The organism is Microbacterium sp. 11MF, assembly GCF_000383475.1.
In the GTDB taxonomy this organism is placed as follows: Bacteria; Actinomycetota; Actinomycetes; order Actinomycetales; family Microbacteriaceae; genus Microbacterium; species Microbacterium aquilitoris.
In genome coordinates, this window is sequence record NZ_KB911461.1 from 221,448 (window position 1) to 334,613 (window position 113,166).

The 113,166-nt window shown below is 70.6% G+C and carries 107 protein-coding genes and 1 riboswitch (2 of these 108 running past the window's edge); of the genes, 61 read left to right on the forward strand and 46 right to left on the reverse strand.

Annotated features, from left to right (window positions below; all coding sequences use genetic code 11):
- From H286_RS0113130 to H286_RS0113150, 5 genes are all read right to left on the reverse strand, one after another.
- Positions 1-294, reverse strand: the 5' portion of a protein-coding gene (locus H286_RS0113130; protein ID WP_028497522.1) for a mandelate racemase/muconate lactonizing enzyme family protein. The gene continues 795 nt to the left of window position 1, outside the view; 294 of the gene's 1,089 nt are visible here — the first part of the coding sequence; its start codon is at positions 292-294; the stop codon falls past the left edge of the window.
- Positions 291-1,190, reverse strand: coding sequence for a 5-dehydro-4-deoxyglucarate dehydratase (locus tag H286_RS0113135; RefSeq protein ID WP_020098526.1), 900 nt, complete (start codon positions 1,188-1,190; stop codon positions 291-293). The genes H286_RS0113130 and H286_RS0113135 overlap by 4 nt, the downstream gene beginning before the upstream one ends.
- Positions 1,187-2,125: an NAD-dependent epimerase/dehydratase family protein gene (locus tag H286_RS0113140; protein ID WP_020098527.1), complete on the reverse strand. Its 939-nt coding sequence runs from the start codon at positions 2,123-2,125 to the stop codon at positions 1,187-1,189. Before H286_RS0113140 ends, H286_RS0113135 begins: the two co-directional genes overlap by 4 nt.
- Positions 2,122-3,468: a Gfo/Idh/MocA family protein gene (locus H286_RS0113145; protein ID WP_020098528.1), complete on the reverse strand. Its 1,347-nt coding sequence runs from the start codon at positions 3,466-3,468 to the stop codon at positions 2,122-2,124. The genes H286_RS0113140 and H286_RS0113145 overlap by 4 nt, the downstream gene beginning before the upstream one ends.
- Positions 3,469-3,601: 133 nt before the next feature.
- Positions 3,602-4,594, reverse strand: a complete 993-nt coding sequence (locus H286_RS0113150; RefSeq protein ID WP_018187525.1) for a LacI family DNA-binding transcriptional regulator — start codon at positions 4,592-4,594, stop codon at positions 3,602-3,604.
- A gap of 171 nt (positions 4,595-4,765) precedes the next feature.
- On the opposite strand from H286_RS0113150, the gene H286_RS0113155 reads away from it, so the two are divergent.
- Both H286_RS0113155 and H286_RS0113165 read left to right on the forward strand, forming a co-directional pair.
- Entirely contained in the window at positions 4,766-5,722 is a 957-nt protein-coding gene (locus tag H286_RS0113155; protein ID WP_020098529.1) for a M24 family metallopeptidase, read from the forward strand.
- Positions 5,723-6,145: 423 nt separating this feature from the next.
- Entirely contained in the window at positions 6,146-7,462 is a 1,317-nt protein-coding gene (locus tag H286_RS0113165) for an HNH endonuclease signature motif containing protein (RefSeq protein ID WP_020098531.1), read from the forward strand.
- Positions 7,463-7,518: 56 nt separating this feature from the next.
- Here H286_RS0113165 and H286_RS0113170 read toward each other — a convergent pair whose 3' ends face one another.
- From H286_RS0113170 to H286_RS0113190, 4 genes are all read right to left on the reverse strand, one after another.
- Positions 7,519-7,740, reverse strand: coding sequence for a hypothetical protein (locus tag H286_RS0113170; protein WP_020098532.1), 222 nt, complete (start codon positions 7,738-7,740; stop codon positions 7,519-7,521).
- A 52-nt stretch (positions 7,741-7,792) separates the two neighbouring features.
- Positions 7,793-8,467: a rhamnogalacturonan acetylesterase gene (locus H286_RS0113175; RefSeq protein ID WP_036324545.1), complete on the reverse strand. Its 675-nt coding sequence runs from the start codon at positions 8,465-8,467 to the stop codon at positions 7,793-7,795.
- A gap of 69 nt (positions 8,468-8,536) precedes the next feature.
- Complete coding sequence (locus tag H286_RS0113180) at positions 8,537-9,820, reverse strand: ABC transporter substrate-binding protein (protein ID WP_020098534.1); 1,284 nt, start codon at positions 9,818-9,820, stop codon at positions 8,537-8,539.
- Positions 9,821-10,058: 238 nt separating this feature from the next.
- Positions 10,059-11,189 carry an acetylxylan esterase gene (locus H286_RS0113190; RefSeq protein WP_020098535.1) on the reverse strand — a complete coding sequence of 377 codons (1,131 nt, stop codon included), beginning with the start codon at positions 11,187-11,189 and terminating at the stop codon, positions 10,059-10,061.
- A gap of 125 nt (positions 11,190-11,314) precedes the next feature.
- Here H286_RS0113190 and H286_RS0113195 point away from each other — a divergent pair, with 125 nt between their 5' ends.
- Together H286_RS0113195 and H286_RS0113200 are read left to right on the forward strand one after the other, a co-directional pair.
- A complete protein-coding gene (locus tag H286_RS0113195; RefSeq protein WP_020098536.1) occupies positions 11,315-12,250 on the forward strand; it encodes a carbohydrate ABC transporter permease in 936 nt (311 codons plus the stop codon).
- Complete coding sequence (locus H286_RS0113200) at positions 12,240-13,157, forward strand: carbohydrate ABC transporter permease (RefSeq protein WP_018187515.1); 918 nt, start codon at positions 12,240-12,242, stop codon at positions 13,155-13,157. Before H286_RS0113195 ends, H286_RS0113200 begins: the two co-directional genes overlap by 11 nt.
- Positions 13,158-13,217: 60 nt before the next feature.
- On the opposite strand, the gene H286_RS0113205 is transcribed toward H286_RS0113200, so the two are convergent.
- The 3 genes from H286_RS0113205 to H286_RS0113215 form a co-directional block, all read right to left on the reverse strand.
- Positions 13,218-15,176 carry a DUF6807 family protein gene (locus tag H286_RS0113205; protein ID WP_020098537.1) on the reverse strand — a complete coding sequence of 653 codons (1,959 nt, stop codon included), beginning with the start codon at positions 15,174-15,176 and terminating at the stop codon, positions 13,218-13,220.
- Between the two features lie 67 nt (positions 15,177-15,243).
- Complete coding sequence (crcB, locus tag H286_RS0113210) at positions 15,244-15,627, reverse strand: fluoride efflux transporter CrcB (RefSeq protein ID WP_020098538.1); 384 nt, start codon at positions 15,625-15,627, stop codon at positions 15,244-15,246.
- Positions 15,624-16,034, reverse strand: coding sequence for a CrcB family protein (locus tag H286_RS0113215; protein ID WP_020098539.1), 411 nt, complete (start codon positions 16,032-16,034; stop codon positions 15,624-15,626). The genes crcB and H286_RS0113215 overlap by 4 nt, the downstream gene beginning before the upstream one ends.
- A gap of 225 nt (positions 16,035-16,259) precedes the next feature.
- On the opposite strand from H286_RS0113215, the gene H286_RS0113220 reads away from it, so the two are divergent.
- The 6 genes from H286_RS0113220 to H286_RS0113245 all read left to right on the forward strand — a co-directional run bounded on the left by H286_RS0113220 (position 16,260) and on the right by H286_RS0113245 (position 23,112).
- Positions 16,260-18,035, forward strand: a complete 1,776-nt coding sequence (locus H286_RS0113220; RefSeq protein WP_020098540.1) for an ABC transporter ATP-binding protein — start codon at positions 16,260-16,262, stop codon at positions 18,033-18,035.
- Positions 18,032-18,937, forward strand: coding sequence for a family 43 glycosylhydrolase (locus H286_RS0113225; RefSeq protein ID WP_020098541.1), 906 nt, complete (start codon positions 18,032-18,034; stop codon positions 18,935-18,937). Before H286_RS0113220 ends, H286_RS0113225 begins: the two co-directional genes overlap by 4 nt.
- A 235-nt stretch (positions 18,938-19,172) precedes the next feature.
- Positions 19,173-20,459 (forward strand): ABC transporter substrate-binding protein, encoded by a 1,287-nt coding sequence (locus H286_RS0113230; protein ID WP_020098542.1) that lies wholly within the window; start codon positions 19,173-19,175, stop codon positions 20,457-20,459.
- A gap of 69 nt (positions 20,460-20,528) precedes the next feature.
- Entirely contained in the window at positions 20,529-21,521 is a 993-nt protein-coding gene (locus H286_RS0113235) for a carbohydrate ABC transporter permease (RefSeq protein WP_020098543.1), read from the forward strand.
- Complete coding sequence (locus H286_RS0113240) at positions 21,518-22,453, forward strand: carbohydrate ABC transporter permease (protein WP_020098544.1); 936 nt, start codon at positions 21,518-21,520, stop codon at positions 22,451-22,453. Before H286_RS0113235 ends, H286_RS0113240 begins: the two co-directional genes overlap by 4 nt.
- A 2-nt stretch (positions 22,454-22,455) precedes the next feature.
- Positions 22,456-23,112 carry a hypothetical protein gene (locus H286_RS0113245; RefSeq protein ID WP_028497523.1) on the forward strand — a complete coding sequence of 219 codons (657 nt, stop codon included), beginning with the start codon at positions 22,456-22,458 and terminating at the stop codon, positions 23,110-23,112.
- 1 nt (position 23,113) lies between these two features.
- Here the strand turns inward: H286_RS0113245 and H286_RS0113250 are convergent, their stop codons facing one another.
- Genes H286_RS0113250 through H286_RS0113270 form a run of 5 tightly spaced genes read right to left on the reverse strand, consistent with a single transcriptional unit; the run spans position 23,114 to position 30,976 of the window.
- Entirely contained in the window at positions 23,114-24,796 is a 1,683-nt protein-coding gene (locus tag H286_RS0113250; protein ID WP_231370969.1) for a hypothetical protein, read from the reverse strand.
- Entirely contained in the window at positions 24,796-27,852 is a 3,057-nt protein-coding gene (locus tag H286_RS0113255; RefSeq protein ID WP_020098547.1) for an alpha-mannosidase, read from the reverse strand. Before H286_RS0113255 ends, H286_RS0113250 begins: the two co-directional genes overlap by 1 nt.
- The gene (locus H286_RS0113260) at positions 27,852-28,745 is read right to left on the reverse strand and encodes a carbohydrate ABC transporter permease (RefSeq protein WP_018187503.1); all 894 of its coding nucleotides are present in this window, start codon (positions 28,743-28,745) and stop codon (positions 27,852-27,854) included. The genes H286_RS0113255 and H286_RS0113260 overlap by 1 nt, the downstream gene beginning before the upstream one ends.
- Positions 28,739-29,689: a carbohydrate ABC transporter permease gene (locus tag H286_RS0113265; protein WP_020098548.1), complete on the reverse strand. Its 951-nt coding sequence runs from the start codon at positions 29,687-29,689 to the stop codon at positions 28,739-28,741. Before H286_RS0113265 ends, H286_RS0113260 begins: the two co-directional genes overlap by 7 nt.
- A 21-nt stretch (positions 29,690-29,710) precedes the next feature.
- Entirely contained in the window at positions 29,711-30,976 is a 1,266-nt protein-coding gene (locus tag H286_RS0113270) for an ABC transporter substrate-binding protein (RefSeq protein ID WP_020098549.1), read from the reverse strand.
- Between the two features lie 408 nt (positions 30,977-31,384).
- On the opposite strand from H286_RS0113270, the gene H286_RS0113275 reads away from it, so the two are divergent.
- From H286_RS0113275 to H286_RS0113310, 8 genes are all read left to right on the forward strand, one after another.
- Positions 31,385-32,512, forward strand: a complete 1,128-nt coding sequence (locus tag H286_RS0113275; RefSeq protein ID WP_036324548.1) for a Gfo/Idh/MocA family protein — start codon at positions 31,385-31,387, stop codon at positions 32,510-32,512.
- A 3-nt stretch (positions 32,513-32,515) separates the two neighbouring features.
- Entirely contained in the window at positions 32,516-33,718 is a 1,203-nt protein-coding gene (locus H286_RS0113280; protein ID WP_020098551.1) for a dihydrodipicolinate synthase family protein, read from the forward strand.
- On the forward strand, positions 33,715-34,587 hold the full coding sequence (locus tag H286_RS0113285; RefSeq protein WP_020098552.1) for a sugar phosphate isomerase/epimerase family protein: 873 nt from the start codon (positions 33,715-33,717) through the stop codon (positions 34,585-34,587). The genes H286_RS0113280 and H286_RS0113285 overlap by 4 nt, the downstream gene beginning before the upstream one ends.
- A gap of 45 nt (positions 34,588-34,632) precedes the next feature.
- Positions 34,633-35,676 carry a LacI family DNA-binding transcriptional regulator gene (locus H286_RS0113290; RefSeq protein ID WP_020098553.1) on the forward strand — a complete coding sequence of 348 codons (1,044 nt, stop codon included), beginning with the start codon at positions 34,633-34,635 and terminating at the stop codon, positions 35,674-35,676.
- Positions 35,673-36,779: a glycerate kinase gene (locus H286_RS0113295; protein ID WP_020098554.1), complete on the forward strand. Its 1,107-nt coding sequence runs from the start codon at positions 35,673-35,675 to the stop codon at positions 36,777-36,779. Before H286_RS0113290 ends, H286_RS0113295 begins: the two co-directional genes overlap by 4 nt.
- A gap of 12 nt (positions 36,780-36,791) precedes the next feature.
- The gene (locus H286_RS0113300; RefSeq protein ID WP_020098555.1) at positions 36,792-38,681 is read left to right on the forward strand and encodes a DUF2264 domain-containing protein; all 1,890 of its coding nucleotides are present in this window, start codon (positions 36,792-36,794) and stop codon (positions 38,679-38,681) included.
- 175 nt (positions 38,682-38,856) lie between these two features.
- Positions 38,857-39,267 (forward strand): DUF4383 domain-containing protein, encoded by a 411-nt coding sequence (locus H286_RS0113305; protein ID WP_020098556.1) that lies wholly within the window; start codon positions 38,857-38,859, stop codon positions 39,265-39,267.
- Positions 39,267-39,818, forward strand: a complete 552-nt coding sequence (locus H286_RS0113310; protein WP_020098557.1) for a hypothetical protein — start codon at positions 39,267-39,269, stop codon at positions 39,816-39,818. Before H286_RS0113305 ends, H286_RS0113310 begins: the two co-directional genes overlap by 1 nt.
- 180 nt (positions 39,819-39,998) lie before the next feature.
- Here the strand turns inward: H286_RS0113310 and araA are convergent, their stop codons facing one another.
- From araA to H286_RS0113330, 4 genes are read right to left on the reverse strand one after another with little or no spacing between them, the layout of a single operon-like run.
- On the reverse strand, positions 39,999-41,501 hold the full coding sequence (gene araA, locus H286_RS0113315; protein WP_020098558.1) for an L-arabinose isomerase: 1,503 nt from the start codon (positions 41,499-41,501) through the stop codon (positions 39,999-40,001).
- Complete coding sequence (locus tag H286_RS0113320) at positions 41,498-43,156, reverse strand: xylulokinase (protein ID WP_020098559.1); 1,659 nt, start codon at positions 43,154-43,156, stop codon at positions 41,498-41,500. The genes araA and H286_RS0113320 overlap by 4 nt, the downstream gene beginning before the upstream one ends.
- A complete protein-coding gene (locus H286_RS0113325) occupies positions 43,153-43,863 on the reverse strand; it encodes an L-ribulose-5-phosphate 4-epimerase (protein ID WP_020098560.1) in 711 nt (236 codons plus the stop codon). The genes H286_RS0113320 and H286_RS0113325 overlap by 4 nt, the downstream gene beginning before the upstream one ends.
- A gap of 44 nt (positions 43,864-43,907) precedes the next feature.
- Complete coding sequence (locus H286_RS0113330) at positions 43,908-44,981, reverse strand: substrate-binding domain-containing protein (RefSeq protein WP_231370970.1); 1,074 nt, start codon at positions 44,979-44,981, stop codon at positions 43,908-43,910.
- Positions 44,982-45,028: 47 nt separating this feature from the next.
- Here H286_RS0113330 and H286_RS0113335 point away from each other — a divergent pair, with 47 nt between their 5' ends.
- From H286_RS0113335 to H286_RS0113345, 3 genes are read left to right on the forward strand one after another with little or no spacing between them, the layout of a single operon-like run.
- Positions 45,029-46,819: an alpha/beta fold hydrolase gene (locus H286_RS0113335; RefSeq protein ID WP_020098562.1), complete on the forward strand. Its 1,791-nt coding sequence runs from the start codon at positions 45,029-45,031 to the stop codon at positions 46,817-46,819.
- Positions 46,820-46,854: 35 nt separating this feature from the next.
- The gene (locus H286_RS0113340; RefSeq protein WP_028497526.1) at positions 46,855-48,837 is read left to right on the forward strand and encodes a M13 family metallopeptidase; all 1,983 of its coding nucleotides are present in this window, start codon (positions 46,855-46,857) and stop codon (positions 48,835-48,837) included.
- Positions 48,834-49,358 carry a 2'-5' RNA ligase family protein gene (locus tag H286_RS0113345; RefSeq protein WP_020098564.1) on the forward strand — a complete coding sequence of 175 codons (525 nt, stop codon included), beginning with the start codon at positions 48,834-48,836 and terminating at the stop codon, positions 49,356-49,358. The genes H286_RS0113340 and H286_RS0113345 overlap by 4 nt, the downstream gene beginning before the upstream one ends.
- A gap of 333 nt (positions 49,359-49,691) precedes the next feature.
- On the opposite strand, the gene purU is transcribed toward H286_RS0113345, so the two are convergent.
- The 3 genes from purU to H286_RS0113360 form a co-directional block, all read right to left on the reverse strand.
- On the reverse strand, positions 49,692-50,570 hold the full coding sequence (gene purU, locus H286_RS0113350; RefSeq protein WP_018187485.1) for a formyltetrahydrofolate deformylase: 879 nt from the start codon (positions 50,568-50,570) through the stop codon (positions 49,692-49,694).
- 56 nt (positions 50,571-50,626) lie between these two features.
- A complete protein-coding gene (locus H286_RS0113355; RefSeq protein WP_020098565.1) occupies positions 50,627-52,111 on the reverse strand; it encodes a peptide MFS transporter in 1,485 nt (494 codons plus the stop codon).
- 66 nt (positions 52,112-52,177) lie between these two features.
- Positions 52,178-53,896, reverse strand: coding sequence for a long-chain-fatty-acid--CoA ligase (locus tag H286_RS0113360; protein ID WP_020098566.1), 1,719 nt, complete (start codon positions 53,894-53,896; stop codon positions 52,178-52,180).
- 107 nt (positions 53,897-54,003) lie between these two features.
- Between H286_RS0113360 and H286_RS0113365 the strand changes: the two genes are divergently transcribed.
- Positions 54,004-54,897, forward strand: a complete 894-nt coding sequence (locus H286_RS0113365) for a WcbI family polysaccharide biosynthesis putative acetyltransferase (protein WP_018187482.1) — start codon at positions 54,004-54,006, stop codon at positions 54,895-54,897.
- 18 nt (positions 54,898-54,915) lie between these two features.
- On the forward strand, positions 54,916-55,611 hold the full coding sequence (locus tag H286_RS0113370) for a GNAT family N-acetyltransferase (RefSeq protein WP_020098567.1): 696 nt from the start codon (positions 54,916-54,918) through the stop codon (positions 55,609-55,611).
- Between the two features lie 9 nt (positions 55,612-55,620).
- Here H286_RS0113370 and H286_RS0113375 read toward each other — a convergent pair whose 3' ends face one another.
- Complete coding sequence (locus H286_RS0113375; protein WP_020098568.1) at positions 55,621-56,802, reverse strand: cobalamin-independent methionine synthase II family protein; 1,182 nt, start codon at positions 56,800-56,802, stop codon at positions 55,621-55,623.
- A gap of 65 nt (positions 56,803-56,867) precedes the next feature.
- On the opposite strand from H286_RS0113375, the gene menC reads away from it, so the two are divergent.
- Complete coding sequence (gene menC / locus H286_RS0113380) at positions 56,868-58,001, forward strand: o-succinylbenzoate synthase (protein WP_020098569.1); 1,134 nt, start codon at positions 56,868-56,870, stop codon at positions 57,999-58,001.
- A gap of 3 nt (positions 58,002-58,004) precedes the next feature.
- On the opposite strand, the gene H286_RS0113385 is transcribed toward menC, so the two are convergent.
- Positions 58,005-58,613: an acyl-CoA-like ligand-binding transcription factor gene (locus H286_RS0113385; protein ID WP_020098570.1), complete on the reverse strand. Its 609-nt coding sequence runs from the start codon at positions 58,611-58,613 to the stop codon at positions 58,005-58,007.
- Positions 58,614-58,681: 68 nt separating this feature from the next.
- Here H286_RS0113385 and H286_RS0113390 point away from each other — a divergent pair, with 68 nt between their 5' ends.
- Positions 58,682-59,440 (forward strand): SDR family NAD(P)-dependent oxidoreductase, encoded by a 759-nt coding sequence (locus H286_RS0113390; RefSeq protein WP_018187477.1) that lies wholly within the window; start codon positions 58,682-58,684, stop codon positions 59,438-59,440.
- 18 nt (positions 59,441-59,458) lie between these two features.
- Here the strand turns inward: H286_RS0113390 and H286_RS0113395 are convergent, their stop codons facing one another.
- The 5 genes from H286_RS0113395 to H286_RS0113415 form a co-directional block, all read right to left on the reverse strand.
- A complete protein-coding gene (locus tag H286_RS0113395; protein ID WP_018187476.1) occupies positions 59,459-59,728 on the reverse strand; it encodes a hypothetical protein in 270 nt (89 codons plus the stop codon).
- Positions 59,729-59,843: 115 nt separating this feature from the next.
- A complete protein-coding gene (locus H286_RS0113400; RefSeq protein ID WP_020098571.1) occupies positions 59,844-61,244 on the reverse strand; it encodes an MFS transporter in 1,401 nt (466 codons plus the stop codon).
- 91 nt (positions 61,245-61,335) lie between these two features.
- Positions 61,336-62,136 (reverse strand): SDR family oxidoreductase, encoded by an 801-nt coding sequence (locus H286_RS0113405; protein ID WP_018187474.1) that lies wholly within the window; start codon positions 62,134-62,136, stop codon positions 61,336-61,338.
- A gap of 83 nt (positions 62,137-62,219) precedes the next feature.
- Positions 62,220-62,711 (reverse strand): hypothetical protein, encoded by a 492-nt coding sequence (locus H286_RS0113410; RefSeq protein ID WP_020098572.1) that lies wholly within the window; start codon positions 62,709-62,711, stop codon positions 62,220-62,222.
- Positions 62,708-64,150, reverse strand: a complete 1,443-nt coding sequence (locus tag H286_RS0113415; RefSeq protein ID WP_018187472.1) for an SPFH domain-containing protein — start codon at positions 64,148-64,150, stop codon at positions 62,708-62,710. Before H286_RS0113415 ends, H286_RS0113410 begins: the two co-directional genes overlap by 4 nt.
- 117 nt (positions 64,151-64,267) lie before the next feature.
- On the opposite strand from H286_RS0113415, the gene H286_RS0113420 reads away from it, so the two are divergent.
- Both H286_RS0113420 and H286_RS0113425 read left to right on the forward strand, forming a co-directional pair.
- Positions 64,268-64,657 (forward strand): DUF4870 domain-containing protein, encoded by a 390-nt coding sequence (locus tag H286_RS0113420; protein ID WP_020098573.1) that lies wholly within the window; start codon positions 64,268-64,270, stop codon positions 64,655-64,657.
- Positions 64,658-64,760: 103 nt separating this feature from the next.
- Positions 64,761-66,149, forward strand: a complete 1,389-nt coding sequence (locus H286_RS0113425) for a glycine--tRNA ligase (protein ID WP_018187470.1) — start codon at positions 64,761-64,763, stop codon at positions 66,147-66,149.
- A 36-nt stretch (positions 66,150-66,185) separates the two neighbouring features.
- Here H286_RS0113425 and H286_RS0113430 read toward each other — a convergent pair whose 3' ends face one another.
- On the reverse strand, positions 66,186-66,761 hold the full coding sequence (locus tag H286_RS0113430; protein ID WP_020098574.1) for an HhH-GPD-type base excision DNA repair protein: 576 nt from the start codon (positions 66,759-66,761) through the stop codon (positions 66,186-66,188).
- A 50-nt stretch (positions 66,762-66,811) separates the two neighbouring features.
- Between H286_RS0113430 and H286_RS0113435 the strand changes: the two genes are divergently transcribed.
- From H286_RS0113435 to H286_RS0113470, 8 genes are all read left to right on the forward strand, one after another.
- The gene (locus H286_RS0113435; protein WP_020098575.1) at positions 66,812-68,233 is read left to right on the forward strand and encodes a protoporphyrinogen/coproporphyrinogen oxidase; all 1,422 of its coding nucleotides are present in this window, start codon (positions 66,812-66,814) and stop codon (positions 68,231-68,233) included.
- Positions 68,234-68,321: 88 nt separating this feature from the next.
- Positions 68,322-68,735, forward strand: coding sequence for a hypothetical protein (locus H286_RS0113440; RefSeq protein ID WP_020098576.1), 414 nt, complete (start codon positions 68,322-68,324; stop codon positions 68,733-68,735).
- Positions 68,732-69,142 (forward strand): phage holin family protein, encoded by a 411-nt coding sequence (locus H286_RS0113445; RefSeq protein ID WP_020098577.1) that lies wholly within the window; start codon positions 68,732-68,734, stop codon positions 69,140-69,142. Before H286_RS0113440 ends, H286_RS0113445 begins: the two co-directional genes overlap by 4 nt.
- Positions 69,132-69,398 (forward strand): hypothetical protein, encoded by a 267-nt coding sequence (locus H286_RS0113450; RefSeq protein ID WP_018187465.1) that lies wholly within the window; start codon positions 69,132-69,134, stop codon positions 69,396-69,398. Before H286_RS0113445 ends, H286_RS0113450 begins: the two co-directional genes overlap by 11 nt.
- A gap of 169 nt (positions 69,399-69,567) precedes the next feature.
- Positions 69,568-70,395, forward strand: a complete 828-nt coding sequence (locus H286_RS0113455) for a uroporphyrinogen-III synthase (RefSeq protein ID WP_018187464.1) — start codon at positions 69,568-69,570, stop codon at positions 70,393-70,395.
- Positions 70,396-70,466: 71 nt separating this feature from the next.
- Positions 70,467-70,943, forward strand: a complete 477-nt coding sequence (locus H286_RS0113460) for a hypothetical protein (protein WP_020098578.1) — start codon at positions 70,467-70,469, stop codon at positions 70,941-70,943.
- 66 nt (positions 70,944-71,009) lie between these two features.
- Positions 71,010-72,071 (forward strand): enoyl-CoA hydratase/isomerase family protein, encoded by a 1,062-nt coding sequence (locus H286_RS0113465; RefSeq protein WP_020098579.1) that lies wholly within the window; start codon positions 71,010-71,012, stop codon positions 72,069-72,071.
- A gap of 1 nt (position 72,072) precedes the next feature.
- Entirely contained in the window at positions 72,073-73,005 is a 933-nt protein-coding gene (locus H286_RS0113470; RefSeq protein WP_020098580.1) for a J domain-containing protein, read from the forward strand.
- Positions 73,006-73,008: 3 nt separating this feature from the next.
- Here the strand turns inward: H286_RS0113470 and H286_RS0113475 are convergent, their stop codons facing one another.
- Complete coding sequence (locus H286_RS0113475; RefSeq protein ID WP_020098581.1) at positions 73,009-74,403, reverse strand: D-alanyl-D-alanine carboxypeptidase family protein; 1,395 nt, start codon at positions 74,401-74,403, stop codon at positions 73,009-73,011.
- Between the two features lie 39 nt (positions 74,404-74,442).
- Positions 74,443-74,552: riboswitch (TPP riboswitch) on the forward strand.
- Here H286_RS0113475 and H286_RS0113480 point away from each other — a divergent pair.
- The 3 genes from H286_RS0113480 (at position 74,547) to H286_RS0113490 (ending at position 77,436) form a co-directional block, all read left to right on the forward strand.
- Positions 74,547-75,185: an ECF transporter S component gene (locus H286_RS0113480; RefSeq protein ID WP_018187459.1), complete on the forward strand. Its 639-nt coding sequence runs from the start codon at positions 74,547-74,549 to the stop codon at positions 75,183-75,185. (Overlaps the previous riboswitch by 6 nt.)
- 74 nt (positions 75,186-75,259) lie before the next feature.
- The gene (locus tag H286_RS0113485; protein WP_020098582.1) at positions 75,260-76,645 is read left to right on the forward strand and encodes an ABC transporter ATP-binding protein; all 1,386 of its coding nucleotides are present in this window, start codon (positions 75,260-75,262) and stop codon (positions 76,643-76,645) included.
- Positions 76,642-77,436 carry an energy-coupling factor transporter transmembrane component T family protein gene (locus tag H286_RS0113490; protein WP_020098583.1) on the forward strand — a complete coding sequence of 265 codons (795 nt, stop codon included), beginning with the start codon at positions 76,642-76,644 and terminating at the stop codon, positions 77,434-77,436. Before H286_RS0113485 ends, H286_RS0113490 begins: the two co-directional genes overlap by 4 nt.
- 31 nt (positions 77,437-77,467) lie before the next feature.
- On the opposite strand, the gene H286_RS0113495 is transcribed toward H286_RS0113490, so the two are convergent.
- Positions 77,468-77,971 (reverse strand): GNAT family N-acetyltransferase, encoded by a 504-nt coding sequence (locus H286_RS0113495; protein WP_020098584.1) that lies wholly within the window; start codon positions 77,969-77,971, stop codon positions 77,468-77,470.
- 121 nt (positions 77,972-78,092) lie between these two features.
- Between H286_RS0113495 and H286_RS0113500 the strand changes: the two genes are divergently transcribed.
- Entirely contained in the window at positions 78,093-78,434 is a 342-nt protein-coding gene (locus H286_RS0113500; RefSeq protein ID WP_020098585.1) for a hypothetical protein, read from the forward strand.
- 4 nt (positions 78,435-78,438) lie between these two features.
- On the opposite strand, the gene H286_RS0113505 is transcribed toward H286_RS0113500, so the two are convergent.
- Positions 78,439-79,164, reverse strand: a complete 726-nt coding sequence (locus H286_RS0113505; protein ID WP_020098586.1) for an aminoglycoside 3'-phosphotransferase — start codon at positions 79,162-79,164, stop codon at positions 78,439-78,441.
- Positions 79,165-79,295: 131 nt separating this feature from the next.
- Between H286_RS0113505 and H286_RS0113510 the strand changes: the two genes are divergently transcribed.
- The 3 genes from H286_RS0113510 to H286_RS0113520 are packed head-to-tail and all read left to right on the forward strand — an operon-like array spanning position 79,296 to position 81,685.
- Positions 79,296-80,057 (forward strand): SDR family NAD(P)-dependent oxidoreductase, encoded by a 762-nt coding sequence (locus tag H286_RS0113510; RefSeq protein WP_020098587.1) that lies wholly within the window; start codon positions 79,296-79,298, stop codon positions 80,055-80,057.
- Between the two features lie 11 nt (positions 80,058-80,068).
- Positions 80,069-80,839 carry an enoyl-CoA hydratase/isomerase family protein gene (locus tag H286_RS0113515; protein WP_020098588.1) on the forward strand — a complete coding sequence of 257 codons (771 nt, stop codon included), beginning with the start codon at positions 80,069-80,071 and terminating at the stop codon, positions 80,837-80,839.
- A gap of 15 nt (positions 80,840-80,854) precedes the next feature.
- Complete coding sequence (locus tag H286_RS0113520; protein WP_020098589.1) at positions 80,855-81,685, forward strand: SDR family oxidoreductase; 831 nt, start codon at positions 80,855-80,857, stop codon at positions 81,683-81,685.
- A 141-nt stretch (positions 81,686-81,826) separates the two neighbouring features.
- Here the strand turns inward: H286_RS0113520 and H286_RS0113525 are convergent, their stop codons facing one another.
- Both H286_RS0113525 and H286_RS0113530 read right to left on the reverse strand, forming a co-directional pair.
- Positions 81,827-82,675 (reverse strand): Cof-type HAD-IIB family hydrolase, encoded by an 849-nt coding sequence (locus H286_RS0113525; protein ID WP_020098590.1) that lies wholly within the window; start codon positions 82,673-82,675, stop codon positions 81,827-81,829.
- A 46-nt stretch (positions 82,676-82,721) separates the two neighbouring features.
- Positions 82,722-83,198, reverse strand: a complete 477-nt coding sequence (locus tag H286_RS0113530) for a GNAT family N-acetyltransferase (protein ID WP_028497528.1) — start codon at positions 83,196-83,198, stop codon at positions 82,722-82,724.
- Between the two features lie 47 nt (positions 83,199-83,245).
- Here H286_RS0113530 and mmuM point away from each other — a divergent pair, with 47 nt between their 5' ends.
- Positions 83,246-84,169, forward strand: a complete 924-nt coding sequence (gene mmuM / locus H286_RS0113535) for a homocysteine S-methyltransferase (protein ID WP_020098592.1) — start codon at positions 83,246-83,248, stop codon at positions 84,167-84,169.
- A gap of 1 nt (position 84,170) precedes the next feature.
- On the opposite strand, the gene H286_RS0113540 is transcribed toward mmuM, so the two are convergent.
- The 3 genes from H286_RS0113540 to H286_RS0113550 form a co-directional block, all read right to left on the reverse strand.
- Positions 84,171-85,589: a glycoside hydrolase family 1 protein gene (locus H286_RS0113540; RefSeq protein ID WP_020098593.1), complete on the reverse strand. Its 1,419-nt coding sequence runs from the start codon at positions 85,587-85,589 to the stop codon at positions 84,171-84,173.
- A gap of 94 nt (positions 85,590-85,683) precedes the next feature.
- Positions 85,684-87,543: a beta-glucoside-specific PTS transporter subunit IIABC gene (locus tag H286_RS0113545; RefSeq protein WP_020098594.1), complete on the reverse strand. Its 1,860-nt coding sequence runs from the start codon at positions 87,541-87,543 to the stop codon at positions 85,684-85,686.
- A gap of 219 nt (positions 87,544-87,762) precedes the next feature.
- Positions 87,763-88,656 (reverse strand): PRD domain-containing protein, encoded by an 894-nt coding sequence (locus tag H286_RS0113550; protein ID WP_020098595.1) that lies wholly within the window; start codon positions 88,654-88,656, stop codon positions 87,763-87,765.
- A gap of 90 nt (positions 88,657-88,746) precedes the next feature.
- Between H286_RS0113550 and rlmN the strand changes: the two genes are divergently transcribed.
- On the forward strand, positions 88,747-89,973 hold the full coding sequence (gene rlmN, locus H286_RS0113555) for a 23S rRNA (adenine(2503)-C(2))-methyltransferase RlmN (protein ID WP_020098596.1): 1,227 nt from the start codon (positions 88,747-88,749) through the stop codon (positions 89,971-89,973).
- 33 nt (positions 89,974-90,006) lie between these two features.
- Here the strand turns inward: rlmN and H286_RS0113560 are convergent, their stop codons facing one another.
- Genes H286_RS0113560 through H286_RS0113570 form a run of 3 tightly spaced genes read right to left on the reverse strand, consistent with a single transcriptional unit; the run spans position 90,007 to position 92,857 of the window.
- Positions 90,007-90,768 carry an ABC transporter ATP-binding protein gene (locus H286_RS0113560; RefSeq protein ID WP_020098597.1) on the reverse strand — a complete coding sequence of 254 codons (762 nt, stop codon included), beginning with the start codon at positions 90,766-90,768 and terminating at the stop codon, positions 90,007-90,009.
- Entirely contained in the window at positions 90,765-91,841 is a 1,077-nt protein-coding gene (locus tag H286_RS0113565; protein WP_018187442.1) for a FecCD family ABC transporter permease, read from the reverse strand. The genes H286_RS0113560 and H286_RS0113565 overlap by 4 nt, the downstream gene beginning before the upstream one ends.
- Entirely contained in the window at positions 91,814-92,857 is a 1,044-nt protein-coding gene (locus H286_RS0113570; RefSeq protein ID WP_020098598.1) for an ABC transporter substrate-binding protein, read from the reverse strand. The genes H286_RS0113565 and H286_RS0113570 overlap by 28 nt, the downstream gene beginning before the upstream one ends.
- Before the next feature lie 171 nt (positions 92,858-93,028).
- On the opposite strand from H286_RS0113570, the gene H286_RS0113575 reads away from it, so the two are divergent.
- Positions 93,029-94,042 carry an aldo/keto reductase family protein gene (locus H286_RS0113575; protein WP_020098599.1) on the forward strand — a complete coding sequence of 338 codons (1,014 nt, stop codon included), beginning with the start codon at positions 93,029-93,031 and terminating at the stop codon, positions 94,040-94,042.
- A gap of 16 nt (positions 94,043-94,058) precedes the next feature.
- Positions 94,059-94,535, forward strand: coding sequence for an NUDIX domain-containing protein (locus tag H286_RS0113580; protein ID WP_020098600.1), 477 nt, complete (start codon positions 94,059-94,061; stop codon positions 94,533-94,535).
- 1 nt (position 94,536) lies between these two features.
- On the opposite strand, the gene H286_RS0113585 is transcribed toward H286_RS0113580, so the two are convergent.
- Positions 94,537-95,070 (reverse strand): ribonuclease H family protein, encoded by a 534-nt coding sequence (locus tag H286_RS0113585; RefSeq protein WP_018187438.1) that lies wholly within the window; start codon positions 95,068-95,070, stop codon positions 94,537-94,539.
- Positions 95,071-95,119: 49 nt separating this feature from the next.
- On the reverse strand, positions 95,120-96,097 hold the full coding sequence (locus H286_RS0113590) for a zinc-binding dehydrogenase (RefSeq protein ID WP_020098602.1): 978 nt from the start codon (positions 96,095-96,097) through the stop codon (positions 95,120-95,122).
- Positions 96,098-96,163: 66 nt separating this feature from the next.
- On the opposite strand from H286_RS0113590, the gene H286_RS0113595 reads away from it, so the two are divergent.
- From H286_RS0113595 to H286_RS0113655, 13 genes are all read left to right on the forward strand, one after another.
- Positions 96,164-96,772 carry a TetR/AcrR family transcriptional regulator gene (locus H286_RS0113595; protein WP_018187436.1) on the forward strand — a complete coding sequence of 203 codons (609 nt, stop codon included), beginning with the start codon at positions 96,164-96,166 and terminating at the stop codon, positions 96,770-96,772.
- A 57-nt stretch (positions 96,773-96,829) separates the two neighbouring features.
- Entirely contained in the window at positions 96,830-97,501 is a 672-nt protein-coding gene (locus H286_RS0113600; protein WP_018187435.1) for a GntR family transcriptional regulator, read from the forward strand.
- Positions 97,498-99,024: an MmgE/PrpD family protein gene (locus H286_RS0113605; RefSeq protein ID WP_020098603.1), complete on the forward strand. Its 1,527-nt coding sequence runs from the start codon at positions 97,498-97,500 to the stop codon at positions 99,022-99,024. The genes H286_RS0113600 and H286_RS0113605 overlap by 4 nt, the downstream gene beginning before the upstream one ends.
- Before the next feature lie 160 nt (positions 99,025-99,184).
- Positions 99,185-100,084, forward strand: coding sequence for a methylisocitrate lyase (gene prpB, locus H286_RS0113610; protein ID WP_020098604.1), 900 nt, complete (start codon positions 99,185-99,187; stop codon positions 100,082-100,084).
- Between the two features lie 22 nt (positions 100,085-100,106).
- A complete protein-coding gene (locus tag H286_RS0113615; protein WP_020098605.1) occupies positions 100,107-101,297 on the forward strand; it encodes a bifunctional 2-methylcitrate synthase/citrate synthase in 1,191 nt (396 codons plus the stop codon).
- Between the two features lie 99 nt (positions 101,298-101,396).
- A complete protein-coding gene (locus H286_RS0113620; RefSeq protein ID WP_051090686.1) occupies positions 101,397-103,229 on the forward strand; it encodes a hypothetical protein in 1,833 nt (610 codons plus the stop codon).
- Between the two features lie 105 nt (positions 103,230-103,334).
- On the forward strand, positions 103,335-105,176 hold the full coding sequence (locus H286_RS0113625; protein ID WP_231370971.1) for a hypothetical protein: 1,842 nt from the start codon (positions 103,335-103,337) through the stop codon (positions 105,174-105,176).
- Positions 105,177-105,267: 91 nt separating this feature from the next.
- Positions 105,268-106,464 carry a thiolase family protein gene (locus tag H286_RS0113630; RefSeq protein WP_020098608.1) on the forward strand — a complete coding sequence of 399 codons (1,197 nt, stop codon included), beginning with the start codon at positions 105,268-105,270 and terminating at the stop codon, positions 106,462-106,464.
- A 29-nt stretch (positions 106,465-106,493) separates the two neighbouring features.
- The gene (locus H286_RS0113635; RefSeq protein ID WP_020098609.1) at positions 106,494-107,270 is read left to right on the forward strand and encodes an enoyl-CoA hydratase-related protein; all 777 of its coding nucleotides are present in this window, start codon (positions 106,494-106,496) and stop codon (positions 107,268-107,270) included.
- On the forward strand, positions 107,267-107,671 hold the full coding sequence (locus tag H286_RS0113640; RefSeq protein WP_020098610.1) for a RidA family protein: 405 nt from the start codon (positions 107,267-107,269) through the stop codon (positions 107,669-107,671). Before H286_RS0113635 ends, H286_RS0113640 begins: the two co-directional genes overlap by 4 nt.
- Before the next feature lie 78 nt (positions 107,672-107,749).
- Positions 107,750-108,526, forward strand: coding sequence for an electron transfer flavoprotein subunit beta/FixA family protein (locus H286_RS0113645; protein ID WP_020098611.1), 777 nt, complete (start codon positions 107,750-107,752; stop codon positions 108,524-108,526).
- Positions 108,527-108,544: 18 nt separating this feature from the next.
- A complete protein-coding gene (locus H286_RS0113650; protein WP_020098612.1) occupies positions 108,545-109,534 on the forward strand; it encodes an electron transfer flavoprotein subunit alpha/FixB family protein in 990 nt (329 codons plus the stop codon).
- Between the two features lie 6 nt (positions 109,535-109,540).
- Positions 109,541-111,235: a cytochrome b/b6 domain-containing protein gene (locus H286_RS0113655; protein WP_020098613.1), complete on the forward strand. Its 1,695-nt coding sequence runs from the start codon at positions 109,541-109,543 to the stop codon at positions 111,233-111,235.
- Between the two features lie 179 nt (positions 111,236-111,414).
- Here H286_RS0113655 and H286_RS0113660 read toward each other — a convergent pair whose 3' ends face one another.
- Positions 111,415-111,924, reverse strand: a complete 510-nt coding sequence (locus tag H286_RS0113660) for a GNAT family N-acetyltransferase (protein ID WP_018187424.1) — start codon at positions 111,922-111,924, stop codon at positions 111,415-111,417.
- Between the two features lie 132 nt (positions 111,925-112,056).
- Between H286_RS0113660 and H286_RS0113665 the strand changes: the two genes are divergently transcribed.
- Both H286_RS0113665 and H286_RS0113670 read left to right on the forward strand, forming a co-directional pair.
- Complete coding sequence (locus H286_RS0113665) at positions 112,057-112,617, forward strand: acyl-CoA thioesterase (protein ID WP_028497530.1); 561 nt, start codon at positions 112,057-112,059, stop codon at positions 112,615-112,617.
- A 57-nt stretch (positions 112,618-112,674) separates the two neighbouring features.
- On the forward strand, positions 112,675-113,166 hold the 5' portion of the coding sequence (locus tag H286_RS0113670) for a bifunctional proline dehydrogenase/L-glutamate gamma-semialdehyde dehydrogenase (protein WP_020098615.1). 3,231 nt of this gene lie beyond the right edge of the window; the window shows 492 of its 3,723 coding nt (coding positions 1-492); the start codon lies at positions 112,675-112,677; its stop codon lies beyond the right edge, outside the window.

The following is a 113,166-nucleotide window of genomic DNA, read 5'->3' on the forward strand; positions in this document are numbered from 1 at the left end:
CGCGATCGTCGTGAGGCCGCCGCCACCCGCCTCGTGCAGGTGGCGCCACAGCTCGCGCCAGACCTCCGCCGGCTCGGCCGAGCGGCCGACGGCGAAGGCGGGGATGTCGTGCTGAAGCAGCGCGAGAACCGCCTCGGCGCCGATCTGCGGGGTCCAGGAGAAGCCCCACCCCTCGGCGCCGTCCGATCGCACGACGTGGGTCGCGATGACGCCGACCGACGTGACGTCTGCGGCCCACGGGCGCGTCAGCGGCACCCGGATCAGCCGGGCGCCTAGTGAGGCGATCGTGGTCACAGCAGTGCGCGGCCCGCGGCGAGGATCTCGGCCAGACGGGCCTCCTGGGCCGCGGTCGGGTCGACCAGCGGAGCGCGGACCGAACCGACGGGGAGTCCCTCGAGGCGCAGGCCCGCCTTGATGAGCGAGACGCCGAAGCCAGGGGTCTCGTCGCGGAGCGCGACGAGCGGCGCGTAGAACCCGTCGAGGATCGCCATCCGACGCGCCTCGTCGCCGTCGATGTACGCGCGGTAGTACGCGTTCGCCACCTCCGGGATCATCGCGAAGGCCGCCGAGGAGTACAGCGGCACGCCGATGCCGCGGTACGCGCCCTGGGTCAGCTCGGCGGTCAGCAGACCGTTGAAGAACGCGAAGTCCTCACGACCGGCATCCGCGACCGCCCGGACGATCAGCTGCGTGGCGCCGATGTCGCCGATGCCGTCCTTGAAGCCGATGACCTTCGGGTTCGCGGCGAGCGTGCGGATCGACTCGGCCGTGAACGCCGCCGACCCGCGGTGGTAGACGATGACAGGCAGATCGGATGCCGCGGCGATCGCCTCGACGTAGGCGATGAGCCCGCGCTGCGGGGCCCCCACGAGGTACGGCGGCAGGACGAGCAGGCCGTCGGCACCGGCATCGGCCGCGGAGCGCGCGACCTCGATCGCGTGGCCCAGAGGGCCGCCGGCTCCGGCGATGACGGGGACGCGACCGGCGACCGCGTCGACCGCGGTGCGGACCACGAGCGCCGACTCGCTGGCGGACAGGGCGTGGAACTCGCCCGTGCCGCACGCGGGGAAGACGCCGCCGGCACCGGCATCCACTCCTGCGGTGACGTGCTGGGTCAGGAGGTCGGTCTCGACGCGGTCCGCCGAGTCGAACGGGGTGACGGGGAAGAAGAGGATGCCGCGGAAGTTCATACCGGCACGTCCTTTCGATCGGAGACGGCGTTCAGGGAGGAGGAGGTGAGTTCGGTCCGCCACGAGTGCTGCGGCCGCCAGCCGAGCACGCGCGCCGCCTTCGCGTTCGAGAACGCGGGCGAGGTGCCGGTGAGGGCGCGGGCGAGGTCGTCGGTCCCGGGGACGAAGCGCGGCAGGAGCTCGGCCAGGGGGGCGTCGGCCAGCGCATCGTCGGCGCCGACGAAGAACACCTCGGCGTTCGGGATGTCGGGGAGCGCCCCCAGCAGCAGATCGGTGAACGATGCAACGTCGCGGGCGTCGACGTAGTTGAAGAGGGCCGGAGCCGACAGTGCGGGATCGGCGATCCGCTCGGCGACCGTGTGGCCCTGCTGGGTCGGGGCCCCCGCCCATTCCTCGGGCGCGATGACGTAGCAGGGGCGGAACGTCGCGTAGCGGACGTCGTCGCCGGTGCGCCGGTGCAGCATCGACACGGTCTGCTCGATCATGAGCTTCGACAGCGCGTACGCGTTCCACGGCCGCGGCGTCGACGTCTCGTCGAGCGGCAGGGACTCGGGCAGCCAGCCCGACGGGTTGCCGTAACCGAGCACGGTGGGGCTGGATGCCGCGACGACGCGTCCGATGCCGGCATCCACCGCTCCGCCGAGGACCGAGACGGCGAGACCGGTGTTCGTCCGCATGATCACGTCTTCGGGGGCGCTGAACGGTACGGCGATTGCGGCGAGGTGCACGAGCGAGTCGGCCTTCGCCCGCATGAGCGTCTCGGCGGTGGCCGCCGCGTCGAGCAGGTCGATCGAGATCTGCTCGACGCCGTCGATGCGGAGGTCGTCGGACGGGGCGCGATCGAGCGAGACGACCTCGTGCCCGAATGCGGCGAGCCCGGCGACGAGGTTGCGCCCGAGTCGGCCTGAGCCGCCGGTGACGACGACGCGACTCATCGGGGAATCCGGGGTGTCGAGTCGCGGAGGATCGCGACGCCGAGATCGGCGACCTGCACCGGCAGGCCGGTCTCGAGCGAGCGGTTGCCGGCGATGCCGACCGCGATCGATCGGACGCCGTCGGTCCAGTCGGCAGGACGGCCGAGCGGGTCGTTCACCGGCCCTGCGAAGACATCGGCCAGGAGCAGGGCGTCGCCGCCGCCGTGAGCGGATTCGCCCGAGACGATCGGAACCTCGACGGCCTCCTCCCAGTGGCGCTGCACGAGCAGGCGCTCGCCCATGGGGCGGAGGCTCGAGTGCGCGGCATCCTGCACCGCGCTGGGGTCGACGACCGGGTGCAGTCCGTCGCCGACGAGGACGGCGCCCCGCTCGACGACCTCAAGCTCCGCGCGGCCCTCGGTGCCGTTGATCGCGACGCGGTAGCCCTCCCAGGGGGCGTGCGCGTTCAGCGAGTACGACAGGGTCGCGCCGTCCGAGTAGTCGACGACGAGGGCGAGGTTGTCCTCGATCGTGATGCCGGGTCCGAAGACGTCGCGGTCGCGGACGTAACCGTCGTGCTGCTCGGCGTCGAGGTACAGCGCGCGCAGGCGCTCGTCGCCGCGCAGGTCGAGCTCGAACGGGTCGCGGTTGCCGTCGTGCGTGCCGCGGTCGGGGCGGTCACCGAGGCCACGGGCGGCGGCGTTGTCGGCGCCGTAGAAGCGGAGGGCTCCCGAGGCGAAGACGCGGCGCGGGCGCTGCCCGATCCACCAGTTGACGAGGTCGAAGTGGTGGCTGGACTTGTGGACGAGGAGCCCGCCGGAGTGCTCCTTCTCGCGGTGCCAGCGGCGGAAGTAGTCCGCGCCGTGCTGCGTGTCGAGCATCCAGGAGAAGTCGATGGAGGTGACGCGACCGATCCGGCCCTCGGCGATGACCTGGCGCAGGGCGGTGTTGCGCGGCGCGTACCGATAGTTGAAGGTCAGGACGACCGATCGCCCCGTGCGCTGGGCGGCCGCCTCGATCGCGGCGGCGCTGGCCGCGTCGATGGTGAGGGGCTTCTCGACGACGACGTCGGCCCCAGCATCCATCGATCGGACGATCAGCTCGGCGTGCAGGTCGTCGCGCGCCGTCACGATGACCCGCTCGATGCGCTCTGCGCGGATCATCTCCTCGAGCTGGTCGGGCTGCCAGGTGGACGGAGCGGCGAGGCCGTGGTCGACGAGGCGGTCGACGTAGAACTGCGCGCGGGTCGGGTTCGGCTCGCAGATCGCGACGAGGTCGGCGCGGTCGCGGTAGTCGTCGGCGATGGCGTCCACGTACATCTGTGCGCGGTGGCCTGCGCCGACGAGGGCGTACCGGGTGGTCATGGCTCTCCTTCGTGCCGGACTCCTCCGAGCCGGGAAACAGGCTCAGGAAACGTTTTCTCAGACGGTAGCACGGATGCCACCGGCTCCGCGAGGAATGTTCTCGAGCGGCAGTGGATCGTTTCAGTCGCGCGATTCAGCGCGTGGGCGCGGCGGTCGTTCCGCGGAGGATGACCTCGGGGACGACGGTGTGCGTGGCGTCGGGCGTCTCGCCCTGCAGCAGGGCGCGGAGTGCTCGCCAGGCGAGGGCGCCGAGCTCCGCCGTCGGGACGGCGGCGGTCGTCAGCCCGGGGGAGGTGTAGCGCGCGAAGGGGATGTCGTCGAAGCCCGCGATCGACAGATCGCCGGGCACGGTCAGACCGCGCTCGGTGGCGGCGCTGAGGAGGCCCATGGCGGACAGGTCGTTGAAGGCGAGGACGGCGGTCGCGCCCGAGTCGAGGACGGCGTCGAGCGAGTCGGCGCCGGCCGCGAAGTCGACACCCGCCGGGATCTCGAAGATCTCGCACCCGTCGAGGGTCGCGCGGGCGTCGTCGAGTGCGGCGAGGCGCTGCGCGTTCGAGGCGCTCCGCTTGGCGCCGGCGAGGTAGGCGATGCGGCGGTGGCCGAGACCGTAGAGGTGGTCGATGACCTCGCGGAGCGGGGTGCGGTAGTCGGCCGCGACGCTGGGGGCGTCGCCGGCGCGGTTCACGAGCACGACGGGCGCCACCTCGGCGAGGACCTCGGCGAGGGCGGCATCCGACATGCGGGGAGCGCAGAGCACGAGACCGTCGGAGCGGCGGCGGGACTCGAGGGCGAGCAGGCGCTCCTGGTCTTCGTGCTCATCGGAGTCGGCGACGAGCACGTGGTAGCCGTCTGCGACGGCGGCGCGACTGAGGCCGCGGAGCATGCCCTGGAACGTCGGGTTCGAGAGGTCGGGCACGACGACCGAGATCGTCTGGGTCTTGCCGAGGACGAGGCTGCGGGCGAGCGGGTTGGCGGAGTAGCCGAGTTCGGTGGCCGACGTGCGGACCCGTTCGGCGAGGGCCGGATCGACGGTCGCGTTGCCGTTCATCACGCGGGAGACGGTGGCCAGCGAGACGCCGGCGTGCTTGGCCACGTCGGTGATCGTGGTCTGCTTCTGCCCTGCCATCGGCTCCCCCTCGCGCCTGCCCGGCATGCGCATCGCGCGCGCCAGTGTGGCCATACTATGCGAGGAAACGTTTTATGACGGGAGACGACGATGTCCGGATCTGCTGCTGACCGAGCCGCGAAACGTGAGCGGATGGCTGGTGTGCGGCGGGATGCCGGGGGTCGCCCACTCGTGCTCTCGTCGTACGAAGCGCTCGCCTGGTACCTCGAGGGCGCCCGCACGCATGTCTCCCTCGCCGGCCCGCCGGTGTTGGCGGTTCGCGTCGACGATGACGGAGACACACTGTTCGTGAGCGCGAACGAGGCCGACCGGCTGATCGCCGAGGAGCTGCTGCCCGAGGATGCCGACCGCGTCGTCCGTGTGCCGTGGCACCAGCCCGTGCTCGAGGCCGCGGGTGCCGGTCTCGCCGAGGTCGATGTCACAGCCGCGCTGCGCGCCGCGCGCGCATCGCTGCTTCCCGCCGAGGCCGATCGGTACCGCGCGCTCGGGCGCGAGACGGCGGAGGTGCTGACGGCGGTCGCCCGCGGACTGAGTGCGTCTTCGACCGAGCGCTCGGCCGCGGCTGCGCTCGCCGAGGGGCTCGTGGCGCGGGGCATCGATCCGCTCGTGATTCTGGTCGCGGGGGAGGAGCGGCTGCCTCACCGGCATCCGCTCCCCACCGACGGGGCGCTCGGGCGTCGGGCGATGCTCGTCGTCTGCGGGCGGCGGCACGGCCTGATCGCCAACGCGACGCGGTGGGTCGGCGAGGCGGACGCCGATGACGAACGGATCCTCGAGGTCGAGGCGGCGTTCTTCGCCGCCACACGTCCGGGCGCCCGGCTGAACGACGTCTTCGCGGCCGGGACCGTCGGGTACGCGGCATCCGGGTTCGACGCGGACGAGTGGACGAAGCACCACCAGGGCGGACCGACCGGGTACGCCGGGCGCGACCCCCGCGCGACGACGCTGACGACGGATGTCGTCGCGTCACCGCACGCGTTTGCGTGGAACCCCAGCGCCCCGGGCGCGAAGGTCGAGGACACCGTGCTCGTGACGGAGTCGGGTATCGAGGTGCTGACGGTCGACCCCGCGTGGCCGACCGTGGAGTTCGGCGGGGTGCGGCGGCCGATGGCGCGGGCGTTCGGCTGACGCGGCACGCTCGGATTCGGAGACGTCTATGGCGTTGATCCTGCATTTCCGCACGGGCGCCCGCATCGTGGACGGGTCTCCACCCTCGACACGGCGCAGGGGTCCATCGATATCTCCGCCTTCGGCGGCTCGGCTGCGCTGCGCGAGCTGCACGTGGCGGAGAACCTGCCGCTGCGAGGCGTCCCGGCCGTGCTGGCGGGCGCACCCCACGCGACCGTGCATGTCGCTCGTGATTTCCATGACGCACCCGACGGAGCGGAGCGGGTCCATCGCATCGCGGTCCCGATCAAGAAGCCCCGCGCCACGCGCTGACGTGAGGGCCCGCTCGAGATGAATGAACTCTCATTCTCGGGATGTGGATAGGGGTCGTTTTCGGCTGATTCTGCCGGGGACGATGTCGGAGGTTGGTGGCAGAGTGCAGGTATGACGGAAGCGATGGAAACCCCCGGTGGCGAGGCATATATCGCTGCCATCGCGGGGATCGTCGCGGACGTCGAGACGGTGGGTCGGCAGATCGCTGCGGGGCAGATCGCGGAGCTTCGCGTGCTCGCCGCGGCGGGACGGTTGGCGGAGGCGCAGAGCGCTCACGCGGACGCGAACGTCCTCCTGCACGACATGGCACTGAGGTCGATCGCTGCAGAAGTCGCCGGGGCAATGCGGATGACCGACCGGACGGTGCAACGCCGGATCGGTGAAGCACGGGTGACCATCGAGGGATTCCCGGCCGCGGTCGCCGCGTGGGAAGCGGGGCGGATCGTCCGCGGACACGTCTCGGCGATCGTGGATGCCGGGGTGAACCTGCCCGCCGAGTTGTGGGCGGAGTTCGAGAAGGTCGCGATCGAACGGTGCGAACGAGACACCCCGAACCGGGTGCGGGGTGAGTTGGAGATCCTCGCGCACCGGATGCACCCGCGATCCTTCGCGGAGAGGCACGAAGAGGCGGCCGCGGGACGTTGCGTCCGGTTGGTCGCCGGCCGGGATGGGATGAGCGACCTGATCGCGACCCTCCCCACCGTGATCGCCGAGGGGATCCACGATCGACTCACCCAACAGGCGCGCGCGATCATCGACACGCGAGGCGAGCGTGCGGCGACCTCCGATGTGATCGCGACCGATGGCCGCTCGACGGACCAGGTCCGGGCTGACGTGTTCTCAGACCTGCTCCTCGCGGGCATCCCGTCGTTGGACGACACCCGGGACACCGCGGCTGGGCCGCTGGGCGCGATCCGCGCACGCGTGCAAGTGCTGATCCCCGCCGCGACACTCACCGGTGCAGATGACGGGCCCTGCGATCTCTCGGGGCGCTCACCGATCGACCCGGTCACCGCTCGCACGCTCGCCGGTGAAACCGGAGTCTGGGAGCGTCTGCTGCACGACCCCGTCACCGGGGTCACCGTCGCGACGGACTCGTACCGTGTCCCGTCGAGGATGCGCAGGTTCCTGCAAGCTCGGGATCAGCACTGCCGGTTCCCCGGATGCCGGGTCGCCGCCATCCGCTGCGAAGTAGACCACACGCATGATCACGCGCTCGGCGGCAAGACAGAACTCTCGAACCTGGCCCACTTGTGCCAGAGACACCATTCGATGAAGCAGTTCACGGCCTGGAAAGTCCGACAACTCCAGGGTGGTGTCCTCGAATGGACCTCACCCCTCGGCAGGACCTACAGAGAAGACGCACCCACTCCGGCCGTCGCCTTCACCTCTGCCACCGCAAACCCCGGAGACCCGGCGCCCTTCTGATCCGGGCCTCCGGCGGTCAGGTCGGCGCGTCAGCTCCGCGCCCGCGCGTCAGTGCTTCAGCTCCGCCCCGTGACGCGGCTGCGCGCCATGAGGGCTCCGACACCGACCGCGATCGCGACGACGCCGGCGAGCCCGAGCCAGAAGACGTCCGGGGCGAAGAGGTTGCCCGCGGTGCCCTCCCGGCCGACGCGGTCCATTTGCGCGTAGAGGTTCACCTGCGCGAGCACGACGATCGCGAGGCCGCCCAGGATGAGGGCAGTGCCGACGGTGAGACGCATCAGGATCTCCTCCGGAACGTGGCTGATGCTCCTCACCGTACGACCATCTCGGTCACGCCGTGAAGGTCGACCCCTTCGCCGCCTGATCGCCGTCGCGCCGCTCGATCGCCCGCAGGTTCTTCGCCACGAACCGTGCGATGCGTCGTGCCCCCTCGACGCGGAAGTGCGTGTCGTCGATCAGACCGTCCGGCCAGGCGGCGGTCTCGCCCGGCGCGTAGTGCGAGAGCAGACGAGCGGATGCCTCGTCCCCGAGGTCCTCGTAGAGCCAGGTCGTGAACGCCGTGAGGTCGATGAGGTCGACGCCGTCGGCGGCAGCGAGGTCGCGGACCGCGTTCGGATAGTCGCCGTGCGTCGGCGTCACGCGATCCCCGTCGAACCAGCGCCGCTCGCACGACGTGCAGAGCACCGGTCGGGCCCCGCGAGCGCGGACCTCGGAGACCATCCGATGCAGCCGATCGGTGTAGCCGCCGCGCGAGGCGAGCGACTCCGGCTGCTTCTGGTCGTTGTGCCCGAATTGGATGACGACGGTGTCGCCAGGGACGACATCGGTCAGCAGCGCATCCCACGCCCCGCTCGCGAGGAACGACTCTGTCGTCGCCCCACCGAACGCGTGATTGCGCACCTCCTCCGAGACGAACTCGTCGAGGCATTCGCCCCAGCCGGCCATGGGCTCCTCACCCGCCTTCATCGGCGCGACGGTCGAGTCTCCTGCCAGGTGGTAGGTCATCGGCATCCCTCTTTCATCCCGCACATGGCGATGCGGCGGCCGGGTGATCCCGACCGCCGCATCCGTCTGTCAGCTCGCGGCGAGTGCCGTCTCCACCTGCGAGATGAGCTCCTTCGCGGCATCCGCGGGAGTCGTCTTGTCGAAGGTGACGTCGTCGAGCAGCTTCGTGATGATCGGCCCGAGCTGCGAGGTCGGCAGCGCGATCGGGTTCTGCGGCGTGCCACCGGCCTTCGACAGGCGGTCGATGAAGGCCACCTGCTCCTTCTCGGAGTCGGTCAGATCGGGCGTGATGGCCTCGAGCACGGTCGGGTCGGCGGGGATGCCGAGGGTCAGCTTGTTGAGCGGACCGGCCTGCTCGCTGTTCAGCAGGAAGTCGATCAGCTTCGCAGCCTCCTTCGGGTGCTTCGACTTCGAGTAGACCGCGTACTGCACGGTCGGCTGGATGACCAGACCCACCTTGTCGGCGCTGTCACCGGGGACGTTGAGGATCTTCAGCTCCTGACCGGCTGCGCCCGCGTAGATGCTGATGAAGTTCAGCGGCGCGAACGTCATGCCGACCTTGCCCTGACCCATGAGGCTCTGCTCGAGCGACGCCGACGCGTCCTCGGCCGCGGTCGAGGCATCGGGCGACCCGCCGGAGTCCTGCAGGTCCTTCGAGAACTCGAAGAACTTCTCGGCCGTGGCCTCGCTGACGCCGAACTTGCCGTCCGCCGTATAGAGGTCCTCGCCGTTCTGGCGGGCGAACGCCATGAGCGACTGGTCGTTCGAGATGGCCGACGAGCCGTACGTGCCCTTGCCTGCCTTGTCGGAGATCTCCTTGGCGATCGAGATGTAGTCGTCCCACGTCCAGGTCGTGTCGTCGGGGATCGCGACGCCCGCCTTCTCGAAGACGGCCGGGTTGACGATGATGCCGCGCGAGCCGACACCCGTCGGCAGGGCGTAGAGCTTGCCGTCGATGATGCCGGCGTCGAGCGAGCCCGCCTGGAACTTCGACTGGTCGATGTCACCCGTGATGTCGGCGATCGCGTTCTTGCTCTTGTACAGCGGCAGCGCGTCGTACGTGATCTGCAGCGCGTCGGGCGCGCCGCCGCCGGCGACCTGGGTCGCGAGCTTGTCGTAGTACCCGTTGTACTCGCTCGGCTCGCCCTCGACCTTGATGTTCGGGTTCGCCTTCTCGAACAGCTTGATCTGCTCGGCCTTGATGGCGTTCAGCTCATCGCTGCCCCACCAGGCGAAGCGGAGGGTGATCTGCTCGTCGCCGTTTCCGGCTCCGGATCCACCGCCGCAACCGGTCAGCGTGACGGCCAGCGCCACGCCGGCAGCGGCGAAGGCGAGGAGGCGTCGGTTCTTCATGGGGTTCCTCTCAGACGGTGCGGCGGCGGAGGGCGCGCAGCAGGACAGGGGTGATCCGAGCGGAGCGGAGGATCGATCCACCGGCGGCCGTACGTTCGTGTCGGGTCGGGCCGGAGGTGATCGGGGTCATGCCGCTCCTTCGCGGATCAAACGTTTTCTCAGCTGTGAGAAAACGCTTACTGACGGACGGTAGCGCCGGGGTCGCGATGTTGTCAACGATCGGTGTGTCTCGCTTGGGTCACGCCGTCAGTGTCGCGGCGAAGAATGCGCGTGCCTCGTCCTGCATCGCGGGACTCGAGACGTGACCGTCGTCGAAGAATGTCCCGCGGTAGCCCGGCGTCCCCGCCAGGGCTCGGTCCGCGTCGCGCATCCCCTCGATCGGGAACAGCGGATCCTGCGCCCCGTACTGCACGAGGAGCTCGCGCGGAGACGCGGATGCCGCGATTTCGGGGAGGTCTCCCGCCGCCCGGATGCCGGGGCTGTTCAGCAGCCACGAGTGCGTGTCGATCTCGCGCGGGACGAGCGAAGCGAAGGTCGCCATCATGCACGTCACGACGGTCGCCCGCACCCGGTCGTCGAGGGCGCGCAGCATCACGGCGCGGCCGCCGCCGCCCGACAGCCCGAACGTGCCGAGCCTCTCGGCATCCACATCGTCGAGACCGGCGAGCACGTCGAGGGCGGCGACGTCCTCGGTCATCACGGCACCCGCGAGCGACGTGCCGAGCATGCCCGCGGCCTTCGCGAGGGAATCCTCGTGCAACGACGCGACGGCATCGAACCGCTCGGCCTCGGTCGGGGTCACGCCCTCCTCGCGCCAGAGCGCCTCGCGACCTGCGATCAGTCCCGCGAGACGGGGTGTCGGGTGCGAGAGGTCGAACGCCCTGCTGCCCCACGAGAACGTGTCTTGGGCGAGGACGACGAAGCCGTCGCGCGCCAGGTCGTTCGCGGGAGCGAGGCCGCCGTAGACGTTCTCGCGCAGACGGGATGCCGACGGGTGCGGCGCCTGGTCCGTCTCGAGCAGCTGCTCCGCGCCGACCGAACGGACGCCACCGTGGCAGTGCAGGCCGAGCAGTCCGGGGAGGCCGCGACGATCGTCGTCGGGACGCAGCACCCAGGCGCGGGTGCGGGGGCCGTACGGCAGCTGCCAGGAGAGCTCGCGGCCGTGCACGCCGCCTGACCGCCACTCGCGCTCTACGCGGACGTCGCCGGCGACGGCGCGGCGGACGCCGAGGACCGAGGCGAGGATGCGGCGCGTCTCGGATCCGCTCGTCGGCACCTGCTCGCGTTCCAGGAAGGCCGGCCAGTCGGGGTACCCGGCGATCGGGCCGAGGTCCTGCATCTGCTCGTCGACACGGGCGGAATCGGCCATGGCGGCTCCTCGTCTTCGGGGACCGCTTGTGCGCTCCGCTCGATAGTGTATCGTCACAGAAAGCGCTTTCTGAGCGTGTCGTCGGCGGTCGCAGAAGACCGTCGAAAGTGTCGAGGAGGACCCGGATGAGCGCGATCAGCGAGCTGTCCCAGATACGCCGCCCGCGCGGCAAACGAGGCGCGCGCGAGCGACCCAAGGACACGAAGGCCGCCCTGGTCTTCCTGGCCCCGTGGCTCCTCGGGCTGATCCTCGTCACGGTGCTGCCCATCATGGCGTCGCTGTACCTGTCGTTCACGAAATACGACCTGTTCAACGCTCCCGAGTGGATCGGGCTCGACAACTACGTGCGCATGTCGCAGGATCCCCGACTCGGGGCATCCCTCGGTGTGACCTTCGTCTACGTGCTCGTCGGCGTCCCGCTCGCCATGGCCGCTGCCCTCGGCGTCGCGCTGCTGCTCGACAAGGGACTGCGCGGACTCGCGTTCTACCGGTCGATGTTCTACCTGCCGTCGCTGCTCGGCTCCTCGGTCGCCGTCGCGATCCTGTGGAAGCAGATCTTCGGCGTCGACGGCATCGTGAACCAGTTCCTCGCCGTCTTCGGCATCGAGGGACCGGGCTGGATCTCGAACCCCGACACCGCGCTGTCGACCATCATCCTGCTGAGCGTGTGGGGCTTCGGCGCCCCGATGGTCATCTTCCTCGCGGGCCTCCGGCAGATCCCGGTCATGTACTACGAGGCCGCATCCGTCGACGGGGCCGGACCCGCGCGCCAGTTCTTCTCGATCACGCTGCCGCTGCTGAGCCCGATCGTCTTCTTCAACCTCGTGCTGTCGATGATCGGCGCGTTCCAGGCCTTCACGCAGGCCTTCATCATCTCGGGTGGATCCGGCGGACCGTCGGACTCGACCCTCTTCTACACGCTGTACCTCTACCAGAAGGGGTTCACGGCGTTCGACATGGGCTACGCCTCGGCCATGGCCTGGCTGCTGGTCGCCATCATCGCGGGCTTCACTGCCGTGAACTTCGCTCTCTCCAAGCTGTGGGTGTTCTATGACGACTGAACTGATCACGACCCGCGACCGTCGCTTCGCCCAGGAGCGTCAGCGCATCCGACGGCGGCAGAGCGCGGGTCTCGGCGGACGCTCGAAGGTGAGCGTCGTCGCCCGTCACGTCTTCCTCATCGCGACGTCCGCGCTGATGCTCTATCCGCTCCTGTGGATGGTCGTCAGCTCGCTGCGACCCAACGACGAGATCTTCCGCCTGCCGGGCCTCTGGCCGCTGTCGTTCGAGGTGTCGAACTACACCGAGGGCTGGAACGCCCTCTCGCCCTCGTTCGGCACGTACCTGTGGAACTCGATCGTCGTGGTCGCCGGCTCCATCGTCGGCAACCTGATCTCGTGCTCCATGGCGGCGTACGCGTTCGCCCGTCTGAACTTCCACTTCAAGCGCACGATGTTCGCGATCATGCTCGTGACGATCATGCTCCCCGTGCACATCGTGATCGTGCCGCAGTACATCATGTTCAGCCAGCTCGGCATGGTGAACACGTTCTGGCCGCTCATCCTGCCGAAGGCGCTCGCGACCGACGCGTTCTTCATCTTCCTGATGGTGCAGTTCATCCGCGGCATCCCTCGCGACCTCGACGAGGCCGCCCGGATCGACGGCGCCGGACATGCGCGCATCTTCCTGCAGATCCTGCTGCCGATGATGACCCCGGCCCTCGCGACGACGGCGATCTTCACCTTCGTCTGGGTGTGGAACGACTTCTTCGGCGCCCTCATCTATCTGAACAACCCCGACCTGTTCACCGTGCCGCTGGCGCTCCGCCAGTTCATGTCGGCCCAGGGTGCGTCGAACTTCGGCGGCATGTTCGCGATGTCGGTCGTCTCGCTCGTCCCGGTGTTCCTGGCGTTCCTGTTCGGTCAGCGCTTCCTCATCCGAGGCATCGCCACCACCGGCATCAAGTAGGCCCGAACGCGAAGGCGGCGACCCCAGGAGGTCGCCGCCTTCGTCGTGCGTGGGGGAGCGTCAGCCGAGGCGGAGAGCGGTGACAACCTCGGCATCCGACAGCCGACCGTCGGCGACGAGCAGGCGGTAGGAGCGGGTGACGGGGATGCCGGGGGCCAGCTCCACGGCACGGTCCCAGGCGAGGGCGGCGCCGATGCCCGGGTAGCCCGCGACCCGGACGAACCAGGGGTCGGCCGCCGAGTCCTGGTCGAGCGGCGCCATCGCGACGGTCGCCGTGCCGGTGGGGAACTCCGCTGACCACGCGAGCCAGGGGGCGACGGTGCCGTGCACCGCATCCTCGCCCTGCGCCGAGGCGGTCCGCACGTCGACGTCGGTCGCCGCGGGCAGCCGCCACGCGAGTCCGCCGTAGCCGCCGCCGACCCGGCCGTTGCTGCCCGGGCCGCCGAGGTGCAGCGTGCCGGCGCGCGTGGCGAGCGTGAACGTCAGGTCGATGGTGGCCGCGCCGGGCCCGGCCTCGGCGACCGTCATCCGACGCTGCTCGGTGAGCATCTGCGCGCCATCGCGGCCGATCCACGCGAACTCGGCTTCGAGGGCGGATGCCGCCCCCTCGACGCGCGTCGCGACGATGCGTCCGTGGTCGTCGCGCCAGACGTAGTCGCGTCCGGGGGTGTAGGTGCGGCCGCCCCAGAAGTTGACTCCCGAGACGTCTTGCAGCGAGACGCTGATGCCGAGGTGCCAGTCGTGGTCGGCGGGGTGCGTGTCTGACACGACGACGCCGCCCGGCGTGCTCACCGGATGGAGGTAGGGACGCGGGCTCGACGATCGGGTCACATCGGCGCCGTCGACGAGGACGGCGATCGGATGCTGCGGCTCGCCCGGTGCGGCGAGGTCGGCCAGGACGGCGGCCTCGGTCTTCGCGGCCCACGGCAGGTGCAGCTCCGCGAAGGTCGCCTCGGCGTCGACCGCGCGCTCCACGGCGTCCTGCACGCCCGTGATGACGACGCGCGGCGAGCGGCCCTCCTCGTTCCACGTCACGAACGCGGCGTCGATCGCGACCGGCTCGGTGTCGGCGACGGCATCCATCACACGGACGAAGGCTCCCGTCTCGTGCAGCGGAGCGAGCATCGGCGTGCCGTGGTCGCGGTGGTCGAGCAGGTTCTCGACGAGGTCCACGCGGCCGAACTCGACGCGGCGGCCGTCGGTCTCGACGACGTCCTCCGTGTAGAAGAAGGTGGCCGATCCGCGCGTGCCGCGGATGAGGACGTACGGGTCCTCGTCCTGCACGGCGCAGAGGGTCAGCGCGGAGGTGACGCGGATGCCGCGCCCGGTCGACAGACGGATGACGCTGGTGTCGTCCCCCTCGATGGCGTTGGCGCGGTAGAGATCGGCGGTGATCTGCGTCACGTCCGTGGCGGCGGTCGACTGGGCGACGGCGAGGGCGGTCGCGGTCGCGTGGGCGAGCGGGTTCGCGACGACGCCGTCGAGGACGGGGAACCCGTCGAGCACACGGTGCCCGGCCCAGCGGCTGCGCGACCAGTACGCCCGGTCGCGGCACCACAGGCCGACGGCGCCGATCGCCTGGATAGGTCCGAGCCCGAACTCGTCGGCGATGAGGGCGGGGATGGCGAGCGATCCGAGGCTCTGGAACCCTACCTGGACGCGCGCGCCCGAGGCCGCGGCGGCATCCGCCAACACGGTGAAGTCGGCGGACGACAGCACGGGCGGCTTCTCGAGGTAGAGGTCGATGCCGCGCGAGACGACGAGGCCGGCGAGGGCGGCGTGGGTGTGCAGCGGCGTCGCGACGATGACCACGTGGATGTCGTCGACGGCGTCGAGCGCATCGGCGAGTGAGGCGAACGCCTGCGTGCCCGTCGGCAGGTTCTCGGGCGGCACGGGGGTGGGATCGGCGACGGCCACGAGCTCCACGCGATCGCCGAGGCGGCGCAGGTTCTCGAGGTGGACGGTTCCGAAGCCCTGGGCTCCGGCGAGGACGATGCGGGTTCGTCGGGGGACGGTCACGGGGACTCCTTCGTCGGCTCCTTCGAGTATGCCAGCAAGCGCTTTCCCATGCGGCACCCTCTTCCCGTCATCCGCTGATCAGGCGGCCGAGCACGATGCCGAGAAGTCCTGCCGCGACGGCGGCCACCAGCGTCCCGACGGCGTTCACCGATGCCAGAGCGTATCGGCGCTGCTGCACGAGCCGGACCGTCTCGAAGCTCGCGGTGCTGAACGTGGTGAACCCGCCGCACAGGCCCGTGCCGATCACGAGTCGCCACGCGTCGTCGAGGCTGCCGCCGGTGGCGAGCTGCGTGACGAACCCCAGGATGAACGAGCCCGACACGTTGATGAGGAGGGTGCCGAGCGGGAACGCGCCCCGCACGCGGGCTTTGATCGCACCGTCGACGATGAGGCGGAGCGCCGCCCCCACGCCCCCCGCGAGCGAGAGCGCCACGAAGAGAAGGGGCGTCATCGGGCAGCCTGCTTCCGGTGGCGTGCGGCAGCGAGGGCGATGCCCGCCACCGTCGCCAGCGCCCCGACCGCGACGGTGGCGAGCGCGTATCCGATGCCGGCCGCGGCGTGGCCGTCCGTCAACAGCAGCCCGGTGTCGACGGCGAGGGCGCTGTACGTCGTGAATCCGCCCGCGAAGCCGGTGCCGAGCAGCAACCGCAACGACCGACGCCGGCCGACGTCGGGTCCTCGGCGGGAGAGGCCCTCGAGCAGCGCACCAAGGAAGAGGGCGCCGACGATGTTGATGGCGAAGATCGCGACCGGGATGCCGCCCACCGCCGGGATCGTGAGCGACAGCGCTTCGCGGGCCGCCGTTCCCGCCGTCCCGCCGGCGAGCACGAGCAGGATCGACCGCCCCGCGAGATGCACGGGGCGTTGCTCGTGCTCGGGTGCTGGCGTGGTCATCAGGTCCCGGTGTCGAGGGAAGGCGGGCGGTTCCACGATAGACCCGCGGGTTCCGGCGCCAGGGCTGGGCTTGCGGGGACCCGACGTGTCGCGGATGCCGGGGCTCGGCGGCATCCCGCGTCCCCGGAACGCGCGTGGACCGGTCGCAGGGGCTTCCGGCCCGGCATCCGTCGCGCCTACGATGGGACCATGACGCGGAAAACGCTTTCCCATCTGGAAGGTCTCATCGACGGCGACCGCCCCGCGCGGTCGGTGCTGCGTCTGCTCGCCCGGCGGCCGGGACGGATGACCGTCGCCGTCCTCGCGTTCGCGGCGAAGGAGATCCCGCTCTGGTTCCTGCCGGTCGTCACGGCCGCGGTCATCGACGTCGTCGCCGGCCGCGGCGACGTGTCGCAGGTCATGTGGTGGTTCGTGCTGGCCGCCGTCCTCCTGCTGCAGAACTACCCGAACCACATCCTCTACACGCGCAGCTTCATGACGGTCGTCCGCGACACCGGCGCTGACCTGCGCAACGCCCTCGCCGAGCGGCTGCAGAGCCTGTCGATCGGCTACCACACGCGCATCAGCTCGTCGATCGTGCAGACCAAGGTCGTCCGCGACGTCGAGAACGTCGAGCTCATGCTGCAGCAGGTCACGCACCCGCTCCTGTCCGCGACGATGGTCATGATCGGCGCCATCACGATGACCGCGATCGCCGTCCCCGCGTTCCTGCCGGTCTACGCGCTCGCCGTCCCGATCGCGATCGGCATCCGCTACGGCATGCGGCGACGTTCGCACGATCGCAACGCGCACTTCCGCCGCGAGGTCGAGACGCTCTCGGCCCGCGTCGGCGAGATGGCGTCCCTCATCCCCGTCACCCGGGCGCACGGCCTCGAGCAGACCGCTGTGACCCGGGTCGCGACCGGGGCCGACGGCGTCCGACGCGCCGGGCTGCACCTCGACATGCTCAACGGCCACGTCGCGTCCGTGTCGTGGGTCGCGATGCAGCTGCTCGGGGTGGGATGCCTCGTCCTCGCCGCGACCTTCTCGCTCACGGGCATCCTGCCGATCACCCCCGGTGAGGTGGTGCTGCTGTCGACGTACTTCACGCTGCTCACGCAGGGTCTGACGCAGCTGCTCATGCTCATCCCGGTCGGAGCGCGCGGACTCGAGTCGGTGCGCTCCATCGCCGAGGTGCTGCAGGACCCCGACCTCGAGCAGAACGCCGGCAAGCGCACGGTCGACGCCGTCACGGGCAACCTGACCCTCCACCGCGCGTCGCACCGGTACGCCGGCGCCGCCGAGGATGCGCTGCACGCCATCGACCTGCACGTCCCCGCCGGCGCGACCGTCGCCTTCGTCGGGTCGTCGGGCTCGGGCAAGTCCACGATGCTCAACCTCATCCTCGGGTTCCTCCGCCCGACGGGAGGGCGCATCCTCCTCGACGGCGACGACATGCAGGACCTCGACCTGCGCACCGTCCGCCGATTCGTGTCGGTCGTTCCGCAGGAGTCCGTCCTCTTCGAGGGGACCATCCGCGAGAACATCGCCTACGGTCTCGGCGACGTCGACGACGCTCGGATTGAGCGGGCCCTGCGCGATGCGAACGCGTGGGGGTTCGTGCAGGACCAGCCGCAGGGGTGGGACACCGTGGTCGGCGAACGCGGCGCGCGCCTGTCGGGCGGCCAGCGGCAGCGGCTCGCGATCGCCCGCGCTCTCATCCGCGACCCGAGGATCCTCCTGCTGGATGAGGCGACCAGCGCCCTCGACCCCGAGTCCGAGGAGCTCGTGAAAGATGCCCTCGGTCGCCTCATGACGGGGCGCACGACCCTTGTCGTCGCGCACCGGCTCTCGACCGTCCGGCAAGCCGACGTCATCGTCGTCCTCGAGCGCGGCGAGATCGTCGAGCGCGGCTCGCACGACGAACTGCTCGAGCGCGGCGGCCGCTACGCGCAGCTCCATCTCGCGCAGGCGGGTCTCGCATGATCGAGGTCTACCGCGATCCCGTCTACGACGGCGCGACCGATCCGCTCGTCGTGATCGCCGGCCCCGGCGACTGGTGGATGTTCTACACGCAGCGGCGCGCGACCCATCCCGACCCGGGTCCGGGCGTCGCCTGGGTGCACGGGAGTCGCATCGGCGTCGCCCGCTCGACCGACGGCATCCGCTGGTCGTACGCGGGGACGCTCGAGCCGACCGCCGACGGGCTGCAGCTGGATGCCGCCGGCCCGCCCGCGCGCACGGATCGCACCCACTGGGCGCCCGAGGTCGTGTTCGACGGGCAGATCTGGCGGATGTACCTGACCGAGATCGACGGAGTCCCCGACCGGTGGCCGGGGTACGCGCGTCACATCGTGGAGTACCGGTCGGCGGACCTGTCCGAGTGGCATCGGATCGGCGGGCTCGCTCTCGACAGCGACCGCGTGATCGACGCGGGTGTCGCTCGCACCCCCGACGGGCGCTGGCGCCTCTGGTACAAAGACGAGGCCGCCGAGTCGGTCACCAAGGTGGCCGTCTCGGACGACCTGACCACCTGGGAATCCGAGGGCACCGCGATCGGCGGACGGCCCCACGAGGGTCCGACGGTGTTCGAGCTGGGCGGGTTCTGGTGGATGATCGTCGACGAGTGGCGCGGCATGGGCGTGTACCGCTCGGACGATGCGACCTCGTGGCAGCGGCAGGGCGGAGCGGATGCCGTCATCCTCAGCGCCGGCACGGTGCCGAGCCCGGGGTTCGGCCATCACGGGGCGCCCGTGCGCGACGGGGAGCGCGTCTGGTTCTACTTCTTCACGCACCCGGGCGCGCCCGATGAACCCGATGAGCGACGCTGCGCCGTGCTCCGCGCCCGCCTCGAGGTGCGCGGCGACGAGCTCGTCGTGGTGCGCTGACTCGCGGCCTGGCCGGTCCGCTCAAGGTGCGAGTATGGTCCATAGGGTGGGTTGGGACCGGTCACAGGTGGCGTCGTAAAAACGTTTCAATCTTCTTGAAAAACGTTTCAATTGGCGCTACTCTCGGGGCAAGCGCTTTCCTGTGGGCATCGATCCACGGCACCGAAGGAAGTCGCAATCACGGACCATGACGTCCACCAGCACTCGCAACACGGACGTTCGAGAGAGGACAAAGATGTTCAGCAAACGCGTACTCGCCGCCGTCGCACTCGCGACGGGGTCAGTCATCGCCCTTGCCGGCTGCGCCGGCTCGCCGGAGCCCGCCGGCACCTACGACCCCGATGAGAAGGTCTCGCTCGACCTCGCGTTCTGGGGCAACGACGTGCGAGCCGATCTCTACAACAAGGCGATCGACGCGTTCAACGAGAAGTACCCGAATATCAAGGTGAGCACGAGCTTCCTCGCGTTCCCTGAGTTCTGGGAGAAGCGGCAGACCGAGGCGGCGGGCAAGAACCTCCCCGACGTCATGCAGTTCGACTACTCGTACCTGCGGCAGTACTCCGAGAACGGGCTCCTCCTCGACCTCGACCCGTACCTCGGCGGCATCATCGAGACCGACCCGCTCCCGCAGAACATCCTCGACATCGGCGTCGTAAACGACACCACCTACGGCATCGCCACCTCGACGAACGCCTGGGGTCTGTTCACCAACCCGGTCCTGCTCGAGAAGGCCGGTGTCGACGAGTTCCCCGGCGGCTCCTGGGACGACTACACCGCCTGGATGAAGGACATCACCGACGCCAGCGGCGGTGAGTACTGGGGCGGCAGCGATTACACCGGCCGCATCCAGAACTTCGAACTCCAGTTGCGCGCGGAGGGCGGCAACCTCTTCACCGAGGACGGCAAGCCCGGTTTCGACGAGGCGCGCCTGAAGGCGTTCTGGGAGGAGGGCCAGTCGATCCGTGACGGCATCGGGGCGCCGCAGCAGACCGTCGAAGAGGCTCTGCCGCTCGGTCCGTTCGACACGGCCATCACCGCCAGCGAACTCACCTGGGACAACTTCGGCGCCGGCTACCTCGGCAACCTCGGCGAGAGCTACACCGAGCTCGGCCTCGTCGCCCCGCCGGTGACCGAGGAAGGCGCCAAGGACCTCTACCTGAAGCCCTCCATGCTGCACTCGATCGCGGCGAACACCGACCACCCCGAGGCTGCGGCGACGCTCGTGAACTTCCTCGTCAACTCGCCCGAGTCGGGTGAGATCTTCGGCACCAACCGCGGTCTGCCCGCGTCGGAGACCGCTCTGGCCGCCGCCGACCTCGACCCGCTGAGCCAGCAGGTCAAGGCGTACGAGGAGTCCATCGCCGACCGTCTCGGCGACGCGCCTCCCGTTCCGATCGTCGGCTATGGCACCCTCGAGGAGAAGTTCCGTCAGCTCGGCGTCGAACTGAACTTCGGGACCATGACCGTGGACGAGGCCGTCTCGCAGTTCTTCACCGAGATGGACGTCGCCCTCAACTCGTGACCGATCGCGGGGTCCGGATGCCGCGGCATCCGGGCCCCGCACCGTCCCCCCCGACATCAGGAGCCACCCGTGAGCACCACCGCGACGAGAGTCATCGTCACCGGCGAGAAGCGGCGTCGCGCACTCGCGAACAAACGCCGGCCCGAGAACCTCAGCCGTCCCACCCAGCGCTCGCGCGCCCGCAAGGAGACGCTCGCCGGCTACGGATTCCTCATCCCATGGCTGGTCGGCTTCTTCGGGCTGACGATCATCCCGATGGGGTACTCGCTGTACCTGTCGTTCACGCGGTACAACATCTTCACGCCGCCCCGCTGGATCGGGTTCGACAACTACGTCCGCCTGTTCACGAACGACCCGCAGTTCATCCAGTCGGCGCAGATCACTCTCGTCTACGTGTTCGTCGGCACTCCGATCACTCTGATCGCGGCGCTTCTCGTGGCGATACTGCTCAATTACCGCGACAAGGGCGCCGGCTTCTTCCGCTCGGCCTTCTACGCCCCGTCGCTCATCGGCGGATCGGTGTCGGTCGCGATCGTCTGGCGCGCCATGTTCGGCTCCGAGGGTCCCGTCGACTCGTCGCTCTCGGCCATCGGCATCGACCTCGGCGGGTGGATCGGTAACCCGAGTCTCGTCCTGCCCGCGATGATCATCCTGTCGATCTGGCAGTTCGGCGCGACGATGGTCATCTTCCTCGCGGGACTCAAGCAGGTCCCGAAGGAGCTCTACGAAGCGGCCGAGATGGACGGCGCCGGGCCCTGGTACCGCTTCCGCGCGGTGACCCTTCCGATGCTGTCGCCGGTCATCTTCTTCAACCTGCTGCTGGGCCTGATCGGTGCGTTCCAGGTGTTCGCCTCGGCGTACATCATCTCGAACGGCTCGGGCGGCCCCGCCGGCATGACGAACTTCATCACGATCTACCTCTACAAGCGGGGCTTCAGCGACGGCCAGATGGGCTATGCCGCTGCGATCGCCTGGGTCCTGCTGGTGGTCGTCGCGATCATCGCCTTCATCCTCTTCCGCACCCAGCGCTCCTGGGTGCACTACGCCGGAGACAACCGATGAGCACATCCAACGTCGCCACGACCTCGGGCGCGGCATCCACCCCCGTCTTCGCCGCGCAGCAGACGATCGCCGCTCCGCCGCGGCGTCGCCGCGTCAAGCGCAAGACCTGGCAGACAGTCGTCTGGCTCGTCGTCCTGATCGCGCTGACCGCCCTCGTCCTGTACCCGCTCGTGTGGCTGGGCATCTCGACGCTGAAACCGAACTCCGAGTTCGGTCAGAACCCCGGACTCATCCCGCAGCAGCCGACCTTCGACAACTATCTGAAGGTCTTCGACGGCATCGCCGGCGTCCCGCTGTGGCAGTTCTTCGGCAACTCGCTCATCCTCGCGGTCCTGGCCGTCGTCGGAACCGTGTTCTCGAGCGCGCTGGCCGCCTACGCGTTCGCTCGCATCCAGTTCAAGGGACTCGGCATCCTGTTCGCGGCGATGATCGGCACGCTGTTGCTGCCGTTCCACGTCGTGATCATCCCGCAGTACATCCTGTTCAACAATCTGGGTCTGGTCGACACGTTCTGGCCGCTCGTGCTGCCGAAGTTCCTCGCGACGGAGGCGTTCTTCGTCTTCCTCCTCGTGCAGTTCATGCGTCAGATGCCGCGCGACATGGATGAGGCGGCCCGCATCGACGGCGCCGGACACGTCCGGATCTTCTGGGCGATCATCCTTCCGCTCGTGAAGCCGGCGCTGATCACGTGCGCGATCTTCGCCTTCATCTGGTCGTGGAACGACTTCCTCGGGCCCCTGCTGTACCTGACGAGCCCGGAGAACTACCCGCTCCCGATCGCGCTGCGCCTCTACAACGACCAGTCGTCGACGAGCGACTTCGGCGCGACGGTCACGGCCTCGTTCCTCGCCCTCGTGCCCGTGCTGCTGTTCTTCCTCGTGTTCCAGCGCTTCCTCGTCGACGGCGTCGCGACGCAGGGCCTCAAGGGCTGACGATGGCCGCGACGCGAACGGATCGGCGGGCCGTGCGTGCCGCGGTGCGCGCCGACCGTTCCGGCAGCGGTCCGGTCCTCGAGGAGCGGGCTCCGTCCCGGTTCCCCGGCGCCGCCGCGAAGTTCGCGCTCTTCGGGGAGGTCCTCCTCGTGGGTCTGCTCGTCGTGCTCGTCGGCGTGCTGGTCGTGACCCTGCCGATCGCGCTGGCGGCCGGCATCCGTCACCTGGCCCGCTACATCGCGGCGGAGGACTCGCGGCTCGGTCTGTTCTGGCGCGACGTCCGTGCCGGGATCGCCGGCGGCAGCGTCGTCGGGCTCATCGCCGCGGTGATCGCCGTCGTGCTGGCCATCGACATCGACCTCGCACGGTCGGGGTTCCTGCCCGGGGGCGGCGTCATCGAGGCCGTCGGATGGACGGGCCTCGCCGTCCTCACCGTCGGGCTGCTGATCGCAGCGGGCGCGTGGGATCCGCGGACCGGCTGGCGAGCGGCCGTCCGCAGCGTTCCGGCGACCGTCCGCAGCGACCTGCGGGGGCTCGCGTTCTACGTCGCGGCGGTCGCGCTCGTCGTCGTCCTGACGTGGATGCTGCCGCCCCTCCTGCCCGCCGCGCTCGGCTGCGCGGTCCTCGCCGTCGTGGCGGTTCCCGAGCGCCGACGCTGAGTCAGCGCACGCGACGGGCGGTGAACGTCGCCCGCCCGGGTGTCGTCCCGGTCACGTAGAGCCGCGGACCACCCAGGGCGTCGGTGCCGCCCAGGTAGTCGTAGTCCTCACCGGGAAGGTACGCGGCCGGTGCGGACGAGCCCGTCCCGGGGCCGATCTCGAGGATGTCGTCGCCGACGGCGTACCGCGCGGTCCCGTCGGTGAGCACGGCCGTGCCGTCGGCCCGCACGTCGACCCCCTCAAACGCGCCGCCCGCGCGGAAGGCGAACTCGAGGCTCCACGCACAGATCGGACCCTCGGTCTCGACCGTCAGCTGAACGCCGTCCTCGACGGGCACGACGTCGATGCGGGTACGGAGCGGAACCTCGTCGCGCGGACGCTCGTCGAACGACATCGCGGCCGAGAAGCGACCCTCGTCGACGACGCGGTAGTCGCCGCCCGGGCGGCGGAGCGTGGTGTCCAGCGGCCCGAAGTACGCGGGGGAGAGCCGCTCCTCGAGCACGATGCGGTCGTCCTCGACGGTCATCTCATCGGCGCGGAGCGGGCCGAGACCGAAGAAGTGCCGCGAGAGTCGCACCGAGTCGAGGACGGCGTCGCCGGCGAACAGGCGCAGGAACGTCGGGTTGCTCGCGAGGCCCGAGCGGATGCGGCGGGCGACGGTGTAGTCCGACCCGCCGAAGACCACCAGCGAACGGTCGGGCGTTCGGTCGACGACGAGCCCCGAGACCGGCCACACGAGTCGCGCCCGGTCAGCCGGCGCCGTGCCCGCGGGCAGCGGCTCGCGCAGCGCCGGGTGCAGGATCATGTCGGCGAGGGCCGTCTGCGGATCGATGACGGGGGCGGATGCCGCGACCCGCGCCGCCCACGCGAAGTCACCCCGTCCCGTCTCGAGTGCGATGCGGCGGTAGTGGAGGGTGAACGGCGCGAGGGGGAACCTGGTCTCGCGCTGATCCTGCCTGCGGGAGTGCACGGTCTCGACGGAGCCGTCGGGGTGGATGAGTCCCAGGGTCGCCTCGAGGTTCCGTGCCACGACGTCGTGGAGCTCGGGCAGGCCGAGGACGTCGCCGATGACCAGAAGGGAGGGATTCGAGACGTAGACGGCGTAGTTGGCGCTGCGCTCGGAGTACAGGCCGTCGGCGTCGATGTCGATGCCCTCGGCGAGCCACTCGCGCGCCCGCGCCTCGAGCCGCGGGTCGGGGCGGTGTCGATGCAGCCGGGTGAGCGCGGCGCTCAGCTCCCAGCGATGGTTCGGCGTGTGCACGCCACCCGCGAGCAGCGCCGGGGCGGCGCGATCGGCGATGCCTCCCAGCACCTCGGCGACCCGGTCGAGCCGGGCGTCGCCCGAGCGGCGCGCGAGCTCGAGGATGTCGCCGACGTCGTTGATCGTGAATCCGGTGTCGGGCGGCGACTCGACGTTGTCGCCGCCGAGGAAGAGCCCCGTCGGCGACTGCAGGTCGTGCAGGATCCCCGCATACTTCTCGGCGAGGGCGACCGCCGCCGGGTCGCCGGCGAACGCGGACCCCGGCTCGAGGAAGACCGCGACCAGCAGTTTGGCGCGCCGCATCGACTCGCGGTGCGGACCGAGCGGGGCGAGCGACACATCGGTCGACGCCTGCAGGAGCGCGGTGGCCTCGGCATCCGCCGCGGCGATCACGTCGGCGATGAAGGTATCGGTGTCGATCATCATGACTGCTCCGGTTCGTGCAGGGCGATGCGCAGGGTGACGACCTCGAACGCGCGCAAGTCGAGCGCGACGGTGCGGTCGTCGGTCCGCGCGGCGTCGGCGCGGCCGCGGCCGACGGTCTCGACGAGGTCGCAGACCTCGAGCGATGAGGCGGGGACGTCGAGGTGCAGCGTGCCGCCGGTGCGGGCGCCGCGCTGCTCGAAGGCGCGGACGATGAGGTCGCCGCTGCCGTCCGCCGCGAGCTTGACCGCCGAGACGACGATGCCGTCGGTCGAGCTCGTCACGAGCGGTGCGACCGGCGCTGCGCCCGTGACCTCGCGCAGCGGCGAACCGACGATCGCACCCCAGCGAGCGGCATCCGTCGTCGTCTCGGCCGGCGCGAAGAGCGACGTGAACTCGTGCACGCCCTGATCCGCGTCGGGGTCGGGGAACGTCGGCGCGCGCAGCAGCGACTGCCGCACGGTCGTGACCGTCCCGTCCTCGTCGCTCGTGCGCGTCGCATCGTGGCCGTACATGCCGTCGTTGACGATCGCCGCACCGGTGCCCGGCTCGCCGACGTGCACCCACCTGTGCGCGCAGACCTCGTAGCGGGCGGCATCCCACGACGTGTTCGTGTGCAGCGGGCGACGCACGTGACCGAACTGCGTCTCGTAGGCCGCGTCCTGCGCGTGCACCGCGACGGGGAAGGCGAGCTTGAGCAGACGGTGCCGCTCGTGCCAGTCGACGCGGGTGCGGATGCGGACGCCGCCGCCCTCGGGGTGGATGTCGATCCATTGCTCGGCGGTGCCGTTCGGCAGCGGGTGCACGACGTGCACGACGCCGTCGACCAGCTCGGCCGTGCCGCCGTCGACGTCTGTCGTGGCGAGGCGGTACGAGGCGTCGAGCTCCCACGCGTCCCACTTCGACGGTGCATCGACGTGCAGCTGCAGCAGTCCGCCGCGGTGACCGGCGGGGATGAGGTCACGCCCGGTGGCGAGCTCGACCACGCTCCGGAGGGTGCCGTCGGGTCCGACGCGCACGTCGATCTGGTCGGAGCACAGGCGGAATCCGCCGTCGACGTTCTCGGCCGTGACCGGCACCGGCGCCGGCGCGGGTCCCGCGCCGCCCGCGGCGATCGCGGCGACGGGTGCCGTGCCCGGGTTGAGCGCCATGGGCTGCGAACCCTCGCCGACGAGGGCGGCGACGGCATCCGCGATGATCCGCTCGAGCCGGTCGGTCGTCTCGGCGTGCGAGCGCTCCGCCTCGCGGTGCACCCACGCGATCGCGCTGCCGGGGAGGATGTCGTGGAACTGAAGCAGCAGCACCTCGCGCCAGAGCTCGTCGAGCTCGGCCGCCGGATAGGGGATGCCGCGGCGTACCGTGGCCGCGGCGCTCCAGTGCTCCGCCTCGACGAGCAGGGCCTCGTTGCGACGGTTGCCGCGCTTGGTGCGCATCTGCGACGTGAAGATGCCGCGGTGGAACTGCAGGTACATCTCGCCGGACCAGACCGGCGGGTCGGTCGGTTCGGCGGCCGCCTCGAGGAAGAACTCGCGCGGCGTGCCGAAGGCGACCGTGGGGGAGCCCTCGAGGTCGGCCTGCAGGCGGGCGTCGGCCATCATCTCGCGTGTCGGTCCGCCGCCGCCGTCGCCGAAGCCGAACGGCATGAGCGAGCGGGTGCTGGCCGCGTGGTCGGCGAAGTTGCGGACACTGCGGGCGAGCTCGGTCGGCCGCATGTCGCCGCTGTAGGTGTTGTTCGGCGGGAAGTGCGTGAAGATCCGCGACCCGTCGAGTCCCTCCCAGACGAAGGAGTGGTGCGGCATCGTGTCGACGTCGTTCCAGCACATCTTCTGCGTGAAGAACCACTCCAGTCCCGCGCCGCGCAGCAGCTGGGGGAGTCCGGCGGGGAACCCGAACGAGTCGGGCAGCCACCCGACGTCGCTGCGCGCTCCGAAGTGCTCCTCGAAGAAGCGCGTGCCCGCCAGTAGCTGACGGGCCAGCGATTCGCCCGAGGGCATGTTGACGTCGGATTCGACCCACATGTTGCCGACGGGGAGGAAACGTCCCTCGGCGACGCGTTCCTTGATCCGCGCGAAGAGCTCGGGATCGCTGCGGCGCACCCACTCGAAGTGCTGCGCCGACGAGCTGACGAAGACGGCATCGGGATCGGCTTCCATGAGATCGAGCACGTTCGCGTACGTGCGCGTGACCTTCCGCACCGTCTCGCGGCTCGGCCACAGCCACGCAGAGTCGATGTGGGCGTGCCCCGTCGCGGTGATGCGGTGAGCGGATGCCGCGGCCGGTGCCGCGAGGAGGGGAGCGAGGATGCCGCGGGCCGCCGCCGCACCCTCGGCGGGCGCGTCGGGGTCGATCGCGTACAGCGCGCGCTCGAGTCCGTCGAGGATGCGCGCGCGACGCGGATCGGAGTCGACCAGCTCGCGGGCGAGGCCGACGAGCACGATGACCTCGCGGCGGAGGCGCTCGACGTTCTCGTCGACGAGGTGCAGCTCCATCCGTCCGAGGCGGTAGAGGGGCTCGGCGCCGGCCGTGGCCGGGTCGCCGAGCGGAGTGGGCGAGAAGGCGAGGGGGCTCTTGAAGTCGTCGCCCCCCGACAGGTCGGGATTCGCGGCGGCCTCGACCGTGAACGACACGCGCTCACCGGGGCCGTTCGACACGGGGACGTGATGGTTCCGCGGCTCGAGGCCCTTCACCACGACGCCCTCCGGCGTCCGCACGAGTCCCTCGCACTGGAAGCCGGGTTTGGCCTGCGAGAAGCCGAGGTCGAGCGACAACTCGATGCGGCCGTCGCGCTCGGCCCAAGACCGCGGCACCTCGCCCTCGACGGTGAACCACGTCGTGCCCCAGGCGCGGCCCCAGCGGTGACCGCCCTCGACGGGGGCGAACGCGGCATCCTGCCGCATCCGCTCCACCGACACCGGTTCGCCCGGCAGGTCGCCCTTGTCGGGGACCTGCCAGGCGGACACGTGGAGCGGAGCTCGGTCGGCGACGACGGCCCGGTCGAGGTACTCCCCGACGAAGCGGTCGACGCGTTCCAGGACGAGGTGGTCCCGTGAATGCATCAGTCCTTGAGTCCTGCGTTGATGTTCGACGAGGTCACGTACTTCTGGAACACGAGGTACAGCGCGACCAGGGGGATCATCGACAGCACTGATGCCGCCAGGAGGATCGTCCACTCGATGTTCTCGGCGCCGACCAGGGCCCGCAGCGCGATCTGCAGGGTGAACTGCTCGGGGTCGCCGAGGATGATGAGCGGGAAGATGTAGTCGTTCCAGCGCCACTGGAAGGACATGATCGCCAGCGTCAGCGCGATGGGCCGGGCCAGCGGCAGCATGATCCGGAAGAAGATGCCGTATTCGCTCGCACCGTCGATGCGCGCGGCCTGCATGAGCTCGTCCGGGATCGTGATGAAGAACTGGCGGAACATGAAGACGCCGGTCGGGGTGACGATCGAGGGGATGATCACACCGGCGAGCTGGTTGTAGAGCCCGAGGTCGCGGATGACGACGAACATGGGGTTGAGGATGACCTCGCCCGGCAGCATCGTCATCGAGAGGATGAAGAGTCCCAGGACGCTCAGCCACGGGTTCTTGTACTTCGCGAGCGCGTAGCCCGTCGTCGCGCAGAGGAAGACCGTCAGGACGGTCGACACCGTCGCCACGATCGCCGTGTTCAGGAAGTAGCGGGCGAAGTCGATGCGCTCGAGCGCCGCCTCGTAGCCGCCGAGCGTCCACTCCTTGGGGAAGAACGACAGCGGGTAGCTGAACAGCTCGCTGCCCGGCTTGAACGACGAGAGCAGGAACCACGCGAGCGGGAACAGCATCAACAGCGCCAGGACCCACAGCATGGTGGTCGGCACGACGGCGCGGCGGCGGAGGTTCTTCGACCGGCGGCGACGCTCGAAGCTCTCGCGCTTCTTCTCGTCGGGGACGGTGATGGCGTAGGTGGTCACCATGAGTTGTTGCTCCTCCGGCTGATGCGCAGCTGGATGATCGCGATGACCATGAGGATCACCAGGAGGACCATCGACGCCGCGCTGGCGTAGCCGATCTCGGACTGCTTGAAGCCGGTCTCGTAGATGTACTGGACGATCAGTCGGTTCTGCGTTCCGGGACCGCCGCCGTTGAGCGACTGGACCAGTGCGAACTCCTTCATGTGCCCGAGCGTGGACAGCAGGATCACTAGGACGGACGTCGGGGCGATGGAGGGCAGCGTGATGCTGCGGAAGCGCTGCCAGCCGTTGGCGCCGTCGAGCTCGGCCGCCTCGTAGTACGACTTCGGGACGTTGTTGAGGGCGGCGACGAACAGCAGCATGTTGAAGGCCGCACCGGCCCACGAGGATGCCAGGATCACGACGAGCAGCGAGAGGTCCGCGTTCGAGGACCACGGCACACGCTCGCCGCCCAGCATGCTGATCACGAAGTTGACGAAGCCGAAGCTCTCGCCGAACATCCAGCGCCAGATGACACCGGTCACGATCGGCGAGACGAGCCACGGGAGGAAGAAGATGATGCGCGCAGCGGTCTTGCCGCGGGCGTGCGCGGCGTTGATCGCGACGGCCATGCCGAGCGAGAGCGCGTAGCTGAGGGGCACCGAGAGCAGTGCGAAGACGAACGTGCGGCCGAGGGCCGAGTAGAAGCTCGGGTCGCTGAGGAGCTTGCTGTAGTTGTCGAGTCCGACGAACTCGGCGTCGCCCCAGCCGCGGAAGTCCGTCAGCGAGTACGACAGTCCGAGGACGCCCGGCCACAGGAAGAACAGGGCGAACAGGGCGGCCGTGACGACGGTGAACAGGAACGGCGCCATCCGGTACCGGCCGAAGGCGCGCTTGCGGCGGGGGGAGGGCGCGCCGGGCGCCCCCGCCGTGGGGGCGGAGGCGTCCGGCGTGATGGTTGCAGTCATGCGTGTGCGGTTCCCTGCGGGTTACTTCATCTGTTCGGTGGAGACCGTGTCGATGTTCTTCACGGTCTGCTCGAGCGACTGCTCGCCGTTGAGGTACTTGATCGTCTCGTCCTTCAGCGGCTCGCTGTCGATGGCGAGCCCGGTGTAGCTGTTCTTCAGGCCGTCGACGGTCTGGCGCGCAGCGATCTCGGGGGACTCGGCGATCTCGCCGTTGTAGAGGTCGAACGCGTACGCGTCGTCCTTGTACGTGATGTCGACGCCGTCGATCGCGGGCAGGCAGCCCGAGATCTCGCAGTACTCCTTGTAGTTCTCCGGCTGATACATCCACTTCACGAAGTCGAGGGTCTCCTTCTCGACGCCCGTGCCGTCGTAGGCGACGATCCAGGACGCAGCACCGTAGTTGGTGGAGCGGACCGGCTGCTGCGGCAGCGGCACCGAGACCCAGTCGAAGTCCTTGATGTTGGCCTGGAAGTCGGCGATCTGCCAGACGCCCGACATGTAGCCGGCCACGCGGCCGCTCTTGAAGGTTGCGCTGGGGTCGTCACCGGCGGCCCACACGGCCTTCGGCATGAACCCGTCGTCGTTCAGCTTCTTGAAGTACTCGAGCGCCTTCTCGCCCTCGGCGTCGAGCGCCCAGGTGCCGTCGGACTGCTCGGTGACACCCTGGCTGCCGAACTCGAACATGAAGGCGCGGAGGCGGTGGGCGGAGCTGTCCATGACGGCGCCGAACTCGGCATCCGTCTTGTCGACGACCTCGGTGGCCTTCTGGACGTACTCGTCCCAGGTCCACTCCTGGTCGAGTGAGGTCGGGTACTCGACACCCGCTTCGTCCCAGAGGGTCTTGTTGAGGAACATGCCGACACCGGTCAGGGTCGTCGGGAGCGCCTTGACCTTGCCGTCCTCGGGGTCCTCAACCTGAAGAGCCGGGAGCACCTTGGCGTCCTTGGAGATGTCGGTGAGGTCGAGCATGCGGTCGGTCCAGGCCGGGTCGGCGTCGGGTGCCGCAGCAAGGGCGGGAAGGTCATTGGCCTGCGAGGCGGTGCGGAGGCGGGTGCGGAGGTCGTCGCTCGGGACCTCGACGACCTTGACCTTGACGCCGGTCTCCTTCTCGTACTTCTTGGCGAGCGCGGCGTAACCGCCACCCTGAGCGGCGTCACCGGACTGGACGAACTCGAGGGTGACGTCGTCGCCCCCGCCGCCCCCCGAAGACGAGCAGCCGGCGAGCACGAGGGCTCCCACAGCCGCGGCGATGATGGTGGCGGATCGGATGGTGCGGGAACTCTTCACTGCTTCTCCTTCGCGTGCGCTCTTCGGTGAGCGCGAGGTGAGTCATGAGCGGGTATGTCGGCATTTGTCGGCATGTCATGACAAGGGGTGCTCATAAGGTAACCGGGGACGCTCGGGACGGCAAGCGCTTACCTGTGTCGGATATGTAACGTCTTTGCGACAAGCGCCACTTCCATGATCACCCGGGCTTCGACGTTCGCGCGACCGACGCGGCTGTTGCGCAATCGGATCGCCGATGTCACACTGAGTGGAAAGCGCTTACCCATTCGCCTCCGCGGCGTTCGGGGCAGCCCCGACGCCGCACGCAGAGAAGCAGACAAGGACCTCACCGTGTCAGAGACGACCATCACCGCACCCGCCCCGGCGGCTGCTCCCGCCGCCCCCGCCGTCCGCGAGATCGGCATCATCATGAACGGCGTCTCGGGCCGTATGGGCTACCGCCAGCACCTCGTGCGCTCCATCCTCGCGATCCGCGAGCAGGGCGGCATCGAGCTGCCCGACGGGTCGAAGGTCACCGTCAAGCCGCTCCTCGTCGGCCGCAGCGAGGCGAAGCTCGCCGAGCTCGCCGCGAAGCACGGCATCGAGGACTACACGACCGATCTGGATGCCGCTCTGGCAGACCCGCGCTGGGAGATCTACGCGGACTTCCTCGTCACGAAGGCGCGTGCCACCGCCCTTCGAAAGGCCATCGCCGCCGGCAAGACGATCTACACCGAGAAGCCGACCGCCGAGTCGCTCGAAGAGGCGCTCGAGCTCGCGAAGCTCGCCGCCGAGGCCGGCGTCAAGACCGGTGTCGTCCACGACAAGCTGTACCTCCCCGGCCTCCAGAAGCTCAAGCGCCTCATCGACTCGGGCTTCTTCGGCCGCATCCTGTCGGTGCGCGGCGAGTTCGGCTACTGGGTCTTCGAAGGCGACTGGCAGCCCGCGCAGCGCCCCTCCTGGAACTACCGCGCCGAAGACGGCGGCGGCATCATCGTCGACATGTTCCCGCACTGGAACTACGTGCTCGAGAACCTCTTCGGCGGCGTCAACACGGTCTACGCGCAGGCGGCCGTCCACATCGCCGACCGCTGGGACGAGAAGGGCGAGCACTACACCGCGACCGCCGAGGACGCCGCCTACGGCGTGTTCGAGCTCGAGGGCGGCGTCGTCGCCCAGATCAACTCTTCCTGGACGGTCCGCGTGAATCGCGACGAGCTCGTCGAGTTCCACGTCGACGGCACGCACGGCTCGGCCGTCGTCGGCCTGTTCGGCGCGAAGATCCAGCCGCGCAACGCAACGCCCAAGCCGGTGTGGAACCCCGACCTCGAAGACACCCACGACTACGACGCCGACTGGCAGAACATCCCCGTCAACGACGTCTTCATGAACGGCTTCCGTCAGCAGTGGGAGGAGTTCCTCGTCTCGTACGTCGAGGGAACCGACTACGAGTTCGACCTCCTCGCCGGTGCGCGCGGCGTGCAGCTCGCCGAGGCCGGGCTCCGCTCCAGCCGCGAGGGTCGCAAGATCGAGCTCGACGCGCTGTCGCTGGACTGATCGATGACCGACCTCACCCTGCTCTCGGGGGACGGCGCACTCCGGCGCGTCCCCCTCGTCGACACCTCCGGCTACACCCGGCCCGACGGACCGCTCCGCAGCCGTGTCGCGTACGCGGCGGCGCACGTCGTGCCGAAGACGCACGCCGACAACACCCCGGGTCAACCGGCCGACATCGACTGGGACGCGACCCTCGACTTCCGTCGCAACGTGTACTCGTGGGGTCTCGGCGTCGCCGACGCCATGGACACCGCGCAGCGGAACATGGGACTGGATGCCGCGGCCACCCGCGAGCTGATCTCGCGCTCCGCCGAGGTCGCCCGTGAAGAGGACGGTTCCGTCGCCGTCGGCGTGAACACCGATCACATCGATGAGGAGCGGATCACGCTCGACGAGGTCGTCTCGGCCTACCTCGAGCAGCTCCACTTCACCGAGGAGCAGGGTGCGGGTCCGGTCCTCATGGCCTCCCGTCACCTGGCACGGGTCGCCGAGAGCGCGGCGGACTACCGCCGCGTCTACGACGCCGTGCTGTCGCGGGCCACGGCACCGGTCGTGCTGCACTGGCTCGGCACCGCCTTCGACCCGCAGCTCGCGGGGTACTTCGGGGCGACCGACTGGCAGACGGCATCCGCCGTGCTGCTCGAGGTCATCGAGGCGAACGTCGACAAGGTGGCGGGCGTCAAGATGAGCCTGCTCGACGCGGCCTCCGAGGTCTCCGTGCGCGAGCGCCTGCCCGAGTCGGTGCGCATGTTCACGGGCGACGACTTCAACTACGTCGGCCTCATCGGCGGTGCGGACGTGCCTGACGCCCCGCAGCCGACGCGGGACCCGGCATCCGCTCGTCAGCACTCCGACGCGCTGCTCGGTGCCTTCGCCGCCCTGACGCCGGTCGCCTCCGCGGCGATCCAGGCGCTCGATGCGGGCGACCCGGCGCGCTACCTCGAGGTGCTCGCCCCGACCGAGGCGCTGTCGCGCCAGGTGTTCGCCGCGCCCACGTTCTATTACAAGACGGGCGTCGCCTTCCTCGCCTGGCTCAACGGACACCAGCCCGCGTTCCAGATGGTCGGCGGTCTGCACTCCGCGCGCAGCCTTCCGCACCTCTCGCGGATCGTCGAGCTCGCGAACGACGCGAAGGCGTTCGAACGTCCCGAGCTCGCCGCGGAGCGGTGGAACGGGATGCTGCGACTGAACGGCCTCGACGCGTGAGCGCCGTCGACCCGCGCCTGTCGATCAACCAGGGCACCATCAAGTACGCCGACCTCGCCACCGCGCTCCGCGTGACCGTCGAGGCCGGTGTGCAGTCCATCGGGCTCTGGCGCGAACCGGTGCAGGAGGTCGGTCTCGCGACGGCCGCGTCGATGCTGACCGACTCGGGGCTGCGGTTCTCGACCCACTGCCGGTCGGGCTTCTTCACGATGCCCGAAGGCCCCGCACGGCGCGCGTCGATCGACGACAATCTCGTCGCCATCGACGAGGCGGCGACGCTCGCCGCCGCCGGCGCGCCGGGGTCGACCGCCGTGCTCGTGCTCGTCGCCGGCGGGCTGCTTGAGGGATCCCGCGATCTGATCGGCGCCCGCGAGCGGGTGCGCGACGCGATCGGCGAGCTCGCTCCGCACGCGAAGGCGGCGGGAGTGACGCTGGCCATCGAGCCGCTGCATCCGATGTACGCGACCGACCGCTGCGTCGTCTCGACCCTCGGTCAGGCCCTCGACATCGCGGCGGACTTCGATGCGGATGTCGTCGGTGCGGCCGTCGACACCTTCCACATCTTCTGGGACCCCGCGGTGCTCGACTCGATCGCGCGCGCCGGCCGGGAGGGTCGCATCGCGACGTACCAGGTGTGCGATTGGAAGACTCCGCTCCCCGCAGACGTCCTCCTCAGTCGTCACTACCCGGGCGACGGCGTCATCGACCTGGCCGGACTGACGAGCGCCGTCGAGGCGACGGGATACGACCGCGACATCGAGGTCGAGATCTTCAACGCCGACATCTGGGCGACCGACCCGCTCGAGGTGGTGCGCCGGACCGCGGCGGGGTTCGCGGCATCCGTCTCGCCTTCTCTCGCCGGTCGATGACGCGCGTCCCGTGCTGCCTGAACCGCCGCCCGTAGACTGCGCACCATGACCGACCGCACCCTGCGTCGAGTCGCGCCGTCCGGCGCGGTCACGCTCGACGACGTCGCCCGCGCGGCGGGCGTTTCGCTCGCCACCGCCTCGCGCGCCCTCAACGGCTCGACCCGCAAGGTCGCCGACTCCTACCGGGAGCGGGTCGAAGAGGCCGCCGCGCGGCTCGGATACAGCGCGAACCTGTCGGCCCAGGCGACCGCGCGGGGAACGTCGGCGATCATCGCCTTGCTCGTGGCCGACATCGCCGACCCCTACTTCGGGCTCATCGCCTCAGGCGTCGCCCGCGGTGCCGATGAGGCCGGGCTCGTCGTGACGGTGGCGATCACGGAGCGCGATCCGGAGCGGGAGGTCAGGCTCGTCCGGGCCCTGCGCGGACAACGCCCGCGCGGGCTGATCCTCGCGGCGTCGCGGACCACGGCGGGACCGTCGGCCGAACTGACGCGCGAGCTGGAGCTCTTGAGCGGGATGGGCGGTCAGGTCGTCGCCCTCGGCAAGGGCGCCGGCGATGTGCGCTCCCTCGTCCTCGACAACCGCAGCGGCGCCGAAGCCCTCGGCCGAGCACTCGTCGAGCGCGGATACCGGCAGGCCGTCGTGCTCGCCGCCGAGGAGGGGACCGCCACGAGCGACACCCGACTCGACGGGTTCACCGCCGGTTTCACCGCTGCGGGCGGATCCGCGCCCCGTGTCTACCGCGGCGGGTTCACGCGCGAAGCGGGCTACGAGGCCATGACGCGCGCCCTCGCGGACGGCATCGAGCCCGGGACGGTCGTCTTCGGCATCAGCGACGTCGTCGCCATCGGGGCGCTGACGGCGATGCGCGCCGCCGGGCGCACGGCGGGCGGGGACATCGCCCTCGCCGGCTTCGACGACATCCCCACGGGCCGCGACGTGACCCCGGCCCTCACGACCGTCCGCGTGCCGCTCGAAGAGGTCGGCTACCAGGCGTTCCGCGCGGCGACGGATGCCGAGTGGGAGCCGCACCCGGATGACCTGCGACTCGAGGTGCTGCTGCGCGAGAGCACCCCTCCGCGCGCATGAGCGTCGTCGTCGCGCTGGACAGCTTCAAGGGCTCCCTCCCGGCTGCCGCCGCCGCGGCCGCCTTCGCCGCCGGGTGGCGCGAGGTGGACCCCGCGGCAGAGCTCGTGCTGCGTCCGATGGCGGACGGGGGAGAGGGAACCCTCGACGCGTTCGCCGCCGCCGTCCCCGGCGCCGAGCGACGCCCGGTACGGGTTCGGGGGCCCCGCGGCACCGCCGTCGACTCCTCATGGCTCCTGCTGCCGGACGGCACAGGCGTCGTCGAACTCGCCTCGACGAGCGGGATCGAACTGCTCGGCGACGACCGGCTGCCGTGGGATGCCGACACCACCGGTTTCGGGCAGGCGATCGCCGCCGCCCTCGACGCCGGGGTCACCCGACTCGTCCTCGGGATCGGGTCGTCGGCGTCGACCGACGGCGGCAGCGGGATGCTGCGTGCCCTGGGCGCGCGCATGGTCGACGCCGACGGGCGGGACGTGCCCGCCGGGGCGCGCGGACTCGCGGCCGTCTCGGCCATCGACCTCACGCACGTTCGTCCGATGCCCGCGGGCGGGGTGACGGTCCTCAGCGACGTCACGAACCCGTTGACGGGGCCGTCGGGTGCTGCGGCCGTGTTCGGGCCGCAGAAGGGGCTCACCCCCGCCGACGTCACGGTCGTCGACGGGGTGCTCGAGCGCTTCGCGGCGTGCATCGCCCGTCACGCTCCGGGCGCCGACCCGTTGCTGCCCGGTGCGGGCGCCGCGGGCGGCACGGGCTTCGCCCTCGCCGCCTGGGGCGCGGATCTCGTCCCCGGCGCGGAGCGGGTCGCCGAGCTCGTCGACCTCGCCGGCGCGGTGGCCGCGGCATCCCTCGTCGTCACGGGTGAAGGCTCGTTCGACGGTCAGTCCGCGGCGGGCAAGGTGCCCGCGTTCGTCCACGAGCTCGCGACGTCGCGGGCGGTGCCGGTCGCGGTCGTCGCCGGACGGTTCGGTGCGGATGCCGACACGTCGGGGTTCGCGCACGCTGTCTCGACCACCGAGCTGGCCGGGAGCGCCGCGGCGTCGATGGCCGACCCGGAACGCTGGCTGCGGGATGCCGGGCGGACGCTCGCGAGCCGACGAGGCTGACCGGGGCATCCGATGCTCGCCGGGGAGTGGTCGCGCGCGGAGTGGGCCGCGCATGCCGACGCCCTTCTCGACGCCGCGCGACGGTACGCGACGCCCGGTGGCGGTCGCATCCTCTTCCCAGGAGTCGAGGGCGGGTACGGCCGTGACGTCGACGGACTCGAGGGCTTCGCGCGTACGCTGCTGCTGGCGGGCTTCCGGATCGCGGGGGAGCGCGGCGTCGGTGTCGACGACCTGATCGCGTTCGTGCGCCGCGGTGTCGCCACCGGGGTCGATCCCGGAGCGCCCGACCGGTGGGTGCGGCCGGACGAGCACGGGCAGGCGAAGGTCGAAGCGGCATCCATCGCCCTCGTCCTCGACCTCACGCGGCCCTGGGTGTGGGACACCCTCGACGCCGTCACCCGGCGGCGCGCGATCGAGTGGTTCGCTCCCGTCGTGGGGGACGACACGTATCCGCGGACGAACTGGGTATGGTTCCGCATCGTCGTCGAGACGTTCCTGCGCTCGGTCGGCGGGCCGTGGTCGCCGGACGACATCGCGGCCGACCTCGCCTGCCACGATTCGTTCGTGCGGGAGGACGGTTGGCTGTCGGACGGCGACGAGCGCTCCTACGACCACTACGTGGGCTGGGCGCTGCACGTGTACCCCGTCCTCTGGTCCCGGATGACGGGGGCCGCGGAGCTCGCCGGCGGACGGACGGCGGGTGACGTCGCCCGGCTGGATCGCTTCCTCGACGATGCGCTCGCGCTCGTGGGCGGCGACGGGTCGCCCCTGATACAAGGCAGGAGCCTCATCTACCGGTTCGCGGCTGCGGCCGTGTTCTGGGTCGGCGTCATCGCCGAGGTGCCCTCGCGCTCGCCCGGTCGACTGCGCCATGCGGCGGAGCTCATCGTCCGCCACTTCGCCGAAAGGGGCGCTCCGGACGCCGACGGCATCCTGACGATGGGGTGGCACGGCGAGTGGCGCGCCCTGGCGCAGTCCTACTCCGGACCCGGGTCGCCCTACTGGGCGGTGAAGGGGCTCCTCGGCGTCCTGCTGCCCGCGGATCATCCCGTCTGGACGACGCCCGCCGAGCCGCTCCCCGTCGAGACGGGCGACGTCCTCCGCGCCGTGACCTCGCCGGGCTGGATCGTGTCGGGCACCGCCGCCGACGGCATCGTCCGCGTCGTCAACCACGGCACGGACCACTCCCGCGCGGGCGCGGTGTCGACGGACTCGCCGCTGTACGCCCGCATCGGGTACTCGACCGCGACCGCGCCCCTCCTGGACGCGCAGGCGTGGCGCGATCCGCTCGAACAGTCGGTGACGATGACGGATGCCGACGGTCGCCGCACCCACCGCAGCGGGATGCGGCTGCTCGGGACGCGTGTCGACGACGGGGTCGGGTCCGTCTCGGCGGTGTGGGACGCCCACTGGGTCGAGCCGGCCCCCACGACGCACGTGCACGGGTCGGGGCTCACCGGCGTCGCGAGTCGCGCCGGCCGCATCCGGGTCGATTCGTTCGTCCGCGGCAGCATCGAGGTGCGGGTCGTGCGCGTCGAGGATCGCGCGGAAGGCGCGCTGCGTCTGCGCGTCGGGGGGTGGGCCGTCGCCGGCGACGATCCGACATCGCGCGTGAACGGTGCGGCGGCGGAGGCATCGTCGGGCGGGGTGACCAGCGGCATCCGCTCACTCACCGGCGGAGTCGCCGGTGTGCTGCGCTGGGACGGGGCCAGTCCCCTCGGCGACCGCGCCGTCGTCCCGGTGGTCGACCTCGGTTCGTGTGACGAGGCGATCGTGGTGCTGGATCTGCGCGGCTCCGGCGCGCCGGTGCGGAACGATGCGGTCGTCGAGGTCGAGTCGGACGCAGTGTCGATCATCTGGCCGGATGGACACCGGTCGCGGACACCCCTGCTGTCGGCATAGCGCTCGCATAGCAGTGGGTGCCAGCGGCCCACAAGGCCTGCGTTGCGGGGTCGCCCGGTCCATACAGTTTCGACAACGGGCCGAGTGCAATCCGTTCCCGGCCCCGCACCGAATGCTGTGTAGCACCTGAAAGCGCAACCTGCGGCATCCGTCGCACCAATGGAGGGACAATCACATGACCAGCTCACCCAACCGCCTCGTCGCCGTCATTTTCGGCGCCGTCTACATCCTCGTCGGACTGCTCGGATTCACCGTGACGGCGGGCGTCGGCTTCCTTGCTGACAAGGGTGGCCTCCTGCTCGGCATCTTCATGGTCAACCCGCTGCACAACGTCGCGCACCTCCTGATCGGTGCGGCGCTGCTGATCGGCGGCCTGTCGAACGTCCGCGCCGCCAAGGGCGTCAACCTCGTCGTCGGAGCCGCGTACCTGCTGCTCGGCATCGTGGGCTTCTTCCTCGTCGGCAGCGCAGCGAACATCCTCGCGCTGAACACGGCCGACCACTTCCTGCACCTCGCGAGCGCGATCGTCCTGCTCGGCGTCGGCATCGCCGCCGACAAGCAGGTCCCCACCCGCGCGGCCGTCTGATGTCGCCGTCCGCCCTCGTCCGCTCCTGGCCCGCGCTCGCCGCGTGGGGAGCAGGGCTGGTCCAGCTCGGTCTGAGTGCGGGCGCGATCGTGAAGGGTGCCGATGCCGCCGACCGTGGCATCGGCATCCTGCTCGCCACCGTCGGCGCGGCGACCCTCGCGTGGGGGATGGTGACGCTGGCCAAGGGCCGGCTTGCGACGCCCCGCTCCGGGGTGGCCGTCTCGCTGGTCGGGATCGTCCTGCTGTTCGCGCTCATGCTCGTCGGGCCGGCGCAGGTGAGCATCTACCCCGTGGTGGTCGCCGCGGTTCTGTCACTCGCCGTCGGCGTCGTGTCGGCGGTCGCGCTGCGTCGCGCCGACCGGGGACGACCGAGTCGGCCCACCGCGCGGGCCGCGGCGCGGACGAGCATCGGCGGTCTCATCGCCGGCGCCTTCCTGCTCGCCGGTGTCGTGACACCGGCCCTTGCCGCGACCCCGATCGGCAGCGACGCTCCCGGCGCCTCGGTCAACGAGGTCTTCATGACGGGCCACGGCGGGCACGGCGGGCACTGAGTCCGTCCGGCATCCCGTTGCCCGTCCGGGCGACGGATTCGGAGATCTTCGCCGGATTCGGATGAGAACGGGGAAACCGGTCCGAATCCGAGCGCAACATCCGAATCCGAGCCCCGGTAGGCCGCGCACACACGAAACGCCCCGGCGCCACATCGGCACCGGGGCGTTCTCGTGTGCGTCTTACAGGCCGCGCGCGAGGCGGTAGTAGGCCTGGTTCCAGCGGAGTTCCTTCTGGAAGCCGCGCACCGTCGTGTCCTCGTCGATGACGAGCAGCTCGGTGCCGGCGATGTCGGCGAAGTCGCGGAACACCTCGATGCCCACGGCCGTCGTCATGACGGTGTGGTGCGCGGCGCCCGCAGCGAGCCAGCAGGATGCCGAGGTCGCGAAGTCCGGCGACGGCTTCCAGACCGCGCGACCCACCGGCAGCTTAGGCAGGTCGGGGGCGTCGACGTTCTCGACGACGTTCGCGACGAGGCGGAACCGGTCGCGCATGTCGCTCATCGCGACGACGAGCGCGGGGCCCGCATCGGCCGTGAAGACCAGGCGCACGGGGTCGGCCTTGCCGCCGATCCCGAGCTCGTGCACCTCGAGGCGCGGCTTGGACGTCGTCAGGGTCGGCGACACCTCGAGCATGTGGGCGCCGAGGATCCGCTCGTTGCCGGGAACCAGGTCGTAGGTGTAGTCCTCCATGAGGCTCGCCCCACCGGGGAGCCCCGAGCCCATGACGTTCGCGACGCGCACGAGGATCGCCGTCTTCCAGTCGCCCTCGGCGCCGAAGCCGTAGCCCTCGGCCATGAGGCGCTGCACGGCGAGGCCGGGCAGCTGCGTGAGCGCGCCGAGGTCCTCGAACGACGTCGTGAACGCCCCGAAGCCGCCGGCCTCGAGGAACGACCGCAGCCCGATCTCGATCGCCGCGCCGTCGCGCAGCGACTGGTGCCGCTCGGCGCCCGGCAGCAGCTCGGGCGCCACGTCGTACGAGGCGACGTACTCCTCGACGAGCGCGTCGATCTGCGCCTCGGATGCCTGGGCCACGGCATCCGCCAACTCGTTCACGCCCCACGTGTTGACCTGCACGCCGAACTGCAGCTCGGCTTCGGTCTTGTCGCCCTCGGTGACCGCGACGTAGCGCATGTTGTCGCCGAAGCGGGCGAGCTTGAGGGTCTTGACGGCCTGCCAGCCCGCGGCGGCGCGCTCCCAGTCCTCGATCTGCTGCAGGACGACGGGGTTCGAGACATGTCCGACGACGGTCTTGCGCGCGACGCCCAGGCGCGTCTGGATGTACCCGAACTCGCGGTCGCCGTGGGCGGCCTGGTTGAGGTTCATGAAGTCGAAGTCGATGTCGTTCCACGGCAGCTCGACGTTGGCCTGCGTGTGCAGGTGCAGGAGGGGCTTGCGGAGCGCGTCGAGACCCGTGATCCACATTTTCGCGGGGCTGAAGGTGTGCATCCACGCGATGACGCCGATCACCGAGTCGTCGGCGTTGGCGTCGAGGGCGAGCCGCTTGATCGAGTCCGAGTCCTTCAGGACAGGCTTCCACTCGACCTTCACCGGAAGGCCCGCGAGGCCCTCCGCGACGGCCTGCGACTGCTCGGCGACCTGCCGCAGCGTCTCCTCGCCGTAGAGGTTCTGGCTGCCGGTGACGAACCAGACGGTGTACTGCTCGAGGCTGGTGGAGAGGGTCATGCTGTTCCTTCGTTCGATGAGCGGATGCCGCGCAGCGGCAGAGCGGTGATGGCGGCGCTCTCGACGGCCAGGCCGTCGCGGTAGCGCGCGAGGTAGTCGGCGAACCCGGCGACGTCGGCCGGGTCGGGGTCGGCCGTGACGGAGGCCGCCCCCGCGAAGACCTGGTCGGCGAGGTAGGACGACAGATCGACGGCGTGCGCTGGCGCGGCGTCCCGAGTCGGGAGCACCGTTCCTGCCCCGCGCGGCGCGACCGCGAACGCGGCCAGGACGGCCATGCCCCACGCGCCGCCCTCGGCTGCGGTGTCGCCCACCGTGACGGGGGCATCCAGGGCCCCGGCGAGGAAGCGCTGTGCGACCCCGGCGGTGCGGAACACGCCGCCGTGCGCGAACATCGCGTCGAGCGCGACGCCCTCCTCGGCAAGGGTCTGCATCCCGATCGCGAGCGTCGCGAAGACACCGTAGACCTGTGCGCGCATGACGTTCGCGAGCGAGAAGTCCGCGTCGGGGGTGCGCACCACGAGCGGCCGGCCCTCGTCGAGACCGGCGATCGGCTCGCCGCTCAAGTGGTTGTACGCGAGGACCCCACCGGCATCCGCAGCGCCCTCGAGCGCTTCGCGCAGGAGCGTCTCGTAGACGGCGTCCGTCGTCATCGACTGACCGGATGCCGCGGCGAACCGCGCGAACAGCGACGCGAACGACGCCAGCTCGCTCGCTCCGTTGTTGCAGTGCACCATCGCGACCGGGTCACCGGCGGGCGTCGTGACGAGGTCGATCTCGGTGTGGACGCGCTCCAATGGACGCTCGAGGACCACCATCGCGAAGATGCTCGTGCCGGCGCTGACGTTGCCCGTGCGCGGCGAGACCGCGTTCGTGGCGACCATGCCGGTGCCGGCGTCGCCCTCTGCGGGGGCCGCCACGGCGCCCGGGCGGAGCGTGCCGGTCGGGTCGAGGAGGGCGGCGCCGGCGGCGGTGAGAGTCCCGGCATCCGCCCCCGCGGGAAGGACCTCGGGGAGGAGGTCCGTCAGGCTGCGGCCGGCGAGGAAACTCGCGGCGTGCGCGTCGTACGCCGCGACGCGATCGCGGTCGTAACCGCCGTCGGAGCCGATGGGGAACATGCCCGATGCGTCGCCGACGCCGAGCGCGAAGCGTCCGGTGAGCTTCTCGTGGACCCAGCCGGCGAGGGTGTTGATCTTCGCGAGCGAGGCGAGGTGCGCCTCGTCGTCGAGGACGGCCTGGTGCAGGTGGGCGATCGACCAGCGGAGCGGGATGTTGACGTCCAGCAGGTGGGTCAGCTCGGCCGCGGCGGCACCGGTGGACGTGTTGCGCCAGGTGCGGAACGGCACGAGGAGGTTCCCCTCGGCGTCGAAGGCGAGGTAGCCGTGCATCATCGCGGAGACGCCGATGCCGGCGAGCTCCGTGAGTTCGGCGCCCTGTCGGCGGACGTCGGCGACGAGGGCGGCGTATGCCGCCTGCAGGCCCGACCAGATCGCGTCCTCGGAGTAGGTCCACACGCCGTCCACGAGGGCGTTCTCCCACTCGTGGCTGCCGACGGCCAGCACGGTGGTCGGGTTGCTCGCGTCGACGAGGCAGGCCTTGATGCGGGTCGAGCCGAGCTCGATGCCCAACGCTGCGCCGCCGGAGAAGATGACGCTCATCGGCGGGCGTCCGTGCTTTGGCCGTACACGTTCTGGTACCGGTTGTAGAGGGCGTCGATCTTCTCCTGCGGGATCGGGATCAGCTCGCCCCCCTGCCGCGCGAAGTGCACGGTGCGCGCGGCGTCCTCGCACATCACGGCGGCCTTCACGGCATCCTTCGCGCTGACGCCGATCGTGAACGGTCCGTGGTTCTGCATGAGCACGGCGCGCGAGCGGTGGCCGGTCAGCGTCTCGACGATGCCGCGGCCGATCGAGTCGTCGCCGATGATCGCGAACGGCCCGACCGGGATCGGGCCGCCGAACTCGTCGGCCATGCCGGTGATGACGCAGGGGATCTCCTCGCCGCGCGCGGCCCAGGCCACGGCGTACGGGGAGTGCGTGTGGACGACGCCGCCGACGTCCGGCATGTTCCGGTACACGTAGGCGTGCGCGGCGGTGTCGCTCGAGGGCGAGCGGTCGCTGCCCGGGGTGCCGGGCACGACGGTGCCGTCGAGGTCGCAGAGGATCATGTTCTCGGGCGCGAGGTCGTCGTACGAGACGCCGGACGGCTTGATGACGAAGAGGTCGGTACTGCGGTCTTCACCAACGCGCACGCGTCCCGAGACGTTGCCCCCGGTCCAGACGACGAGGCCGTAGCGGACGAGTTCGGCATGCAGGGCGGAGACGTCCGCGCGGACGGCCGCGATCGCCTCATCGAGATCGGTCATGCGGTTGATGTTACCGGTAACATCTTGCTCGCGCCAGAGCCGGCTCAGTCGGGCGGCGCGGCGCTCGATGCGCGAGCGATGAGCACCGGCTCCGCGACGTCGCCGCGCGCGGGCAGGCCGAGCGCCTCGGCGACCACGCGCTGCGCCTCACCGGCCGTGTCGACGCGCACCGTGGTGAGCGCGGGCGTGTAGAAGGCGGCATCCGCGTTGTCGTCGAAACCCGTGACCGAGACGTCCTCGGGAACCCGCAGGCCCTCGGCGACGAGGCCGGCGATGAGGCCGAGCGCCATCTGGTCGTTGGCCGCCGCGACCGCCGTCGGCCCGTCCGCTCCGCGCACCGCGACGGCCACCTCGCGCGCGATCGAGGCTCCCGCCGCCGCGCTCCAGTCGCCGTGCCAGATCGCCGCGGGACGGATGCCGGCGGCATCCAGCGCGCCATCGACGCCCTCGTCGCGGGCCGTGGCTTCGAGCCAGTCGGCGGGTCCCGCGAGTCGCGCGATGCGCCGATGGCCGAGCGTGACGAGGTGGTCGACAGCGAGCGCCGCGCCGGCGCGCTGCCGGGCGGCGCCCTCACCGGTGTGCAGCGCGGCGAGCGGGGTGTCGCCGGCGACCTGTCGCAGGGCGGGGAGCGTGGCGGTGTGCGGGGCGACGACGATCAGCGCATCGACGCCCTGGGCGAGCAGCCGCTGGGCGGCATCGGTGACGGATGCCGGGTCCGCGGCATCCGCGTAGGTCGTCGCCAACCAGCGGTCCGCCGCCCGCGCCGCCGCGTCGAGCGCGGCGATGCCCGCGCCGGGGCCCCAGAGGGTGGCGTCGGAGGCGACGACCCCGACGGTGCGGGTCGTCGAGGTGCCCAGGGATCGTGCGGCGTTGTTGACGCGGTAGCCGAGTTCCGCGATGGCCGCTTCGACGCGGGCGCGCGTCTCGGGGCGCAGGTTCGGGCTGTCGTTGATGACGCGCGAGACGGTCTGCGTCGAGACTCCGGCGCGGGCGGCGACGTCGCGGACGCTCGCGCGCATCGTCCCGGCCCGTCCCATGGCGCTCACTGTAGCCCTGCCCGCGGCGGCCCCTTGCACGCCGAGTCGCCCGATGTCGAGCAGCGGGAGCTCATCGGCCACCAGGATTACGGTGGAGGATTCACGCCGACGACGGAGGAGGGAACCGGATGCGGCTGCTGCAGCGACTCGCGCTCGGGCGCTTCTACGCGCGCCTGCCCGAGTGGGTGCGGGTGATCGTCGCGGTGGCGGCGGTCGTGCTCGGCGTGGTCATCGTCATCCGCCCGACCACGGCCCTCGGCGTGCTCGCCTGGCTCATCGGCGGCGGCATGGTCCTCACCGGCGTGCTCGATCTGACCGGCCGCGACGGCGAGGGCCAGCGCCCCCGCTGGCGGACGATCACCGGCGGGGCGTGGGTGGTCGGCGGGCTCATCGTGCTCCTCACCCCCGGCCTGACGGTCCGTGTCGTCGCGACGCTCGTCGGCATCCTCCTGTTCGCCGCGGGCGCGGCGGGACTCGTGGCCGTGTTCGCTAAGGGGCGCATGCTCGATGCCCGCATCGCGGATGCCGCCTTCTCGATCTCGGGCGTGATCTTCGGCGTCCTCGCGCTGTTCTGGCCCGACATCACCCTGCTCGTCGTGGCCGTCGTGTTCGGGGCCCGCCTCATCATGAGCGGGGTCACCGACCTCTGGATGCGGCTGCGCCGTCGCCGCGACACCCGCGCCGAGCGCCGCCACGAGCCCCGCAGGCTGCGCCGGTGGGGGCGCACCGTGACCGCTCTCGTGTCGGTCGCGCTCGCCGTGACGACCGCGCTCGTGACCGTGCCGCTGCGTGAAGGCTCGACCGTCGTCGACGACTTCTACGCCGCGCCCCGTGACATGCCCGGGCAACCGGGCCGGCTGATCCGGGCGGAGCCGTTCACCGCCGGCATCCCGGTCTCGGCGAACGCGTGGCGGATCCTCTACACCACCACGGGTGCGACGGGCGAGGTGCGCGTGGCAAGCGGTGTCGTCGTCGTGCCGAAGGAGGGCGACGGGCAGTGGCCGATCGTCGACTGGAACCACGGGACGACGGGCTTCTCGGAGAGCTGCGCCCCCTCGCTGCAGCCGCGCGGTCTGTGGTCGGGTGCGCTGTACATTTTGCCGACGATCATCCGGCAGGGATGGGCGGTCGTCGCGACGGACTACATCGGCCTCGGCACCGAGGGGCCGCATCCGTACCTCATCGGTCCGCCGAGTGCGACGGCGTCGCTCGACGCGGTGCGCGCCGCGCGGGAGCTGCAGGATGCCGACCTCGGCACCCGCACGGTCATCTGGGGCCACTCGCAGGGCGGCGCGGCCGCGCTCTGGGCCGGCTCGATGGCGCGCGAGTACGCGCCCGAGCTCTACGTGCAGGGCGTCGCGGCGCTCGCGCCGGCGAGTGATCCGTCCGCCCTCGTGCAGAACATCTCGAGCGTGACCGGCGGCAGCATCTTCGCCTCGTACGCGTTCGCGGCGTTCTCGTCGATCTACGACGACGTGTCCTATGACGAGTACGTGAGGCCGGGTGCCGACACCGTCCTCCGGCAGATGTCGGAGCGATGTCTGTCCGATCCCGCGATCGTCGTCTCGGTCGCCGCCTCGCTCGGCATGAGCGGCGATCCGCGGCTGTTCTCGGAGCCCCCGGCATCCGGTCCCCTCGGCGTGCACCTGCGCGAGAACGCGGCGCCCCTCCGGCAGAACGCGCCCGTGCTGCTCGCCCACGGCGGGGCGGACAGCGTCATCCCCGTGGCGACCCAGACCGCATTCGTGCAGCGGATGTGCTCGGCTGGTCAGGTCGTCGACTACCGCGTCTACGACGGCTACGAGCACGCGGCGGTCGTCGAGCGTCCGTCGCCGCTGCTCGACGAGCTCATCGAGTGGACGACCGCCCGGTTCGCGGGCGAGCCGGGCCCGGAGAAGTGCTCGACCACGAGGAAGTGAGCCGGGGGTCTGGGTGCGCCCATAGGGTGGGACGCATGACCGAGAACACCCTTCCCTCCGGCATCCATCTCGACGAGTTGAGCTCCGACGTCCGACCGCAGGACGACCTGTTCCGTTACGTCAACGGATCGTGGCTCGACCGCACCGAGATCCCCGAGGACAAGGCGCGGTGGGGGTCGTTCCACCTCGTCGCCGAGCAGGCCGAGCACGACGTCCGGGCGATCATCGAGGAGTCGACGGACGCAGAGCCGGGCACCGAGACCCGCAAGATCGGCGACCTGTACGCGAGCTTCATGGACACCGACACGATCGAGGAGCGCGGCGCCGACGCCGTCGCCCCGCAGCTGGCGCTCGTCGACCGGGTCACCGGCATCCCGAGCTTCCTGAGCACCGCCGGGTCGCTGGAGCGCGAGGGCGTCTCGGGCGTCTTCGGCACCTACATCGAGCCCGACCCGGGCAACCCGCAGCGCTACGTGATGTTCCTCGTGCAGGGCGGGCTGTCGCTCCCCGACGAGAGCTACTACCGCCTCGACAACTTCGAGAAGACCCGCATCGCGTTCCGTGCCTACGTCGCGAAGCTGTTCAGCCTCGCGGGCGTCGACGACGCCGAGGCGCAGGCCGACCGCGTCGTCGCCCTCGAGACCGAGATCGCGTCCCACCACTGGGATAACGTCCGCAGCCGTGACGCCGTCGCGACCTACAACCTGATGTCGTGGGATGCCGCAGTGCAGCTCACCGGCGTCGACCTCGCCCCGTGGCGCGACGCCGTCGCCGCCGGCAAGACGGGCGTCATAGAGGACGTCGACGTCAACCAGCCGAGCTTCTTCGAGGGCCTCGGCACGCTGCTGGTCGAGGGCCGCCTCGAGGACTGGAAGGCGTGGCTGCGTCTGCAGGTCATCCGTTCGTCCGCTCCGTTCCTGTCGCAGGCCTTCGTCGACGCGAACTTCGCGTTCTACGGCACCGAGATGACCGGCGTGCCCGTGAACCGCGAGCGCTGGAAGCGTGGCGTCTCCCTCGTCGAGGCCGCGCTCGGCGAGGCGGTCGGCAAGGTGTACGTCGAGCGTCACTTCCCGCCGCGCGCCAAGGAGGAGATGGACGTCCTCGTCGACAACCTCATCGAGGCGTACCGGCAGTCGATCTCGTCGCTCGAGTGGATGACGCCCGCCACGCGCGAGCGCGCGCTCGAGAAGCTCGAGGCCTTCACCCCGAAGGTCGGCTACCCCGTGAAGTGGAAGGACTATTCGGCGCTCGAGGTCGATGCATCCGACCTCATCGGCAACGTCCGCCGCTCGAACGCGTGGCAGCACGACCAGCAGGTCGCGAAGCTCGGCTCGCCTATCGACCGTGACGAGTGGTTCATGACCCCGCAGACGGTCAACGCGTACTACAACCCGCTCATGAACGAGATCGTGTTCCCCGCGGCGATCCTGCAGTTCCCGTTCTTCGACATGGAGCGCGATCCGGCCGCGAACTACGGCGGCATCGGTGCGGTCATCGGGCACGAGATCGGCCACGGCTTCGACGACCAGGGGAGCGCGTTCGACGGCACCGGTGCGCTCAATGACTGGTGGACCGACGAGGACCGCACGGCGTTCACCGAGCGCACGAAGACCCTCATCGAGCAGTACAACGCGCTGGTCCCGCAGGGGCTGTCCGAGGGGCACACCGTCAACGGCGCCCTCACGATCGGCGAGAACATCGGCGACCTGGGCGGCCTCGGAATCGCGATCAAGGCGTACCGGCTGCACCTGAAGACGACCGGGTCGACGGATGCCGACGGTCCCGTCATCGACGGACTCACCGGCATCCAGCGTCTGCTGCTCAGCTGGGGTCAGATCTGGCAGCAGAAGGGGCGCGATGCCGAGACGATCCGTCTGCTGACGATCGACCCGCACTCGCCGAACGAGTTCCGCTGCAACCAGATCGTCCGCAACATCGACGAGTTCTACGCCGCCTTCGACGTGACCGAGGCCGACGCGCTCTGGCTCGATCAGGACAAGCGCGTCACCATCTGGTGACCGCGGTGCGCGGCGCGCCGGTCGTCAGCATCGAGCTCGAGTTCGATGCGGCGACCGAGCGCGCCGTGCGCGCGGAGTGGCAGGCGCTCGCCGACGCCGGGCTGTCGAGCCTCGCCGCGCACACGTCGCCCTCGAATGCCCCGCACGTGACGCTGCTCGTGCGTCTCGCGGTGACCCTCGCGCGGGTGCCGCTGCCCGCGGCGTTCCCCGTGACGCTGGGTGCGGTCGTACTCTTCGGGGCGGGGGAGCGGCGGGTGCTGGCCCGTTCGGTCGTCCCGTCGGCCGACCTGCTCGCCCTGCACGCCGCCGTGCACGAGGCCGCCGGCGCAGGAGAGGACGCTCCGCACACCGCCCCGGGCGAGTGGATGCCGCACGTCACCCTCGCGCGACGGCTCAAGGTGTCCGATCTCGGGCGCGCGCTGCCGCTGCTCGGCGACCCCATCCTCGGGACGGCGCACGGGCTGAGGCGGTGGGACGCGGCATCCGCCACCGTCACCTCGCTGGGAGAGTTCGGGGGCTGAGCGCGGGGTCTGTGCGCCCGTCGCGCTGTGTGCGGGGTCTCTACGCTCGTCGCGCTGTGTGCTTCCCCTGTCGCGACACGCCGTGTGGCGCTGCCGTTTGCGACAGGGGAGTGCGGGGCGTGGTCGCCCCCTGTGCTTCCCCTGTCGCGACACGCCGTGTGGCGCTGCCGTTTGCGACGGGGGAGTGCGACGGGCTGAACGCACGTTCAGTCGCGCCGGAGGGCGGGCTGCGACCGTCGCGGGCCGCCATTCGGCGCCGATGAACGCTTCCAGGGACGCAACGGGCCGCCCTGACGGGCCCGCGGCGGCGAATCGCGTCCCCGGAACCCCGCGTCAGAAGACGATCGTGTGGTTCCCGTGCCGGATGACGCGGTCCTCGGCGTGCCAGCGCACCGCGCGGGACAGCACCTGGCGCTCGACGTCGGCGCCGCGGCGCACGAGCTCGGCGGTGGTGTCGGCGTGGGTCACGCGGATCGTGTCCTGCTCGATGATCGGGCCCTCGTCGAGGTCGCCGGTGACGTAGTGGCTCGTCGCGCCGATGAGCTTCACGCCGCGCTCCTTCGCCTTGCGGTACGGCTCGGCGCCGATGAAGGCGGGCAGGAACGAGTGGTGGATGTTGATGACCGGCACCCCGAGCTCGGCGAGGAACTCCGGCGACAGGATCTGCATGTAGCGGGCGAGCACGACGAAATCGACGTTGCCCTTCAGCAGCTCGAGGATCTTCGCCTCGGATGCCGACTTGTCGGGACCCGGCGTCGACGGCACGTGGAAGAACGGCACCCCGAACGAGCGCACGTCATCGGCCGACGTCGCGTGGTTCGAGACGACCATCGGCACCGTGATGGGCAGCTCGCCGCGGCGGTTGCGCCACAGCAGGTCGAGCAGGCAGTGGTCCTGTTTCGACGACAGGATCGCCATGCGCTTGGGCACCGACTGGTCGGTGAGCGACCACTCCAGATCGAACGGAGCGAGCGTGTCGCCGATCTCGGTCTCGATCGCGGGGCGCTGCCCCGCGAAGCCCGGGCGGTGGAACACGACGCGCTGGAAGTACGCGCCGCCGCGGGGGTCGTCCGAGTACTGGTCGAACTGGACGATGTTGCCACCGATCCGCGTGATCATCGCCGAGACCGCGGCGATGATGCCGGGGCTGTCCTTGCCGTGCACGATGAGGCAGGCGTGGTCGGGGTGGAGCTGCGACACGGACGAAGTCATCCCTCGATTCTGCCCTGTGCGGTGACGGATGCCGACCGCGTGACGCGCGGCATCCGTCAGCGCACGCCCTTCATGAGCGACAGCACCGGCTTCACGCAGACCAGCAGCAGCACGCCCATCGCGATCGAGATGAGGCCGAGGGTCGAGAAGTAGGGGACTTCGTTCTCGGGGTCGTACAGCGTCGCGAGCTGGCCGGCGATGGCGGTGCCGAGCGACACCGACAGGAAGAACAGCGCGACCATCTGCGTCTGGAACCGCTCCGGCGCGAGCTTGGTCGCCGCCGACAGTCCCACGGGAGAGAGCATCAGCTCGGCGACCGTGAAGACGAGCAGGATGCCGACGATCGCCAGCAGCGGCGTCGAATTCGCCCCGCCGCCCGCGAAGGGCAGGAACAGCAGGAAGGCGACGCCCATGACGGCGACGCCGAACGCGAACTTCACCGGCGTCGACGGCTGGCGTGAGCCGAGCTTCGACCACACCGCCGTGAAGACGCCCGCCAGCAGGATGATGAACACCGGGTTGATGGACTGCACCCACGGGATCGGCATCTCCCAGCCGAACAGGTTGCGGTCGAGGCGCTCGGCCGAGTACAGCGTCACGACCGTGAACTGCTGCTGGTAGAGCGACCAGAACACGACAGACGTGAGGAACAGCGGCAGGAAGCCCCACACGCGGCTGCGCTCCTGCGAGGTGATCTGACGGCTGAGCAGGATGACGGCGAAGTACGCGATGGCCGCGAGGATCACCGCACCGATCACGATCAGCGCCAGGTTGTCGGCGCGGATGACGCCGGTCAGGACCAGGACGACGATGACCACCACGGCGGCGACGCCGATCCCGGCGAACAGCGGGTAGCGTCCGCCCGGCAGCGGGTTGGGCACCACGCGCGCCTCGGCGGGCAGGCTCCGGCGACCGAACGAGTACTGGGCGAGGCCCAGTGCCATGCCGAGGGCGGCGAGCCCGAAGCCCCAGTGGAACCCGAGGGTCGACTGCAGCAGTCCGGTCAGCAGGGGGCCGGCGAAGGCGCCGAGGTTGATGCCGAGGTAGAACAGCGAGAAACCGGCATCCCGTCGGGAATCGTCGGCGGCGTAGAGGGTGCCGACGACGCTCGTGGCGGTCGCCTTGAGTCCGCCCGATCCGAAGGCGACCAGGATGAGGCCCACGGTCACGCCCGCGAAGCCGGGGAGGAGGGCGAGGGCGATGTGCCCCGCCATGATGACGATCGCGCTCAGGAAGAGCACACGTTCGGCGCCGAGGATGCGGTCGGCGACCCACGCCCCGAGGACGGTCGACAGGTAGACAGCGCCGCCGTAGGCGCCGACGATGCTCGCCGCGACCGTCTTGTCGACGCCGAGACCGCCGTCGGTGACCGAGAAGTACAAGTACAGCAGCAGGATGCCCTGCATGCCGTAGAAGCTGAAGCGCTCCCACATCTCGACGCCGAACACGTGCGCGAGCGCGAACGGCTGACCGAAGAATCGGGTGTCGCGCGCTGCGGTGTCGTCGGAGGACGGGAGGTCGACGGGAGGTACGTTCCGCATTCGTCCCAGGTTAGGCACCGGTCCTGGACGGGGCACCCAGGTTGTGCGACACCTCGCGCGGGTGTATCAGTCCTCGCCGACGGCGGCGCGGGTGGCGTGACGATCGGCGAGCAGCGTGTCGCGGACCCGTCGGCGGAGCACCTTGCCGATGAGGGACTTCGGCAGCTCCTCCCACACGACGTAGGTCGTCGGCCGTTTGTACTCCGCGAGGCGCTCGCGGGCGAGCTCGCGGGCGGCGGCCTCGTCGAACGTCGCGCCGTCCTCCAGGACCACGACGGCGGTGACGACCTCGGCTCCGCCGCCGCGGGGGATCCCGACGACCGCGGTCTCGGCGACGCCCGGCGTGGCGGTCACGACCTGCTCGACCTCCGAGGGGGCGACGTTGAAACCGCCCGTGATGATGAGCTCCTTCTTGCGGTCGACGACTGTGACGAAGCCGTCCTCGTCCTGCTGCACGAGGTCGCCGGTACGCACCCAGCCGCCCTCGAGGAGGGTCGCGGCGGTCTCCTCGGGACGGTTCCAGTACCCCGCGAACACCTGCGGTCCGTGGATGAGCAGCTCGCCGGTCTCGCCCTGCGCGACCTCGCGGGTCGGCTCGTCGGGATCGACGACCTTGATGTCGGTCGAGGGGAACGGGATGCCGATGGCCCCGATACGGCGCGACTCGTCGAACGGGTTGGCCAGGGCGATGGGGCTCGTCTCGGTGAGGCCGTACCCCTCGTTGAGCATGCTGCCCGCGAGCTTCTCCCAGCGTGAGACGACCGTCGGGGTCAGGGTCATCGCTCCCGAGATGGAGTACACGACGCGGCTGAGGTCGAGGGCGCCGTCGCGGGCGACCCGGGCCAGCCGGTCGAACATCGGCGGGACGGCGGGGATGAACGTCGGCGGGAAGGTCTTCGCGGCATCCACCACCAGTTCGGGGTCGAAGGTGGGGAAGAGCACGGCGCGCGACCCGGTCTCGACCGAGTAGATGACCGACAGCAGCAGACCGAAGGAGTGGAACATCGGCAGCAGGCCGTAGATGCTGCCCTCGCCGTGGCGGAAGTCGGGCATCCACGCGGCGCCCATGCGCGCGTTCGCCCACAGGTTGCCGTGGGTGATCATGGCGCCCTTCGGGTCGCCCGTCGTGCCCGAGGTGTACTGCAGGCAGGCGAGGTCGTCGCGCCCGGGCCGCGGGTGCCCCGGGGCGATCGGTGCGGAGTTCTCGAGCCGTGTGAACGGGATCGTGCCGGGCGCGGCCGCCGTGAGCTTGCCACGCGACTCTCTGGCCTTCGCGACGGGCAGGCGCAGCAGCATCCGCGTCTTCAGCGGCATCGCGGTGGTCACGTCGACCGAGACGACGTCGCGGATGCCGAGCTCGGCCGGCAGCGACTGGACGAGCGGCGCGACCTTGTCCCACGCGATCACGGTGCGGGCGCCGTGGTCGCGGAACTGCACCTCGAGCTCGTCCCGCGTGTAGAGCGGGTTGTGCTCGACGACGACGGCGCCGAGTCGCAGCACCGCGTAGAACGCGATGACGTGCTGCGGGGCGTTCGGCATGATCAGCGCGACGCGGTCGCCCGCGCCGATGCCGAGCTTCCGCAGACCCTCGGCGACGCGCGCGACCCGCGAGCCGAGCTCGTCGTAGGTCACCGCCCGTCCGAAGAACGCGATCGCGTCGCGCTCGCCGTACCGGCCGACGCGCTCGTCGAGCAGGTCGATGAGCGACCCCGTCACGGGTTCGATGTCGACCGGCGTGCCGGCGGCGTAGAAGCGGTTCCAGGCGCGGGTCTCGTTCAGCTGCACGGCGACGATCCTAGGTCGCGCAGGTGCCCAGCGCGTTCCCCTTGCTCGGTGCGTGCCCGCGCGCAAGCGGGTGGCCGGAGTGTGGGGGCGCCTGCGACGCTCGAGGCATGACCGACGATGCGCTCACCGCCCGCCGCGCCCACTACGCCGGGTTCTTCGGCGACCTTCCCCGCACGGACTACGGCGTCGTCGTCGGCAACTGCCAGGCCGAGTCGGTGCGGATCGTGCTGGACTCCGACGACCTGACGCTCCTGCGCGTCCCGCCGGTGTACGAGATGGATGCCGCCGAGGCGGCGCGCCTGCACGAGGTGCTCGCCGGCGCCTCGGTGCTCATCGCGCAACCCGTGAAGGACGATTACCACGACCTCCCGCTGGGGACGCGGCAGCTCGCGGCATCCCTCCCCGCGTCGGGTCGGGCGGTCACCTTCCCGGTCGTCCGCTTCTCGGGCCTCTACCCGTTCCAGGCCGTCCTGCACGTGCCGGGGACGGAGGAGGACCCGCCGATCGTCGCCTACCACGACGTCCGCACCCTCGCCGAGGCGGGCGGCATCCCCGTCCGCGACGCGCTGGGCGCCGACGCCGTCCGGGCCGAGGCGGCCGACTCGATCGCAGAGCTCGAGCGGCGTGAGCAGCAGCTCGACGTCGGGGTCTCCGACCTGTTCGCGGCGCCGGGCTTCGACCTCGTCCGCACCGTGAACCATCCGGGCAACCCCGTGATCCTCGCGATCGGGGACCGCGTGCTGCGGGCCCTCGGGCGACCGGGCGCGGCGACCGATCCGGGCCGGCCGCTGCTGGATGCCGTCCACGCGCCGCGCGAGGACTGGGTCATCGACGCGTGGGGACTCGACGCCGTGCCTGAGCCGGTGTGGCGGGTCAACGGCGATCTCGTCGATCCCGCCGAGATCCGCGAAGCGCACCTCGAGTGGTACCGCCGGAACCCCGACTTCGTCCGCGGCGCCCTCGAGCGACTCCGCCCGACGCTCGAGCGCTGGCGGCGCTGACCGGCGTAGCGTGGCGGGATGGCTGACGCGCTCGACATCCGCGAACTGCACACGATCGACGAGATGGTCGCCGCGAGCGGCGTCTTCGAGGCGGTCTGGGGTTCTCCGGACGGCGGGATGCCGCCGAACCTGCTGCGGGCTCTGCAGCACGCCGGCAACTACGTCGTCGGCGTGTTCGACGGCGAGCGGATGGTCGCGGCATCCGCTGCCTTCTTCGGGCCGCCGTCCTCGCGCAGTATGCATTCGCACGTGACGGGCGTCCTGCCCGAGGCGCAGGCGCGGGGCATCGGCCGCGCGCTCAAGGCGCATCAGCGCGAGTGGGCGTTCGCACGCGAGGTCGGCACCATCACGTGGACGTTCGATCCGCTCATCGCCCGGAACGCCCACTTCAACCTCGAGGTCCTGGGCGGGCGGGTCACCGATTACCTCGTCGACCACTACGGCGACATGGGCGACGCGATCAACAGCGGCGACGAGAGCGATCGGCTGCACGTGGCGTGGCACCTGGCGTCGCCTGTCCCGACGCCCGAGGCATCTGATGTGATCGCGACGGTCGCGATCCCGAGCGACATCGAGGCGCTCCGCCGGGAAGATGCGGATGCCGCGGCCCGCCTCCGCCGCGAGGTCCGCGACGCGTTCCGCACGCAGCTCGACGCCGGCCTGGTCGTCGGCGGCTTCCGCACCGGCGAGGGGTACCTGTTCGTCCGGAGCTGAGGCGCGGCGTCAGCCCGCCCGTCGGGCCCCTTCTCCGAGCGACTCGAGCTTCGCCCAGGCGATGTCGGGGTGGATGCGCCCGCCGAGGCCGCAGTCGGTCGACGCGATGACGCGGTCGGCGCCGACGATGTCGGTGTAGCGGCGGATGCGCTGCGCGACGAGGTCGGGGTGCTCGACGACGTTCGTCGCGTGGCTGACGACGCCCGGGACGAGGGCGAGGTCCTCGGGGATCCGTGCGTCGGCCCAGACGGCGAACTCGTGCTCGTGGCGGACGTTTCCCGCCTCGAACGAGATCGACCCGACGTTCGCCTCGAGGACGACGTCGAGGATGTCCTTCAATTCGACGTCGGTCGTGTGCGGACCGTGCCACGAGCCCCAACACAGGTGCAGGCGCACCTGCTCCTTCGGAAGGCCCTCGATGGCGCGGTTGATCGCCTCGATCCGGATGCGGGTGAACGCCCGGTAGTCCGCGGCCGAGGGCTCGGGGTCGATCTGGTCGAAGTTCTCGGCCAGCGACGGGTCGTCGAGCTGCAGGATGAGGCCCGCGTCGATGATGGCCCGGTACTCCTCACGGAGGGCATCGGCCCACGCGTCGATGTGCTCCTGCTCGGACGCGTAGTAGTCGTTGTGCACGCGTGCGGCGGACCCGGGCGCGATCGCCGTGAGGAAGCCCTGCTCGCCGTCGCGGAGCGCTGCCGTGAGGTTGCGGATGTCCGCCGCCACCGCGTCGTGGCCGCGGTACGAGAGCGGACCCGTCGTGGTCGGGAAGGCCGAGGCGATGCGCCCGGTCTCGACGGCCTCGGTATAGACCGCGGGGAACCGCTGCCGGTCACGACGACCCAGGAAGCTCGTGAGGCGGACGTTCCCCGGGCTCGACAGCACGGGCGGCTCGGTGAAGGCGTTCACCTCGGTGAGCGACAGCCCGGCGACGCGCTGGAAGGAGTATCCCCACCACGCGCCGTAGTCGACCGGGTTCGTCATGGCCTTCCCGAACTCGCCGTCGCCGACGAGGGTGATGCCCGCGGCGCGCTGGCGTTCGACGACGTCCGCCACGGCACGCGCCGTCAGCTCCTCGGCCTCGGCGCTCGGCAGCAGGGTGAAGCCGTCGTCGGCGAACGCGCGCGCGGCGTTCGCCTCGATCAGCGCGGTCGAGCGGGGAAGGCTTCCGGAGGTGGTCGTCTCGAGGGGCATGGGCCGAGTCTAGGAATCGACGGATGCCGCTGCACCCGTCGTGCAACGGCCCGTAACCTGACCCCATGCCGCTCGCTCAGCACGCCGCATCCGTCCGCCTCGACGAGATCGAGCTCCGGGTGCTCCGCATCCCGCTCGTCGCTCCGTTCACGACGTCGTTCGGCACCATGACCGACCGCGAGGTCATCGTCGTCCGCGCGAGGACCGATGCGGGCGAGGGGTGGGGCGAGGTCGTCACGCAGAGCGCACCGGTGTACTCCAGCGAGTACACGCAGGGTGCGTGGGACGTCACGACGCGCTGGCTCGGTCCGGCGCTCCTGCAGCGCGGGACCCTCGCGCCCGAGGACGTCGCCGGCGTCCTCGACCCGTTCGTCGGCCACCGGATGGCGAAGGCGGGGCTCGAGCTCGCCCTGCTCGACGCCGCCCTCCGCGGCGAGGGGCGCTCGTTCGCGTCGTACCTGGGCGGGACGGCGGCGACGATCCCGTCGGGGGTGAGCGTCGGCATCCAATCCGATCCGGCGGCCCTCGTCGAGACCGTCCGCGGGTACCTCGACGAGGGGTACGTCCGGATCAAGATCAAGATCAAGCCCGGCCGCGACATCGCCGAGACGGATGCCGTGCGCACCGCGTTCCCCGACATCCCGCTGCAGGTGGACGCGAACTCCGCTTACACGCTCGCCGACGCCGACACGCTGGCGCAGCTCGACCGGTTCGGCCTGCTGCTCATCGAGCAGCCGCTGCAGGAGGACGACCTCGTCGACCACGCCGCCCTCGCGCAGCAGCTGAAGACGCCCGTCTGCCTCGACGAGTCGATCACCTCCGTCAAGGCCGCGCGCGACGCGCTGGCCCTCGGCGCGACGACGGTCATCAACGTCAAGGCGGGTCGCGTCGGCGGCTACCTCGAGGGGCTCCGCATCGCCCACCTCTGCGCGTCGGCCGGGATCCCGGTCTGGTGCGGCGGCATGCTCGAGACCGGGATCGGCCGCGCCGCGAACGCCGCGCTCGCCGCGCACCCCGCGTTCACGCTGCCGGGAGACGTCTCGGCATCCGCTCGGTTCTACGACCGTGACATCGTGGCGGAGCCCGTCGTCCTCGAGGACGGACACGTGCGGGTGCCGACGGGGCCGGGCCTCGGCGTCGAGGTCGACCTCGACGCGGTCGAGGCGTTCACCGTCGCGCGCGCGACGCTCCGCGCCTGACGGTCAGGCGGGCGTCGCCCCCGCATCGTCGAAGGCGATCAGCGAGAACGCGCGCCGTACGACGTCGGCGGGTGGTTCGTCGCCGCCGTGGAACGCCCACCAGACGAGGGCCGCGTTCGACGCGCCGCTGAGCGCCTGCGCGCGGACGACCGTCGTCAGGTCGTCGGCCGACGAGCCGTCGCGCTCGGCGATGAATTCCACGACCGCGTCGGCCAGCGCTCCGATCCTCGCGGAACCCATGGCCCAGAGGGTCGGGTTGTCGCGGATGACGTGGAGTCGATGACGGGTGACCTCGATCATCTCGTCGGGGATGGTCGCAGCGGCGGCGAAGGCTCTCCGGATCGCCTCCCAGGTGTCATCCTCTGCCGCGCTGCTCGCGAGGCAGGCGTGGAAGCGATCGACCGCCTCGTCGAGACCGCCCCAGACCAGCGAGGCCTTGCTGGGGAACAGCCGGAACAGTGACCGGCGGCTCACATCGGCTGCAGCCGCGACATCGTCCATCGACACGACATCGAACCCGCGCTCGTCGAAGAGTCGGAGCGCGAGGAGGGAGACACGGTCGGGGTCGATGGTGCGGGGCCGGCCCGAGGGGCGTTCGCTGGGGGAGTTCATAGACACCTTTCGGCACTGAGTGCTAAAACTGTACCGGCGCACCGAGCGCCACTCTCGAAGGAGGAGACATGACCGAAGCGACCACCGGCCGATTCGCAGGCAAGACCATCATCGTCACGGGCGCGGGTTCGGGCATCGGACGCGCCACCGCGGTCCGGATCGCGCGCGAGGGCGGACGCGTGATCGCGACCGACGTCGTCGCCGAGCGCCTCGACGACGTGCGTGCGGAACTGTCGGACCTTCCCGTCGAGACGGTCGTCGGCGACGTGTCCCGCGCCGAGACGATCGACCTCATCATGCGCGCCGCCGCGGACCGCGTCGACGGGCTCGCCAACGTCGCCGGCATCATGGATGCCTTCCTCCCGCCGAGCGAGATCGACGACGCCACCTGGGAACGAGTGCTGAGCGTCAACCTCACCGGCCCGATGCGGCTGACGCGAGCCGTACTGCCGCTCATGATCGCCGCGGGATCCGGCGCGATCGTCAACGTCGCATCCGAGGCGGCCCTGCGCGGATCCACGTCCGGCGCCGCCTACACCTCGTCCAAGCATGCGATCGCCGGGTACACGAAGAGCGTCGCGTTCTTCCACGGACCGCAGGGGATCCGCGCGAACGCCGTCGCTCCGGGAGCCGTGGCGACGAACATCGAGGCCCCGATGCGCAGTGAATACGCGGCATCGCGAGTCGGTCCGATCTTGCAGGCGATCGTCCCTCCCGTGGCCCAGCCCGAGCAGCTCGCCGCAGCCATCACGTGGCTGCTCAGCGACGACTCGGCCAACGTGAACGGCGTCCTCCTGCCGAGCGACGGCGGGTGGTCGGCGATCTGAGCCGGCGGTCAGGGGGCGTCACCAGACGACGCCGCCGCCCACCGAGATGCCGCCCCACGTGAGCAGCACGAAGATCGCGGCGAAGACGACCGGGGCGATGCCCTTGCCCCTGCGGGCGAGGCCCTTGAACAGGGCGATCACGACGAGGATCGCGGCGACGATCGACAGCCCGCCGCCCACGAAGAAACCGATGAACAGCGGGATCGGCATGAGGATGAGGCCGAGCAGGCCGACCCAGAAGGCGGCCCAGGCGGTCGGGTTCGAGCGGCGTTCGGTGGCGTAGGACATCACCCCATCCTGGTGTCCTGCGCCCGATCCCGCGACGGGGCTGTCGTGGATCCCGAGACCTGATAGAGGGCGCGCGAGCGGTCGGACGGCCCCCGCTGCGCGGCGAGCGGCTGCGTCAGTGGGGCATCGAGGGACGCGCCTCGTGCGGGTCGCGGCGCTGCGGGATGAACAGGGCAACGCCGAGGGCGATGACGGCGGCGCCGAGACCGAGGGCGAAGGAGAGGTGGAACGCCTCGGGCGCCGGGACGGGTGTGCCGCCGAGGTCGACCGTCAGGGCGGCGAGCACCGCGCCGACGACGGCCGCGGCGATCGAGGTGCCGAGCGAGCGGAACAGCGCGTTGAGGCCGTTCGAGGCGCCCGTCTCGTGCTGGGGCACCGAGCGCATGATCAGCATCGGCATGCCGGCGTAGCCGAAGCCGATGCCCACGCCGATGAGCAGGTTCGCGACCAGCAGGTGCCAGACTTCCGACGCCCACAGCAGCGAGTAGCCGTACGCGAGGATCAACGCGCTCGCACCCATGATGAGCAGCAGGCGCGGGCCGATCGTGCGGGCGAGGCGTCCCGAGAAGGGTGAGAGCACCATCATCACGAGACCGGCGGGCATGACGATGAAGCTCGCCTGGACGAGGGTGAGTCCGAATCCGCCGACGGATGCCGGCAGCTCCAGCATCTGCGGGTACGACACGTTCGAGGCGAACAGCGAGAAGCCCATCGCGACCGACGCGAGGTTGGTGAGGAGCACGGCCGGACGCGCCGCGACCCGCAGGTCGAGGAGGGGCTCACGGATGCGGAGTTCGAACCAGCCCCACACGAGCAGCACGGCGAGGCCGCCGAGCCCCAGGGCGAGCGTCGCCGGCGACGTCCACCCCCATTCGTTGCCGCGCGAGACGGCGAGCAGGGCGCCCGTCAGACCGATCGCGAGACCGATGGCCCCGGCGAAGTCGAACCTGCCCGCGGTCCGCAGGACGCTCGCCGGCACGACGAGGGCGACGAGGGCGAAGACGACGACGCCGAGTCCCGCAGCCATCCAGAAGAGCACGTGCCAGTCGCTCGTCTCGGTGATGATCGCGCTGACCGGCATGCCGACGGCGCCGCCGACCCCGAGGGTCGCGGACATCAGGGCGATGGCGGCATCCACCCGGTCCTCGTGCAGCACGTCGCGCATGATCGAGATGCCGAGCGGGACGACGCCGGTGACGGCGCCCTGCAGTGCACGTCCGACGATGATGCCGCCGATGCCGGGGGAGAGGGCGGCGATGACCGACCCGACGATGAGGAGCCCCAGCAGGATGAGGACGATGCGGCGCTTGCCGTACATGTCGCCCAGTCGCCCCGCGATCGGCGTCGAGACCGCCGCCGCGAGCAGGGTCGCCGTCACGACCCACGCGGTGTCCTCGCGCGAGGCGTTCAGGAGCTCGGGGAGCTTCGCCTGGATCGGCACGACCAGGGTGAACATGAACGACGACGCGAGTCCCGCGATCGCCAGAACGGCGACGATGGCGCCCTGTCGTGGCATGCGGGTGAGTCTGCGTCTGTCGTCCGAGGGCATCCCTCCAGGTTAAGCCCGGCCGACGACGTCGGAGCCTGCCGGGCTCATCCCCGGCGGATCATCCCGCCGAACGCCAGTCGTCCGACTCCATGTGCGAGCCCGCCTGCGGGCCCATCTGCAGCATCCCGCCGTCCACGACCCAGGTCGCGCCCGTCACATACGACGACGCCGGTGAGGCGAGGAAGGCGATCACGTCGGCGATCTCCTCCGGCTTGCCGGGACGGGGGATCGGGATGCCGGGGCGATGCGTGTTCTCGGCGTCCTCGGCATCCATGTCGTTGATGGGCGTCGCGATCTCGCCCGGGGCGACGGAGTTGACCGTGATGCCCTTCGGGCCGAGCTCCTGGGCCATCGTCTTCACGAGCCCTTCGAGACCGTGCTTCGATGCGACGTAGGCGGCCGAGCCGACGCGCGGCTGCGAGCCGTGGACGCTCGTGACGGCGATGATGCGCCCCTCCTGGCCGGCATCGGCCATGAGCTTCGCGGCCGTGTGCATGCCGACGAAGGCGCCGTCGAGGTTCAGCCCGACGACGGTGCGCCACCCGTCGATGTCCATGTCGAGGAACGGTCCGCCGGTGCCGCCGCCGGCGTTGTTGACGAAGACGTCGAGACCGCCCAGCTGCTCGGCGAGGTGGCGGACGATGCCGGGGACCGACTCGAGGTCGGTGGCATCGAACTGCGCGACGACGGCGTTGCGGCCGCGGCGGCGGACCTCCTCGGCCGTCTCGTTCGCGCCGTCCTCATCGGAGTGCCACGTCACCCCCACGTCCATCCCGGCGTCGGCGAGGGCGAGGGCGGTCGCGCGCCCGATCCCGGAGTCGGAGGCGGTCACGATGGCGCGGCGGGGCGAGAAGGTCATGGTCCGACGCTACGAACCGACGCGTCCGCGGCACACCCGCTTGACAGCACTGCGGCCCCGGACGTACCGGAGCCGCAGTGCTGTCAGCGCGAGGTGGTCGAGCGCAGGTGGGTGATGTCGGCGTCGGACAGGAGTGCCCGCGGCATGACCGCGACCGGTCCGAGCGGCGAACCGACCTTCAGCAGGAGCGCGTCGCCGGCGGCATCCACTCGGCGGAAGGCCGTGTAGCGGATGTCACTCGTACCGAGTGCCGAGGTCGCCCGCATGCCCTCGGCGGTGAGCGTCGCCGTTGCGACGAAGCCCACCGGGTAGGCGCGCAGGATCGAGGATCGGACGGCGATCCACGACGCGATCACCGCTCCGCACAGGATGACCACCATGGCGATGCCCACCCACGCAGCGCCCTCACTCCCCGTGGCGGTGAGGAACACACTCAGGATCACGATCAGGGCCGTGGCGGTCATCAGCACGATCCAGGACGGCCGCGTCAGCTGCCAGCGCAGGAAGCCGCGCGCGAGGCGGGAGGCCAGCTGCTCGTCGACGACGAGCGACCGGCCTCCCTCGGGCGTGCTCACACCGCGTCCGGCGAGGGGGTGTCGACGGGCGCTGCCGGCTCAGCGGCGGGCTCCGCCGCCCGGCGACGCAGCGGCGCGGCGTCCTGCGCCGCCTGCTCGTTCTGCAAGCCCTGGGCGATCCCGCGACCCGTGGCCTGGCCCTGGATGATGCCGCGCAGGTCGATGCCCGTCGCCGCCTGGACGGCGTCGAACGTCGCGCGCATGCTCGAGGCGCTCTCGCCGGCGATGTGGCTCGATGCCCCCTCGCCGCCGAGCACCGTGATCGAGCCGACCTTGTCGAAGCCGCGTGCGAACTCGGTCATGAGCGGCACGAGCGACTCGATGGCCCGCTGCGCGAGCAGGGCCTGCTGGTTCTCGGCGAGGGCGCGTGCCTCGGCCGTGAGGGCCGCAGCGCGCGCTTCACCCTCCAGCCGCACGGCGGCGGCGTCGGCCTCGGCGCGCAGGCGCGTGGCCTCGGCTTCCTGGGCGGCGATCTGCGCACGGGCCTCAGCGGCCTTGACCTGCGTGTAGGCGTCGGCGTCGGCGGAGCGCTCGCGCTCGTAGAGCGAGGCGTCGGCGACCTTCTTGACGTCGGCGTCGAGCTGCGCCTGACGGTTCTCGGCCTGCTGCAGGAGGACGGCCTGCTCGCGCTCGGCACGGGCGAGGGCCTCGGCCTGCTCCGCCTCGGCGCGGGCACGACCGACCTCGGCCGCGGCTGCGGCGGAGTTCTTGTCGTACGCGGTCTGCTCGATGAGGTTCGCCTCGTCGGTCGCGATCTGGCGCGCCTTGACCTCGCGGGCGGCGTTGATGCGCGCGACCTCGGCCTCGCGGCGGACGCGCTCGACCTCGGTCGCGCCGAGGGCGTCGATGTAGCCGTTCTTGTCGGTGACGCCCTGGATCTGGAACGAGTCGAGGATGAGGCCCTGCGACAGCAGGTCGCTCTTGATGCCGTCGGCGATCTGGTCCGAAAGCTTCTGCCGGTCGTTCATGAGCTGCTCGACGGTCAGGGTCGCCACGACTCCGCGGAGCGCACCCTCGAGCTGCTCGGTCGTGAACTGCTCGATCGCGCCGTCCTGCGAGAGGAAGCGCTCGGCCGCACGACGGACGAGTTCGGGGTCCGAGCCGATCTTGACGAGGGCGACACCGCTGACGTTGACCGTGACACCGGTGGATGACTGGGCCGTCGGCTCCATCTTGATCTGACGCGCGCGCAGCGAGATCATCTCGGCCCGCTGCGTCAGTGGGTTGACGAGCGCGCCGCCGCCGGTGATGACCGAGATGCGCGATGAATCCCCCGACGCGTTCTTCTGGTTGCGTCCGACGATGACGAGCGCCTGGTCGGCCTTGGCGACCTTGTACCACGCCCGCAGCACCACCATGAAGATGATGATGAAGACGATGACGGCGACGACGGCGATGGCGCCGATGACGAAAGCCCCGCCTGTGACGAGTGCGTCCATGTGTGATTTCCCCCGAGTCTCGATGTCTCTGCGCGGCACGGTGCACGTGCCCACTACGAACGTATCGGTTACTCCAGCCGCGTGACGAGGGTGCGGCTCCCGCCCTACGCTGGCCTCATGACCACCCCTCCTCCTCCGCAGCCGCCCCAGCCGCCGTTCGGGGCGTACACGCCTGTGCCGCCGATGCGTCCCGAGGACGAGAAGTTGTGGGCGACCCTCACGCATCTCAGCGGCATCTTCACGGGATGGGTCGGGCCACTCGTCGCCTACCTCGTGCTGCGCGACCGCGGTCCGTTCGTGCGCGCGCACACGGCCGCCGCGCTGAACTTCCAGCTCACGATGCTCATCGCCAGCATCGTCGGTGCCATCCTCATCCTCATTGGCATCGGTCTGCTGATCCTGCTGGTCGTCTACGTGCTGCTGATCGTGATCGCGATCATCGGCGCAGTGAAGGCGAACCAGGGGCAGTGGTACAACCCGCTGGTGACGATCCGTTTCGTCTCCTGAGCCGCGTCGCCCCGGCGAAGAGGCCCGGATAGACTGACGGATGCCGCGTTCTGCGGCGTCCGCGCTGTCGCGCACCCTCTTCACAACGACCATTGGAGCCACCGTGGCCGAGCAGTCCCGTCTCGACAAAGTCATCGCCCTCGCCCGCCACCGCGGGTTCGTCTTCCAGGCGGGCGAGATCTACGGCGGGTCGCGGTCGGCGTGGGACTACGGCCCCCTCGGGACCGAGCTCAAGGAGAACATCCGCCGCCAGTGGTGGCAGACGTTCGTCCGCGGACGCGGCGACATGGTCGGCCTCGACTCGTCGATCATCCTCCCCAAGCGCGTGTGGGAGGCATCGGGGCACGTCGCGACCTTTACCGACCCGCTCGTCGAGTGCCTGCAGTGCCACAAGCGTTTCCGCGAGGACACGCTGATCGAGGACTTCGAAGCCCGCAAGGGCCGCAAGGCCGAGAACGGTCTCGGCGATGTGCCCTGCCCGAACTGCGGCACCAAGGGTCAGTACACCGAGCCGAAGTCGTTCTCGGGTCTCGTGAAGACCTACCTCGGCGTCGTCGACGACGAGAGCGGGCTCTACTTCCTGCGCCCCGAGACCGCTCAGGGCATCTTCGTGAACTTCTCGAACGTGCTGACCGCGTCGCGCAAGAAGCCGCCGTTCGGCATCGGCCAGGTCGGCAAGGCCTTCCGCAACGAGATCACGCCGGGAAACTTCATCTTCCGCACGCGCGAGTTCGAGCAGATGGAGATCGAGTTCTTCACGCCGCCCGCCGAAGCCGGTGAGTGGTTCGACCACTGGGTCGAGGCGTGCTGGAACTGGTTCCTCGACCTCGGCATCGATCCCGAGAACATGCGGCAGTTCGACGTGCCCGAAGAGGACCGCGCCCACTACTCGACTGCGACGATCGACGTCGAGTACCGGTTCGGCTTCGCGGGCAAGGAGTGGGGCGAGCTCATGGGCGTCGCCAACCGCACCGATTATGACCTTTCGAGTCACATCGAGGCGTCCGGGCAGAAGCTCGCGTACTTCGACCAGGCATCCGGCGAGACCTACGTCCCTTACGTCATCGAGCCGTCCTTCGGTCTCACCCGCGCCATGATGGCGTTCCTCGTGGACTCCTACCGCGAGGAGGAGGTGCCGAACGCGAAGGGCGGCACCGACACCCGCACGGTCCTGGGCCTCGACCCGCGCCTGGCGCCGGTAAAGGTCGCCGTCCTGCCGCTGAGCCGCAACGAGCGCCTGTCGCCCCTCGCCCGCAAGGTCGCCGACGATCTGCGCGCCAACGGCTGGAACGTGGACTTCGACGACGCGGGTGCGATCGGACGCCGGTACCGGCGCCAGGACGAGATCGGTACGCCGTTCTGCGTCACGGTCGACTTCGATTCGCTCGACGACGACGCCGTGACGATCCGCGATCGCGACTCGATGGCGCAGGAGCGCGTTTCGCTCTCCGAGCTGCACACCTACCTCGCCCCGCGCCTGCGCGGCGCCTGACCCCGCGACGCCTCGCGCCCGCTGCGGCGCGAGGCGTCAGCCCTCGGCGGCCTTGGCTTCCGCCTTCGCGGCGCGCTTGTGCTCCCGCACCTTCGTGAGCGATTCCGGCGAGACGATGTCGGCGACCGAGCGGAAGGAGCCCTCCTCGCCGTAGGCGCCGGCGGCCTCGCGCCACCCGTCGCCCGTGTACCCGTACTGCTTGCCGAGCAGGGCGAGGAAGATGCGCGCCTTCTGGTCGCCGAACCCCGGAAGCGCCTTCAGCCGCTTCAGCACCGTCCGCCCGTCGGGCTCGCCCTGCCTCCACAGCGCCGCGGCGTCGCCGCCCCACTCGTCGACCAGCGTCTGGCAGAGCGCCTGCACGCGAGCGGCCATCGAACCGGGGAAGCGGTGGACGGCCGGGGTCTGGCTGAAGGCGGCCGCGAACTCCTCGGGATCGGCCGCGGCGATCTGCGCGGCATCCAGCCCACCCGTGCGGTCGCGGATCTTCATGGGGCCGGCGAACGCGGTCTCCATCGCGATCTGCTGGTCGAGCAGCATCCCGATCAGGAGGGCGAGGGGTTCGTCGGTGAGGAGTGCGTCGGCGGCACCGTCGCCGGTGATGTGCAGGGCCATGCCTCCATGTTCCCACCGTCGGCAAGGTGCGGGTGGGGGAGGATGGGAGGATGACCGCCGACGCCGCCACCGACCTCATCTCGCAGGCCCGACGGGCGCGGGTCGCCGTCGTCGGGGGCGGGATCGCCGGGCTCGTCGCGGCACTCCACTGCGCGAAGGTCGGGATCGGTGTGACGCTGTTCGAGGCGGGCGATCGCCTCGGGGGGATCGTCGCCTCCGCCGAGCTCGATGGGACGATGACGGATGTCGCGGCCGACGGCTTCCGCGTCGCCCCCGGCGCCCTGGCCGAGCTCATCGACGAACTGGGCCTGCGCGACGCCGTGGTCCCGGCGCAGGATGCCGACACCTGGGTCGCCGGTCCGCACGGCGTCGCGCCGCTGCCGGCGGCGTCGATCCTCGGCATCCCGGCCAACCCGTTCGACCCCCGCGCGCGCCGGATCATCGGTGCACGCGGCGCGTGGCGGGCGTACGTCGACCGCCTGCGCCCGCCGCTCACGATCGGTGCCGAGCGGAACCTCGCCACCCTCGTGCGCCAGCGCGTGGGGGCGCGGATCCTGGACCGCATGGTCGCGCCCCTGACGTACGGCATCCATGGCGTGCCGCCCGAGCAGGTGGACGTCGATCGCGCTGCTCGCGGTCTGAACTCGGCGCTCACCCGCACCGGTTCGCTCTCGGGTGCGGTCGCGCAGCAGCTGGCCAGGAAGGATGACGCCGACCCTTCCCGCGCGAGCATCGCGGGTGGGATGTCGGTGTTCGTCGATGCTCTCGCGGAGCGCCTGACGGACCTCGAGGTCGAGATCCGCTTGGACACGGAGGTCGCCGCGATCGAGCGCACGGGTGCCGGGTGGTCGCTGTCGTGGGCGGCGGCCGACGGCGAGAGCGGCGTCCACGAGGTCGATGCGATCATCGTCGCGACACCCGAGCGCACCGCTCGACGGCTGCTCGCCCCGCATCTGGACGGCCTCGACGGCCCGATCCTCTCTCCGGAAGACGTCGATGTCGTGACGCTCGTCCTCGACGCCCCGGGCCTCGACGCGCGTCCGCGGGGACACGCGGTCTACGCCGTCCCGGGCGAGGCGGCGGCGCTCGCGGTCGTCCACGCGACGGCGACGTGGCCGCACGAATCCGGTGAACCGCACATCGTCCGTGTGACCCTGCCCGCAGGCGGAGGGATGGACGCCGAGGCGATCGCCGCAGCCACCGCAGCGGCCGCCGAGCTCCTCGGCGCCGACGTGGGCATCGTCCGCGCCGCGTACCGGGCGCGCTGGCCGCGTGCGCTGCCGTCGTCGGCCCTGTCGCCCGCGCGGGACGAGCTGCGCCGTGCGGCCCGCACGAACGAGCGCCTCGGCGTCGTGGGTGCCTGGATCGACGGCACCGGGCTCGCCCGGGTCGCCACCGATGCCGAGACCGAAGCGGAACGCATCCGATCGGGCCTCCTGTGGCACTCCGACGGTGAGGGTGCAACGACCTGAGCCGCCTGTCAAGGGTGGATACCGCGAACGGCATGCGCCGATACGCTGGGTGCTCGGCACCACATCGCTTCGAACGTGAGGAATCGCCATGAAGGGCAAGATCGGAATCGTCGTCGGACTCACCGCCGGCTACGTCCTCGGGGCCCGCGCGGGCCGCCAGCGCTACGAGCAGATCAAGGACGCCTACCTGCGGGTGTACAACACGCCCGCCGTGCAGAAGCAGGTGGACAAGGTCGCCGAGTTCGGCAAGTCCGCCGCGTTCGCCCTGCCAAGCGTCCTCTGGAACGGTGCCGTCAAGGTCACCCGCGCCGCGACCACCTCGGGCACCCCGGGCCAGAAGCTCGACGCCGCGCTCGACGCATCCGAGGATGCGGCCGACGACGTGAAGGATGCCGCCAAGACCACCGCTGACGCCGTGTCCGGCTCCGCGAAGAAGCCGGCGAGCCGGGCCTCGTCCGGTTCGACGGGCGGCTCGCGCAAGAAGCCCTCGTCCGCGTCATGAGCACCCCCCGCGGATTCCGGGACCGCCGCGACGAGAGTCTCCTCGGTCTCGTCGGAGAGCTGCCCGAGCTCGTCAAGAACCTGATCGTCGCCGAGATTAACGCGGCGAAGACGTGGGCGGCGCGGACCGGGAAGGATGCCGGCATCGTCGGCCTCTGGTTCGTCCTCGCCCTCTTCTTCCTGTTCTGGACGGTGCCGGCCATCGGCGCGTTCACCGTCATCGGGCTGTCGTCGTGGATGGCGCCCTGGCTGGCGGCTCTCATCCTCGTCGTGCTCGGATTGCTGCTGGTGGTCATCACCGCGTTCCTCGGGTACCTGAGGGTCCGGCGTATGAAGAATCGTGAGAATCCCGCGAAGGCACTGTCTACCGACGCCCGAATCGTGAAGGAAGTGGCCGATGAGTTCTGACCTCCCCCGCACCGCCGTCCCGCTCGGGATCACCGACCCGGTCGAGCGTGCGCGCGCTGAGCTGAAGGCGGCCCTCGCGGCCATCGAAGAGAAGGCGAACGTCCCCAAGCGGGCGGCTCGCGCCACGCGGCGTGCGCAGGTCTCGGCGCGTGGCTTCGCGGACCGCAACCCGTCCGGTGCCGCAGTCGCCGTGGTCGGCGCTGCGCTGGCCGTCGGCGTGGTCGTCTGGGGCGTCGTCCGCCTGTACACGCGCTGACGCCTCCCCGCGTCGTCGCTCCCGACGCCGGGGGTATGCTCGGAACAGGCAGCGGCGACGGCGCGAGTGCTGCCGACGACACGGTCCCGAACGTGCGCATCCGCGCTCATGTCGATGAGCGTCGGCCGTCTCGCTGCGGGGCGGCCACCGCCTATACGAGAGTCGAACCATGAACACATCCGCTGCGACAGCACCGAAGCCCCTCAAGGGCTGGCGTGTGCTCGTCCCGCGCGGAGGTCCCTGGGGTGACAGCGTCGCCGCCGCTCTGCGTGCCCAGGGAGCGACGCCGGTCATCGCCCCGCTCATCAACTTCGCACCCTCCGAAGACCCGACCGACCTCGAATCCGCACTCCGCGACCTCGCCTCAGGCGCGTTCGACTGGGTGACCCTCACGAGCTCGACCACGGTCGACGTCCTGCATGCGTACCGAGCGGTCATCCCGCACACGACGCGCGTGGCCGCCGTCGGCGAGACGACCGCCGCCGCTCTCGGCGCCGTCGGCTACCGCGTGGATCTCGTCCCCGAGGAGGACAACTCCGCCGCCGGCATGGCCGCTCAGCTCATCGCGCTCGAGCCCGACCCGATGCGCGTGCTCACGCTTCGCAGCGAACTCGCCAAACCCGTCCTGACCCGACTGCTCGAAGAGGCGGGGCACGACGTCCGGAGCGTCATCGCGTACCGCACCGTCGGCGTGCCCGTGACCGACAAGGTCGCCACCGATGTCCGTTCCGGACGCATCAACGCGATCCTCGTCACGAGCGGATCGGTCGCCGAGCAGGTGTACGAGCAGTTCCCCGAGATCCCCGAGGCGACCGTCATCGCCGCCATCGGCCCCCGTACCGCGAAGGATGCACGGCGTGCGGGCCTCGGCGTCAGCGTCACGGCGAAGGAGCAGACGGTCGCCGGTCTCATCGCCGCCGTCGGTCAGTTCCCGCTCCCGCACGCGATCGACGAACTCGCCCCTCCCACCGGTTCGTTCCCCCGAATCCAGGGCTGAGGCCGTGGTCGAGACCGTATCGTTGCGGCTCGGGCATCCGTCGCGGTGGATGCGTTTGGCAGACTGATCCCATGGTGACGCTGCTGCTCGATTCGTCGCGACTGGAGGTCGCGCTCTCCGCCACCGAGCGTGTGCTGGCGTTCCGCAAGGATGCCGTCCGCGTCGAGCGCGCGCACATCGTCAAGGTGCAGCTCGTCGACGATCCGTGGACGTGGCTGCGCGGCGTCCCCGCTCCCGGCACCGTCGTCCCCCGGACGGTTGCCATGGGGGTCTGGCGTTCCGCCGGCGGCGACGATTTCGTCCTCGTCCGGCGTCGGAGGCCGTCGGTCGTGATCGACCTCGAGGGCGACGCGGAGTTCCAGCGGCTCGTGATCACGACCCGCCACGGTCTGGCGCTCGTGCAGGCGCTCCGCCTCGACGTCGAGGATGAGCCGACCGACGTCGTCCAGCTCGTCACGACCGAGATCCCGGTGCAGAGCGGCGATGCCTCGGCGGGCCCGACGGGCCGGCCGTCCCGGCGTCGCGCGCCGCGCCCGGCGCAAGCCTGACCGGTACAGTCCTGACCGACGCCGCTCTCGGCCGGTGCGGGGGAGCGGCCCGGTAACGTTGCCCGGGTGAGTGAACCCGCGGCATCCCCTCTGCTCGTCCGTGCGGAGGGCAGTGTCGGGCGCATCACCCTCGACCGGCCCGAAGCGATCAACGCCGTCGACCACGGCATGATCCGCGGCATCGCCGACGCGCTCGACCGCTGGGAGCACCATCCCGACATCCGCCTCGTCCTGCTCGACGGCGCGGGTGACCGCGGCTTTTGCGCCGGCGGCGATGTCCGGACCCTCCGCGAGCAGATCCTGGCGGGAGATGCCGAGGCCGCGATGGGCTTCTTCCGAGACGAGTACGCGCTCAATGCGCGCATCGCCGCTTACCCGAAGCAGATCGTGGTCTTCGCCGACGGCGTCACGATGGGCGGGGGGATCGGCTTGGCCGGTCACGCCTCGGTGCGCATCGTGACCGAGCGTTCGCGCCTGGCGATGCCCGAGACGCGCATCGGTTTCACCCCCGATGTCGGCGGCTCGTGGCTGCTCGCGCACGCTCCCGGCCGCATCGGCGAGTACCTCGCGCTGACGGGCAGGACGATGGATGCCGCCGACGCGATCTACGCCGGATTCGCCGACCACCTCGTGCCCGCCGATCGGCTGGACGACGTCCGCCACGCGCTCGTCACGCGCGCCGACCCCGACACCCCGACCGAGATCACGATGCTGTTCGATGAGACGCCCGAACCGTCGCGCCTGGCGTCGGCGCGCGGCTGGATCGACGACGCCTTCGCGGCTGAGACGGTCGCCGACGTCATCGTGCGCCTGCGGGCGCGGCCCGAAGCGGATGCCCGCGCCACCGCGGACGAGCTCGAGACCCAGGCGCCGACGGCACTCATCGTGACCCTGGCCGCCGTGCGGTCCGCCCGAGGGGTGCCCGGGCTGCGGGCGGCGCTCGCGCAGGAGTACGCCCTGGTCGAGTGGTTCGGGCGGACGCAGCCCGACCTCGTCGAGGGCATCCGCGCGCAGCTCGTCGACAAGGATCGCTCGCCCCGGTGGCGGCCGGCGACCCTGGCCGAGGTCCCTGCGGGCACGGCGGCGCAGGCGCTGTCGTCCGCCCCCACCGTCCCCCTCTGGAGCTGACGTGTTCGACAGTCCTCTCTCCGCCTCGGCCTACGAGGTGCTCGGCGTCGCGGTCGATGCGACCGACGACGATCTCCGCAAGGCCTATCGCCTGCGTCTGAGGCAGACCCACCCCGACACCGGCGGCGACGCCGCTCAGTTCGTCCAGGTGCAGCGTGCGTGGGAACTCGTCGGCACCGCCGAGGCGCGCGCCTCGTACGACCGGGGGCAGGGGTTCGGAGACACCGTGTCGTACGCGCCCGACGCGTCCGCTCCGATGTGGCGTCCGGCCGCGCGCCAGACCGACACCCGGCCGCGCGCCCGGTCGTTCGGACAGCCCGGCGGCTGGCGCCGCGAACGCTACCTCGACCTGATCCGCGAGTGGGCCGGCCGCGGCGTCGACCTGCCCGATCCGTACGACCCGGCCCTGGTGCGGAGCGCCCCTCACGAGGTGCGGCGGCTCTTGGCGGACGCGCTCGCCGAGGAGGCTACGGCGCGCATCGTCGCCGAGCTCGGGATGGGGTACACGGTCTGGCACGACGTCGCCGCCGACCGCCGCGATCCCGACGTGAAGCTCGATCACATCGTGCTGGGCCCGAGCGGCCTGTACGCCGTTCTCTCGGAGGACTTCGGAGCGCCCGTCCGCACCCGCCGGGGCGAGATCGAGGGCGACGCGGTCGTGGGCTCGCCGGTCGCGCAGCTCGTGCTCGCGGCGCGCGGGCTCGGCCGCGCGGCGAAGGTGAAGTTCAGTGCGGCGCTCGTCGTCCTGCCCGACGACGACGTCGTCTCGGCGGTCGAGGAGCTCGGCAAGGTGAAGGGTCTCCCCGTGGCCGTCGTCGCCCGCAGCGCCCTCGCGACGGTGCTCCGCCGTGGCGTCAGCGGAGCGCGCGAGATCGGCGGCAACGAGCTGTTCGACGTGCGGACCCGACTGCAGCAGACGGTCCGGTTCGCCTGAGCGTCAGCCGCCGATGCCCGTGAGTTCGAGCGGGTGCGTCAGCCGCCACCAGGCGTCGGGGCCGGGCAGGGCTTTCTCGACCCTGAGCGGCACCTCGACCTCGGCTGCCGGACCCGTCAGCGTGAGGTCTCCGGCGTCCGCGCCTGCCGTCGCATCGCCCTCGACGTCGAAGGATGCCGCGCTCTTCGCGGTCGCGCCGTTCCACAGCAGCAGCGACGCATCCTTCTCCGTGACGATGCGGCTCTTCGCGCCCCACGCCGTCCTGGCCTCACCGACGACGGTCCCCGCCGGAAGGACCGTCGGAGCAGCGGCCTCGTCGGCGAGGTCGCCGAGCAGGCGCTCGGCCTCGCCGGCACGCGCATCGTTCGTGAGCTGCCCGGCGACCGAGGCGAAAATGGTCGTGGGGATGCCGCCGACGTCGATCTTCTGCGCGGCGACGAGGTTGTAGTACCCCGCGTAGCTACCGGTCTTCAGCCCCACGACGCCGTCCGTGCCGAGGAGGGCGTTGGTGTTCTCGAACGTCCCCGCGCCGGGGAGCTCCGCGGTCTTGGTCCCGACGATCTCGGCGATCACCGGGTTCTCGAGGGCCTTCTCGGCCAGCGCGATCATCGCCGCCGGGGTCGCCACGTTGCCGCGGTCGTAGCCGGAGGCATCCGTCACCGTGATGCCGTCGAGGCCGTTCTTCTCGAGCCACGCATCGGCAGCCGTCGCGTAGTCGGCGACGGAGCCGAACGCGTCGGTCGCGAGACGGTTCGCGTAGTTGCTGGCCGACGCCATCAGCATGCCCTGGAGCATCTGGTACTCGGAGAGGGAGCCGTCGTCGGGCACGTTCAGGGCCGACTGGTTCTGCGCGACGTAGCGCCAGTACTCCTGCCGGTCCGCGAAACCGAAGTCGTAGGCGGGCCCCTGCTCGCCGGACGCGAGCGGCTTCTGATCGAGGATGACGAGGGCGGTGACGAGCTTCGTGGTGCTCGCCATCTGTGCGGGATCGTTCGACGAGACCGCCGCGGGGAAGCCGTCGATGCCGACCGCGGCCTCGCCGGCGGCGGGCCACGAGATGGCGCTCGGAGCACCGGCCAGCGGCGCCGTTTCGGTCGCCGTCGCCGTCGCTGTGGTGGACGAGAGCGGCCAGAGCAGCATGGCCGTCGTGTAGGTCGTCGCAAGGGCGACGATCGCGAGCGCGGGAATCCCGATCACGCGTCCGCGGATCCGCCGCCGACGTCGCATCGGCGGCAGCAGGTCGTACGCCGCCCCGCCCGTCGCCGGGGCGACGCGGGTCGTCGGATGCCCGTCGTCGTCGACCCAGGCGAGAGCGAGCCTCGTCGCCGGCGCGGGGTCGTCGGAGGGTCGGGTGCGCCGGGGCCGGCGCGTGCGGGTAGCGGCGTCGTCCACGGTCACGGGACCACGGTATCGCGCCCGGGGCTGCGGCTATACTCGACCCACAACCACGGGAGTCCGGTGAGCCGGGCTGAGAGGAAGCGACCCACGCTTCGACCGTCGAACCTGATCCGGATCATGCCGGCGCAGGGAGGAGAACACACATGCATGCTGTCGCGTCCGAAACCGACACGCTCACCGCTTCGTCACCGAACCGCTCCCGCTGGCGCGTCGTCGACATCGTCGTCGCCGCCGTCCTCGGCGTCGCCGTCGGACTCCTGTTCTGGTTCTGGAACGGGGTCGGCTACGGCTGGTTCGAGGTGATGGATGCCGCGACCCCCGGCCTCGGCGGCTTCGCCGTCGGCATCTGGCTGATCGGCGGTGTCATCGGCGGTCTCGTCATCCGCAAGCCCGGTGCCGCGCTGCTGGTCGAGGTCGTCGCCGCCGTGGTGTCGATGATCATCGGCAACGTCTGGGGCGCCTCGACCCTGCTGTCGGGTCTCGTGCAGGGTCTCGGCGCGGAGCTCATCTTCGCCGTGTTCCTCTACCGCCGCTTCGGAATCGGGGTGGCCGCACTCGCGGGCGTCGGCGCGGGCGTCGCGGCCTGGATCTTCGAGTTCTTCTTCGGCTCGTCGCCCAACATCGCCAAGACGCTCGAGTTCAACCTCATCTACCTCGGCACGATCATCGTCTCGGGCATCGCGCTCGCCGGTGTCGTGGGGTGGCTGCTCGTCCGCGCCCTCGCCAAGACCGGCGCACTCAGCCGGTTCGCGGCCGGTCGAGAACAGGCGGACGAGGTCTGACCGGCGGGTCCCGGCCCGCGGGACTGCGCGCCCGCGGGTGGGGTTGGCGCTACGCCGGCCGGCGCCTCCCCGCCGTGCGCGAGGTCGATCTCGACATCGCGCCCGGGGAGCGCGTGCTGCTCCTCGGTGCGTCGGGTGCAGGCAAGTCGACGCTCCTCGCCGGGATGGCCGGTCTGCTCGGCGGCGACGAGGACGGAACGACGTCGGGGCGGATGACCGTCGACGGTGCCGACCCGACCACCCAGCGCGGCCGGGTCGGGCTCGTGTTGCAGGACCCCGACGCCGGTGTTGTCCTGTCCCGTGTCGGCGACGACGTCGCCTTCGGGTGCGAGAACCTCGGCGTCCCGCCCGAGCGCATCCCCGAGCGGGTGCGCGCGTCGCTCGACGCCGTCGGTCTCGACGTGCCCCTGGACCGCGAGACGGCGAAGCTCTCGGGCGGACAGAAGCAGCGCCTCGCGATCGCGGGCGTGCTGGCGATGGATCCCGGCCTGCTCCTGCTCGACGAGCCGACCGCCAACCTCGACCCCGTGGGGGTGCGAGAGGTCCGGGCCGCGGTGGGGCGGGCGGTGGATGCCACCGGCGCCACGCTCGTCGTCATCGAGCACCGCACGGACGTCTGGGTCGACCTGATGACGCGCGTCGTCGTGCTCGACGCGGACGGGGGTCTCCTCGCCGACGGCACGCCCGCCGAGGTGTTCACGCGTCACGCCGACGCGCTCCTCGCCGCGGGGGTCTGGCTGCCGGGGCATCCCGTCGACCTCCCCGCGCTGCCGTCGGCCGCGGCGGGCGGTCCGGTCGCCCTCCGCGCTCGCGGGCTCGCTGTCTCGCGCGACGGGCGGACCCCGGTGCGCGAGGGACTCGACATCGACGTGTCGGCAGGCGCGGCATCCGTCGTCACCGGTCCGAACGGCGTCGGCAAGTCGACCCTCGCCCTCACCCTCGCGGGGCTCCTGCCCGAGTTCGCCGGCACGGTCGAGGCCGTCGTCGTCCCGTCGGGACGGAAGGGCCCGCGGCCGTCGCGGTGGACCTCGCGCGAGCTGCTCACCCGCATCGGCACCGTCTTCCAGGACCCCGAGCACCAGTTCCTCGCATCGACCGTCCGCGCCGAGCTCGAGGTCGGTCCGCGCGCGCTGAAGCTGCCCGCCGCTGAGATCGATGCGGTCGTCGACGGCCTGCTCGACAGGCTCGGGCTCGCCGCGCTCGCGAGGGCGAATCCGTTCACCCTGTCGGGCGGGCAGAAGCGGCGGCTGTCGGTCGCCACGGTTCTCGCCACGTCCCCCGAGGTCATCGTCCTCGACGAGCCGACGTTCGGGCAGGACCGCCGCGGGTGGGCGGGCATCGTCGCGCTCCTGCAGGAGCAGATCGCCGGCGGCCGGGCGGTCGTCGCGGTCACCCACGACGAGGACGTCGTCCGGCTGCTGGGCGGACAGCGCATCGACCTCGGGGTGGTGGCGTCATGACGCTCGCGCGCTCCGGCATCGAGACGGCGAGGCGGGACGCCTGGCTCGACGGCGTGAACCCGGCCGTCCGCATCCTGATCGCCTTCGTCCTGTCGATCCCGCTGCTGACGACGATCGACGCGGTCAGCGCAGCGGTCGCGGTCGTGCTCCTGACGCTCTGCATCCCCCTGACCGGCATCGGCGTCGGGACGGTCCTCCGCCGTATGGCGCCGATCCTCGTCCTCATGCCGGTCGCGGGGCTCAGCATGCTGCTCTACGCGGAACCGGGCGGTCGGGTCTACGCGTCGTTCTGGTACGCCACAATCAGCGACGACTCCATCGCCTTCGCGGTGGCCGTCGGCATCCGCGTCATCGCGTTGGCCCTGCCGACGATCCTGCTGTTCAGCCGCGTCGATCCGATCGAGCTCGCGGCCGCCCTCGCCCAGATCGTGCGGCTGCCGGCGCGGCTCGTGCTCGGCGTTCTGGCCGGCACGCGGACGCTCGGCCTGTTCGTCGACGATTGGCGCGCGATGCGGCTCGCGCGGCGGGCCCGCGGCGTGGGGGACAGGAACGCGGTGCGCCGGTTCTTCTCGATGGCGTTCGTGCTGCTCGTGTTCGCGGTGCGACGCGGGACGAGACTCGCGACGGCGATGGAGGCCCGCGGGTTCGGCTCGGCGATCGAGCGCACGTGGGCGCGCACGTCACGGCTCTCGTTGCGGGACGCTGTCGCCGTGGTCGGCGCCCTCGCGATCATGGCGGCGGCGATCGGCGTTGCGGTGGCCGTCGGCTCGTTCCGGTTCGTCTGGATGTGACGCGCCTGGCGCATCCGTCGCGCGGGCGCCCTCAGCACACGTACGCGAAGCAGATCGAGCGGGGCATCGTCTCGGCGTACGGCTCGTAGACCGGGATGCGGGTGAACCCGAGCGACTCGTAGAGGGCGACCGATTCGGGCTGCGGGATGCCGGTCTGCAGGATGACGCGCTCCGCGCCGCCCGTGCGGGCCCGGTCGAGGGCAGCATGCATGAGGGCGCGTGCGATGCCGCGACCCCGGGCCGCCGCGGTGACGACGAGTCGCTTGATCTCCCATTCGTCGCCGAGGCGGCGGAGGATGACGTGGCCCGTGGGGGTGCCGTCGGCATCCACCGCGATCAGCGTCGAGACGATGTCATCCGGGTGCATCGCGAGCGCGCGGGAGCGGGCGGCGCGGCGTTCGGCCGGCTCGTCGCCGTGGAACCCGTCGTAGCGGGCGCCGAGGTCGGCATCCAACTCGTCTCGGAGTGCCGTCGCACGCGGGTCGTCCCACGCGACCTCGAGGAGGCGGGGTCCGGTGCTCGTCCGTTCGCTCACCGGACGAGCCTATGCGCCCGGCCGCGGGTCGGTCTTCGCTCGCGCCATGTGGCGGGTGTTCCGCGCCGCGCGTCGCCCTTCGGCGCGAGCGAACCACCCCCGGGCTGGTAGCGTCCGCGGTATGACCGCCGGCACCGCAGCGTCGCGCCCCACCGGGGTGGCCGCGGTCCTCGCGGTCGCCGTCATCCAGGTGCTCGCGATCGTCGTCACCGCGGTGCTCTGGTTCTTCCACACCGTCTTCGCCGGCGGTGCCTGCGGGGCGTCGTGCGACGGGGCTGCAGCGGATGCCGCGGGCATGCTGTTCGTCGCGGCGGTGGTAGCGAGCATCCTCGTCACCGTGTCCGCGGCGGTCGTCGCCCGCCGGGCCGGCCGGGACCTCGCCTGGGTGTCGCTCGTCTCGACGGCCCTCGTCGTCGCCGGCTACCTCGCCGCGGTGGCGGTGTTCGACGCCGCCATACGGTGACGCCTCACGTCGCGTTCCACAGGTCGCGGTAGTACGCGAGGCGTTCCTCGTCGGGGTCGACGCCGTACGCCTCGAGCAGCAGAGCGTCCCAGCCGGGGCCGTAGTTCCAGCCGGTGCTCATCGCCGCAACGGCGATGTCGCCCCAGCGGTCACCGAGTCCGAGCTGCCCCAGGTCCACGTGACCGCTCCACCGGCCGTGGTCGCCGATCAGCGTGTTCGGCGCGCACGCGTCGCCGTGGCACACGACGAGCTGCTCGATCGGCGGCCCGTCCCGAAGGTCGGCCGGCACGACGACACCCCGTTCCGCCGCGTTCGCGACCCGCGACGGCACGGTCCAATCGAAGGGGCAGGATGCCACGGGCAGGCTCTCGTGCAGCGCGCGAAGGCCCTCGCCGATTGCCCGGACCGCCGTCTCGGGACGCGCCACCCAGTCGGGGTGCACCGCCGAGAGCCCGGCGATCGATCTGGTGACGAGCCACTCGGTCTCACCGTCGTCGCCCTGCTCGACGACGGTCGGTACGCGGATGTACGGCGCAGCCCAGGCCAGCCGTTCGGCCTCGTCGGACATCGAGGTCTCGAGGTGGACCGGTCCGATCTTGATGTAACGCTCGTCGTCGGTGCGCAGCGTCATCCCGCCGAGCTTGTTGGTCCAGACCGGCGTCAGGGCCGCGCCGCGCGCGAGCCGGCGCGCGATCGGCGGCACCGGAGCGTCGTGCTGCGGGATCGACATCCCCTCATCCTGCCGTTGCGGGGACGGGTTTGTCGTGCCCGCAGCGTGGGACGGCTAGCCTGGAGGCATCCCGTCGCCGTGGCACCCAGTCGCGCGTCGGGTGGAACCCGATACCGTTCGAAGGAGAGCGCATGGACATCGCCGGATCATCCGCCGTCGTCACCGGGGGAGCCAGCGGGCTCGGGCTCGCCACCGCTTGCCGCCTCGCCGCGCAGGGCGCGCACGTCGTCATCGTCGACCTGCCGTCGTCCGCCGGAGCCGACATCGCGGCCGAGCTCGGTGGGACGTTCGCCGCCGCCGATGTGACGGATGCCGCCCAGGTCGAGGCCGCGGTGGCCGCGGCATCCGCCGTCGCCCCGCTTCGCGTAGCCGTCAACTGCGCCGGGATCGCGCCGCCCGCGAAGGTCCTCGCACGGGACGGGTCGCCCAACCCGGTCGCGGACTTCGAGCGAATCGTCCGCATCAACCTCATCGGCACGTACACCGTCATCGCGCACGCGGCGGCGGCGATGGCGGCGACCGAACCCACGGCATCCGGGGACCGCGGCGTCATCGTGGGCACCGCGTCCGTCGCCGCCTTCGACGGGCAGATCGGCCAGCCTGCGTATTCCGCGAGCAAGGGCGGCGTGCACGCCATGACCCTGCCGATCGCGCGCGAGCTGGCGCGCTCCGGCATCCGCGTCTGCACGATCGCACCGGGGATCATGGAGACCCCGATGCTCGCCGGCCTCCCCGAGGCGGCCCAGGAGTCTCTCGGTCAGCAGGTGCCGTATCCCGCCCGGCTCGGCAAGCCCGACGAGTACGCGGCGCTCGTGCAGCACATCGTCGAGAACGGGTACCTCAACGGCGAGACGATCCGCCTCGACGGCTCGATCCGCATGGCCCCCAGATGAGTGGAGAACCGATGAGCGACACGATCCTGCTGCAGCGCGACGGCGCCCTCGCGCGGCTGACCTTCAACCGCCCCGCGTCGCTGAACGCGATGGACTTCGAGATGGGCACGCGCTGGCGCGACCTCGCGCACGAGCTGACGAGCGACGACACGGTCGGGGCGATCGTGCTGGATGCCGCGGGCCCGGCCTTCTGCGCCGGTGGCGACGTCGTGCAGATGGCGACCTCGGGCGGCAGCGGCGACACGATCACCGAGATGGCCGGGGTCATCCACGACGGCATCCGGACGTTCGTGGAGTCATCGATCCCGATGGTCGCCGCGGTGCAGGGCGCGGTCGCCGGCGGTGGACTCGGCCTGATGCTGACGGCCGACTACGTCGTCGCCGCGCCGCGCGCCATGTTCGTCAGCAAGTACGCGAACATCGGCCTCACGCCCGACCTCGGCGTCTCGACCCTCCTGCCCGCCGCGATCGGGCAGCGTCGGGCACTGCAGCTGCTCCTCACCGACACGACGATCGATGCGCCCACGGCGCTCGAGTGGGGGCTCGTCGCGGAGGTCGTCGACCAGCCCCGCGAGCGTGCCGAGCAGATCGCGCGCACCTGGCTCGACGGTGCCACCGGCGCGTTCGGCCAGGCGAAGCGCCTGGTCCGCACCGGTGCGCACCGGTCCTTCGCCGACAACCTCGACGACGAGGCCCGCACGATCGGCGCCGCGTTCGACACCGCCGACTCGAAAGCCCGCGTCGCCGCGTTCGCCGCGGCATCCCGTTCGCGTCGATCCTGATCCCCTGGAGAACCCATGACCCTCGCCGGAAAGACCATCCTCATGTCGGGCGGCAGCCGAGGCATCGGCCTCGCGATCGCCCTTCGCGCCGCCCGTGACGGCGCGAACATCGCCCTGCTCGCCAAGACCGACACGCCTCACCCGAAGCTCGAGGGCACCGTGCACTCCGCCGCGGAGCAGATCCGTGCGGCCGGCGGCAACGCGCTGCCCATCGTCGGCGACGTCCGCGACGACGGCGACATCACCGAGGCCGTCATGAAGACGCAGGGCGAGTTCGGCGGCATCGACATCGTCGTCAACAACGCGTCGGTCATCGACCTGTCGGGCTCGCTCGAGCTCGCCGCGAAGAAGTACGACCTCATGCAGGACGTCAACGTGCGCGGCACCTTCATGCTGTCGCGCGCGGCGCTGCCGATCCTGAAGGATGCCGCGAACCCCCACATCCTCTCGCTGTCGCCGCCCCTCAACCTGTCGCCGAAATGGCTCGGCGCGCACACCGGCTACACGCTCGCGAAGTACGGCATGACGATGGCGACGCTCGGCATGGCGGCGGAGTTCGCGAAGGACGGCGTCGCCGCCAACACCCTCTGGCCCCAGACGACAATCGCGACGGCCGCCGTGCAGTTCGCCCTAGGCGGCGACCGGATGATGAAGGTCAGCCGCACGCCCGAGGTCTACGCCGACGCGGCGTACGAGGTGCTCCGCAAGCCGGCCCGCGAATACACCGGTCAGTCGCTCATCGTCGAGGACGTCTTGCGGGATGCCGGTGTCACGGACTTCTCGGGCTATGCGGCGACGCCGGGCACGCCCGACAGTGAGCTGTTCCCCGACATCTTCCTCGACTGACCCGTTCGCGGAAGCAGGAGTCTCGGCGCGACACGCCGAGGGTCACGAGCGGATGCCGGGGCGTCGCGCCCGATCCATTGCATCCGCGCACGCGCAGGCGCCGCCGCATCCGCGCACGCGCATCGACCGCCGCGCGCAGCCTCAGACGAGGCCGAGCTTGACGAACGCGTTCCAGACGCCGTCGTCGAGCACGTCGGTCGTGACGTTCCCGGCGCGCTCCTTGAGGGCGGGGTCGGCGTTGCCCATCGCGACAGGGGAGCCGACGACGTCGAACATCTCCGCGTCGTTCCAGCTGTCGCCGATGCCGATCGCGTCGGCGACGTCGAGGCCGAGCGTGTCGAGGACCCGGAGGATCGCCGACCCCTTGTTCACGCCGCGCAGGCCGATCTCGCCGTTCGATCCGCCGGGGAGCGGGATGCTGCCGGGGATGACGTGGAACCGGTCGCCGAGGTCGGCCTGGGCCCGGTCGACGCTGTCGGAGCGCTTGCTGATGAACGTGGTCTTCGCGATCGCGTCGAGGTTCGCTTCGCTGATGGGTCGATACGTGACGATCGGCTTCGGCTCGATCGTGTCGGTCTGGCCGAGCCGGCGCGCCTCTTCGAGGTGGCGCTTGCGGCGCTCGGCGAAGTACTCGTCCAGCATCCCGCCGACGCCCTCGCTCGCGAAGACGGCTTCATCGGACTGCAGGAAGAAGTCGATGTCCTCGGACTCGAAGTACGAGATCAGCCGGTCGGTGTCCTCGCGGGGCATCGGGTCGGCGAACAGCAGCTCCTCGCCGCGGACGGCGTACGCGCCGCCGTTCGTGATGGCGCCGTCGTATCCGATCTCACGGACCTCGGGGTGGATGTCGCCCGCCGCGCGTCCCGTGCAGAGGTAGACCAGGTGCCCGTTCTCACGCGCCGTCCGGATGGCGGTGATCGTCGAGTCGGCGATCGCCGTCCCGTGCTCGAGGATGGTTCCGTCCACGTCAAGGAAAGCGATGCGCGTCATCCCTCCATTCTCCCGGATGGAGATGGACGGCCGGTGCGCGCCGGGGTCAGAGCTTCTTGCGCAGGAAGACCTGCTCGGTGCCGTCGCCCCCGGGCACCCGCTCGCTCTCCTCGTACCCCTCGCGCTCGTACAGGCGGATGTTCGCCTCGCTGAGCGACCCGGTGAACAGCTCGGCCGTCGTCGCGCCGGCCTCACGGCCCCGCTCCTCGACCGCGGTGAGCAGGCTCGTGCCGAGCCCGGAACCCTGCTGGTCGGGGGCGATCGCGATGCGGCCGATGAGCAACAGATCCCCGTCGACGCGGGCACGCACGCAGCCGACGATGCGCTCGCCCTCGAGAGCGACGCAGCCGAGGTTCTCCTCGAGCTCGGCCCGCACCTCGTCGAGGGTCTGCGTGAGCGGCGGCATGTCGACCGCGTTGTAGATGAGCGCCTCCTGCACGAAGGCGGCCCGTTGCAGGGTGAGGACCTCGCCCGCGTCGTCGACGGAGATCGGGCGGATGCGGGGAGTCGTCACATCATTCATCGTAATGCGGGACCGGGGCCGAAGCCCCGCGAGCCTAAAGTGACCGCATGCCCGATGTCCGCACCGCGATCGCCGACCGCCCCCTGATCCTGGACGGGGGACTCGGGACGATGCTCGAGGCTCGGGGGCACTATCTCACCGGCGCGCTCTGGTCGGCCGGCGTCCTCATCGACGCGCCCGGAGACGTCCGCGACGTGCACGCCGAGTTCGTCGCTGCGGGCGCCGAGGTGATCACCACCGCCTCGTACCAACTCGGGTACGACAACCTCGGCGCGGCCGGGTACGACGGGGCGGCCGTCGACGGGCTGCTCGCGGCGTCGGTCCGGCTCGCCCGCGAGGCGACGGAGGGGCGGGCGCGGGTCGCGGCATCCGTCGGTCCCTTCGGAGCCGTGCGCGCCGACGGCAGCGAGTACACGGGCGACTACGGGATGACGGTCGCCGACCTCGCCCGCTGGCATCGCCGTCGGATCGAGGTGCTCGCCGTTGCGGGACCCGACCTGCTCGCTATCGAGACCATCGCCTCTCCCGCCGAGGTCGAGGCGATCGCCCTCGCGCTCGAGGGGATCGACGTCCCGGCATGGATCTCGCTCTCGGCAGCGAGTACGGCGTTCGAGGGCGACGGCCTCGCAGGCGCGCTCGCCGCGGCGGCCTCCGCCCCGGGCGTCGTCGCGGTCGGCGCCAACTGCTGCGCGCCGCCGCTCATCACCACCGTGCTCGACCGTGTGCCGACGGGGACGGCCGCCGTCGTCTACCCGAACAGCGGCGAGACGTGGGACGCGGCATCCCGGTCCTGGCGGGGCGAGGCGGGAGCGGCGTTCACCGAGGCGGAGGCATGGGTGGATGCCGGTGCCCGCCTCATCGGCGGATGCTGCCGGACGACCCCCGCCGACATCGCGGCGCTCGCCGCACGGCTCGGCGGCCCGGGACACAGCGATGCGGCCGTGGCGAACCACGACCGCATCGGGGGGTGAGTCAGCGCGAGAGCGATTCGCCGTTGGTGCGGATCACCTCGGCGTACCAGTCGAACGACGCCTTCTTGTAACGCTCGAGCGATCCCGATCCGTCGTCGTTGCGGTCGACGTAGATGAATCCGTACCGCTTGCTGAGCTGCGCCGTCGACGCCGAGACGAGGTCGATGCAGCCCCACGTCGTGTAGCCCATGAGATCCACGCCGTCGGCGATCGCCTCGCCGACGGCCTCGAGGTGCGCCTGCAGGTAGGCGATGCGGTAGTCGTCCTGGACGGTCTTCACACCGTCGACCTCGACCAGCTGGTCCTTCGCACCGAGGCCGTTCTCGACGATGAACAGCGGCTTCTGCCAGCGGTCCCAGAACTGGTTGAGCACGAGGCGAAGGCCCACGGGGTCTATCTGCCAGCCCCACTCCGACTCCTTGAGCGTCGGGTTCTTGACGCCGCCGAAGAGGTTCCCCTCGCCCATGACGCGCTTCGACTCGTCGGTCGTCTCGCAGATCGAGGAGTAGTAGCTGAACGACACGAAGTCGACGGTGTTCTCCTTGAGGAGCGTCCGGTCCTCGTCGGTGATGTTCAGCTCGACGCCCTGTTCGCGCAGGCTCCGCAGGTAGTAGCCGGGGTACTCGCCGCGCACGTGGATGTCACCGAAGGCGAGGTTCACGCGCTCGGTCGTGAGGGCGGCGAACACATCGTCGGGGTTCGGCGTCAGCGGGTAGACCGGCATCGACAGCACCATGCATCCGACCTGCGCGTTCGGCGCCAGCTCTCGGGCGGCCTTCGTCGCCAGGGCGGATGCCACGAGCTCGTGGTGGATCGCCTGGTACAGGTCCGAGGGGGACAGCTGGTCCTTCGGAGTGTTGATGCCGCCCGACATGAACGGGGCGTGGACGATCGAGTTGATCTCGTTGAAGGTCAGCCAGTACTTCACGCGCGCGCCGTATCGCGTGAACAGCGTCCGCACGTAGCGCTCGTAGAAGCCGATCATGTCGCGGTTGACCCAGCCGTCGTAGGTCTCGGCGAGGTGCAGCGGGGTCTCGTAGTGCGAGATCGTGACGAGCGGCTCGATGCCGTGGCGCTCGAGCTCGTCGAGGACGCGGTCGTAGAAGGCGAGGCCGGCTTCGTTGGGCTCGGTCTCGTCGCCCTTCGGGAAGATGCGGCTCCAGGCGATCGAGAACCGGAAGGTCTTGAACCCCATCTCGGCGAAGAGCGCGATGTCCTCGGCGTAGCGGTGGTAGAAGTCGATGCCGACCTGCTTGAGGTTGTCGTCCGTCGGGCCGTCGGTCCGGGGGGTCATGATGCCCTGCGGCATCACGTCCTGGATCGAGAGTCCCTTGCCGTCTTCGAGGTACGCGCCCTCGAGCTGGTTCGCGGCGGTCGCGCCGCCCCAGAGGAAGCCGTCGGGGAACGAGATGGTGCTCATGAGTCGCTTTCGTGTCGTGTCGTGTGTCTTCGAGGGGGAGGATGGATGCCGGGTGCCCCGCTTCGGGTGCGGGACACCCGGCATCCGGATCGGGTCAGGCCGTGACGGCAGCGGACTCGACCGAGACCGCCGTGAACAGCGGCTCGCCGTGCGCGACGGGGCCCGAGGCGCGGTCCGTGATCGCCGGGTAGAGCTCGCCGTTGGTGACGACGACCGGGGTGGTCAGGTCGTACCCGGCCTTCTCGATCGCGTCGCCGTCGAACTCGAGGAGCAGATCGCCGGCCTTCACCTGCTGGCCGGTGGTGACCTTCACATCGAAGTGCTGTCCGGCGAGCTTGACGGTGTCGATGCCGATGTGGATCAGCACCTCGGCGCCGTCGGCGTGACGCAGACCGATCGCGTGACCGGTCGGGAAGGCCGCGGCGACCGTCGCATCGAACGGCGCGTACAGGGCGCCGCTGCGGGGGAGGATCGCGACGCCGTCGCCGAGCGCACCCTCCGCGAACGCGGCATCCGGCGTCTCGGACAGGTCGACGACCGTCCCGTCGAGCGGGCTGAGGACGACGAGGTCGTTCTCCGCCGAGGCCGGCGCGGGGGCGGCATCCTCGGCCGGCTCGACGAAGCCGACGATCGCGGTGAGCAGGAACGGGACGACGATCGCGACGGCGAGGCCGATGATGAGCATGATCATGTTGCCGTTGCCGAAAAGCGCCGGGAGGGCGAGACCGGAGGGGACGACGAACGCCTTCGCGAAGACGCCGCCGATGCCGATGATCGCGCCACCGATCGCGCCGCCGACGATACCGAAGGCGAACGGGCGCTTGAGCGGCAGGTTGATGCCGTAGATCGCGGGCTCGGTGATGCCGGCGAGGAAGCCCGACAGTGTCGCGGGCGCGGCCAGCGACTTGAGGTTCTTGTTGCGGGCGCGCAACCAGACGCCGGCGACGGCGGCTGCTTGCGCGAGGACGGCGGCGAACACGGGCCCGACGAGCAGGATCTGCCCCGTCGTCTGGAACTCGAGGGTGAACAGCGGGACGAGGCCCCAGTGCAGCCCGAAGATCACGAAGACCTGCCAGAGGCCGCCCATGATGGCGCCGCCCGCCCACGGAGCGTTGTCGAAGACCCAGCCGATGCCCTTGCCGAGGCCGCCGCCGAGGAGGTCCGAGATCGGGCCGATGACGACGAACACGAGAGGCACGGCGATCAGCACCACGATCATCGGGGTCATGAAGCGCTTCACCGCGCCCGGCAGGACGCGGTAGAGGAACTTCTCGGCGTGGCTCTGGAGCCAGACGACCACGATGATCGGGATGACGCTCGAGACGTAGCTGACCATCGTGAACGGGATGCCGAAGAAGGTGAGACCCGGCTGGCCCACGAGGCCCGCCATCGTCGGGTAGACGAGGGCTCCGGCGATGGCCAGCGAGGTCCACTCGTTCGCCTTGAAGTACCGCGCGGCGGTGATAGACAGCGCGATCGGCAGGAAGTTGATGAACGCGTCCGACAGGGCGTTGAGGACGGCGTAGGTGGTCGTGTCCGTCGTGATCCAGTTGAAGGTCACCGCCGCGGCCAGGAACGCCTTCAGCAGACCGGTTCCGGCGAGCGCCCAGAGGACGGGGGTGAAGATCGACGAGATCATCGAGATGAAGCGGTTGAACAGATTGCCCTTCGGGGCATCGTTCGCGGCGCCGTCGGAAGAGGCTGCACCGAGCTTCGAGATCTTGCCGATCTCGGCGAAGACGTCGGGAACGTCGTTGCCGATGACGACCTGGTACTGGCCACCGGCCTGAGCCACCGTCACGACACCGGGCGTCGCCTTCACGGCGGCGGTGTCGGCCTTCGACTCGTCTTTCAGCACGAAACGCAGCCGGGTCGCGCAGTGCACGAGTGAACTGACGTTCTCTTCTCCGCCGACGCCCTGGAGGACTCCGGCCGCGGTCTTCGAGTAGTCCATGGGGACACGCTCTTCCTTGCCGCATCGGCGCGGCAGTCTCGGGTGGGGCACGCGTCGGGTCCGTTTCCGGGCAACAAAAAAACCTGAACTCGTTCATCGCTCGAAAGCGATGTGAGTTCAGGTTTTGCCTGCTGCCGCAGTAACAATCCGTCGCGTGCAGGGCTGCATCGCCCTGCGGAACGTCACGTTAGCATGCGCCCGCATGAAAGCGCCAGGGGTTCAGTCCTCGGCGGTCCCCGTGGCTGCGGCGCCGACCTGGGAGGCCAGGCGCTCGACGTGGACGATCACGTAGAGCAGTTCCTCATCCGTCAGCTCTGACTCGGTCGCCGCCATGACGTAGGCCTTGACCTCCTGGGCGATGGCGAACGAGCGCGGGTAGCTGTGCTTCGCGAACTCGAAGAACGAGCTGTCTCCGCTGCGGAGCATCGTCCGCGACACGAGACGCTGCAGCAGGAACTGGATGTGCAGGACGAACCGCGCGTAGTCGGGGCTGTCGACGTCCAGCGAGACGCCGAGGCCGTTCTCGACCGTCATCACGACGTGCTGCACACGCCGGAACAGCAGTGCCGCCGTGCCGTTGGGTTCGTCGCGGGTCGCGTTGAGGACGTGCATGGTGAGGAAGACGGCTTCCTCCGCGGGCAGCTCCGTGTCGAGGGCAGCCGAGATCGACTCGGCCATGGCCTTGGCGGCCGCGAACTCCGCGGGGTGCAGGACCCGCAGCTCCGGCATGTTCGCCACCGGGATGCGGATCCCCTTCGCGAGCCGCTCGAGCACGAACTGCACGTGATCGATGACGGCGATCGTCAGCGGGCGGCCGAGCTGGTGACCGAGCGATCGTTCGGCCTGGTCGACGGCCCGGGAGACCGCTTCGATGATCGCGTACGGGGTGTCGGTGAGCATGCGGCGCTCGCGCTCGCCGTCCTCCCCGGTGTCGAGGATGAAGGTCTTCTCGACCTTGGCGGGGTCGAGGGTGTCGGACGGCTTCAGCTGGAACCCCAGGCCGCGGCCCATGAGCACCCGCTCCCGACCCTGCTCGTCGAGGGAGATCACGACGTTGTTGTTGAGCACCTTGTGCGCAACCGTTCCGCGACGCTGCGGAGCCCCATCCGTCATGGCGACGAGTCTAGGGCCGCCCGGCATCCGCCCAGCCCGTCCCGGTAGCCTGGGACCATGACCGAGTCCCCCTCCGCGCGCCCTGAGGGCATGTCCGCCGTGCGCACGACATCCCCCAAGCAGGTGCGGCCCGCGACCGAGGGGTGGACGCAGGCGAAGGATGCCGAGGGTCGCCCGCTCCTGCAGTTCGCGAGCCCGAAGCGCGGCAAGCCGCCGGTGCACCTCGCCGACCTCGATCACGCCGCGCGCGTCGAGAAGCTGACCGAGCTCGGGATGCCGGGCTTCCGCGCCGGGCAGCTCGAGAAGCACTACTTCCAGCACTACACGTCGGATCCCGCCCACATGACGGACCTTCCGGCGGGCAACCGCGAGGAGCTCGTCGGTGGGCTCCTGCCGAACCTCATGACCGAGGTGCGCCGCCTCGAGACCGACGGCGGCGACACGATCAAGTTCCTGTGGCGTCTGCATGACGGCGCCCTCGTCGAGTCGGTGCTCATGCGCTACACCGGCCGCATCACGCTGTGCGTGTCGAGCCAGGCCGGCTGCGGCATGAACTGCCCGTTCTGCGCCACCGGTCAGGCCGGGCTCACGCGCAACATGTCGGCGGCCGAGATCGTCGACCAGGTCGTCCGTGCCAACCGGCTCATCGCCGACGGCGGCCTCGGCGACCCCCGCAAGGTGGGACACAAGGACGAGCGCGTCACGAACATCGTCTTCATGGGGATGGGCGAACCCCTCGCCAACTACGCCCGCGTCATGCAGGCCGTCCGCACTATGGTCGACAAGAAGCACGGCCTCGGGATGAGCGCCCGCGGCATCACGATCTCGACCGTCGGCCTCGTGCCCGCGATCCGCAAGCTGAGCGCCGAGGAGATCCCGGTCACCTTCGCGCTGTCGCTGCACGCGCCCGACGACCTCCTGCGCGACGAGCTCATCCCGGTGAACTCGCGGTGGAAGGTCGACGAGGCCCTCGACGCTGCGCGCGAGTACTTCGAGAAGACCGGCCGGCGCGTCTCGATCGAGTACGCGCTCATCAAGGACATGAACGATCACGCCTGGCGCGCCGACCTCCTCGCCGAGAAGCTCAACCAGCGCGGCCGCGGCTGGGTGCACGTGAACCCCATCCCGCTCAACCCGACGCCCGGATCGATCTGGACCTCGTCGGACGTCGACGTGCAGAACGAGTTCGTCCGGCGCCTCAACGAGGCCGGCATCCCGACGACCCTCCGCGACACCCGCGGCAAGGAGATCGATGGCGCGTGCGGCCAGCTCGTGGCGACCGAGGACGACCAGGTAGCCGCGGCAGCATCCGTCTGAGCCCGGTCACGCGGGTGGCGACTGTGCCATCCGTCACGCCGGTGGCGTGAAGGCGATCGTCGGCCGACCGTCGTCGACCGTGACACGGCACCGGACGCCGTAGACCTCCTCGATGAGTCCGTCCGTGAGGACCTCGGCCGGAGGGCCGGCCGTGACGGCGCGGCCGGCGGCCAGGACGAGCACCTCGTCGCAGAACATCGCCGCGAGGTTGAGGTCGTGGAGGGCCACGACGGCGGTGACGGGGAGGGTCCGCACGAGGCTCAGCAGCTCGAGCTGATGGCGGATGTCGAGGTGGTTGGTCGGCTCGTCGAGTAGGAGCTCGCGGGGTTCCTGCGCGAGGGCGCGGGCGATCTGCGTGCGCTGCTGCTCGCCGCCCGAGAGGGTGTGCCAGCGGGCACCGGCCTTCGCCGTCAGGCCCGCTTGCGCGAGGGCGGCGTCAACGACCTCATCGTCGCGGGCGCGATCCGGCCCCCAGAGCGAGGCGTGCGGTGTGCGGCCGAGGCGGACGACGTCGCGGACCGTGAGGTCGACCTCGGTCGTCGCGTGCTGCGTGACCGCGGCGACGGTCCGCGCCACCTCGCGACGTCCGCGGTGCCGCAGGTCGGAACCGTCGAGCAGGACCCGGCCCGCGTCGGGTCTCGCGATGCCCTGCAGCAGGCGCAGGAGCGACGACTTGCCCGACCCGTTGGGGCCGAGGAGGCCGACGACGGATCCGGGCTTCGGTGCGAGCGAGACGTCGTCGACGACGAGGGCGCCACCGCGGCGCCACGACACGTGCTCGGCGACGAGACTCATGCGCGCCTCCGACGTCGGACGAGGAGGGCGACGAAGACCGGCACACCGATCAGCGCGGTGCCGACACCTACGGGGAGCGGTGTCGGCGCGAACGCGACGCGGGACACGGCATCCACCCCGATCATGAACACCATGCCGAGACCGATCGTCACGGGGATCACGCGGGCGTGACGGGAGCCCACGATCAGGCGTGCGGCGTGGGGCAGGACCAGCCCGACGAACCCGATCGCGCCGGCGACGCTGACGAGGGTTGCGGCGATCAGCGCCGTCAGGACGAGGAGCAGCATCCGGGTGCGCGCGACATGGATGCCGAGGGATGCCGCGACGTCGTCGCCGAACGCGAAGGCGTCGAGTGGGCGCACCGAGGCGACCGCGACGACCGAGCCGATGAGGACGACGACGGCGCAGAGGACGACGTCGTCCCAGCGGACGCCCTCGAGCGAGCCGAGGAGCCAGAACATCACGCCGCGCGTCTCGTCGGAGTCGGCGAAGGCGAACACGGCGAGTGAGGTGAGCGCGGAGAAGAACTGCGTCGCCGCGATGCCCGCCAGGATGAACGATGCGGTGCCCCCGCCCGTGAAGCGCGACACGACGAGGACGAGCCCGAACGCCACGAGTGCGCCGAGGAACGCGCCGCCCGAGAGGGTGAGGATGCCGCCGCCGATCCCGAACACGCCGAACAGGACCGCGCCGGTCGAGGCGCCGGAGGAGACGCCGAGGACGAACGGGTCGGCGAGGGGGTTTCGCAGCAACGACTGCAGGATGACGCCGCAGAGCCCGAGACCGGCACCGCACGCCGCGGCGACGAGCGCCCGGGGGAGGCGCTCCTGCCAGACGATCGCGTCGGCCGCGACGCGCACGGGGATGTCGGTGAGGCCGAGGTGGTTCGTGATCACGTCGCGGACGTTCACGAGCGACACGTTCGCGGGGCCGAGCGTCAGCGCGACGGCGATCGTCAGGACGACGAGGCCGACCGACAGCGCCGTGGCGACGATCGCGAGCGGGATGCGGCGGGCCCGGCGATGAGGCAGCGCCGCGGTGGCGGTCAGCGCCCCGCCTCGTTCTCGTCCCACCAGGCGCGGATCTTCTCGAGTCCGTCGACGAAGCGGATCGAGGGGTTCATCTCGGCGCCGTGCAGGGCGATGAAGCGGGTGTTCTTCACGGCGTCGAGCGAGCGGGTGACGGGGTCGCTCTCGAGGAAGGCGACCTTGTCGTCGAGTCGGTCACCGGGGAAGCGGTCGCGCTGCAGGTCGCCGAGGACGATCACGTCGGGCGCGGCGTCGACGACGGCCTCCCAGGAGGTGGCCGGCCAGTCGTCGGTCTCGGCGGGGAACGCGGGAGTCATGCCGGTCTCGCGCGCGAGGATCGCCGGGGCGCCGCTGCCGCCCGCGACGTAGGGCGTGCGGGTGTCGGCGAACCAGAACAGCACCTTCTCGCCGCCGAAGTCGACGCCCTCGACGGCTGCCGCGGCGCGCTTCTTCAGTGAGGCGATGAGCGCGTCGCCGCGGGACGGGACGTCGAAGATCTCGGCGAGCTCACTGATCTCGCGGTAGAGGTCGTCGACGGTCAGCGGGGCGGTGCGCGTCCCGCCGCCGTTGACGCTCCGGTCGTCGGAGCAGTCGGTGGGCGAGAGGTACGAGCCGATGCCGGTTTCATCCAACCGATCGCGCGTGACGACGCCGCCCTCGGCGTAGTGGCGCCCGAACGACGCCGTCACGAAGTCCGGATCGGTGCCGAGGACGACCTCGTAGGTCGGGGCGTTGTCCGCGAGGCGCGGGACGTCCTCGTTCGCCTCGGCGAGCGATGGGAGCACGGGGTCCGTCCACGACGCGGTGCCGACGATGCGGTCGGCGAGGCCGAGCGACAGGAGGATCTCGGTCGAGTTCTGATCGAGCGACACGACGCGCTGCGGCGCCGCATCCACCTCGACCGTCCGCCCGCAGTTCTCGATCGTGAGCGGGTAGTCGGTCGATTCCTCGCCGGAGGAGGCGGCCTTCTGCGTCACGACCTCGGAGGCCCCGCAGCCCGAGAGGGCGAGGGCGGCGACGGTCAGGGTGGCGAGCAGAGCGGAACGGCGGGGGAAGGGCATCGATGGTCTCTCGTCGGGGGCCGGGGACGTCGATGGTCGATCGTAGCAAGGTAAGCCTTACCTTCCCGAATCACCCCGCCGGGCACCGGGTGCCTCGACGCCGTCCGCCGCGTTTGGCGAGACTCTGTCAAGGGGCGAATCCGGACGAGGCCCGGGAGTAGCGTCGGTGACATGGTCAACTATCGATTCCTGGGCAACAGCGGCCTCAAGATCACCGAACTCACCTACGGCAACTGGCTCACCCACGGGTCCCAGGTCGAGAACGACGCGGCGATCGCGACGGTCCACAAGGCCCTCGACCTCGGCATCAGCTCGTTCGACACCGCCGACGCATACGCCAACACGGCGGCCGAGTCCGTCCTCGCCGAGGCACTCAAGGGTCAGCGCCGCGAGTCCCTCGAGATCTTCACGAAGGTCTACTGGCCGACCGGTCCCAAGGGGCCGAACGACCATGGGCTGTCGCGCAAGCACCTGCTCGAGGGCATCAACGGCTCGCTGAAGCGACTGAACACCGACTACGTCGACCTCTACCAGGCGCACCGCTACGACTACGAGACCCCGCTCGAGGAGACGATGCAGGCCTTCGCCGACATCGTCCGTCAGGGCAAGGCGCTCTACATCGGCGTCAGCGAGTGGACCGCTGAGCAGCTCCGCGCCGGACACGCGCTGTCGAAGGAACTGGGCTTCCAGCTCGTCTCGAACCAGCCGCAGTACTCCGCACTGTGGCGCGTCATCGAGGGCAAGGTCGTCCCGACCTCCGAGGAGCTCGGCATCTCGCAGATCGTCTGGTCGCCGCTGGCGCAGGGCGTCCTCACCGGGAAGTACAAGCCGGGTCAGCCGCTCCCCGAGGGGTCGCGCGCGACCGACGAGAAGGGCGGATCCGACATGATCAAGCGCTTCATGAAGGACGAGACCCTCTCCGCCGTGCAGAAGCTGCAGCCGATCGCCGAGGGTGCGGGCGTCACGATGCCGCAGCTCGCCCTCGCGTGGGTGCTGCACAACCCGAACATCGCCGCGGCGATCATCGGGGCGTCGCGTCCCGAGCAGCTCGAGGACACCGTGAAGGCCTCGGGCATCGAGCTCGACGACGACACGTACGCCGCCATCAACGATGCGCTCGCGCCGGCAGCGGTCACCGACCCGGAGGAGACGTACTCGGTCTCACCGAAGTCCCGTCTGATCTGACGCGCGTCGCCCGTCCGTGGCCACGCACAGCGCCGGCATCCTGCTCTACCGTCTCGACGGTGAGGGCGGGGTGTCGGCGTTCGTCGCTCACATGGGCGGGCCGTACTGGGCGAACAAGGACGAGGGTGCCTGGTCGATCCCGAAGGGCGAGCTCGAGGACGGCGAGGATGCGCTGGATGCCGCGAAGCGGGAGTTCGACGAAGAGCTCGGCGTCCTGCCGCCCGAGGTCGACTACGCCGAGCTCGGCACGTTCGCGTACTCGTCGGGCAAGCGGGTGACGGTCTTCGTCGCCGACGGTGCGGGCTTCGAGGCGGACGCGTTCGTCTTCGGCGAGTTCGAGATGGAGTGGCCGCCACGATCGGGCCGGACGGCATCATTCCCCGAGGTCGATCGCGCAGAGTGGATGCCGCTGGCCAGAGCCCGTGAACGCGTCGTGAAGGGGCAGCGGCCCGCACTCGATCGGCTGGTGGAGCTGCTGGCTCAGGCCCGCTGAGTCAGCGCTTCTTCTTGGGCGCCTCGGAGACGTCGAGCTTCTCGTGCTTGCCGCCGAGCGACGACCACGCGGATTCCTTGCCGGATGCCGCGTGTTCCGCCCCGCGCACGGCGCGCTCGTCGGCCCACTCGTTGAGGACGTGACCCCGGTGGCCGCGGACATGCTCGAGTACGACGTCGGGAAGGCCTGCCGCGCGGCGGGCGTCACGAGCCACGATCAGCTGCTCGAGAAGGTCGACGTTCTTGGTCGGCGCACCGGTGGAGGTTTTCCAGCCGCGGCGCCGGTGACCGTCCATCCACCTCTCGTAGGTGTCGATCGCGTACTTCGAGTCCGCCTGGACGACGAGCTCGCTGACATCCGCGTGATCCTCGATCGCCTTCAGGAGACCGAGCAATTCGCCGACGTTGTTGGTGCCCTGGATGACCGAGCCCGCGGCCCAGTGGCCGTCCTCGCCGACCCAGGCCCACCCCGTCGGTCCGGGGTTGCCCTTGCAGGCGCCGTCGGTGGCCACGACATAGCGGGAGGTTTCGGTCACCGGTCCACGGTACCCGTGCGCGGCACGGAGGCCGCGCACAGGCCCCGGGTCACGGGCGCAGCAGGACCTTGCCGACGCGGCCGGCGGTCAGGCTCGCACGGGCGGCGTCGCGCGCCTGCTCGAGCGGGAAGGTCGCCGAGACCGGGAGGGTCAGGACGCCGGACGAGAGGTGCTGGGCGAGCTCGCCGAAGAGCTGGCCGCGCTTGGCGGCATCCATCTCGGTGCTGACCTTGCTGCCCCAGAAGCCCTTGATCGTGATGTGGCGGAAGATGACCGGACCCGAGGCGAGCTCCATGACCGGGGCATCCATCGCGCCGAAGACGACGAGGGTGGCGTTCTCGCCGAGGAGCGAGAGGACATGGCCGCTCGACTCGCCGCCGACGGAGTCGACGCCGGCGATGATCGAGGCGCCGCCGGTGATCTCGGCGACCTTGTCGCGCCAGTCGTCGGTGTCGACGGCGACGATGCGGTCGATACCCTGATCGGCGAGCTCGGCGACGGCGGCGCTGCGGCGGACGAGGCCGACGACGTTCAGGCCGCGGGCGCGACCCATCTGAGCAACCATGCGGCCGACGGCGCCGTTGGCGGCGTTCTGGACGATCCAGTCGCCGGGCTTGAGGTCGAGGAAGTCGATGAGGCTGATCGCGCTGAACGGCATGGAGACCAGCTGCGCGGCCTGCTCGTCGGGAAGGCCCTCGGGCACGGGGATGAGGCCTGCGGCGCGGGCGACGAACTGCTCGGCCCAGACGCCGAAGGTGCCGCCGGTGGCGACACGCTGACCGACCTGCAGGTTCTCGACGCCCCCACCGAGCTCTTCGACGACGCCGACGGCCTCGGTGCCGGAGCGGGCCGGGAGTTCCGGCTTGAAGCCGTAGGTGCCGCGGATGGTCCACAGGTCGTGGTTGTGGATGGGGGAGGCGAGGAGGCGGACGCGGACCTCACCGGCGCCGGGCGTCGGGTCGGGGGTCTCCGTCGTCTCCAGGACGTCGGCCGGTTCGCCGAAAACGGGGTGGGTGACTGCGCGCATGTTTTCTCCAAGCGTCATTTTGTAACGATCGGTACAATATACTACGAGTGACCGAGAGGATCCACCATGGGCCGCACCAGCGCATTCGACCGCGACGACGTCATCCGCGCCGCGCGCGACGTCTTCTGGGCGCGCGGCTACGCCGAGACCGGCATCGGGGAGCTCGAGCAAGCGACCGGTCTGAAGCGCTCGAGCCTCTACCACGCCTTCGGCAGCAAGAAGGGGCTCTTCGAGGCCGTCGTCGCGCGGTACCTCGATGAGGTCGTGCGCTCGCGCATCGGTCGCCTGCATCAGGCGGATGCCGGTCCCGAGGCGCTCGAGCGGTACATCGCCGAGATGCGCGCTGCGATCGCCAGCGGCACCCCCCGGGCGCAGGCGGGATGCCTGCTGCTCAACGCCGCGTGCGCACCCGTCGTCGACGACGATCCGGACGTGCGTGCGCTCGTCACGGGTTACACGGATGAGCTCCGATCCGCGATCGCTGCGGGCGTCGACTCCGCGCGACCCGAGATCTCCGCAGGGTCGCGAGCGGCGCTGGCGGAGGTCTGCGCATCGCTCGTCATCGCGGCGCTTGCCGTCGCGAGGGTGGATCCGGATGCCGCGGACCGCAGCCTCGAGGCCGTGCTGACGGCCGTCGCCTCATGGGATGCCGGTGCCGTGTCCGTGTATACATAACTTCCCGATTCAGGCTCGCCCGCCCCCGGAGGGTCGCCTTGTGCATACACTGAGGCCATGACCGATGCCCCCGCGCGTTTCGCCGGCGTGCGCGCGTACGAGACGCTGCTGGGCGAGATCCAGGACGGCACGCTGCGCCCCGGCGCCGTGCTGGGCGAGGTCGAGCAGGCTGCGCGGCTCGGGGTGAGCCGGACTCCGCTGCGTGAGGCGCTCCGCCGTCTGGCCGCCGATGGGCTCGTCGAGCAGGCATCGCCGCGGGTCACCGTCGTCACCGGCATCGACGTCGACGACATCCGCGCTCTCTTCGACGTCCGCCGCGCGCTGGAGGAGACGGCGGCGCGGTTGGCCTCGCGTGCGTCGGATCGCTCGGTCTTCGCTGCGCTCGCCGCGGACTTCGCCGCCGTCGACGCCGGCGATGGGCCCGTCTCCGATGCCGACGCGTACTACGCGCTCATCGCGCGATTCGATGCGGAGCTCGACGCGGCCGTCGGCAACGACTACCTGACGTCCGCGTTGCGCACCGTCCGCACGCATCTCGTACGCGTCCGGCGTCTCGCCCGCGACAAGCCCGAACGACTCGCGGCATCCGTCTCGGAGCACCGTCTCATCGCGAGCGCGATCGCGTCAGGCGATGCCGACCTCGCCGCGCACGCGACGCACGTGCACCTGCACAACGCCCTGACCTCGATACTCGACTCCCTGTCCGACACCCCGGAGGAAACGACATGACCGTCACCCACCACGTCCGCGTCTACCGCAGCGACGAGCCGCTTCCCCGCGAGGAGCAGCTCGCCTACAAGATCGCCCAGGTCGCCGTCGACCCGGTCGCGGTCGAGTCCGACGTCATCGACATGATCGTGAACCGGATCATCGACAACGCGGCGGTGGCCGCGGCATCCCTCACCCGTCGACCCGTCAGCGCGGCCCGTTCGCAGGCGCTGTCGCACCCGGTGTCGGCCGGCGGGTACGGCGGCACCGTGTTCGGCGTGCCGAACGAGACCCGCACGAGCCCCGAGTGGGCGGCGTGGGCGAACGGCGTCGCCGTGCGCGAGCTCGACTACCACGACACGTTCCTCGCGGCGGAGTACTCGCACCCGGGTGACAACATCCCCGCGATCCTGGCCGTCGCGCAGCACGTCGGCGCCGACGGCGCCGCGCTCGTCCGCGGCCTCGCCACCGGATACGAGATCCAGGTCGACCTCGTCCGAGCGATCAGCCTGCACAAGCACAAGATCGACCACGTCGCACACCTCGGCCCCTCGGCGGCCGCGGGCATCGGCACGCTCCTCGGCCTCGACGTCGACACGATCTACCAGGCCGTCGGCCAGGCTCTCCACACCACGACCGCGACGCGTCAGTCGCGCAAGGGCGAGATCTCCACGTGGAAGGCGCACGCCCCCGCCTTCGCCGGCAAGATGGCCGTCGAAGCGGTCGACCGTGCGATGCGCGGCGAGACGTCGCCGTCGCCCATCTACGAGGGGGAGGACGGCGTCATCGCCTGGCTCCTCGACGGCAAGGACGCCGCGTACGACGTGCCGCTCCCGGGAGCCGGCGAGCCGAAGCGCGGCATCCTCGACACCTATACGAAGGAGCACTCGGCCGAGTATCAGGCGCAGGCCTGGATCGACCTCGCCCGCAAGCTCGGCACCGAGCGGCCCGAACTCCGCGACCCGGCCAACATCGCCTCGATCGTGCTGCACACGAGCCACCACACGCACTACGTGATCGGCTCGGGCGCCGGCGACCCGCAGAAGTACGACCCCACGGCATCCCGCGAGACGCTCGACCACTCGATCCCGTACATCTTCGCGGTCGCGCTGCAGGACGGCGGCTGGCACCACGTCGACTCGTACGCGCCCGAGCGCGCCGGCCGCCCCGACACGGTCGAGCTGTGGCACAAGGTCACGACCGCCGAGGATGCCGAGTGGACGCGGCGCTACCACTCGGAGGACCCGGACGAGAAGGCGTTCGGCGGCCGCGTGGAGATCACGCTGACCGACGGCTCGACCGTCGTGGACGAGATCGCCGTCGCGGATGCGCACCCCCTCGGAGCCCGCCCGTTCGCCCGCGCGGACTACGTGCGCAAGTTCCGCCTGCTGGCGGAGCACGTGCTCGAGCCCGCCGAGATCGACCGGTTCCTCGCGCTGGTGGAGCGCCTGCCCGAGCTGACGGCCGATGAGGTGCGGCAGCTCGACATCGTTGCGGCGCCGGGCGTGCTCGAAGCGGCGCCGGCCCCGAAGGGGCTGTTCTGATGACCGGGCTGATGGGTCGAGCGTTCGGTATTCAGTCTCTGCGCTCGTGCGTCCACCCTGGCGGGTGTCTCGAACCGCGCGGTTCAGGGGCGCGTGTCGACGGCGACGATACGTCGGGACTGAATACGGAACACCCCGTGGGCGGAAGGGAGGCGCGCTGATGCTGTACGCACAGACACCCGCGCACGAGAAGCGCCGTCTGTTCCGCGAGCGGCTCGCGACGGGGGAACTCCTGCGCTTCCCCGGCGCGTTCAACCCGCTGTCGGCCCGCCTCATCGAACGGAAGGGCTTCGAGGGCGTCTACATCTCGGGCGCCGTCCTCTCCGCCGATCTCGGGCTCCCCGACATCGGACTGACGACCCTGACCGAGGTCGCCGCCCGCGGCCAGCAGATCGCCCGCCAGACGGAGCTCCCCGCGATCATCGATGCCGACACGGGGTTCGGCGAGCCCATGAACGTGGCGCGGACGATCCAGACCCTCGAGGACGCCGGCATCGCCGGTGCGCACATCGAGGACCAGGTGAACCCGAAGCGCTGCGGCCATCTGGACGGCAAAGCGGTCGTCGACGAGGACACGGCACTCAAGCGCATCCGCGCCGCCGTCGACGCGCGTCGCGACTCGAACTTCCTCGTGATGGCGCGCACCGACATCCGGGCCGTCGACGGGCTGGATGCCGCGACCGACCGCGCGCGCAAACTGGTGGATGCCGGCGCCGATGCGATCTTCCCCGAGGCGATGCGGACCCTCGAGGAGTTCGCCGCCGTGCGCGAGGCGGTCGACGTGCCGATCCTCGCGAACATGACCGAGTTCGGCAAGAGCGACCTGTTCACGGTCGACCAGCTGCGGGACGTCGGGGTGAACATCGTGATCTGGCCGGTGTCGCTCCTGCGCATCGCGATGGGCGCGGCCGAGCGTGCGCTCGATACGCTGATCGACGAGGGGCACCTGACGTCCCGCCTCGGCGAGATGCAGCACCGCGCCGACCTGTACGACCTCATCGACTACGAGTCGTACAACCACTTCGACACGAACGTCTTCACCTTCCGCATCGACCGCTGACGGTCGACGAACAGGAGCGAACATGAGCGACCCCGACATCAAGAAGGGCCTCGCCGGCGTCTACGCCGACACGACGGCGATCAGCAAGGTCAACCCCGAGACGAACTCCCTGCTGTACCGCGGGTACCCGGTCCAGGAGCTGGCGGCGACCCAGCCGTTCGAGGCGGTCGCCTACCTGCTGTGGCACGGCGAACTGCCGACCGGCGACCAGCTCGCCGAACTGCAGGCGGTCGAGCGGGCGAACCGGGCGATGCCCGCCGACATCCGCTCCTTCATCGACGCGATGCCGACCTCGGCGCACCCGATGGACGAGGCGCGGACGGTCGTCAGCCTGCTCGGCGCGTTCGAGACCGCGGGCATCGCGAACGTGCTGGATGCCGCGGGGACGCCGGCGGAGAACCTGGACCGCAGCATCCGCCTGTTCGCGATCCTCCCCGCCGTCGTCGCGTACGGTCAGCGCCGCCGCCGGGGGCAGGAGATCGTCGAGCCGCGTGAGGACCTCGGGTACGCCGCGAACTTCCTCTGGATGACCTTCGGCGAGGAGCCCGACGAGGCCGTCATCGACGCGTTCAACCGCTCGATGGTCCTCTACGCCGAGCACTCGTTCAACGCGTCGACGTTCACAGCCCGCGTGATCGCGTCGACGCTGAGCGACCTGTACTCGTCGGTGGTCGGTGCGATCGGCGCGCTGAAGGGACCGCTCCACGGCGGCGCGAACGAGGCCGTCATGCACATCTTCGACGAGATCGGCTCGGCCGACGCCGTCGTGCCGTGGCTCGACGAGGCCCTCGCCGCCAAGCGCAAGATCATGGGCTTCGGCCACCGGGTCTACAAGCGCGGCGACTCGCGCGTGCCGACGATGAAGGCCGCGCTCGACACGCTCGTCGAGCACTACGACCGGCCCGACGTCGCCGAGTTGTACGAGACGCTCGAGTCCGAGTTCGTCTCGCGCAAGGGCATCTACCCCAACCTCGACTACCCGTCGGGCCCGGCGTACAGCCTCATGGGCTTCGACACGCTGACGTTCACGCCGCTGTTCATCGCCGCCCGCATCACCGGGTGGACGGCGCACATCATGGAACAGCAGGCATCCAACGCCCTCATCCGACCCCTGGCGGCGTACAGCGGTTCGGACGAGCGGCACATCGAGGGCTACGTCCCGGATGCCGCCGAGGTCGAGGCTCTCGAGCGGCCGGAGGAAGCCGCTGGCTGATGTTTTCCCCACGCGGACGCGTGGGCGTGGTATCCAGGAGGTCCTGGCGATGGAGCAGGGCTCATCTGTGACGCGCCGGGAGATCCTGGGGTGGTTCTCATGTCATATCGTCCTGTGCGGAGGTGGGCGAGAGTCCACGCCGTTGTCGCCATGCTGGCCGGGGCCGTCGTCCTCGGCGCGCTGACCGCGGCGCCGTCGAGTGCCGTCTCGGAGAATCCGCGCCTGTTCTGCGATCTGCCCGGGCAGAAACTCGCGATCTCGCCGATGAATCTCCTCAAGGCGGGCCAGCGGATCTGGTGGAAGACGAGCCTGACGGGCGAGTACGCCAGCACCCTCTCGGGTGAATACGTCGGCAAGCTGTACAACGCGCTGGGGGCGGACACCGCGGGCCAGCCGCGGGACCTGCTGCTGGTGAGGCTCGATGGCATCAACGGCGAGCCGGGCGAACTCGACACAGGAGTATGGGCCGGGATGTCCGGCTCACCCGTCTACGACGACCGGCAGAGACTCATCGGAGCGATCTCCTACGGATTCAGTTCGCTGCCGAACAACGTGGTCGGCGTCACTCCCGCCGCGTACATCAAGTCGCTCGGCGTCCTGCCGGCGTCCAAGACCCTCGGCCGCTCGCAGACCGAGAGCGTTGAGGACATGGTGAACGAGCCGTCGACCGCGCGCAGTGCCACCCTCAAGCGCATCGACCCGGTCCGAGTGACGATCGGCTCCTCGGCGTCCGACATCGATGAGACGACAACCCGGCTGGGCGATCGCATCGACGGATTCCGGGGCGTTGCCGCGACCGGGCGCGCGGTCCCCGGCGGGGAGTATCGTGCACGCGATTATCCGATCCTCGCGGGCGGCAACATCGCGGTGTCGTATGGGTACGGCGCGGTCACCGAGGCCAGCGTCGGCACCGTGACCGCTGTCTGCGGCACGGAGGTCTTCGCTTTCGGTCATCCGAGCAGCGGCAACTCGAAGCTGTCCGCCAACATCCACGGCGCACTGACCGCGCGGATTGTTCCGGATCCGGAGGGCTCCTACAAGCTGATCAGTGCGATCGGCAAACCGAAGGGCAAGCTCGTCGAGGATCGGACCGTCGGCGTCCGCGCGAAGTTGGGGATCATCCGCCCGACGATCGAAGTTCGCACGACCAGCGCGTATGGGGATGTGAAGAACGCCATGACCACGAATGTCTCGGAGCAGCAATTCGTCGCGAGCGCGGCGTACACGCAGCTCGGGAACGAGGTCGTCCGCATGCTCGACAACGCGCAAGAGGGTTCTGCCCGGGTGGAATGGAGAATCACCTACCAGCGTGCCGACGGAAGTACAGCGATCCTGAAGAACGCCAATCGGTATTCGAGCAAGACGGATCTGCCGTACGTCGTCGGTGAGGGCGTCGCCAACGACGTGGCTGCCTTGCAGAGCAACTCTTTCGAGGAGGTCCGGATTCAGTCAGTCCATGTCTTGACGCGTTTCGAGTCGGACCACCGGATCGCGAAGGTGGGCGGTGTGCAGATGCTCAAGGGCGGTAAATGGGTGACGGTGGACTCGGGCAGTGTCACCAAAGTCGCTCGCGGCGGGTCGTATTCGTTCCGCGCGGTGCTCAGCCCTGCCCCGGGAGCGGAGAAGGTGACGGAGTACGCGCCGTTTACGCTGACGGTGCCGAGGGATGTGCGCAGCACGTACCAGGTCGAGCTGTTCGCTCCGGATGCCGATGACGAGTTCGGGGGAGAAGGGCCCGCGCCGCGGACCTTCGCGCAGTTCGTCGCGGGGCTCGACGACAACCATCGTTCCGATGTCGTCACGCGGGAGGTGTCCTACACGTCGACGGCGGGCCCGCGGAAGGCGAGCGGGGCCACGATCGTGACACCCACGGTGCTGGTCGCGAACGGGGCATCCGTGTCCGTGCGGTTCGAGGTCCCCGCGGCACGCTGATTTTCCCCACCGGGACGCCCCACGTGGTATTCAGGACATCTGCATGACCAGTGGCCGAGCACCTTCGGTCTCGGCGCGCACACGTCACCCTGGGGGGAACGCACCATGTCATACCGTCCTGCGCGGAAATCGGGGGTCGCGCGCGTCGCCGTGGCGACCGCTGCCGCCACCGTCCTCATCGCGTCACTCACGGCGGCGCCGGCGAACGCCGTCTCGTCGGACCCGAACCTCTTCTGCGATCTGCCGGGTCAGCGCCTGGCGATCTCGCCCATCAGCGGCCTGAAGGAGGGCGAGCCCGTCACCTGGCGCTCCACCGTCAAGGGAACCAAGCCCACGACCTTCACCGGTGAGTACATCGGCAAGCTCGACAACGCGCTCGGGACGGATGCCGCGGGCAAGCCGCGCGATCTGCTCCTCGTCAAGCTCGACGGCGACATCGTCAACGGCACGTCGGGTTCGCTCGCCGCGGGCGTGTGGGCCGGGGCATCCGGCTCGCCCGTCTACGACGCGGACGGCGCCCTGCTCGGCGCGGTGTCGTACGGTTTCAGCTCGCTCCCCGACAACGTCGCGGGGGTGACGCCGGCCGCGTACATGAAGGCGATCGGCGCGCTGCCGGCATCCAAGACGCTCAGCCCGTCGCAGACGCAGACCGTCGAGCGGATGGCCGACGAGAAGTCGACGGCTCGTCGCAGCAGCACGCTTCGCCGCATCGAGCCGGTGCGAGTGACGATCGGGACGTCGGCGAGCGACCTGGACGACGCCACGGACAGACTCAGTGAACGCATCCCCGGCTTCCGCGGCGCGGCGGCGAGCGGCCTCGCCGTGCCCGGTGGCGAGAATCGCGCGGCCGACTATCCGATCGTCGTCGGCGGCAACATCGCGATGTCGTACGGCTACGGCGCCGTCACCGAGGCCAGCGTCGGCACCGTGACCGCCATCTGCGGCACGGAGGTCTTCGCCTACGGCCACCCCGGCAGCGGCAACTCGGCTCTCTCCGCCAGCATCCACGGCGCATCGGCGGCGCGCATCGTCCCCGACTCCGCCGGCTCGTACAAGATGGTCAGCGCGATCGGCCGGGTCAAGGGCAAGCTCCTCGACGATCGGACCGCCGGCATCCGCGGCAAGCTCGGCGTACCCGCTCCGACGATCGAAATCCGGACCACCAGCGCCTACGGCACCCTGAAGAACACGACGGTCACGAAGGTGTCCGAGCCGGGGTTCATCCCCGGCGCCGCGTACGCGCAGATGGGCAACGAGGCGGTCCGGATGCTCGACAACGTGCAGAAGGGCTCTGCGCGGGTCGAGTGGACGATCACGTATCAGCGGGCCAACGGTGCGACGGCGACCCTGAAGAACGTGAACCGCTACGCGAGCCCCTCCGAACTGCCCTACTACGTGGGTGATGGTGTCGCGAATGACGTGGCGGCGCTGCAGAGCAACCCGTTCGAGGATGTACGGATCCTGTCGGTGAACGTCCTGACGCGTTTCGAGGCGGATTACCGGGCGGCGGCTTTCAGCGGTGTGCAGATGCTGAAGAGCGGCAAGTGGGTGACGGTGGATTCGGGCAGTGTCCTGAAGGCCGCTCGTGGCGGGTCGTATTCGTTCCGCACGGTGCTCGCGCCGGCTCCGGGTGCCAAGAAGGTGACCGAGTACGCGCCGTTCACGGTGACCGTGCCGAAGGATGTGCGCAGCACGTACCAGGTCGAGTTGTCCGCCCCGGACGCCGACGACGAGTTCGGTGGAGAAGGGCCGGACCCGCGGTCCTTCGCGCAGTTCGTCGCGGGGCTCGACGACAACTACCGTTCCGATGTCATCACGCGAAACATGTGGTACACGTCGACGGCGGGGCCGAGGAAGGCCGGCGAGGCCACGATCGTCGCACCCACGGTGCTGATCGGCAACGGGGCATCCGTGTTCCTCCGGTTCGAGGTCCCGGCCACGCGCTGACGTCATCGATCCCGGCGACCGCGCCGCAGCTCATCACGGGCTGCGGCGCGGTCGTATGTACGGAGTCGGTACGGTCTGCGAGCATGAGGCCATGGTGGACACCACGAGCACGGAGCGCATCGTCATCGTCGCCGGGGCGCGCACTCCCGTCGGCCGCTTCGACGGCGCCTTCCGAGGGACACCCGCACACGAGTTGGGCGCGCAGGCGGTGTCCGCCGCTCTCGACCGCTCGAGGGTCGACCCGTCCCGCGTCGGCGAGGTGGTCATCGGCACGATCGGTCAGGTCGCCGGCGACGCCTACATCGCTCGACGCATCGCGCTCGCGGCAGGCCTCGCCGACGACACTCCCGCCTTCACGGTGAACCGGCTGTGCGGGTCGGGGCTGCAGTCGATCTGGTCGGCGGCGCAGGAGCTGCGCTGGGGCGGCATCGATGTCGCCGTCGCCGGCGGCGCCGAGAACATGACGCGGATGCCGTTCTACGACATGGACGCCCGCGCGGGAGCGACGCTCGGACACCGCCGGCTGCTCGACGGCACCCTCGCGATGCTCACCGATCCGTTCAGCGGGCGGCACATGGGTACGACCGCCGAGACCGTGGCCGAGCGCTTCGGGGTGACGCGCGCCGAGCAGGACGCGTACGCCCTCGAGTCCCAGCGCCGCGCATCGACGGATGCCGCCCGCGCCGCCTTCGCCGAAGAGATCGTCGCCACGACGACCACCGATCGACGGCCCGTAGAGGTGACACGGGATGAGCACCCGCGTCCCGACACGACGCTCGAGGCGCTCGCCCGGCTGCGTCCGGCGTTCACCCCGGACGGCACCGTCACCGCGGGGAACGCCTCGGGGATCAACGACGGCGCCGCCGCGACGGTGCTGATGCGGGAGTCGGACGTGCGCGCCGAGGGACTCCCCGCGCTCGCGACCATCGAGGCCGTCACGACCGCGGCGCTCGACCCGGCGATCATGGGGTACGCGCCGACGATCGCGCTGCGGAAGCTCTTCGCCCAGACGGGGCTGAGCCCTGCAGACGTCGCGACCGTGGAACTCAACGAGGCGTTCGCGTCGCAGGTGATCGCGGTCATGCGCGACACGGGGCTCGACCCGGAGCGGACGAACCCCTACGGCGGGGCGATCGCGCTGGGCCACCCCGTCGGCGCGACCGGCACGATCCTGACCGTCCGTGCGGCGCTGACCCTGCAGCGGACGGGCGGAGAGTTCGCCATCGTCACGATGTGCATCGGCGGCGGCCAGGCGCTCGCTGCGCTGTTGCGACGCTGGGACGCCTGACCGAGGCATCCGTCTGCAAGCATGAAGGGATGACGGATTACGCGACCATCCTCACCGAGACGCGCGGACGCGTCGGGTGGATCACCCTCAACCGACCCGAGGCGCTGAACGCCCTCAATGCGCAGGTCATGCACGATGTCGTGGATGCCGCGGAGGCCTTCGACGCCGACGCCGGGATCGGCGCCATCGTCGTCACCGGCAGCGAGCGGGCGTTCGCAGCCGGCGCGGACATCAAGGAGATGGAGGCGCTCAGCGGCAGCGAGATGCTGCTCGCGAACCACTTCGGCCAGTGGTCGCGGTTCGCAGCGGTGCGGACGCCGACCATCGCCGCGGTGGCGGGCTATGCGCTCGGCGGCGGGTGCGAGCTCGCGATGATGTGCGACATCATCCTCGCGGCCGACTCGGCTCGGTTCGGGCAGCCGGAGATCAGTCTCGGGGTCATCCCGGGGCTCGGCGGGACCCAGCGGCTCGTGCGGGCGATCGGGTCGTTCAAGGCAGCGGAACTCGTGCTGACGGGGCGGCAGCTGACGGCGGACGAGGCGGAGCGGTCGGGCCTCGTCTCGCGCGTCGTGCCGGCGGCGGAGCTTCGGGACGATGCGCAGCGCACGGCGGAGACCATCGCGTCGAAGCCGCTGCCCGCGCTGTACGCGGCGACGGCGGCGCTCGACGTCGCCGTGGAATCGACACTGGCGGAGGGGCTGCGGTTCGAGCGGCAGGCGTTCGCCGGGCTGTTCGACACCGCGGACCAGAAGGAAGGCATGGCCGCCTTCCGCGAGAAGCGCGCACCGGAGTTCCGGCACCGATGAGCGCCGTCCGCCTTGTGCGCTCCGAGGGTCTTGCGGCAGCGCCGTATGCGTATGCGGCGCACGTCGAAGCAGGGGCCGAGCTGATTTTCCTCGCGGGTGCGTGCCCGCTTGCCGACGACGGCTCGACGGTCGCTGTCGGTGATGTGGCGGGTCAGGCTCAGCGCTGCGTCGAGACGATGCTCGTCGCGCTGGATGCCGCTGGTGCGACCCTCTCCGATGTCGCGTCGACGCGGGTTCTGGTGGCTTCATCGGACCGGCACGACCTGGTGGCGGCGTGGAACGTGGTGCGTGAGGCCTTCGGTGAGCATGACGTGCCCAGCACTCTGATGGGCGTGGCAGCGCTGGGGTACGAGGATCAGCTGGTCGAGATCGAGGCCGTCGCGGCGGTCCGTGGTGGTTGAGCTGCCCGCCGCCGTCGCGGCCCGACCGGGAGCCTCGCGCCCGACCGTAGACTCTGAGGCGATACCGAGGAGGAGTCAATGAAGATCGTCGTCCTGCTGAAAGAAGTGCCGGACACCTGGGGTGACCGCACGCTCGATCTCGAGACGGGGCTCGCCGCGCGTGACGCATCCGAGCGTGTCCTCGATGAGATCGGTGAGCGCGCTCTCGAAGCCGCCCTCACGTACTCCGAGGCGAACGAGGGCACCGAGGTCGTCGTCATGACGATGGCATCGGATGCCGCGACCGCCTCCCTCCGCAAGGGGCTCGCGATGGGGGCTCACTCCGCCGTCCAGGTCACCGACGATGCGCTGCGCGGCGCCGACCTCGGCGTCACGGCCCGCGTCCTCGCCGCAGCTCTCCGCCGCACCGGCTTCGACCTCGTCATCACCGGCAACCTCTCCACCGACGGCGCCGGCGGCGTGCTCCCCGCGATGCTCGCCGAGCACCTCGGCGTCCCGCAGGCCACCGCTCTGTCCGCCGTCGAGATCACGACGGATGCCGTCAGCGGCACGCGCGCGACGGACTTCGGCACCGCGTCGGTCACCGCGACGCTGCCCGCCGTCATCTCGATCACCGAGGCGCTGCCCGACGCTCGCTTCGCCAACTTCAAGGGCATCATGGCGGCGAAGAAGAAGCCGTTCGAGGTGCTGTCGCTCGCCGATCTCGACGTCGACGTCGACCCGGCATCCGCCCCGCAGTCGATCATGACCGCGGTCGCGCAGAAGCCGCCGCGGCAGGCGGGGACGAAGATCGTCGACGAGGGGGATGCCGGCGAGAAGCTCGCAGCCTTCCTGCTCGAGAACCGGCTGGCGTGAGAGACCGAGGAGAACATCGTGACCGACTTCGCCCCTGACGCCGTCCTCGTCTGGCTCGACGTGACCCCCGGCGGGGAGCTGGCCGCTTCCGCCGCCGGTCTCATCGGCGCCGCCGCCTCGATCGGCACCCCCGTCGTCCTCCTCGTGGCCGACAGGTCCCGGCACGCCGACCTCGCCGCCGCGGCCGGATCCCTCGGCGCGTCGACCGTCCTGACCGCCGGGCTCGGCGGCGCCGACTCAGCGCTCACGGTACCGATCGTCGACGCGGTGGCCGCGGCATCCGCTCTCGTCAAGCCGGACGCCGTCCTGATCTCGAACTCCATCGAAGGCCGGGACGTCGCGGGACGGTTCGCTGCCCGGACCTCTGCGGCCCTCTGCGTCGACGCCGTGGGCGTCTCGCGCGACGACGACGGCGTGCTCGCGCAACACTCCGTCTACGGCGGCGCCTACAACGTCATCGCGGGGGCGACGTACGGACCGCTCGTGGTCACGGTCCGGCAGGGGTCGATCGATGCGCGGGCCGAGGCCGTCGACGCGCCGACGATCGTCGGGCTGCAGGTCGAGGCATCCGGAGCGCCCGCCGCCACCGTCACGGGCTTCGACGAGGCGGTCGCCGCCTCGAGCCGCCCGGAACTCCGCGGCGCGGCGAAGGTCGTGTCGGGCGGGCGCGGGCTCGGCTCGGCCGACCAGTTCTCCCTCGTCGAGCAGCTCGCCGATGCTCTGGGCGCGGCCGTCGGAGCCTCCCGCGCTGCAGTGGATGCCGGTTACGTCCCCTACTCGTACCAGGTCGGCCAGACCGGTGTCTCGGTGTCACCGCAGTTGTATGTCGCACTCGGCATCTCGGGCGCCATCCAGCACAAGGCGGGCATGCAGACGGCGAAAACCATCGTCGCCGTGAACAAAGATGGAGAGGCACCGATCTTCGACATCGCCGATTTCGGTGTCGTCGGAGACCTGTTCACCGTCGTGCCGCAGCTGATCGCGGCGCTCGAGGCGGGAAAGAAGTAGGAGCGGATGGCGACATACGCGCGTTCCGTGCGCCGCGGACTCCCGCGCGCCTCCGGCGGCGACCCCTGGCCGCCCGCCGGGGCGGCCCCTGCGCCGGCGGCGGTAGCACCGACGCCCGTCGACCCGCCCGCGACCGTCGACCCGCCCGTTTCCGTCCAGCCGACGGAAACTGCCCCCACCGGTACCGCATCGATGCAGAACGCGTCGGCTCGAGGTGCTGCGACGCGCCGGGGACTCCCGCGCACGCCGGGTGGCGAGGCCTGGCCGCCCGCGGCGTCGACGGCGCCGGATGCCGCGCCCCCGGCCGTCCCCGCCGTCGAGAACGCGCCTCGCGAGGCTGATGGCCACGGAGCGGACCCGGTCCTCGTCGACGCGGCTGAGCCCGCGGCATCCACCCCCGTGGCCTCCACAGTCGCAGCCTCCACCGTTGCGGCCTCCGCAGCCGCGGCCTCGGCGGACGACGCAGGCTCCGGCGCGGTCCGCCGCGGCCTCCCGCGCGCCGCCGGCGGAGACGCCTGGCCACCCGCCGAGACTACGCCCGCCCCGCGCGCCACGCCCCCGTCTCGCGAGACTGCACGTGGGGGCCCAGACAGCGGTCTCGCGCCGCAGTCTCGGAGCGCGGATGCAGTCTCGGCGTCCTCGGAGCCCAAGCCCGCCGCGCCCGCCGCCCCGGCCGCCGCGCCCGCCGCGCCGGCCACGCCGCGCGCACCGCTCGCCGAACGGCCGCTCGCGCACGCCGGCGTCGCCCGGCGGCCGGCCGCGAAGCCGGACCCCGCGCGCATCGGCCCGTTCACGAAGGTGCAGTGGGCCGGCGTGGTCGTCCTCGGCGGCGCGGCGGTCCTCTACGTCGCGGCGATGGCGGTCCTCGCCGTCCGGTGGATCCTCAGTCTCGAACCGCTGCAGGACTTCCTCACGACCTACCCGGGCGAGTACCACCTGCCCGAGGGGGCGCCCGTCGGGTTCCCCGTGTGGCTCAACTGGTCGCACTTCCTCAACGCGTTCTTCATCGTGCTGATCATCCGCACCGGACTGCAGGTCAGGTCCGAGAAGCGCCCCGCGGCCTTCTGGATCTCGAAGAAGGACCGCAAGCGTCGCATGAGCCTGACGCTCTGGCTGCACCAGGCCCTCGACGTCCTGTGGCTCGCCAACGGTGTGATCTTCGTCGTGCTGCTGTTCGTGACCGGCCAATGGATGCGGGTGATCCCGACCTCGTGGGAGGTGTTCCCCAACGCGGTGTCGGCGGCTCTTCAGTACGTCTCACTGGACTGGCCGACCGAGAACGGCTGGGTGAACTACAACGCGCTCCAGCAGCTCGCCTACTTCGCCACCATCTTCATCGCCGCCCCCCTCGCCGCGATCACCGGCTATCGCATGAGTGCGGTGTGGCCGAAGCAGGCGACGACGCTGAACCGGATCTACCCCGTCGAATGGGCGCGCAAGATCCACTTCCCGACGATGCTCTACTTCGTCCTGTTCATCGTCGTCCACGTCGCTCTCGTCCTGTCGACCGGGGCCCTCCGGAACCTCGGCCACATGTACGCGGCGACCGGTTCGACTGACCCCGAGGCGTACGCCGACAATTGGACCGGCTTCTGGCTCTTCGCGCTCTCGATCGCGGTCACCGTCGCGGCCTACGTCGCGATGCGTCCGCTCGTCGTCGCCCCGATCGCCCGCCTGTTCGGCGAGGTCAAGAGCCGCTGACGCAGCCCGGCGCGCGCGTCGGGGGACACATGCACGACCGGCGGTGCGGGTGTCACCGCCGCGCGCCGCGCAGGCGGCATCCGCCCCACCGGTCGTGCATCCGTCGCCTCACCGGTGCAAAGTCCGACGGCGCGGCATCCGAAACGGGATGCCGCGCCGTCGAGTCTCGCGCTCGTGCGTCAGCGCACGAAGCGGACTTCCGTCAGCGTCTCGCCGAGGAAGGGTTCGGTGTGGTTCGCCCCGTCGAGCGTGAACCCGTTGCGCGTGTAGAACCGGTGCGCGCGGGGGTTGTCCTCGGCGACCCAGAGGTACAGGTCGGTGTCGTCCTCGGGCACGACGGCGTCGAACAGGCGCTGGCCGATGCCGGTGCCGTGCCACGCGTCGAGGAGGTAGATGAAGTACAGCTCGCGGTTGCGCGGTGCGTCGCGGTCGCGGGCGGGGCCGGACCCGGCGAAGCCCACGATCTCGCCGTTCACGAGGGCGGCGACCATGCGGAAATCGGGGCCCTGCTGAGCCCAGTGGGTCCACAGCTCGGCGAGTCGGCGGGCCGACACGTTCTCGAGGGCGGCCTTGCTGATGAGGTGGTCGTAGGTCTCGTGCCAGCACGTCGCGTGCACACGGCCGAGGGCTTCCGCATCCACGTCGCGAACGGGACGGACGACGGTGTCGGTCTGCAGTTCGGGCTCCATGGCCAGACTCTACGCACGGCCCGTCGGATCGTGAAATCGACAGTGGCGGGCCTGCACGGGCCGCGCCGGCACTGTCGACAAGCGACAACGGATGCCGCACTGTGCGCGTGTACATGGCTAGGCTCACCGCTCGTGAACGTATGGTGGCGGACCCTGTTGACCCTGATGCGCGCGCGGGTGATGTACCGCCGCCGCGGACCGATCCCGCCCGATGCCGTCGGTCGCATCCGGCTCCGGACCCTGCCGACCGACATCGACCTGCTCGGCCACATGAACAACGGCCGGTACGCGTCGCTGTTCGATCTCGGCCGGTTCGACCTGCTGACCCGCACCGGCATCTGGCAGACGATGAATGAGCGCGGCTGGTACGGCGTGGTCGCGAGCGAGACCGTCACCTTCCGGAAGTCCCTCCAGCTGTGGCAGCGGTTCACCGTCGAGAGCCGCATCATCGGCCACGACGACAAGGCCGTCTTCCAGATGCACCGTGCCGTGGTGAAGGGAGAGGTCTACGCCGAGATGATCCTGCGGGTCCGGTTCCTCCGCCGCACGGGCGGGATCGTGCCCCTCGAGGAGCTCTTCGACGCCCTGCACCGCCCCGACACCCTGGCTCCGATCCCGCAGTGGATCCAGGACTGGGCCGCGGCATCCGCTCTGCCCTCGACCCGTGCGGAAGCGCCCAGTATCTGGCCCTAGCGCCCGGCCCTCGCGTGTCCCGCCGCGCGCGCCCGAGGCGCGCTTAGGCTGAGCCTCATGTCGGACCCGTCTGTCGCGCCACAAGCGCCCACCGCCGACCTCGCCGAGCGGGCCATCGCCCTCGCAGAGCGCTGGGTCGCCGAATCCGCCGAGGTCGCTGTCGACCCCGCCGCCGAGCGTCTCGCGGGGGTGCTGAAGGACCCCAACGGACTGCCGTTCACGCTCGGTTTCGTCGACGGTGTCATGCGGCCGGAGTCGTTGACGGCAGCGGCGACGAATCTGCAGCGGGTCGCCCCGCTCGCGCCGGCCTTCCTGCCCTGGTACCTGCGGGCCGCTGTCCGTGCGGGTGGTGTCGTCGCGCCCCTGCTTCCGACCCCGGTCGTCCCGATCGCCCGGCGCGTGCTGCGCGAGATGGTCGGCCACCTCATCGTCGATGCCCGCCCCGACAAGCTCGGCCCTGCGCTGCAGACGCTGCGCGAGTCCGGCGCGCGTCTGAATCTCAACCTCCTCGGCGAAGCCGTCCTGGGCGAGTCGGAGGCGCTCCGTCGC

Bases quoted from the DNA above. Each gene is read 5' to 3' on its own strand.
- H286_RS0113135 (WP_020098526.1), bottom strand. From the start codon at position 1,190: ATGAACTTCCGCGGCATCCTCTTCTTCCCCGTCACCCCGTTCGACTCG.
- H286_RS0113140 (WP_020098527.1), bottom strand. From the start codon at position 2,125: ATGAGTCGCGTCGTCGTCACCGGCGGCTCAGGCCGACTCGGGCGCAAC.
- H286_RS0113145 (WP_020098528.1), bottom strand. From the start codon at position 3,468: ATGACCACCCGGTACGCCCTCGTCGGCGCAGGCCACCGCGCACAGATG.
- H286_RS0113150 (WP_018187525.1), bottom strand. From the start codon at position 4,594: ATGGCAGGGCAGAAGCAGACCACGATCACCGACGTGGCCAAGCACGCC.
- H286_RS0113165 (WP_020098531.1), top strand. From the start codon at position 6,146: ATGACGGAAGCGATGGAAACCCCCGGTGGCGAGGCATATATCGCTGCC.
- H286_RS0113170 (WP_020098532.1), bottom strand. From the start codon at position 7,740: ATGCGTCTCACCGTCGGCACTGCCCTCATCCTGGGCGGCCTCGCGATC.
- H286_RS0113175 (WP_036324545.1), bottom strand. From the start codon at position 8,467: ATGACCTACCACCTGGCAGGAGACTCGACCGTCGCGCCGATGAAGGCG.
- H286_RS0113180 (WP_020098534.1), bottom strand. From the start codon at position 9,820: ATGAAGAACCGACGCCTCCTCGCCTTCGCCGCTGCCGGCGTGGCGCTG.
- H286_RS0113190 (WP_020098535.1), bottom strand. From the start codon at position 11,189: ATGGCCGATTCCGCCCGTGTCGACGAGCAGATGCAGGACCTCGGCCCG.
- H286_RS0113195 (WP_020098536.1), top strand. From the start codon at position 11,315: ATGAGCGCGATCAGCGAGCTGTCCCAGATACGCCGCCCGCGCGGCAAA.
- H286_RS0113200 (WP_018187515.1), top strand. From the start codon at position 12,240: ATGACGACTGAACTGATCACGACCCGCGACCGTCGCTTCGCCCAGGAG.
- crcB (WP_020098538.1), bottom strand. From the start codon at position 15,627: ATGACGCCCCTTCTCTTCGTGGCGCTCTCGCTCGCGGGGGGCGTGGGG.
- H286_RS0113220 (WP_020098540.1), top strand. From the start codon at position 16,260: ATGACGCGGAAAACGCTTTCCCATCTGGAAGGTCTCATCGACGGCGAC.
- H286_RS0113225 (WP_020098541.1), top strand. From the start codon at position 18,032: ATGATCGAGGTCTACCGCGATCCCGTCTACGACGGCGCGACCGATCCG.
- H286_RS0113230 (WP_020098542.1), top strand. From the start codon at position 19,173: ATGTTCAGCAAACGCGTACTCGCCGCCGTCGCACTCGCGACGGGGTCA.
- H286_RS0113240 (WP_020098544.1), top strand. From the start codon at position 21,518: ATGAGCACATCCAACGTCGCCACGACCTCGGGCGCGGCATCCACCCCC.
- H286_RS0113245 (WP_028497523.1), top strand. From the start codon at position 22,456: ATGGCCGCGACGCGAACGGATCGGCGGGCCGTGCGTGCCGCGGTGCGC.
- H286_RS0113250 (WP_231370969.1), bottom strand. From the start codon at position 24,796: ATGATCGACACCGATACCTTCATCGCCGACGTGATCGCCGCGGCGGAT.
- H286_RS0113255 (WP_020098547.1), bottom strand. From the start codon at position 27,852: ATGCATTCACGGGACCACCTCGTCCTGGAACGCGTCGACCGCTTCGTC.
- H286_RS0113260 (WP_018187503.1), bottom strand. From the start codon at position 28,745: ATGGTGACCACCTACGCCATCACCGTCCCCGACGAGAAGAAGCGCGAG.
- H286_RS0113265 (WP_020098548.1), bottom strand. From the start codon at position 29,689: ATGACTGCAACCATCACGCCGGACGCCTCCGCCCCCACGGCGGGGGCG.
- H286_RS0113275 (WP_036324548.1), top strand. From the start codon at position 31,385: ATGAACGGCGTCTCGGGCCGTATGGGCTACCGCCAGCACCTCGTGCGC.
- H286_RS0113280 (WP_020098551.1), top strand. From the start codon at position 32,516: ATGACCGACCTCACCCTGCTCTCGGGGGACGGCGCACTCCGGCGCGTC.
- H286_RS0113290 (WP_020098553.1), top strand. From the start codon at position 34,633: ATGACCGACCGCACCCTGCGTCGAGTCGCGCCGTCCGGCGCGGTCACG.
- H286_RS0113295 (WP_020098554.1), top strand. From the start codon at position 35,673: ATGAGCGTCGTCGTCGCGCTGGACAGCTTCAAGGGCTCCCTCCCGGCT.
- H286_RS0113300 (WP_020098555.1), top strand. From the start codon at position 36,792: ATGCTCGCCGGGGAGTGGTCGCGCGCGGAGTGGGCCGCGCATGCCGAC.
- H286_RS0113305 (WP_020098556.1), top strand. From the start codon at position 38,857: ATGACCAGCTCACCCAACCGCCTCGTCGCCGTCATTTTCGGCGCCGTC.
- H286_RS0113310 (WP_020098557.1), top strand. From the start codon at position 39,267: ATGTCGCCGTCCGCCCTCGTCCGCTCCTGGCCCGCGCTCGCCGCGTGG.
- araA (WP_020098558.1), bottom strand. From the start codon at position 41,501: ATGACCCTCTCCACCAGCCTCGAGCAGTACACCGTCTGGTTCGTCACC.
- H286_RS0113320 (WP_020098559.1), bottom strand. From the start codon at position 43,156: ATGAGCGTCATCTTCTCCGGCGGCGCAGCGTTGGGCATCGAGCTCGGC.
- H286_RS0113325 (WP_020098560.1), bottom strand. From the start codon at position 43,863: ATGACCGATCTCGATGAGGCGATCGCGGCCGTCCGCGCGGACGTCTCC.
- H286_RS0113335 (WP_020098562.1), top strand. From the start codon at position 45,029: ATGCGGCTGCTGCAGCGACTCGCGCTCGGGCGCTTCTACGCGCGCCTG.
- H286_RS0113340 (WP_028497526.1), top strand. From the start codon at position 46,855: ATGACCGAGAACACCCTTCCCTCCGGCATCCATCTCGACGAGTTGAGC.
- purU (WP_018187485.1), bottom strand. From the start codon at position 50,570: ATGACTTCGTCCGTGTCGCAGCTCCACCCCGACCACGCCTGCCTCATC.
- H286_RS0113355 (WP_020098565.1), bottom strand. From the start codon at position 52,111: ATGCGGAACGTACCTCCCGTCGACCTCCCGTCCTCCGACGACACCGCA.
- H286_RS0113365 (WP_018187482.1), top strand. From the start codon at position 54,004: ATGACCGACGATGCGCTCACCGCCCGCCGCGCCCACTACGCCGGGTTC.
- H286_RS0113370 (WP_020098567.1), top strand. From the start codon at position 54,916: ATGGCTGACGCGCTCGACATCCGCGAACTGCACACGATCGACGAGATG.
- H286_RS0113375 (WP_020098568.1), bottom strand. From the start codon at position 56,802: ATGCCCCTCGAGACGACCACCTCCGGAAGCCTTCCCCGCTCGACCGCG.
- menC (WP_020098569.1), top strand. From the start codon at position 56,868: ATGCCGCTCGCTCAGCACGCCGCATCCGTCCGCCTCGACGAGATCGAG.
- H286_RS0113385 (WP_020098570.1), bottom strand. From the start codon at position 58,613: ATGAACTCCCCCAGCGAACGCCCCTCGGGCCGGCCCCGCACCATCGAC.
- H286_RS0113390 (WP_018187477.1), top strand. From the start codon at position 58,682: ATGACCGAAGCGACCACCGGCCGATTCGCAGGCAAGACCATCATCGTC.
- H286_RS0113395 (WP_018187476.1), bottom strand. From the start codon at position 59,728: ATGTCCTACGCCACCGAACGCCGCTCGAACCCGACCGCCTGGGCCGCC.
- H286_RS0113400 (WP_020098571.1), bottom strand. From the start codon at position 61,244: ATGCCACGACAGGGCGCCATCGTCGCCGTTCTGGCGATCGCGGGACTC.
- H286_RS0113405 (WP_018187474.1), bottom strand. From the start codon at position 62,136: ATGACCTTCTCGCCCCGCCGCGCCATCGTGACCGCCTCCGACTCCGGG.
- H286_RS0113415 (WP_018187472.1), bottom strand. From the start codon at position 64,150: ATGGACGCACTCGTCACAGGCGGGGCTTTCGTCATCGGCGCCATCGCC.
- H286_RS0113420 (WP_020098573.1), top strand. From the start codon at position 64,268: ATGACCACCCCTCCTCCTCCGCAGCCGCCCCAGCCGCCGTTCGGGGCG.
- H286_RS0113430 (WP_020098574.1), bottom strand. From the start codon at position 66,761: ATGGCCCTGCACATCACCGGCGACGGTGCCGCCGACGCACTCCTCACC.
- H286_RS0113435 (WP_020098575.1), top strand. From the start codon at position 66,812: ATGACCGCCGACGCCGCCACCGACCTCATCTCGCAGGCCCGACGGGCG.
- H286_RS0113440 (WP_020098576.1), top strand. From the start codon at position 68,322: ATGAAGGGCAAGATCGGAATCGTCGTCGGACTCACCGCCGGCTACGTC.
- H286_RS0113445 (WP_020098577.1), top strand. From the start codon at position 68,732: ATGAGCACCCCCCGCGGATTCCGGGACCGCCGCGACGAGAGTCTCCTC.
- H286_RS0113450 (WP_018187465.1), top strand. From the start codon at position 69,132: ATGAGTTCTGACCTCCCCCGCACCGCCGTCCCGCTCGGGATCACCGAC.
- H286_RS0113455 (WP_018187464.1), top strand. From the start codon at position 69,568: ATGAACACATCCGCTGCGACAGCACCGAAGCCCCTCAAGGGCTGGCGT.
- H286_RS0113460 (WP_020098578.1), top strand. From the start codon at position 70,467: ATGGTGACGCTGCTGCTCGATTCGTCGCGACTGGAGGTCGCGCTCTCC.
- H286_RS0113480 (WP_018187459.1), top strand. From the start codon at position 74,547: ATGCATGCTGTCGCGTCCGAAACCGACACGCTCACCGCTTCGTCACCG.
- H286_RS0113490 (WP_020098583.1), top strand. From the start codon at position 76,642: ATGACGCTCGCGCGCTCCGGCATCGAGACGGCGAGGCGGGACGCCTGG.
- H286_RS0113500 (WP_020098585.1), top strand. From the start codon at position 78,093: ATGACCGCCGGCACCGCAGCGTCGCGCCCCACCGGGGTGGCCGCGGTC.
- H286_RS0113505 (WP_020098586.1), bottom strand. From the start codon at position 79,164: ATGTCGATCCCGCAGCACGACGCTCCGGTGCCGCCGATCGCGCGCCGG.
- H286_RS0113510 (WP_020098587.1), top strand. From the start codon at position 79,296: ATGGACATCGCCGGATCATCCGCCGTCGTCACCGGGGGAGCCAGCGGG.
- H286_RS0113515 (WP_020098588.1), top strand. From the start codon at position 80,069: ATGAGCGACACGATCCTGCTGCAGCGCGACGGCGCCCTCGCGCGGCTG.
- H286_RS0113520 (WP_020098589.1), top strand. From the start codon at position 80,855: ATGACCCTCGCCGGAAAGACCATCCTCATGTCGGGCGGCAGCCGAGGC.
- H286_RS0113525 (WP_020098590.1), bottom strand. From the start codon at position 82,675: ATGACGCGCATCGCTTTCCTTGACGTGGACGGAACCATCCTCGAGCAC.
- H286_RS0113530 (WP_028497528.1), bottom strand. From the start codon at position 83,198: ATGAATGATGTGACGACTCCCCGCATCCGCCCGATCTCCGTCGACGAC.
- mmuM (WP_020098592.1), top strand. From the start codon at position 83,246: ATGCCCGATGTCCGCACCGCGATCGCCGACCGCCCCCTGATCCTGGAC.
- H286_RS0113540 (WP_020098593.1), bottom strand. From the start codon at position 85,589: ATGAGCACCATCTCGTTCCCCGACGGCTTCCTCTGGGGCGGCGCGACC.
- H286_RS0113545 (WP_020098594.1), bottom strand. From the start codon at position 87,543: ATGGACTACTCGAAGACCGCGGCCGGAGTCCTCCAGGGCGTCGGCGGA.
- H286_RS0113550 (WP_020098595.1), bottom strand. From the start codon at position 88,656: ATGACGGATGGGGCTCCGCAGCGTCGCGGAACGGTTGCGCACAAGGTG.
- rlmN (WP_020098596.1), top strand. From the start codon at position 88,747: ATGTCCGCCGTGCGCACGACATCCCCCAAGCAGGTGCGGCCCGCGACC.
- H286_RS0113560 (WP_020098597.1), bottom strand. From the start codon at position 90,768: ATGAGTCTCGTCGCCGAGCACGTGTCGTGGCGCCGCGGTGGCGCCCTC.
- H286_RS0113570 (WP_020098598.1), bottom strand. From the start codon at position 92,857: ATGCCCTTCCCCCGCCGTTCCGCTCTGCTCGCCACCCTGACCGTCGCC.
- H286_RS0113575 (WP_020098599.1), top strand. From the start codon at position 93,029: ATGGTCAACTATCGATTCCTGGGCAACAGCGGCCTCAAGATCACCGAA.
- H286_RS0113590 (WP_020098602.1), bottom strand. From the start codon at position 96,097: ATGCGCGCAGTCACCCACCCCGTTTTCGGCGAACCGGCCGACGTCCTG.
- H286_RS0113595 (WP_018187436.1), top strand. From the start codon at position 96,164: ATGGGCCGCACCAGCGCATTCGACCGCGACGACGTCATCCGCGCCGCG.
- H286_RS0113600 (WP_018187435.1), top strand. From the start codon at position 96,830: ATGACCGATGCCCCCGCGCGTTTCGCCGGCGTGCGCGCGTACGAGACG.
- H286_RS0113605 (WP_020098603.1), top strand. From the start codon at position 97,498: ATGACCGTCACCCACCACGTCCGCGTCTACCGCAGCGACGAGCCGCTT.
- prpB (WP_020098604.1), top strand. From the start codon at position 99,185: ATGCTGTACGCACAGACACCCGCGCACGAGAAGCGCCGTCTGTTCCGC.
- H286_RS0113615 (WP_020098605.1), top strand. From the start codon at position 100,107: ATGAGCGACCCCGACATCAAGAAGGGCCTCGCCGGCGTCTACGCCGAC.
- H286_RS0113620 (WP_051090686.1), top strand. From the start codon at position 101,397: ATGTCATATCGTCCTGTGCGGAGGTGGGCGAGAGTCCACGCCGTTGTC.
- H286_RS0113625 (WP_231370971.1), top strand. From the start codon at position 103,335: ATGTCATACCGTCCTGCGCGGAAATCGGGGGTCGCGCGCGTCGCCGTG.
- H286_RS0113630 (WP_020098608.1), top strand. From the start codon at position 105,268: ATGGTGGACACCACGAGCACGGAGCGCATCGTCATCGTCGCCGGGGCG.
- H286_RS0113635 (WP_020098609.1), top strand. From the start codon at position 106,494: ATGACGGATTACGCGACCATCCTCACCGAGACGCGCGGACGCGTCGGG.
- H286_RS0113640 (WP_020098610.1), top strand. From the start codon at position 107,267: ATGAGCGCCGTCCGCCTTGTGCGCTCCGAGGGTCTTGCGGCAGCGCCG.
- H286_RS0113645 (WP_020098611.1), top strand. From the start codon at position 107,750: ATGAAGATCGTCGTCCTGCTGAAAGAAGTGCCGGACACCTGGGGTGAC.
- H286_RS0113655 (WP_020098613.1), top strand. From the start codon at position 109,541: ATGGCGACATACGCGCGTTCCGTGCGCCGCGGACTCCCGCGCGCCTCC.
- H286_RS0113660 (WP_018187424.1), bottom strand. From the start codon at position 111,924: ATGGAGCCCGAACTGCAGACCGACACCGTCGTCCGTCCCGTTCGCGAC.